110 protein-coding genes are annotated in these 104,225 nt (G+C 62.4%); 77 read left to right on the top strand and 33 right to left on the bottom strand.

Annotated features, from left to right (window positions below; all coding sequences use genetic code 11):
• On the top strand, positions 1–1,002 hold a 1,002-nt coding region (locus tag V2B23_RS26835), incomplete at its 5' end, for a thioesterase domain-containing protein (protein WP_430953086.1).
• 8 nt (positions 1,003–1,010) lie between these two features.
• Here V2B23_RS26835 and V2B23_RS26840 read toward each other — a convergent pair.
• The 5 genes from V2B23_RS26840 to V2B23_RS26860 form a co-directional block, all read right to left on the bottom strand.
• On the bottom strand, positions 1,011–2,696 hold the full coding sequence (locus V2B23_RS26840) for an amidase (RefSeq protein WP_430953087.1): 1,686 nt from the start codon (positions 2,694–2,696) through the stop codon (positions 1,011–1,013).
• Positions 2,697–2,864: 168 nt separating this feature from the next.
• A complete protein-coding gene (locus V2B23_RS26845; RefSeq protein WP_430953088.1) occupies positions 2,865–3,917 on the bottom strand; it encodes an alpha/beta hydrolase in 1,053 nt (350 codons plus the stop codon).
• A 135-nt stretch (positions 3,918–4,052) separates the two neighbouring features.
• Positions 4,053–4,919, bottom strand: coding sequence for an ABC transporter permease (locus V2B23_RS26850; RefSeq protein WP_430953089.1), 867 nt, complete (start codon positions 4,917–4,919; stop codon positions 4,053–4,055).
• Positions 4,916–5,779, bottom strand: coding sequence for an ABC transporter permease (locus V2B23_RS26855; protein ID WP_430953090.1), 864 nt, complete (start codon positions 5,777–5,779; stop codon positions 4,916–4,918). The genes V2B23_RS26850 and V2B23_RS26855 overlap by 4 nt, the downstream gene beginning before the upstream one ends.
• Positions 5,776–6,765, bottom strand: a complete 990-nt coding sequence (locus tag V2B23_RS26860) for a daunorubicin resistance protein DrrA family ABC transporter ATP-binding protein (RefSeq protein WP_045070838.1) — start codon at positions 6,763–6,765, stop codon at positions 5,776–5,778. Before V2B23_RS26860 ends, V2B23_RS26855 begins: the two co-directional genes overlap by 4 nt.
• Positions 6,766–7,103: 338 nt before the next feature.
• Between V2B23_RS26860 and V2B23_RS26865 the strand changes: the two genes are divergently transcribed.
• Positions 7,104–7,955 carry a glycosyltransferase gene (locus tag V2B23_RS26865; protein ID WP_430953091.1) on the top strand — a complete coding sequence of 284 codons (852 nt, stop codon included), beginning with the start codon at positions 7,104–7,106 and terminating at the stop codon, positions 7,953–7,955.
• Between the two features lie 13 nt (positions 7,956–7,968).
• Here V2B23_RS26865 and V2B23_RS26870 read toward each other — a convergent pair whose 3' ends face one another.
• The 5 genes from V2B23_RS26870 to V2B23_RS26890 form a co-directional block, all read right to left on the bottom strand.
• Positions 7,969–8,919: a diiron oxygenase gene (locus tag V2B23_RS26870; RefSeq protein WP_430953092.1), complete on the bottom strand. Its 951-nt coding sequence runs from the start codon at positions 8,917–8,919 to the stop codon at positions 7,969–7,971.
• 9 nt (positions 8,920–8,928) lie between these two features.
• On the bottom strand, positions 8,929–9,813 hold the full coding sequence (locus V2B23_RS26875) for a prephenate dehydrogenase/arogenate dehydrogenase family protein (RefSeq protein ID WP_430953093.1): 885 nt from the start codon (positions 9,811–9,813) through the stop codon (positions 8,929–8,931).
• Positions 9,814–9,819: 6 nt separating this feature from the next.
• Positions 9,820–11,919, bottom strand: a complete 2,100-nt coding sequence (gene pabB / locus V2B23_RS26880; protein WP_430953094.1) for an aminodeoxychorismate synthase component I — start codon at positions 11,917–11,919, stop codon at positions 9,820–9,822.
• Positions 11,916–12,320, bottom strand: a complete 405-nt coding sequence (locus V2B23_RS26885; protein WP_430953095.1) for a chorismate mutase family protein — start codon at positions 12,318–12,320, stop codon at positions 11,916–11,918. The genes pabB and V2B23_RS26885 overlap by 4 nt, the downstream gene beginning before the upstream one ends.
• 231 nt (positions 12,321–12,551) lie before the next feature.
• The gene (locus tag V2B23_RS26890) at positions 12,552–13,040 is read right to left on the bottom strand and encodes a hotdog fold domain-containing protein (protein ID WP_430953096.1); all 489 of its coding nucleotides are present in this window, start codon (positions 13,038–13,040) and stop codon (positions 12,552–12,554) included.
• 503 nt (positions 13,041–13,543) lie between these two features.
• Between V2B23_RS26890 and rpsJ the strand changes: the two genes are divergently transcribed.
• The 32 genes from rpsJ (at position 13,544) to truA (ending at position 31,581) form a co-directional block, all read left to right on the top strand.
• Positions 13,544–13,849: a 30S ribosomal protein S10 gene (rpsJ, locus tag V2B23_RS26895; protein ID WP_003938093.1), complete on the top strand. Its 306-nt coding sequence runs from the start codon at positions 13,544–13,546 to the stop codon at positions 13,847–13,849.
• A gap of 17 nt (positions 13,850–13,866) precedes the next feature.
• Positions 13,867–14,523 carry a 50S ribosomal protein L3 gene (rplC, locus tag V2B23_RS26900; protein ID WP_138869533.1) on the top strand — a complete coding sequence of 219 codons (657 nt, stop codon included), beginning with the start codon at positions 13,867–13,869 and terminating at the stop codon, positions 14,521–14,523.
• Positions 14,520–15,200 carry a 50S ribosomal protein L4 gene (gene rplD, locus V2B23_RS26905; protein ID WP_033231380.1) on the top strand — a complete coding sequence of 227 codons (681 nt, stop codon included), beginning with the start codon at positions 14,520–14,522 and terminating at the stop codon, positions 15,198–15,200. The genes rplC and rplD overlap by 4 nt, the downstream gene beginning before the upstream one ends.
• Complete coding sequence (rplW, locus tag V2B23_RS26910; protein ID WP_033231379.1) at positions 15,197–15,502, top strand: 50S ribosomal protein L23; 306 nt, start codon at positions 15,197–15,199, stop codon at positions 15,500–15,502. The genes rplD and rplW overlap by 4 nt, the downstream gene beginning before the upstream one ends.
• Before the next feature lie 39 nt (positions 15,503–15,541).
• Positions 15,542–16,378: a 50S ribosomal protein L2 gene (gene rplB, locus V2B23_RS26915; RefSeq protein WP_033231378.1), complete on the top strand. Its 837-nt coding sequence runs from the start codon at positions 15,542–15,544 to the stop codon at positions 16,376–16,378.
• Between the two features lie 13 nt (positions 16,379–16,391).
• Positions 16,392–16,673: a 30S ribosomal protein S19 gene (gene rpsS / locus V2B23_RS26920; RefSeq protein WP_003940820.1), complete on the top strand. Its 282-nt coding sequence runs from the start codon at positions 16,392–16,394 to the stop codon at positions 16,671–16,673.
• Positions 16,670–17,074: a 50S ribosomal protein L22 gene (rplV, locus tag V2B23_RS26925; protein ID WP_033231377.1), complete on the top strand. Its 405-nt coding sequence runs from the start codon at positions 16,670–16,672 to the stop codon at positions 17,072–17,074. The genes rpsS and rplV overlap by 4 nt, the downstream gene beginning before the upstream one ends.
• The gene (gene rpsC, locus V2B23_RS26930) at positions 17,074–17,880 is read left to right on the top strand and encodes a 30S ribosomal protein S3 (RefSeq protein WP_138869532.1); all 807 of its coding nucleotides are present in this window, start codon (positions 17,074–17,076) and stop codon (positions 17,878–17,880) included. Before rplV ends, rpsC begins: the two co-directional genes overlap by 1 nt.
• A 3-nt stretch (positions 17,881–17,883) precedes the next feature.
• Positions 17,884–18,300, top strand: coding sequence for a 50S ribosomal protein L16 (gene rplP, locus V2B23_RS26935; RefSeq protein ID WP_003940899.1), 417 nt, complete (start codon positions 17,884–17,886; stop codon positions 18,298–18,300).
• Complete coding sequence (rpmC, locus tag V2B23_RS26940) at positions 18,300–18,536, top strand: 50S ribosomal protein L29 (RefSeq protein WP_033231375.1); 237 nt, start codon at positions 18,300–18,302, stop codon at positions 18,534–18,536. Before rplP ends, rpmC begins: the two co-directional genes overlap by 1 nt.
• Entirely contained in the window at positions 18,533–18,814 is a 282-nt protein-coding gene (gene rpsQ, locus V2B23_RS26945) for a 30S ribosomal protein S17 (RefSeq protein WP_003941020.1), read from the top strand. The genes rpmC and rpsQ overlap by 4 nt, the downstream gene beginning before the upstream one ends.
• 337 nt (positions 18,815–19,151) lie before the next feature.
• Positions 19,152–19,520 (top strand): 50S ribosomal protein L14, encoded by a 369-nt coding sequence (rplN, locus tag V2B23_RS26950; RefSeq protein ID WP_003940951.1) that lies wholly within the window; start codon positions 19,152–19,154, stop codon positions 19,518–19,520.
• On the top strand, positions 19,520–19,837 hold the full coding sequence (gene rplX, locus V2B23_RS26955) for a 50S ribosomal protein L24 (protein ID WP_033231374.1): 318 nt from the start codon (positions 19,520–19,522) through the stop codon (positions 19,835–19,837). The genes rplN and rplX overlap by 1 nt, the downstream gene beginning before the upstream one ends.
• Before the next feature lies 1 nt (position 19,838).
• Positions 19,839–20,405: a 50S ribosomal protein L5 gene (rplE, locus tag V2B23_RS26960; RefSeq protein WP_033231373.1), complete on the top strand. Its 567-nt coding sequence runs from the start codon at positions 19,839–19,841 to the stop codon at positions 20,403–20,405.
• A gap of 4 nt (positions 20,406–20,409) precedes the next feature.
• A complete protein-coding gene (locus V2B23_RS26965; protein WP_033231372.1) occupies positions 20,410–20,595 on the top strand; it encodes a type Z 30S ribosomal protein S14 in 186 nt (61 codons plus the stop codon).
• 301 nt (positions 20,596–20,896) lie between these two features.
• Positions 20,897–21,295, top strand: a complete 399-nt coding sequence (rpsH, locus tag V2B23_RS26970; RefSeq protein WP_003940873.1) for a 30S ribosomal protein S8 — start codon at positions 20,897–20,899, stop codon at positions 21,293–21,295.
• Positions 21,296–21,310: 15 nt separating this feature from the next.
• On the top strand, positions 21,311–21,850 hold the full coding sequence (rplF, locus tag V2B23_RS26975; RefSeq protein WP_033231370.1) for a 50S ribosomal protein L6: 540 nt from the start codon (positions 21,311–21,313) through the stop codon (positions 21,848–21,850).
• A 1-nt stretch (position 21,851) separates the two neighbouring features.
• Entirely contained in the window at positions 21,852–22,259 is a 408-nt protein-coding gene (gene rplR / locus V2B23_RS26980; RefSeq protein WP_033231369.1) for a 50S ribosomal protein L18, read from the top strand.
• Between the two features lie 31 nt (positions 22,260–22,290).
• Complete coding sequence (rpsE, locus tag V2B23_RS26985; protein WP_033231368.1) at positions 22,291–22,962, top strand: 30S ribosomal protein S5; 672 nt, start codon at positions 22,291–22,293, stop codon at positions 22,960–22,962.
• Positions 22,962–23,141: a 50S ribosomal protein L30 gene (gene rpmD / locus V2B23_RS26990; protein WP_003940751.1), complete on the top strand. Its 180-nt coding sequence runs from the start codon at positions 22,962–22,964 to the stop codon at positions 23,139–23,141. Before rpsE ends, rpmD begins: the two co-directional genes overlap by 1 nt.
• Before the next feature lie 2 nt (positions 23,142–23,143).
• Complete coding sequence (gene rplO / locus V2B23_RS26995; RefSeq protein WP_138869531.1) at positions 23,144–23,587, top strand: 50S ribosomal protein L15; 444 nt, start codon at positions 23,144–23,146, stop codon at positions 23,585–23,587.
• Between the two features lie 239 nt (positions 23,588–23,826).
• Positions 23,827–25,146, top strand: a complete 1,320-nt coding sequence (secY, locus tag V2B23_RS27000) for a preprotein translocase subunit SecY (RefSeq protein WP_430953097.1) — start codon at positions 23,827–23,829, stop codon at positions 25,144–25,146.
• Positions 25,143–25,688, top strand: a complete 546-nt coding sequence (locus tag V2B23_RS27005) for an adenylate kinase (protein ID WP_033231365.1) — start codon at positions 25,143–25,145, stop codon at positions 25,686–25,688. Before secY ends, V2B23_RS27005 begins: the two co-directional genes overlap by 4 nt.
• Positions 25,688–26,485: a type I methionyl aminopeptidase gene (gene map / locus V2B23_RS27010; RefSeq protein ID WP_430953098.1), complete on the top strand. Its 798-nt coding sequence runs from the start codon at positions 25,688–25,690 to the stop codon at positions 26,483–26,485. The genes V2B23_RS27005 and map overlap by 1 nt, the downstream gene beginning before the upstream one ends.
• A 353-nt stretch (positions 26,486–26,838) precedes the next feature.
• A complete protein-coding gene (gene infA / locus V2B23_RS27015) occupies positions 26,839–27,060 on the top strand; it encodes a translation initiation factor IF-1 (protein WP_003418601.1) in 222 nt (73 codons plus the stop codon).
• Positions 27,061–27,150: 90 nt separating this feature from the next.
• Entirely contained in the window at positions 27,151–27,264 is a 114-nt protein-coding gene (gene rpmJ / locus V2B23_RS27020) for a 50S ribosomal protein L36 (protein WP_003938068.1), read from the top strand.
• Positions 27,265–27,513: 249 nt separating this feature from the next.
• Complete coding sequence (gene rpsM / locus V2B23_RS27025) at positions 27,514–27,888, top strand: 30S ribosomal protein S13 (RefSeq protein WP_003940834.1); 375 nt, start codon at positions 27,514–27,516, stop codon at positions 27,886–27,888.
• A complete protein-coding gene (rpsK, locus tag V2B23_RS27030) occupies positions 27,888–28,301 on the top strand; it encodes a 30S ribosomal protein S11 (RefSeq protein ID WP_094271924.1) in 414 nt (137 codons plus the stop codon). The genes rpsM and rpsK overlap by 1 nt, the downstream gene beginning before the upstream one ends.
• A gap of 24 nt (positions 28,302–28,325) precedes the next feature.
• Positions 28,326–28,931 carry a 30S ribosomal protein S4 gene (gene rpsD / locus V2B23_RS27035; RefSeq protein ID WP_033231362.1) on the top strand — a complete coding sequence of 202 codons (606 nt, stop codon included), beginning with the start codon at positions 28,326–28,328 and terminating at the stop codon, positions 28,929–28,931.
• Positions 28,932–29,051: 120 nt separating this feature from the next.
• Positions 29,052–30,113: a DNA-directed RNA polymerase subunit alpha gene (locus V2B23_RS27040; RefSeq protein ID WP_033231361.1), complete on the top strand. Its 1,062-nt coding sequence runs from the start codon at positions 29,052–29,054 to the stop codon at positions 30,111–30,113.
• A 29-nt stretch (positions 30,114–30,142) separates the two neighbouring features.
• Positions 30,143–30,691: a 50S ribosomal protein L17 gene (gene rplQ, locus V2B23_RS27045; RefSeq protein WP_033231360.1), complete on the top strand. Its 549-nt coding sequence runs from the start codon at positions 30,143–30,145 to the stop codon at positions 30,689–30,691.
• Positions 30,692–30,696: 5 nt separating this feature from the next.
• On the top strand, positions 30,697–31,581 hold the full coding sequence (truA, locus tag V2B23_RS27050) for a tRNA pseudouridine(38-40) synthase TruA (RefSeq protein ID WP_430953099.1): 885 nt from the start codon (positions 30,697–30,699) through the stop codon (positions 31,579–31,581).
• Between the two features lie 57 nt (positions 31,582–31,638).
• Here truA and V2B23_RS27055 read toward each other — a convergent pair whose 3' ends face one another.
• The gene (locus V2B23_RS27055; protein ID WP_430953100.1) at positions 31,639–32,781 is read right to left on the bottom strand and encodes an acyl-CoA dehydrogenase family protein; all 1,143 of its coding nucleotides are present in this window, start codon (positions 32,779–32,781) and stop codon (positions 31,639–31,641) included.
• A gap of 57 nt (positions 32,782–32,838) precedes the next feature.
• On the opposite strand from V2B23_RS27055, the gene V2B23_RS27060 reads away from it, so the two are divergent.
• A complete protein-coding gene (locus V2B23_RS27060) occupies positions 32,839–33,432 on the top strand; it encodes a TetR/AcrR family transcriptional regulator (RefSeq protein WP_430953101.1) in 594 nt (197 codons plus the stop codon).
• Positions 33,429–33,986: an NADPH-dependent FMN reductase gene (locus tag V2B23_RS27065; RefSeq protein WP_430953102.1), complete on the top strand. Its 558-nt coding sequence runs from the start codon at positions 33,429–33,431 to the stop codon at positions 33,984–33,986. The genes V2B23_RS27060 and V2B23_RS27065 overlap by 4 nt, the downstream gene beginning before the upstream one ends.
• A 5-nt stretch (positions 33,987–33,991) precedes the next feature.
• Here the strand turns inward: V2B23_RS27065 and eccE are convergent, their stop codons facing one another.
• Positions 33,992–35,635 carry a type VII secretion protein EccE gene (eccE, locus tag V2B23_RS27070; protein WP_430953103.1) on the bottom strand — a complete coding sequence of 548 codons (1,644 nt, stop codon included), beginning with the start codon at positions 35,633–35,635 and terminating at the stop codon, positions 33,992–33,994.
• A gap of 62 nt (positions 35,636–35,697) precedes the next feature.
• Here eccE and eccB point away from each other — a divergent pair, with 62 nt between their 5' ends.
• Entirely contained in the window at positions 35,698–37,161 is a 1,464-nt protein-coding gene (eccB, locus tag V2B23_RS27075) for a type VII secretion protein EccB (protein ID WP_430953104.1), read from the top strand.
• Here the strand turns inward: eccB and V2B23_RS27080 are convergent.
• Positions 37,154–37,804: a TetR/AcrR family transcriptional regulator gene (locus V2B23_RS27080; RefSeq protein ID WP_430953105.1), complete on the bottom strand. Its 651-nt coding sequence runs from the start codon at positions 37,802–37,804 to the stop codon at positions 37,154–37,156. The genes eccB and V2B23_RS27080 overlap by 8 nt on opposite strands.
• Before the next feature lie 154 nt (positions 37,805–37,958).
• Here V2B23_RS27080 and V2B23_RS27085 point away from each other — a divergent pair, with 154 nt between their 5' ends.
• Positions 37,959–40,085 (top strand): ABC transporter permease, encoded by a 2,127-nt coding sequence (locus V2B23_RS27085; RefSeq protein WP_430953106.1) that lies wholly within the window; start codon positions 37,959–37,961, stop codon positions 40,083–40,085.
• On the opposite strand, the gene mycP is transcribed toward V2B23_RS27085, so the two are convergent.
• Positions 40,064–41,482 carry a type VII secretion-associated serine protease mycosin gene (gene mycP, locus V2B23_RS27090; protein ID WP_430953107.1) on the bottom strand — a complete coding sequence of 473 codons (1,419 nt, stop codon included), beginning with the start codon at positions 41,480–41,482 and terminating at the stop codon, positions 40,064–40,066. The genes V2B23_RS27085 and mycP overlap by 22 nt on opposite strands.
• A gap of 17 nt (positions 41,483–41,499) precedes the next feature.
• Positions 41,500–42,966, bottom strand: a complete 1,467-nt coding sequence (gene eccD, locus V2B23_RS27095; protein WP_430953108.1) for a type VII secretion integral membrane protein EccD — start codon at positions 42,964–42,966, stop codon at positions 41,500–41,502.
• A gap of 245 nt (positions 42,967–43,211) precedes the next feature.
• Here eccD and eccCa point away from each other — a divergent pair, with 245 nt between their 5' ends.
• The 7 genes from eccCa to glmM all read left to right on the top strand — a co-directional run bounded on the left by eccCa (position 43,212) and on the right by glmM (position 52,343).
• A complete protein-coding gene (gene eccCa, locus V2B23_RS27100) occupies positions 43,212–47,222 on the top strand; it encodes a type VII secretion protein EccCa (RefSeq protein WP_430953109.1) in 4,011 nt (1,336 codons plus the stop codon).
• The gene (locus V2B23_RS27105) at positions 47,204–48,709 is read left to right on the top strand and encodes a type VII secretion-associated protein (protein WP_430953110.1); all 1,506 of its coding nucleotides are present in this window, start codon (positions 47,204–47,206) and stop codon (positions 48,707–48,709) included. The genes eccCa and V2B23_RS27105 overlap by 19 nt, the downstream gene beginning before the upstream one ends.
• Positions 48,710–48,862: 153 nt before the next feature.
• A complete protein-coding gene (locus V2B23_RS27110; RefSeq protein ID WP_033231349.1) occupies positions 48,863–49,168 on the top strand; it encodes a WXG100 family type VII secretion target in 306 nt (101 codons plus the stop codon).
• Positions 49,169–49,285: 117 nt separating this feature from the next.
• On the top strand, positions 49,286–49,582 hold the full coding sequence (locus tag V2B23_RS27115; RefSeq protein WP_033231348.1) for a WXG100 family type VII secretion target: 297 nt from the start codon (positions 49,286–49,288) through the stop codon (positions 49,580–49,582).
• A gap of 323 nt (positions 49,583–49,905) precedes the next feature.
• Positions 49,906–50,349 (top strand): 50S ribosomal protein L13, encoded by a 444-nt coding sequence (gene rplM, locus V2B23_RS27120; RefSeq protein ID WP_033231347.1) that lies wholly within the window; start codon positions 49,906–49,908, stop codon positions 50,347–50,349.
• A complete protein-coding gene (gene rpsI, locus V2B23_RS27125; RefSeq protein ID WP_430953111.1) occupies positions 50,346–50,855 on the top strand; it encodes a 30S ribosomal protein S9 in 510 nt (169 codons plus the stop codon). Before rplM ends, rpsI begins: the two co-directional genes overlap by 4 nt.
• 144 nt (positions 50,856–50,999) lie before the next feature.
• The gene (glmM, locus tag V2B23_RS27130; protein ID WP_430953112.1) at positions 51,000–52,343 is read left to right on the top strand and encodes a phosphoglucosamine mutase; all 1,344 of its coding nucleotides are present in this window, start codon (positions 51,000–51,002) and stop codon (positions 52,341–52,343) included.
• Positions 52,344–52,423: 80 nt separating this feature from the next.
• Here the strand turns inward: glmM and V2B23_RS27135 are convergent, their stop codons facing one another.
• Positions 52,424–52,759 (bottom strand): hypothetical protein, encoded by a 336-nt coding sequence (locus V2B23_RS27135; RefSeq protein WP_430953113.1) that lies wholly within the window; start codon positions 52,757–52,759, stop codon positions 52,424–52,426.
• 29 nt (positions 52,760–52,788) lie between these two features.
• Here V2B23_RS27135 and V2B23_RS27140 point away from each other — a divergent pair, with 29 nt between their 5' ends.
• Positions 52,789–54,126: a hypothetical protein gene (locus tag V2B23_RS27140; RefSeq protein ID WP_430953114.1), complete on the top strand. Its 1,338-nt coding sequence runs from the start codon at positions 52,789–52,791 to the stop codon at positions 54,124–54,126.
• Positions 54,123–54,446 carry a hypothetical protein gene (locus V2B23_RS27145; RefSeq protein ID WP_430953115.1) on the top strand — a complete coding sequence of 108 codons (324 nt, stop codon included), beginning with the start codon at positions 54,123–54,125 and terminating at the stop codon, positions 54,444–54,446. The genes V2B23_RS27140 and V2B23_RS27145 overlap by 4 nt, the downstream gene beginning before the upstream one ends.
• On the opposite strand, the gene V2B23_RS27150 is transcribed toward V2B23_RS27145, so the two are convergent.
• Positions 54,407–55,264 carry a dienelactone hydrolase family protein gene (locus V2B23_RS27150; RefSeq protein ID WP_430953116.1) on the bottom strand — a complete coding sequence of 286 codons (858 nt, stop codon included), beginning with the start codon at positions 55,262–55,264 and terminating at the stop codon, positions 54,407–54,409. The two genes, V2B23_RS27145 and V2B23_RS27150, sit on opposite strands and share 40 nt — an antisense overlap.
• An 89-nt stretch (positions 55,265–55,353) precedes the next feature.
• Here V2B23_RS27150 and glmS point away from each other — a divergent pair, with 89 nt between their 5' ends.
• Positions 55,354–57,216 (top strand): glutamine--fructose-6-phosphate transaminase (isomerizing), encoded by a 1,863-nt coding sequence (gene glmS / locus V2B23_RS27155; protein WP_430953117.1) that lies wholly within the window; start codon positions 55,354–55,356, stop codon positions 57,214–57,216.
• Positions 57,217–57,279: 63 nt separating this feature from the next.
• Here the strand turns inward: glmS and V2B23_RS27160 are convergent, their stop codons facing one another.
• The gene (locus V2B23_RS27160) at positions 57,280–57,645 is read right to left on the bottom strand and encodes a cupredoxin domain-containing protein (protein ID WP_430953118.1); all 366 of its coding nucleotides are present in this window, start codon (positions 57,643–57,645) and stop codon (positions 57,280–57,282) included.
• A gap of 39 nt (positions 57,646–57,684) precedes the next feature.
• On the opposite strand from V2B23_RS27160, the gene V2B23_RS27165 reads away from it, so the two are divergent.
• The 7 genes from V2B23_RS27165 to tsaD are packed head-to-tail and all read left to right on the top strand — an operon-like array spanning position 57,685 to position 64,132.
• Positions 57,685–59,124, top strand: a complete 1,440-nt coding sequence (locus V2B23_RS27165) for an NAD(P)H-hydrate dehydratase (protein ID WP_430953119.1) — start codon at positions 57,685–57,687, stop codon at positions 59,122–59,124.
• Positions 59,125–59,179: 55 nt separating this feature from the next.
• Complete coding sequence (gene alr, locus V2B23_RS27170) at positions 59,180–60,385, top strand: alanine racemase (protein WP_430953120.1); 1,206 nt, start codon at positions 59,180–59,182, stop codon at positions 60,383–60,385.
• The gene (locus V2B23_RS27175; RefSeq protein ID WP_430953121.1) at positions 60,382–61,437 is read left to right on the top strand and encodes an alpha/beta fold hydrolase; all 1,056 of its coding nucleotides are present in this window, start codon (positions 60,382–60,384) and stop codon (positions 61,435–61,437) included. Before alr ends, V2B23_RS27175 begins: the two co-directional genes overlap by 4 nt.
• Positions 61,427–61,909 (top strand): tRNA (adenosine(37)-N6)-threonylcarbamoyltransferase complex ATPase subunit type 1 TsaE, encoded by a 483-nt coding sequence (gene tsaE, locus V2B23_RS27180; protein WP_430953122.1) that lies wholly within the window; start codon positions 61,427–61,429, stop codon positions 61,907–61,909. The genes V2B23_RS27175 and tsaE overlap by 11 nt, the downstream gene beginning before the upstream one ends.
• Before the next feature lie 53 nt (positions 61,910–61,962).
• Positions 61,963–62,610, top strand: coding sequence for a tRNA (adenosine(37)-N6)-threonylcarbamoyltransferase complex dimerization subunit type 1 TsaB (tsaB, locus tag V2B23_RS27185; protein ID WP_430953123.1), 648 nt, complete (start codon positions 61,963–61,965; stop codon positions 62,608–62,610).
• Positions 62,607–63,098: a ribosomal protein S18-alanine N-acetyltransferase gene (rimI, locus tag V2B23_RS27190; RefSeq protein WP_430953124.1), complete on the top strand. Its 492-nt coding sequence runs from the start codon at positions 62,607–62,609 to the stop codon at positions 63,096–63,098. The genes tsaB and rimI overlap by 4 nt, the downstream gene beginning before the upstream one ends.
• Positions 63,095–64,132, top strand: a complete 1,038-nt coding sequence (gene tsaD / locus V2B23_RS27195; RefSeq protein WP_033231336.1) for a tRNA (adenosine(37)-N6)-threonylcarbamoyltransferase complex transferase subunit TsaD — start codon at positions 63,095–63,097, stop codon at positions 64,130–64,132. Before rimI ends, tsaD begins: the two co-directional genes overlap by 4 nt.
• Before the next feature lie 2 nt (positions 64,133–64,134).
• Here the strand turns inward: tsaD and V2B23_RS27200 are convergent, their stop codons facing one another.
• Positions 64,135–65,682 (bottom strand): Hsp70 family protein, encoded by a 1,548-nt coding sequence (locus V2B23_RS27200; RefSeq protein ID WP_430953125.1) that lies wholly within the window; start codon positions 65,680–65,682, stop codon positions 64,135–64,137.
• A gap of 186 nt (positions 65,683–65,868) precedes the next feature.
• Between V2B23_RS27200 and V2B23_RS27205 the strand changes: the two genes are divergently transcribed.
• Complete coding sequence (locus V2B23_RS27205; protein ID WP_430953126.1) at positions 65,869–66,408, top strand: potassium channel family protein; 540 nt, start codon at positions 65,869–65,871, stop codon at positions 66,406–66,408.
• On the opposite strand, the gene V2B23_RS27210 is transcribed toward V2B23_RS27205, so the two are convergent.
• The gene (locus V2B23_RS27210) at positions 66,398–68,116 is read right to left on the bottom strand and encodes a TIGR03767 family metallophosphoesterase (RefSeq protein ID WP_430953127.1); all 1,719 of its coding nucleotides are present in this window, start codon (positions 68,114–68,116) and stop codon (positions 66,398–66,400) included. The genes V2B23_RS27205 and V2B23_RS27210 overlap by 11 nt on opposite strands.
• A gap of 227 nt (positions 68,117–68,343) precedes the next feature.
• Here V2B23_RS27210 and groES point away from each other — a divergent pair, with 227 nt between their 5' ends.
• Positions 68,344–68,643, top strand: a complete 300-nt coding sequence (gene groES, locus V2B23_RS27215) for a co-chaperone GroES (RefSeq protein WP_003940763.1) — start codon at positions 68,344–68,346, stop codon at positions 68,641–68,643.
• Between the two features lie 86 nt (positions 68,644–68,729).
• Positions 68,730–70,340 carry a chaperonin GroEL gene (gene groL / locus V2B23_RS27220; RefSeq protein WP_430953128.1) on the top strand — a complete coding sequence of 537 codons (1,611 nt, stop codon included), beginning with the start codon at positions 68,730–68,732 and terminating at the stop codon, positions 70,338–70,340.
• Between the two features lie 65 nt (positions 70,341–70,405).
• Here groL and V2B23_RS27225 read toward each other — a convergent pair whose 3' ends face one another.
• From V2B23_RS27225 to V2B23_RS27240, 4 genes are all read right to left on the bottom strand, one after another.
• Positions 70,406–71,143 carry an anti-sigma factor gene (locus V2B23_RS27225; RefSeq protein WP_430953129.1) on the bottom strand — a complete coding sequence of 246 codons (738 nt, stop codon included), beginning with the start codon at positions 71,141–71,143 and terminating at the stop codon, positions 70,406–70,408.
• Between the two features lies 1 nt (position 71,144).
• A complete protein-coding gene (locus V2B23_RS27230; protein ID WP_430953130.1) occupies positions 71,145–71,849 on the bottom strand; it encodes a sigma-70 family RNA polymerase sigma factor in 705 nt (234 codons plus the stop codon).
• Between the two features lie 86 nt (positions 71,850–71,935).
• Positions 71,936–72,595 carry a fasciclin domain-containing protein gene (locus V2B23_RS27235; RefSeq protein WP_430953131.1) on the bottom strand — a complete coding sequence of 220 codons (660 nt, stop codon included), beginning with the start codon at positions 72,593–72,595 and terminating at the stop codon, positions 71,936–71,938.
• A gap of 242 nt (positions 72,596–72,837) precedes the next feature.
• A complete protein-coding gene (locus tag V2B23_RS27240) occupies positions 72,838–73,134 on the bottom strand; it encodes a WhiB family transcriptional regulator (protein ID WP_033231330.1) in 297 nt (98 codons plus the stop codon).
• Positions 73,135–73,715: 581 nt separating this feature from the next.
• On the opposite strand from V2B23_RS27240, the gene V2B23_RS27245 reads away from it, so the two are divergent.
• The 3 genes from V2B23_RS27245 to V2B23_RS27255 all read left to right on the top strand — a co-directional run bounded on the left by V2B23_RS27245 (position 73,716) and on the right by V2B23_RS27255 (position 76,231).
• Positions 73,716–74,537, top strand: coding sequence for a hypothetical protein (locus V2B23_RS27245; RefSeq protein ID WP_430953132.1), 822 nt, complete (start codon positions 73,716–73,718; stop codon positions 74,535–74,537).
• A 193-nt stretch (positions 74,538–74,730) separates the two neighbouring features.
• The gene (locus tag V2B23_RS27250) at positions 74,731–75,309 is read left to right on the top strand and encodes a sigma-70 family RNA polymerase sigma factor (RefSeq protein ID WP_033231328.1); all 579 of its coding nucleotides are present in this window, start codon (positions 74,731–74,733) and stop codon (positions 75,307–75,309) included.
• Positions 75,302–76,231: an anti-sigma-D factor RsdA gene (locus tag V2B23_RS27255; RefSeq protein ID WP_430953133.1), complete on the top strand. Its 930-nt coding sequence runs from the start codon at positions 75,302–75,304 to the stop codon at positions 76,229–76,231. Before V2B23_RS27250 ends, V2B23_RS27255 begins: the two co-directional genes overlap by 8 nt.
• Positions 76,232–76,343: 112 nt before the next feature.
• On the opposite strand, the gene V2B23_RS27260 is transcribed toward V2B23_RS27255, so the two are convergent.
• Positions 76,344–76,748: a DUF5319 domain-containing protein gene (locus tag V2B23_RS27260; protein WP_033231326.1), complete on the bottom strand. Its 405-nt coding sequence runs from the start codon at positions 76,746–76,748 to the stop codon at positions 76,344–76,346.
• Positions 76,749–76,993: 245 nt separating this feature from the next.
• Here V2B23_RS27260 and guaB point away from each other — a divergent pair, with 245 nt between their 5' ends.
• The 4 genes from guaB to guaA all read left to right on the top strand — a co-directional run bounded on the left by guaB (position 76,994) and on the right by guaA (position 83,292).
• The gene (guaB, locus tag V2B23_RS27265; RefSeq protein WP_430953134.1) at positions 76,994–78,517 is read left to right on the top strand and encodes an IMP dehydrogenase; all 1,524 of its coding nucleotides are present in this window, start codon (positions 76,994–76,996) and stop codon (positions 78,515–78,517) included.
• A 41-nt stretch (positions 78,518–78,558) separates the two neighbouring features.
• The gene (locus V2B23_RS27270) at positions 78,559–79,698 is read left to right on the top strand and encodes a GuaB3 family IMP dehydrogenase-related protein (protein ID WP_430953135.1); all 1,140 of its coding nucleotides are present in this window, start codon (positions 78,559–78,561) and stop codon (positions 79,696–79,698) included.
• A 175-nt stretch (positions 79,699–79,873) separates the two neighbouring features.
• Entirely contained in the window at positions 79,874–81,616 is a 1,743-nt protein-coding gene (locus V2B23_RS27275) for a GMC oxidoreductase (protein WP_430953136.1), read from the top strand.
• A gap of 104 nt (positions 81,617–81,720) precedes the next feature.
• A complete protein-coding gene (guaA, locus tag V2B23_RS27280; protein ID WP_430953137.1) occupies positions 81,721–83,292 on the top strand; it encodes a glutamine-hydrolyzing GMP synthase in 1,572 nt (523 codons plus the stop codon).
• An 87-nt stretch (positions 83,293–83,379) separates the two neighbouring features.
• Here the strand turns inward: guaA and V2B23_RS27285 are convergent, their stop codons facing one another.
• Complete coding sequence (locus V2B23_RS27285) at positions 83,380–83,622, bottom strand: hypothetical protein (RefSeq protein WP_430953138.1); 243 nt, start codon at positions 83,620–83,622, stop codon at positions 83,380–83,382.
• Positions 83,622–84,950, bottom strand: a complete 1,329-nt coding sequence (locus V2B23_RS27290; RefSeq protein ID WP_430953139.1) for a PspC domain-containing protein — start codon at positions 84,948–84,950, stop codon at positions 83,622–83,624. Before V2B23_RS27290 ends, V2B23_RS27285 begins: the two co-directional genes overlap by 1 nt.
• Positions 84,951–85,043: 93 nt before the next feature.
• Here V2B23_RS27290 and V2B23_RS27295 point away from each other — a divergent pair, with 93 nt between their 5' ends.
• The 3 genes from V2B23_RS27295 to V2B23_RS27305 are packed head-to-tail and all read left to right on the top strand — an operon-like array spanning position 85,044 to position 88,526.
• A complete protein-coding gene (locus V2B23_RS27295) occupies positions 85,044–86,375 on the top strand; it encodes an ATP-binding protein (RefSeq protein WP_430953155.1) in 1,332 nt (443 codons plus the stop codon).
• On the top strand, positions 86,372–87,031 hold the full coding sequence (locus V2B23_RS27300) for a response regulator (protein WP_430953140.1): 660 nt from the start codon (positions 86,372–86,374) through the stop codon (positions 87,029–87,031). Before V2B23_RS27295 ends, V2B23_RS27300 begins: the two co-directional genes overlap by 4 nt.
• Positions 87,032–87,071: 40 nt before the next feature.
• Complete coding sequence (locus V2B23_RS27305) at positions 87,072–88,526, top strand: MFS transporter (RefSeq protein WP_430953141.1); 1,455 nt, start codon at positions 87,072–87,074, stop codon at positions 88,524–88,526.
• Here V2B23_RS27305 and V2B23_RS27310 read toward each other — a convergent pair.
• The 5 genes from V2B23_RS27310 to V2B23_RS27330 form a co-directional block, all read right to left on the bottom strand.
• Positions 88,523–89,728, bottom strand: a complete 1,206-nt coding sequence (locus V2B23_RS27310) for an MFS transporter (RefSeq protein ID WP_430953142.1) — start codon at positions 89,726–89,728, stop codon at positions 88,523–88,525. The two genes, V2B23_RS27305 and V2B23_RS27310, sit on opposite strands and share 4 nt — an antisense overlap.
• 92 nt (positions 89,729–89,820) lie before the next feature.
• Entirely contained in the window at positions 89,821–91,221 is a 1,401-nt protein-coding gene (locus V2B23_RS27315; RefSeq protein ID WP_430953143.1) for a sensor histidine kinase, read from the bottom strand.
• Positions 91,218–91,916, bottom strand: coding sequence for a response regulator transcription factor (locus tag V2B23_RS27320; RefSeq protein ID WP_430953144.1), 699 nt, complete (start codon positions 91,914–91,916; stop codon positions 91,218–91,220). Before V2B23_RS27320 ends, V2B23_RS27315 begins: the two co-directional genes overlap by 4 nt.
• Positions 91,917–91,969: 53 nt before the next feature.
• A complete protein-coding gene (locus tag V2B23_RS27325) occupies positions 91,970–92,611 on the bottom strand; it encodes a phosphatase PAP2 family protein (RefSeq protein WP_430953145.1) in 642 nt (213 codons plus the stop codon).
• Between the two features lie 249 nt (positions 92,612–92,860).
• A complete protein-coding gene (locus V2B23_RS27330) occupies positions 92,861–93,538 on the bottom strand; it encodes a winged helix-turn-helix transcriptional regulator (protein WP_430953146.1) in 678 nt (225 codons plus the stop codon).
• 126 nt (positions 93,539–93,664) lie between these two features.
• Between V2B23_RS27330 and V2B23_RS27335 the strand changes: the two genes are divergently transcribed.
• A complete protein-coding gene (locus V2B23_RS27335) occupies positions 93,665–94,498 on the top strand; it encodes a class I SAM-dependent methyltransferase (RefSeq protein ID WP_430953147.1) in 834 nt (277 codons plus the stop codon).
• On the top strand, positions 94,495–95,898 hold the full coding sequence (locus tag V2B23_RS27340) for an FAD-binding oxidoreductase (RefSeq protein WP_430953148.1): 1,404 nt from the start codon (positions 94,495–94,497) through the stop codon (positions 95,896–95,898). The genes V2B23_RS27335 and V2B23_RS27340 overlap by 4 nt, the downstream gene beginning before the upstream one ends.
• 7 nt (positions 95,899–95,905) lie before the next feature.
• On the opposite strand, the gene V2B23_RS27345 is transcribed toward V2B23_RS27340, so the two are convergent.
• Positions 95,906–97,105: a serine/threonine-protein kinase gene (locus tag V2B23_RS27345; protein ID WP_430953149.1), complete on the bottom strand. Its 1,200-nt coding sequence runs from the start codon at positions 97,103–97,105 to the stop codon at positions 95,906–95,908.
• Positions 97,106–97,326: 221 nt separating this feature from the next.
• Between V2B23_RS27345 and V2B23_RS27350 the strand changes: the two genes are divergently transcribed.
• The 7 genes from V2B23_RS27350 to V2B23_RS27380 form a co-directional block, all read left to right on the top strand.
• Positions 97,327–98,139 carry a hypothetical protein gene (locus V2B23_RS27350; RefSeq protein ID WP_430953150.1) on the top strand — a complete coding sequence of 271 codons (813 nt, stop codon included), beginning with the start codon at positions 97,327–97,329 and terminating at the stop codon, positions 98,137–98,139.
• Positions 98,136–99,689 carry a DNA polymerase Y family protein gene (locus V2B23_RS27355; protein ID WP_430953151.1) on the top strand — a complete coding sequence of 518 codons (1,554 nt, stop codon included), beginning with the start codon at positions 98,136–98,138 and terminating at the stop codon, positions 99,687–99,689. The genes V2B23_RS27350 and V2B23_RS27355 overlap by 4 nt, the downstream gene beginning before the upstream one ends.
• Positions 99,690–99,710: 21 nt before the next feature.
• Positions 99,711–100,466: an alpha/beta fold hydrolase gene (locus V2B23_RS27360; RefSeq protein ID WP_430953152.1), complete on the top strand. Its 756-nt coding sequence runs from the start codon at positions 99,711–99,713 to the stop codon at positions 100,464–100,466.
• Positions 100,467–100,610: 144 nt separating this feature from the next.
• Positions 100,611–102,218, top strand: coding sequence for a sulfatase-like hydrolase/transferase (locus V2B23_RS27365; protein ID WP_430953156.1), 1,608 nt, complete (start codon positions 100,611–100,613; stop codon positions 102,216–102,218).
• Positions 102,219–102,284: 66 nt separating this feature from the next.
• Entirely contained in the window at positions 102,285–103,241 is a 957-nt protein-coding gene (locus V2B23_RS27370) for a R2-like ligand-binding oxidase (RefSeq protein WP_045070744.1), read from the top strand.
• A 105-nt stretch (positions 103,242–103,346) separates the two neighbouring features.
• Complete coding sequence (locus tag V2B23_RS27375) at positions 103,347–103,730, top strand: DUF222 domain-containing protein (protein ID WP_430953153.1); 384 nt, start codon at positions 103,347–103,349, stop codon at positions 103,728–103,730.
• A 4-nt stretch (positions 103,731–103,734) separates the two neighbouring features.
• Positions 103,735–104,225: DUF222 domain-containing protein (locus V2B23_RS27380; protein ID WP_430953154.1), on the top strand; the 491-nt coding region annotated here is incomplete at its 3' end.

Consider the following 104,225-nt stretch of genomic DNA (forward strand, 5'->3'; position numbering starts at 1 on the left):
GTGGTGGCGTCGGCGTTTGTGGGTGTGTTGGGTGTTGATCGGGTGGGGTTGGATGATGATTTCTTCGAGTTGGGTGGCAACTCCCTCATCGCGATGAAGGTGGCGTCCGAACTGAGTGCAACTGTTGGTGCCGACGTCCCGGTGCGCATGCTGTTCGGTGCATCGACGGTTGAATCCCTCTCTGCCCGAATCGAAGACACACTTCGTGGCAGTGCGCCGTCGTCGAATCAGGCACTCGATGTTCTCTTGCCGATCCGGGAAGCCGGATCGTCCGCACCGGTATTCTTCATCCACCCGATGAGCGGGCTGGCATGGAAGGCGTCCGGCCTGATTCCTCATCTCGACGCGCAGACGCCGCTCTACGGTCTGCAGGTACCGGTGATGGTGGAATCGTGGCCGCTTCCCACCTCGGTCGACGCGTTGGCCGAGCGGTACGTTCGCGAGATGCTGAGTGTGAATCCGAGCGGCCCGTTCCATGTCGTCGGCTACTCACTCGGCGGGTTCATCGGGCACGCCTGTGCAGTTCTGTTGCGCTCGAAGGGGTTCGACGTGAAGCTGGCAATGATCGATCCTCGCGGCACTACCGAAGTAGGGGAAACCCAGGCCAGGGACAACGTCTCCGAACTGGCCGCGGGATGGGGGGTCGACGTCGGGGACACCCTCGATCTCGGTGCGTTGGGTCGGGAAGAGATCCTTGTGCTCGGTCGGTCACTCGATTCCCTGTCGTTCCTCACCGACGAGCAACTCGGATCTCTGTACGATTTTGCGATCTCGGCCGCTTCGATGATCGACGAGTACGAGCCGAAGGTGTTCGACGGTGACGCTGTACTTCTCAGCGCCACCGTAGGCGTCGGATCGACAATCGAATTGGCGGAGGCCTGGAAGCCTTACGTCAATGGAAGCGTGACCGAGACAACGGTCGAGAGTTCGCATCACTCGATGATGGAAACCGATCAGCTCGAGCTGATCGGTCCACGATTGGCTGCGTTTTTCAGGAGTTGATCGGAGCGTTAAGAGGACGTCGGCACAAATCTGAACGCGAAGCCGACGTTCTGGGTGTTGGTCGGGTCAGGTCCGATCCCGGGCCGGCCGATCACCGATGTCGGTATCTGCCTCGCATTACGGGTCAAAGGCGGAGCTTCCTGCCAAAAAGGCTGGGCAGCTTGGAGTTCCAACGCAATCTGAATGAGACCGGCTTCGTCCCACATGCGACCACCGATTTGGACGCCGAAGGGAAGTCCGGTCTCCTTCGACCTTCCGGCCGGTGTCGTGACGACCGGAGCGCCTGTGTAGTTGGCCCAAGCGACATCAGCGGTGACTCCGTCGAACAGTGCGATGCCCGCGACCTCAGATCGCTTACTGCCATCCACACTGGCGCCTGGTACGAGAATGGCGTCGAGATTCTGCTCGGAGAGCATGCGGTTGTAGTCGTGTTGGTAGCGAAGCCTGTTGTGCGCCAACGTCATGTAGTCGGCGACCGGAACAGCCATCGATGCAAGGGCCTGCCCGACGAAGAGTGCTCGCTCCGGTTTGTACAGTCCGATCCGGTCGGAGAACTGCTGGTGATAATGGCCGGCCTCGGCCATATCTCCGGTCAGTAGTCCTGTCGGATAGGTCGGCATCGTCACGTCGACAAGCGTGCCTCCCAGTGCCACAACAGTGTCCGTGAACTCGGCGAACAGTGTCCCCAACGATCCCGGCAGTTTGTCGACGCCTTTACGGGGGATACCGAATCGTCGGCCGGCGAGGGGTGACTTTCCACCCTGAGCGGCCAAGGGGTATCCCTGAGCCGGAACCGGGGGACCGGCAGACGTGGTTGGATCGTTGACGTCGGCGCCGGCCATGTAACTGAGCAGCAAGGACGCATCGGCCGCACTTCGGGCCATGGGACCGGTATGGTCACGGGTCCAGTTGAGGGGGATCGTTCCGTACGTGCTGCAACGTCCGAAAGTGGGTTTGACAGAGGTGATTCCAGTTGCGCTTGCCGGCAGGCGTAGCGACCCGCCGGTGTCGGTTCCTGTTGCAAGCGGACTGAAGCGGGCGGCGAGGACTGCGGCACTGCCGCCCGACGACCCACCCGGTGAGTACTCGGCATTCCAGGGGTTGCCCACTTGTGCCGTAGCCACACCGATGGCGAACTCGTCGCAGTGTGCGTGACCCATCAACACCATGCCCGCTTCACTCAGGCGGCGCCACACGGTTGAGTCACCCGCGGCAATGTTTCCTTCGAGGACACGACTCGACGCCGTGACCGGTAGTCCAGACACCGCAAACATATCTTTCAGCGCGATCGGCAACCCGCACACCAGTGGTGGCGCTTCACCATCGCTCGCACGCCCTGCGGTCGAGAGTCGTTGCGCTGCCTTCTCGGCCGCAGCGTACGCGACCTCCGGATAGATCCGGATCCACGAACCGATTCCGCCGTCGTACTCGTGACTGCGTGTCAGGCACGCGTCGAGTAGCTCGCGAGGATGAAGGACGCCTTCCTGGAGCAGGCTCGCGGCTTCGGTAGCGCTGAGCAGTGCAGGGTCGGTCGCATCAATTGTGCTCGGAGCGGGTAATTGACTGCGTCGAGACGTCGAACGATTCGGCGTGGCTGCTGCGGGTTGTGCCGCAGCGCCAACTGCTGTCGCGCCGGCCACTCCGAGTGCCGTTGCGGCGCCGAAGAAACCGCGTCGGGAAATGCCTGTGTTCACAAAGATGCCTTCGAGAGTGTTGCTTGGGATGAATCAGGAGATTTCGTCGGGCCAGGAGAGTCGGGCCAGGAGAGTGGAACCGAACCTGACGACAAAAGCCGCCTGCTCTCGACACTCCACAGCGGGAGTATCGCGAGCAGGCGGCCTTCGAAATGAATCAGGGGCAAATCAGATTCCGAGCGAACCGGCGATGAACGGCCAGGACTTGTGGAGATCGTCCTGCCAGTAACCCCACGAGTGAGTGCCCGTCGGGCGGAAGTCCACTACTGCGGGAATGTTCAACTCGTACAGGCGCTTGGCCATGTTGGAGGTGCACAGGTTGGTTGCGGCCTCGATGACGCCGCCGACGATGATCTGGTTCTCCAGATTTGCGCGTCCGTCATTCATACGAGGGTTGAGGCTCGTGTCGTTCGGGAAACCGGGAAGACCGTTGCCGGTGCTCATGTAGATCGGAGTTCCGCGGAGCTTTTCGGCATTGACCAGCGGATCGTGATCGCGCCAGCCCTGACCGTCGAGCGGACCCCACATGTTGGTGACGTCGTCGACTCCACCGATCCATTCGGTGGTGATCCTGACGAACTGCTGGCCGAGCGGGTCACTGGTCTGAGCGCAGCCACTGTAAGCGGCAACCGAGTTGTACAGTCCGGGGTGCTCGATGGCGAGGTTGAGAACTGACGTACCGGACATCGAGATCGCGGACAGAGCCTGCTCGCCGTTGCTGCCCAGTTCCTTGTTCAGGAGGGGTGGCAGTTCCTCACCGAGGAAGGTCGACCACTTGTTGCGGCCGGCTTTCGCGTCGTCCTGCTCCCAATCCGTGTAATAGGAGAGGCGTCCGCCCACCGGCGTCGCGACATTGACGTTCTTGTCGCTGAAGAAGTCGACGACGTCCGTCTGACGCTGCCAGGTCGCGGAGTCTTCGCCGCCGCCTGCACCGTTCAAGAGGTAGAGAATGGGCCGTGGTTCGGAATTATCGGCCGGAGTGATGACCTGAATGGGCACCATCTTGTCCATCGACGCAGCGTAAACATTGACGACGAGTTGCCGATCATTGATCTTCTGCACGGACTTGACGTACGAACCGTTCGCGGCCACGTCGGATGCTGAATTGCCCGAGTTGTCGGGTGCGGCTTGCGCAATACCGGCGGTGAACAATGAGCAGGCGATTGCCAGAACTCCGACATGTGTGGCGCGACGCCAGGCTGGTTTCGTGTTTCGCGTCAAGACTTCTTACCTCTCGGTTGAAACGGTTCTCGGAAAAAGCGACTGTCTTTGCTTCCCGATTGGATATGTCGACCCGACCGTCGGATACGTTACGGGACGCTACCGACTTGATAGATCGAAATTTTCATTCAGGCGTTAGTCCGACGCGGCCCGACGGTATCCCTGAATTGCCGGATATATGAATATTGCGATCATTCCGAAGGACCACGCAAATGTTTTGAGGACAGGTTCGAGAACTGGCCCACCAAGCGACATTCCTCTCATCGCTTCGACCGCAACCGACATCGGTTGTGCCGCGATCACCGGCTGCAACCAGACGGGATACGCCATTGTGGGGACAAATCCACTGTTGAAGAACATCAGCAGCGTGCACACGATGGAGACGATCTCCACGAGCGGAAGATTGTCGGACACCGTAGCGAGAGCCGTCACCATCACGGCAAACCCGATACCGAACACGATCGGTAGAAGCAGCATCCCGATCGCGGCAACTGGGCCTTCGTTGAATCGGAAACCGGCGATGAAACCGACCGCGATGATCACGATCGTCGTCACGAGGACACGGATCGCCTCGGCGATCATTCGCCCGACCAACCCCGACGCACGGTGGGCCGGAAGCGTCCAGAAGCGGCTGAGCAACCCGCTGGTCTTCTCTGTTCGAAGCCCGACAGCACTCGCAATGGAACCGAACATCGCGCCGACCAGAATGATCAGCGGGACAGTTCCGTAGATACTCGGCTGACCGGTGGCCGCGCTGATCGAGTTTCCGAGGACAACGCGGAACATGATGAGCGTCAAGGCCGGGTACAACAACGCCTGGATCGCGGTGGATGGATCACGCGCCCAACTGACGAGCAGTCGCCGCGCCTGAATCAGGCTGTGAGTCCACAGAGCCTTCGCGGAGTTTTCCGGAAACGCGGCGTTGGGTTCCGGGAAGTTCAGCGTGCGACCGCGTCGTGGCTCGCTCTGGTCGAGATTGCTCCGGTCAGTACTTGTCATCATGCCCGCCTTGTACTTGCCCAGTAGGCAAGGGGAGCGCAGACGACCAGCAGTCCCAACGACCACATCACAACCGGGAACATCGTGTGCGACGTGACGCCTCCGTGAGCGAGATCGCGCATCGCGAAGGAAAACTGTGAGACGGGCTGATTGCGCACGAAGGGGCGGATCCACTCGGGAAAACCGGACTCGGGGGCGAACCCGCATGAGAGCATGCCCAGGATCAGCTGGGGAAGGGTAAGGGCCTGACTGGTTGCCTGCGGACTCTTCGAGAGCGAGCCGATAGCGTCGGCGCCGAGTGACAAGCATGTGCTGAACACCAAGGCCAAGCCGCAGAAGAGCGCTGCCTGGCCAAACCCTTCGGTGAATCGAAAACCGATCGCGTGTCCGTAGACGAGTGCGGCTGTCAACGACACCACCGAACGGACGAATCCGCTGCTCATCCGGGACAGCAAGGGCACCGGCCCGTACACCGGCATGGTCTGCATGCGCGAGCTGAAGCCGGTGATCTTCTCTTTCGCCGACATCTGTGCGGCCGAGATCGACGTGAACGCCATGGCCTGCAGCACGATGATCGGCATCAGGAACTGTGCGTAGTCGATGCCTTGGAGCTGCATCACGAACTTGAGCGGCAAGTAGAAGCCCACTGTGAAGATCAGCGGAGCGATGACGGCGATGACCAGCTCGTAGCGTCGAATCATCGCCCGCAACGTGCGACCGGTGAGAACCCACCACTGCATGAGCGCCGACGGATTCGGACGACGGTGACGCCCTACTCGCGTGGCAGCCGGAACCGAGATCTCACGGCGACCCGTCTTCTGCAGCGTCAGGTTCGGGGTTTGGTACTTGGTCGTAGTGGTCATGCAGGCTCACCGGCCTTACCGGGTTCGGCAGCCTGAGGGCGTCCGGTCAACGAGAGGAAAACATCGTCGAGTGACGGGCGCCGCAGCGCGATGTCGGCAAGCGGAATTCTCGCGTGATCGAGTCGGCGCAAGGCCTCGGCAAGCGTCGCGGAACCACGCGGCGCCGGGATCGCGATCTTTCCGTTGTCCTTGGCGATATCGAAACGGAAGTCCGGCGGAAGTAGGTTGCCCAGAGCGTTGGCTGCGGGGCCGAGCAACTCGGCGGACAGGGGAACGATCTCGCAGAAGCTCGCTCCTGTACGGGCCTTGAGCTGATCTGCTGTTCCCTCGGCGATGACCGAGCCCTTGTCGATCACGATGATGTTGTCGCTGAGAAGGTCGGCTTCCTCGAGGTACTGCGTAGTCAGCAGAACCGTGATGCCTTGTTCCTTCAGGGTTTGAACGAGATTCCACACGCTCTGACGGCTGCGAGGATCCAGTCCGGTGGTCGGTTCGTCGAGGAACACCACCTCGGGACGAACGACGAGCCCGCACGCGATGTCGATGCGACGACGCATACCGCCCGAGTAGTTGGCTACTGTGCGAGCGCCGGCCTCGACCAGGTCGAACTCTTCCAGGAGGTCAGCGGCCCGTTGCTTCGCCGACGCACGATCCAAGCCCATCAACTGTGCAAACAGTTCGATGTTCTCGCGGCCGGTCAGTGCATTGTCGAGTGCCGCGAACTGCCCCGTCATCATGATCGAACGACGAACTTCCGGAGCATTTCGTACCGCGTCGTATCCGGCGATCATCGCGCGTCCGCTGTCGGGACGAATCAGCGTCGACAGCACCTTGACCGTGGTCGTCTTGCCTGCGCCGTTGGGCCCGAGAATGCCGAGAACCGATCCTTTGGGGGCCTGAAAGTTGATACCGCGCAGAGCGTGGACATCTTTGAAGGACTTGTGAACGTCCTCCACGACTACGGCCGCGTCCGTGGGAAAGGGCATCAATTCTCCGCTGTCTACATGGATGTGGTGGGGCTACCTTTGGGTGGCCTGGTTGTGCCGATCCGGCTAGTGGTGAGGCCGGAGGGCGCAGCCGCGGATGACCCACACGGATTGCGGGAACCTTGGTTGTCTATCTCCGAACGCACTGAGCATGTTACCGGAGGTGACACGTGCAACTTTGGCCTCAGACGGGGTGATTCGGTCGCTTTGCCTGGATAAGGCAAGCAAGCATGCAGTTGGGCCAGGACTATTTTGTGTGCCATCGCACACTCGGTTGCTCCGTGTCCGATGCCTGACCGCATCGGCCGAATACCGCGTGTGGTGATAGCGTGCCGTCCATGGGCGTCCAGTTGTCGGTTGTTGTTCCTGTATACAACGAAAAAGAATATCTTTCGGAATGCCTGGAATCCTTGTTGGAACAAGGCGACGATATTTCCGAGATAGTGGTTGTGGACAATAATTCGACCGACGGAACAGCGGAGATAATCAAAGAATTCGAACGACTGTCGCCGAAGATTCGCTATTTAGTGGAAACCCGGCAAGGTGTTGTTTTTGCCCGAAATCTGGGATTCAATTCGGCCCAGGGAGAATTGATCGGCCGAGTAGACGCCGATACCCGGGTACTACCTGGCTGGGCTCGCGAAATACATGATCTGTTCACGGATCCGGAATTTGATGCCGTCACCGGATTCTCGTTGTTCTACGAATCGCCGTTCGCAACCGCGCAGCGCAATGCAGTTGCAAAGCAGGACAATCTCGGAAACCTCGGCGGCCTCAAAGATGCACCTTCCCTGACCGGGTCGAATATGGCAATCCGAAAATCTGCCTGGCTGTCAGTGCAAGGCTCGGTCAGTGATCGCAAGGATTTCCACGAAGATGTCGATCTGTCGTACTGCCTTCTCGGAAATGGCATGAAAATAGTCCAGAATCTTGCGATGCGGGCAGAAGTGTCCGGGCGCCGCGGAGAAACCGGTCCGATCGAATTTCTGTCCTACAACAAAGCGTCTATCGCAACACTGAAACACCACGGCGCAATGAACCGTCGACTGCGTTTCATGATTCTCCGCAGTTCGATACTTCACGCTGTTCTGTGGCCCGCATATCGGATGTACGACAAGAACACCGACACAATGTCCGTGAAGCGACTGTTCTTCCGACCCGCCGCCCGGCAGATGCCCGTCGAGGCCTGAAGGAAGCTGATCCCTACGGTAGGGCGCGGTCGACTCCGAGCGCGTCGTACAACTTTGTGATCCCACTGAAGTCCTGCACGAGTAAGCCGGAATCGGGGGAGTGTTCGACGTCGTCGATCATCCGGTGACCGCCGACAATGTCCTCGGCATCCATGATCGCCCGCCACGCGCCGAAATCGTTGCCGGCAAATGCTTGCATCGCATCAGCCGCGCCGTCGACGAACCGTCGACGCTCATCCGAATCGAGAGTGTCGAACACCGACACGGCCAGAGCGTCGGCGATGGATGCGTGACAGAGTTCGTCGCGATTGTGCAGTCGGACCGTCGCACGATTGACCGGCTGAATGTCCTCACCGTCGATGATCACGTCCAGGTACGAGCTGATGGAGATCTCGGCGACGGTCATATATGCCAGTGCGACCACTGCGCGGGAACGTTCATCGGAGCACTCCGACAGCGCTCGAGCCCGAGCACGCACCGTCAGAACGTCCGGGAGAGACTTTGTCGGCAGCAACCATCCCCGACCGCGACGGGTCGACGAACTCGCGTTCAGATGCATCAAAGTGTGGTATTGCTCGTCGACCATGGCCTGATTGACAGCGACCGCGACGGAATCGGCGAATCCCACATCGAACGCGTCCACCGCGAGTAGCTCGAACCCCGGATTCACCACGGACCGCTCGATATCCATGACGTTCTTGTTGAACGCAATCCAGGCCCATGCACGGAGCCGTTCTTGCTGCTGCGGCGTAAGCGCCACGTACACCGGGTGCTGGGCAAACGGCAGCAACGAGTCCGGATAATCGAGTTTTGTGTGGTCGAAGAGATCGTCCAGGTCAGGTTCGGGCTTCTTGACGGCGGCGCGGCGCGGCCAGTTCTCGGCAAGTCGGCGCACGATTGCGCTCTCGACGAGATCCTCGGCGTCGAAGCCGGGAAGCGCAGGTGGTGCTACTCGATTGTGCATTGGTCCCTCCTAGCCTCGGTTGCGCTCGGCTTCGCGGGAGCCGAGGTCCTCGAAGAGCGTCGCGGCGACCTCGTTCAGTTCCTCCGAGTGGTTACCCAGCGCACCGGCCGCTGACGCTATGAGACCTGAAAAGTCGTCGAAATTTCCTGTTGCCGCCTCCAACCGGGCAGCCGCAGCAGTCAACGCTTTGCGCGCAGTCGCGGCATAGGGGTTGCCCGATTGAACATCCCAATACACCTCGGGCTCACCTGCCACGATGCGGGCAAGCAATGCCGAGAGTGTGCGATGCGGCGGCGGGCCGACATCGAGGGCGAGCTCCGGCGCCACGTCGAGTTCCGTCAAGGCCAGACCGAAGGCCAACACCGAAGCATGGGTCAGGGCCTGGGTGGCAGCGGCCAGTCGATCATGACGGTCCGGATCCATGATTGGCGTCGACGCACCCCATGATCGGACCTCGTCGAGGAACTCGCGGCACAGGGGGCCGTCGACGTAGGGAACAGCGATGACCGCGCGCCCATGTGGGCCGAGAGTAGGCCGGAACATCGGGTTGAGTCCGAGGAATTCACCGGTGCGACCGGATTCCTCGACGGCAAGGGCAATGCGGGACTTGACCGACAACGTATCGACGATCAGTGTGTCGGCGCGTACGGCACGCGTGAGTGTCGGCAATGCTGCGAGTGCGGATTGCTCGGCTACGGCCAGCACAATCAGTGCCGCCTGAGCGAGTGCGGCCTGTACCGGCCCGTCGGGGCGGGAGATGTCGCCGACGAGGTCACTGCCGAGCGTCCGGTCCAGAACCGTCACGGATCTGCCGTCGTCGCGAAGGAGGTCGACGAACATGGATCCCACCGCACCTGCGCCGCCCACCACGATCACATCACCCCGCGCCGGCATCGTGGGCTACCTTCCTGCGCCTTTCCGGTGGCTCGGCGCTACATCGAGTGCGCGGAGCATCGTCGACGCTTTGACCGTTGTTTCGTCGAATTCCTCCTCCGCGTCCGACAGCGCGGTGATAGCGCCGCCGATACCGAAGCTCACTCCGGACGACGTCGAGACAAGGGAGCGGATGACGATCGACAGATCGGCAGCGCCGCCGAGCGCAAAGTAGCCGATCGAGCCCGAATACACTCCGCGAGGACCGGATTCGAGTCGGTCGATGATTTCCATCGTGCGCACTTTGGGTGCGCCTGTCATCGACCCGCCGGGGAACGCCGCTCGAACGCAGTCGACCGCTGACGAATCGCCGCGCAGCATTCCTCGCACCGTCGAGACCATTTGGTGAACGGACGAATACGATTCGATCCCGAACAAACGTGGCACGTGGACGCTTCCCGGGACACAGACCTTAGCGAGGTCGTTTCGGGTGAGGTCGACGATCATCAAATTCTCTGCACGGTCCTTCTCACTGTCGAGGAGGTCTTGCCGCAGTGCCGCGTCCCGCGCCCGAGTGACGCCACGGGGGCGAGTGCCCTTGATCGGTTTGCTCTCCACCTTGCCGTTGGAATCGACTCGCAGGAATCGTTCGGGAGACGCTGAGATGACCGCGATTCCGGTGAAATCGAGCAGCGCGCTGTAGGGAGTGGGGTTGATTGCGCGCAGATACTCGAATGTGCGCAGGGAGTCGATTGCCCCGTCGACAGCGGCCATATTGGTCAGGCACACCTCGTACGATTCACCGACGCGGATCTGTTCGAGTGCGTCCTCGATCAACGACAGGTACCGAGCCCGGTCGTGACGTAAACGTGCTTGGGCCCATACGGTTTCGCTGATCAGGGGAACCGGGATTCGCTCCTCGTCGGCAGCGCCGACGGCGGCAAGAACGTTGACGGCACGCGCGAGCCAATCGTCACGATCGTCTGCCTGCTGTGTTTCACGTACGGGGGTTTCACGTAGTCGCAAAACATGGGTTCGGCCGGCGGTGTGATCGATGACAATCGCGCGATCCGCGAAAACCATTGCCGCGTCGGGGGCGTCGGACGAGTGCGCGTAGTGACCACCGGTCTGCGCCTTCAACTCGTACCCGAGGTATCCGACATATCCGAGATTGAAGTCCAGTTCCGGATCTGCGGGAATGTAGCGCGTCGCGAGTTGCCCGTCGAGATAGTCGAAGAACGGGACGTGGATGTGCTCGTCAGGCAGCCCCTTTCGGGTCACCGTGAGAACTCCGGCGTCTACGTCGTAGGTGATGAACTCCGCCAGTGGACCGGAAGAGTCACCCATGATCGTGAACCGCGCATCGGGTTCCGACGTGGCGGCTCGGTCGAGCCAGTACGGATTTGGTCCGTCAGCAAAGAGAGCGGCGTATGCGGCGGACGGATCCACGGCAAAATCGAGTCGAACCTTGTCGACCTGGTACGACGACGCCGGCCGCAAACTTGGTGCCCGGGGAGTCGGATCCGGGCGCATCACGGACTCGAGAGTCCGGCCGACCGACAGATTGCGGAAGTTCGTGAGCAGTTCAACTCCGAATTCGGTGCTGATCGACTCGGGATGGAACTGAACTCCCCACATCGGCTTCGTCAGGTGCCGGACTCCCATGATCACGCCGTCCGGAGTCCAGGCCGTCCGAACGAACTCGTCGGGAAGATTCTCGACTGCCAGTGAGTGGTAGCGGACTGCACGGAACGGAGAGGGCAGGCCGGCAAATACTCCGGACCCGTCGTGGTCGACAAGAGAAATCCGCCCGTGCATGGGTGCCGGTGCGAGTACGACATCCGCGCCGAACAGCTGACACAGTCCTTGATGTCCGAGGCACACGCCGAGTAGTGGGAGCGGACCTTCCTCGATGAACCTGCGGCTGATCCCGAAATCCCGTTCTCGATCCGGTCGACCCGGCCCGGGTGAGATCACCACGTTGTCGAACTCGGCAATATCGAGGGATTCCCAGGCGGTGTCGTTGGTCACCACGGTGGGCACGACGCCGTTGACCTTGGTCAAGAGGGTGAAAAGGTTGTACGTGAACGAGTCGTAATTGTCCACGAGGAGCGTGCGGGAACTCATCTCGTTAATCCTGATCTCGGGCCGACTGATTCCCGCACATTTTCCACGTTTGCTTCCGGCCCGTCGATCACCAGGTCCTCGAGCCGGCACGTTTCCGCAATCAGGAGCTCGTAGAGGGAACTGAAGAACTCGGGTGACAGGTTGTGCTGGCGGGCGAATTGACGAGCGCGTTCCTGCACGACATGTACGCGAGAGGGCTGCATCATCGGAACGTGGCTCGCCCGCTTCCACTCGCCGATTTGCAGGCACAACAGGAGTCGTTCGCGCACGGTTTCGAGCAGGGTGGCGTCGATGGCATCGAGCTGGCGTCGGAACTTGTCGAGGTCGCCGGGACTGCGATCGTGGGTTTGCGCAATCTCCCTGTGCGCGTCGGTGCCGGTCGAGTGCTGGAAGTCTGCCACGGTGCCTCCTGCTGCTGCGCTATCGGAGGCGACGCCCACCCGCGGCTGACGCGTACAACAAGGCGTCAGCCACCGGCACCCCGACCGATCATCGCCGTTCGGGAAGGTGTTCCACCAATCCGGCTACTCGAAACCCTGGACATTCATCACCGCGAACGCCATTTCTCAGTGTGGTGAACGACGTCGATGTTGGTGAATCATCCTGTTGCCCAGATGTATTGGATCTCATCGTTACTTCTTTGTCACCCAGGTGGTGATCTCGGCGCGGACAACTTCTTTGCCGGCGCGATCGACGATCGTGATCGGCACGACTAATTCGGCGCCGGTGGAGATGGCGTCGAAATCGGGTAACGGCGAAAGTTGCGCCACGGCGCGCAGGCCGGTTTCGGCCTTGGCCAGGTACTCGACCTTCATCGATTTCGGTATCCACCGGTGCGTGCCGGGAACGGTGGCTTCGCACAACATCCCCATCGCGACCTCGGCTAGGTTGCAGGCCGCTATCGCGTGGAAGGTGCCGAGATGGTTGTGTACGCCCCACCACTTCGGGGCGCGCACCTCGCACAGGCCTGGCTCCAAGGTCGTGACGCGGGGGAGAATGGACGCGAAGTAGGGAACGCGAACTGACATGGCCAGTGAGAAGACTGCCTGTCCGAAGGCGTTGTCCGGAAGCTTCTGCCAGGCGCGATAGGTCGGAGTCGTCGTACTCGTGCTCGAAGTCATGAGGCGATCTTACTTTGGAGTAAGATCATTGTCGCCCACATCACGATCAGAACGTGAGCGCCCGGAGTTGAGTAATTCGGACGCCTACGGCATACTAGTCGGGTTGCCTTGTCTGGGACTGGGTCGCTTGCGGCCAAGAGCAGTCAAGGGTGAAGACGTCACGAACAGCGAGTTGGGGTAACCCGGCGGTGATCGTGGCCAAGTAAGACGAGATGTAAAAGCAAGACGGAAGCAGTACCTACTTTGTGTTCGACTTCGAACACGTCCGGTACACATCACGCGCCAGATGGTCGAAAGATCGTCGGCGCAGGATGAGTGAGAGAGCGACACGCCCGACCGCGTGTACCGGAGAACAATGACAAACGAACAGCGGCAGCGGATCTGGATGCGTCCCGATCGCTTAAGTGTTCGTCGTGTCATCGTCCAGGCAAGGACTGTGCAGACGAGGTAGCTCGAGCCTGACCAGGTGGGCTACGAAACGCGGCAAGAAAAGGACACTAAGCGTGGCGGGACAAAAGATCCGCATCAGGCTCAAGGCCTACGACCACGAGGCGATCGACGCGTCAGCGCGCAAGATCGTCGAGACGGTAACCCGTACGGGTGCCCGCGTCGTTGGACCTGTGCCGTTGCCGACCGAGAAGAACGTATATTGCGTCATCCGCTCGCCGCACAAGTACAAGGACTCGCGCGAGCACTTCGAGATGCGTACTCACAAGCGGCTGATCGACATTCTCGACCCGACGCCGAAGACGGTTGACGCGCTCATGCGCATCGACCTTCCGGCCAGTGTCGACGTGAACATTCAGTGACGGCGGAGACAAAAACAATGACTGATACCAAGATCAAGGGAATCCTGGGCACCAAGCTCGGCATGACCCAGGTCTTCGACGAGAACAACCGGGTTGTCCCGGTCACCGTCGTCAAGGCTGGGCCCAACGTCGTAACCCAGATTCGTACCGAAGAGCGTGACGGCTACACGGCTGTTCAGCTCGCGTTCGGCGCAATCGACCCGCGCAAGGTGAACAAGCCGGTCTCCGGCCAGTTCTCCAAGGCTGGTGTGACCCCGCGTCGCCACGTCGTCGAGCTCCGCGTCGCGGATGCCTCCGACTACGAGGTCGGCCAGGAACTCACCGCTGAGGTTTTCGAGGACGGCGCATTCGTCGACGTCACCGGAACCAGCAAGGGTAAGGGATTCGCCGGAACCATGAAGCGTCACGGCTTCAAGGGACAGGGTGCATCGCACGGTACCCAGGCCGTTCACCGTCGCCCCGGCTCCATCGGCGGCTGTGCAACTCCCGGCCGCGTGTTCAAGGGCATGCGCATGTCCGGACGCATGGGTAGCGACCGCATCACGACGCAGAACCTCTCGGTCCACAAGGTGGACGCCGAGAACGGCCTGCTGCTGATCAAGGGTGCGATCCCCGGCCGCAAGGGCGGCCTCGTGATCGTCAAGAGTGCAGTGAAGGGTGGTGCACGAGCATGACCAGCACCGAGACCAAGTTGACCCTGGACGTCAAGGTCGCCGGCGGCAAGACCAACGGCACCGTCGATCTCCCCGCTGAGATCTTCGACGCTCCGGCCAACATCGCGCTTCTGCATCAGGTTGTCGTCGCGCAGCTCGCCGCTGCTCGTCAGGGAACCCACTCCACCAAGACCCGCGGTGAAGTCCGCGGCGGTGGCAAGAAGCCGTACCGCCAGAAGGGCACCGGCCGCGCACGCCAGGGCTCGACTCGCGCACCTCAGTTCGTCGGTGGCGGAACCGTTCACGGCCCGCAGCCGCGTGACTACAGCCAGCGCACCCCCAAGAAGATGAAGGCAGCCGCTCTCCGCGGAGCCCTCTCTGACCGCGCACGCAACGAGCGCATCCACGTCATCACCGAACTGGTTGCAGGGCAGACGCCTTCGACCAAGAACGCAATCGCGTTCCTCGGCGAGATCTCGGATCGCAAGAAGCTGCTGCTCGTCGTGGGTCGCCAGGATGTAGCCGCTTGGAAGAGCGTGCAGAACCTGGAAGGCGTGCATCCCATTGCACCCGACCAGCTCAACACCTACGACGTGCTCAATGCGGATGACGTCGTGTTCAGCGTCGAGGCGCTCAACGCGTTCATCCACGGGCCCGCCGAGACCGCCCAGGAAGAGAACAAGGAGGAGGCCAAGTGACGACCATCGCTGACCCCCGCGACATCCTGCTGGCACCGGTCATCTCCGAGAAGTCCTACGGACTTATCGAGGAAGGCACCTACACCTTCCTGGTGCACCCGGACTCGAACAAGACGCAGATCAAGATTGCCGTCGAGAAGGTCTTCGGTGTCACTGTGACCAGCGTCAACACCGCCAACCGTCAGGGCAAGCGCAAGCGGACGAAGTTCGGTTACGGAAAGCGCAAGAACACCAAGCGCGCTCTCGTGACTCTCGCCGCCGACAGCAAGCCCATCGAGATCTTCGGAGGACCGGTCGCGTAAGCGCCGGGACTTGACGAGACATAGAGGACGAGAAGACTCATGGCAATCCGTAAGTACAAGCCGACAACACCGGGCCGTCGTGGCTCGAGCGTCTCGGACTTCGCCGAGATCACTCGGTCGACCCCCGAGAAGTCGCTGGTTCGCCCGCTGCACGGCCGTGGTGGCCGTAACGCACACGGTCGGATCACCACCCGTCACAAGGGCGGCGGACATAAGCGCGCCTACCGACTGATCGATTTCCGTCGCAACGACAAGGACGGAATCCCGGCAAAGGTCGCTCACATCGAGTACGACCCCAACCGCACAGCAAACATCGCACTCCTGCATTACGCAGACGGTGAGAAGCGCTACATCATCGCCCCCAAGGGCCTGGTGCAGGGTTCACCGATCGAGTCCGGTGCAGGCGCCGACATCAAGCCGGGCAACAACCTGCCGCTGCGCAACATCCCGACTGGTACCACCATCCACGGTGTGGAACTGCGTCCCGGCGGCGGAGCCAAGATGGCCCGTTCCGCAGGTGCCAGCATCCAGCTCCTCGGTAAGGAAGGCTCCTACGCCACGCTGCGTATGCCGTCCGGTGAAATCCGTCGCGTCGACGTGCGCTGCCGCGCATCCGTCGGCGAGGTCGGCAACGCCGAGCAGTCGAACATCAACTGGGGCAAGGCCGGCCGTATGCGTTGGAAGGGCAAGCGCCCGACCGTTCGTGGTGTCGTGATGAACCCGGTCGACCACCCGCATGGTGGCGGCGAGGGCAAGACCTCCGGTGGTCGCCACCCGGTCAGCCCGTGGGGTAAGCCGGAAGGCCGTACCCGCAAGAACAAGGCAAGCGACAAGATGATTGTTCGTCGCCGCCGTACCGGCAAGAACAAGCGCTAGGAGGGAGTGAAGGATGCCACGCAGCCTTAAGAAGGGCCCGTTCGTCGATGACCACCTCCTCGCGAAGGTGGATGTACAGAACGAAAAGGGAACCAAGCAGGTCATCAAGACCTGGTCCCGTCGTTCGACCATCATCCCGGACTTCATCGGCCACACGTTTGCGGTTCACGACGGCCGTAAGCATGTCCCCGTGTTCGTTTCCGACTCCATGGTCGGACACAAGCTCGGAGAGTTTGCACCGACCCGTACGTTCAAGGGTCACATCAAGGATGATCGGAAGGCGAAGAGGCGATGAGCAACACCGAAACCGCCAACCCGACTGCCAAGGCAGTAGCGCGCCACGTGCGCGTTACACCGATGAAGGCACGTCGTGTTGTGGACCTGGTCCGCGGGCGCTCGGTTGAAGACGCCCTGAACATTCTGAAGTTCGCGCCGCAGGCAGCGAGCGAGCCGGTCGCCAAGGTGATCGCCTCCGCAGCAGCCAACGCCGAGAACAACCTCGACCTCGACCCGAGCACGCTTGTCGTTGCGACGGCGTTCGTGGACGAGGGCGCGACCCTCAAGCGGTTCCAGCCGCGTGCACAGGGACGTGCGTTCCGTATTCGCAAGCGCACCAGTCACATCACCGTGATCGTGGAGAGCCTGCCGAAGTCCGGAACATCGACCCGTAATCGCCGGAAGGGAAGTGCTCAGTAGTGGGCCAGAAAATCAACCCGCACGGCTTCCGTCTCGGCATCACCACCGACTGGAAGTCTCGCTGGTACGCAGACAAGCAGTACGCGGAGTACGTCAAGGAAGACGTCGCGATCCGTAAGCTCCTCGCCACCGGCATGGAGCGCGCGGGAATCGCGAAGGTCGAGATCGAGCGCACCCGTGACCGTGTTCGCGTGGACATCCACACGGCACGTCCGGGCATCGTCATCGGCCGCCGCGGCGCCGAAGCCGATCGCATCCGTTCCGAGCTCGAGAAGCTGACCGGCAAGCAGGTTCAGCTGAACATCCTCGAGGTCAAGAACGCAGAAGCTGAAGCACAGCTCGTCGCACAGGGTGTGGCCGAGCAGCTCTCGAACCGCGTTGCTTTCCGTCGCGCAATGCGCAAGGCCATTCAGTCGGCCATGCGTCAGCCGAACGTCAAGGGAATTCGCGTTCAGTGCTCCGGTCGTCTCGGCGGCGCCGAGATGTCCCGGTCGGAGTTCTACCGCGAAGGCCGTGTGCCGCTGCACACGCTTCGTGCGGACATCGACTACGGCCTCTACGAGGCAAAGACCACCTTCGGTCGCATCGGCGTCAAGGTCTGGATCTACAAGGGCGACATCGTTGGCGGCAAGCGTGAGCTCGCAGCCAGCACCGCCGCTCCGGCCGGGGATCGCCCGCGCCGCGAGCGTCCGAGCCGTCCCCGTCGTTCCGGCGCAACCGGCACCACCGCGACTAGCACCGAGGCCGGCCGCGCAGCGACCGCAACCGCCGATGCTCCCGCTACTGATCAGAATCAGGAGGGCTGACGCATGTTGATCCCTAGGCGGGTCAAGCACCGCAAGCAGCACCACCCGAGCCGTTCGGGTGCCGCCAAGGGCGGTACCCAGGTGACATTCGGTGACTACGGCATCCAGGCTCTCGAGCCTGCCTACATCACCAACCGGCAGATCGAGTCCGCTCGTATCGCCATGACTCGGCACATCAAGCGTGGCGGCAAGATCTGGATCAACATCTTCCCGGATCGCCCCCTCACGAAGAAGCCGGCCGAAACCCGAATGGGTTCCGGTAAGGGTTCGCCCGAGTGGTGGATTGCCAACGTCAAGCCCGGACGCGTTCTGTTCGAGATGACATACCCCAACGAGGAGATCGCTCGTGAGGCCCTGCGCCGCGCGATGCACAAGCTCCCGTGCAAGTGCCGGATCGTGACCAGAGAGGAGCAGTTCTGATGGCTACTGGAACCCCAGCAGCAGAGCTCCGCGAGCTCAGTGAAGACGAGCTGGTCACCCGGCTCCGCGAAGCGAAGGAAGAACTTTTCAACCTTCGTTTCCAGATGGCCACAGGCCAGATGGACAACAACCGACGACTGCGCACCGTTCGTCACGAGATCGCGCGCATCTACACCGTCCTGCGTGAGCGTGAGCTCGGACTCGCTGTGGGTCCGGATGCAGGTGACGCGGCATGAGTGAGGAAAAAGCAGTGAGCACAGAAGAGCGCGCGAGCCGTAAGGTCCGTGTCGGATACGTAGTTTCCGACAAGATGGAAAAGACGATCGTGGTCGAGCTCGAAGACCGCGTCAAGCACAAGCTCTACGGCAAGATCATCCGCCGTACGACCAAGGTGAAGGCGCATGACGAGAACGGCGTTGCCGGCGTCGGCGACCGCGTTCAGCTGATGGAAACCCGTCCGCTGTCCGCGACGAAGCACTGGCGTCTGGTCGAGGTCCTCGAAAAGGCCAAGTAAGCCTGATCGTGATCTTGAGCTGATCGAGCACAACCGAATGGCCCGCTTCCCGTTGGGGGAGTGGGCCATTCGGCTTTCGGTCAGGAATGCCCATGGTGGGCAGGGGGCAACAAGGGGCACTGATTTGGTAATCGGTGAACCCTTCCCTACAATAGAACGGTTGCCTGTGGCAGAGGTGTGTCTTCACGTGCGCAGCTCGACCGGTGCTTGCAGTGATCGCCCCAACTGATGAACTTCGGTGGGGCAGCAGCTCAGACACGACGCAGGTGGCAACAATGACCGCGCGCACCGGGTCGGTAATCCGTTGCGCACGAAATTCCAGGTCTAGGGAGATCAAGTGATTCAGCAGGAGTCGCGAGTTCGCGTCGCTGATAACACGGGTGCCAAGGAAATCCTTTGCATCCGCGTTCTCGGCGGTTCGTCACGTCGCTACGCCGGGATCGGTGACGTCATCGTCGCCACCGTCAAGGACGCAATCCCCGGTGGAAACATCAAGAAGGGTGAGGTCGTCAAGGCCGTCATCGTTCGCACGACCAAGGAGCGCCGTCGTCCGGACGGTTCCTACATCAAGTTCGACGAGAACGCAGCAGTGCTCATCAAGGCTGACAGCGATCCCCGTGGAACCCGCATCTTCGGACCCGTCGGCCGTGAGCTGCGCGAGAAGAAGTTCATGAAGATCGTTTCGCTCGCCCCGGAGGTGCTGTGATGAAGGTGCACAAGGGTGACACCGTTCTGGTCATCGCCGGTAAGGACAAGGGCGCGAAGGGCAAGGTCATTCAGGCTTTCCCCGCGACCGACAAGGTCCTCGTCGAAGGCGTGAACCGAATCAAGAAGCACACCGCGGTTTCCGCGAACGAGCGCGGAGCATCCTCCGGCGGCATCGTCACGCAGGAAGCTCCGATCCACGTATCCAACGTTGCAGTCGTCGACTCGGACGGAAACCCCACTCGCGTGGGCTACCGCACCGATGAAGAGACCGGCAAGCGCGTTCGGGTTTCCCGGAAGAACGGGAAGGACATCTGACATGACCTCCACCGAAAACAAGGTCCAGCCGCGCCTCAAGGCACGCTACCGCGCTGAGATCAAGGACGCGCTCAACAGCGAGTTCGACTACGCCAACGTCATGCAGATCCCCGGTGTTGTCAAGGTTGTCGTCAACATGGGCGTCGGCGACGCTGCCCGTGACGCCAAGCTGATCAACGGCGCTGTCCATGACTTGTCTCTCATCACGGGCCAGAAGCCCGAGATCCGTAAGGCACGTAAGTCCATCGCGCAGTTCAAGCTTCGCGAAGGCATGCCCATCGGCGCACGTGTCACCCTCCGTGGCGACCGTATGTGGGAATTCCTGGACCGCCTCGTGTCTGTCGCACTGCCCCGTATCCGCGACTTCCGCGGTCTCTCGGGCAACCAGTTCGACGGCAACGGCAACTACACGTTCGGCCTCAACGAGCAGTCGATGTTCCATGAGATCGACGTGGACAAGATCGATCGCCCCCGCGGTATGGACATCACCGTCGTGACCACCGCAACCAACAACGAAGAAGGCCGTGCACTGCTCAAGCACCTCGGCTTCCCGTTCAAGGAGAACTGAGCGCATGGCTAAGAAGGCATTGGTCAACAAGGCCAACAAGAAGCCCAAGTTCGCGGTTCGCGCCTACACCCGCTGCCAGCGCTGCGGTCGCCCGCACGCTGTGTTCCGCAAGTTCGGCCTGTGCCGAATCTGCTTGCGCGAGATGGCACACGCCGGCGAGCTTCCCGGAGTTCGCAAGAGCTCCTGGTGATCTGAGACCTTTTCGGTCTTGTCACTACACGCTGTGAATGGGCGTGGGTTCCTTCGGGAACCCACGCCCATTCGGCATTTAGCGGGTACTTCCCAGATGTGGGGACGCCCTGTTTGGACAGGACGGCCAAAGCCCCCTACACTAGAGCGGTTGCCGTGGCTGACGCATGCGTTCAGCTCGGTGCGGTAACTTACGCCGTCTGACATAAGTCGGACGGCCCAGCCGAATTGCTGGAGGCCCACGACCGGACTCGTCCGGTGTTGCATGGGAACCACAGCGAGAAAGGTGTCGAGGTCGACCTATGACCATGACTGACCCCATCGCAGACTTCTTGACGCGTCTGCGCAACGCCAACACGGCGTACCACGATGAGGTGAAGCTTCCCCACTCGAAGATCAAGGCGAACATCGCCGAGATCCTCAAGCGTGAGGGCTACATCTCCGACTTCCGTACCGAAGACGCCGAGGTCGGCAAGACCCTCATCGTCGATCTGAAGTACGGCCCCAGCCGCGAGCGTAGCCTCGCCGGCGTGCGTCGCGTTTCCAAGCCCGGTCTCCGGGTTTACGCGAAGTCCACCAACCTGCCCAAGGTCCTCGGAGGCCTCGGCGTGGCGATCATCTCCACGTCGTCCGGTCTGCTCACCGATCGCCAGGCGGCCAATCAAGGAGTAGGCGGGGAAGTCCTCGCCTACGTCTGGTAGAGGGAGGCCACCACAATGTCGCGTATTGGAAAGATTCCGGTCAACGTCCCCGCGGGCGTCGACGTTACGATCGCCGGCCAGGACGTCACGGTCAAGGGGCCCAAGGGCACCCTGGCACTGACCATCGCCGAGCCCATCGAGATCGCCAAGGCTGAGGACGGCTCCCTGAGCGTCACTCGCCCCGACGACGAGCGTCGCAGCCGTGCGCTGCACGGTCTGTCGCGGACCTTGGTTGCGAACATCATCACCGGTGTCACCGAGGGTTACACCAAGAAGATGGAAATCCACGGTGTCGGTTACCGCGTGGCGCTGAAGGGCAAGGACCTCGAGTTCGCGCTCGGCTTCAGCCACCCGGTCCCGATCGAGGCTCCCGAAGGCATCACCTTCGTCGTCGAGTCGCCCACCCGGTTCTCGGTGTCCGGCATCGACAAGCAGAAGGTCGGGCAGATCTCGGCCAACATCCGTCGTCTCCGTCGTCCGGACCCGTACAAGGGTAAGGGCGTGCGTTACGAGGGTGAGCAGATCCGCCGCAAGGTCGGAAAGACGGGTAAGTGATATGAGCCAGACTGCAAACCAGAAAGCCAAGCGGATTCCGCTGGGCAAGGATGCGTCCACGAAGCGTCGTCTCTCGAAGACACGTCGTCACTTCCGTCTCCGCAAGAAGGTCTCCGGCACGCCCGAGCGTCCCCGCTTGGTCGTCAACCGGTCCTCACGCCACATCCACGTCCAGCTCGTGGACGACCTGGCAGGCCACACTCTGGCTGCTGCGTCGACCATCGAAGCCGACGTGCGCGTGGCCGAAGGCGACAAGAAGGCTGCGAGCGCAAAGGTCGGTCAGCTGATCGCCGAGCGCGCGAAGGCTGCCGGCGTGGAAGCAGTGGTCTTCGACCACGGCGGACACGGCTACCACGGTCGCATCGCGGCCTTGGCAGACGCAGCTCGCGAAGGCGGGTTGAAGTTCTGATGACCAACATTTTCAACGGAAGGACAGCCTGATGCCGGGACGTCAAAGGCGTGACGGCGGAAGCGGACCCGCCGGACAGAATGGCCCCAACAGCGGCGACAACAGCAACGCTCGTGGGGACAACCGTGGTGGCGGCCGTGACCGTCGCGACGGTGGCCGTGGCGGAAACGCTGCGGAGAAGTCACAGTTCATCGAGCGCGTTGTCACGATCAACCGCGTCTCCAAGGTCGTCAAGGGTGGTCGTCGCTTCAGCTTCACCGCTCTCGTGATCGTCGGAGACGGCAACGGACTGGTCGGCGTCGGCTACGGAAAGGCCAAGGAAGTTCCCGCGGCCATCCAGAAGGGTGTCGAGGAGGCTCGCAAGAGCTTCTTCCGCGTCCCGATGATCGGCAACACCATCACTCACCCCGTTCAGGGTGAGGCTGCTGCCGGCATCGTCATGCTTCGCCCGGCAAGCCCCGGTACCGGTGTTATCGCCGGTGGCGCGGTGCGTGCCGTGCTGGAGTGCGCTGGTATCGCGGACATCCTGTCGAAGTCGCTCGGTAGCGACAACGCCATCAACGTCGTGCATGCGACCGTTGCCGCGCTCAAGGGTCTGCAGCGTCCCGAGGAAGTTGCGGCTCGCCGCGGCCTCACCCTCGAAGAGGTTGCACCCGCCGGCATGCTGCGCGCACGCGCACAGGCTGCTGGGAGTGTGAAGTAATGGCAGATCTCAAGGTCACTCAGATCAAGAGCATCATCGGGACCAAGCAGAACCAGAAGGATTCTCTGCGCACGCTCGGTCTCAAGGGCATCCGTCAGACCGTTGTTCGTGAGGACAACGCACAGAACCGCGGTCTGATCAACGTGGTGCGCCACCTCGTAACAGTTGAGGAGGTCTAACCATGACCATCAAACTGCACCACCTGCGCCCCGCTCCCGGATCCAAGTCCAACAAGATTCGTGTTGGACGCGGCGAGGGCGGCAAGCGTGGTAAGACCGCAGGTCGCGGTACCAAGGGCACCAAGGCACGTAACACCGTGCGCGTGGGCTTCGAGGGTGGACAGATGCCGCTTCACATGCGTCTGCCCAAGCTCAAGGGCTTCAAGAACCCCTTCCGCACCGAGTACCAGGTCGTCAATGTCGGCGACATCGCCCGTCTGTTCCCCGAAGGTGGAGCAATCACGGTCGAGGATCTCGTTGCCAAGGGCGCAGTCCGCAAGAACCAGCTCGTCAAGGTTCTGGGCGACGGCGAACTGACTGTTGCCGTTCAGGTGACCGTCGACAAGTTCACCGGCTCCGCCAAGGAAAAGATTGCTGCTGCCGGTGGTTCCGCCACCGAGCTGTGAGTAATCACGCGTAGCTAGTCCGATGGCCGCAGCGCAGCATTTGCTGTGCTGCGGCCATCGGCGTCTGTGCTGTTCGTCCCGAAAGTGTGGCCCCGTCGACCGGGTAAGGCACACTGGTTGTATCTTCGGCTTACCCGAATTTCGTGGTCGGCTCGTTTAGTTCCCATAATTTGACTGTTAGAGTTCTGAAGTTCGGCAGGTCAAAAGATCTGCCCCCAACCGTCGTGCCAGGAGGATCTTTGCTTTCCGCCTTCGTTTCGGCCCTCAGGACACCCGACCTGAGGCGGAAGATCCTATTCACCCTCGGCCTGGTAGCCCTCTACCGGGTCGGTGCAGTGCTTCCGTCACCTGGTGTCGACTATGCCAGGGTGCGTGAGTGCATCGACATAGCTAACTCCGGTGACTCGGCGGGTATCTACTCGCTGATCAACTTGTTCTCCGGTGGCGCGCTGCTCCAATTGTCGGTGTTTGCGATCGGCATCATGCCGTATATCACCGCCAGCATCATCGTTCAGTTGCTGACCGTGGTCATCCCGAAGTTCGAGGAACTTCGCAAGGAGGGCCAGTCCGGGCAGGCCAAGATGACGCAGTACACGCGTTATCTCTCCATCGCTTTGGCTGTGCTCCAGTCGACGGGCATCGTTGCGCTTGCAGCTAGGGGACAGCTACTGCAGGGCTGCGACGACATCATCGCCGACAAGTCGATCTTCGGCTTGATCATTCTTGTCCTCGTCATGACTGCGGGCGCCGCACTCGTCATGTGGTTCGGTGAGCTCATCACCGAGCGGGGTGTCGGTAACGGTATGTCGCTCCTCATCTTCGCCGGTATCGCCTCGCGTATTCCGTCCGAAGGCAAGTCCATTCTGGACAGCCGCGGCGGCCTCGTCTTTGCACTGGTCTGCTTCGCAGCCCTCCTGATCATTGCCGGCGTCGTCTTCGTCGAGCAGGGCCAGCGTCGAATTCCCGTGCAGTACGCCAAGCGCATGGTGGGACGCAAGATGTACGGCGGTTCGTCGACGTACCTGCCCCTCAAGGTCAACCAGGCCGGCGTCATCCCGGTGATCTTCGCGTCGTCGCTGCTGTACCTGCCCAACCTGATTGCGCAGCTCACGTCGGCCAGCACTGCGGTCGACCCCAGTTGGTGGCAGCGAATCATCAACACCTACTTGGTCAATCCCGCCAACCCGGTGTACATCCTGATCTACTTCGGTCTTATCGTGTTCTTCACGTACTTCTACGTCGCGATCACCTTCAATCCAGAAGAGCGCGCCGACGAGATGAAGAAGTTCGGTGGATTCATTCCAGGTATCCGTCCCGGTCAGCCGACCGCGGACTATCTCAACTACGTGCTGAGTCGCATCACCCTTCCGGGTGCGATCTACCTTGGCACCATTGCTGTTCTGCCCAATCTGTTCCTCGACATCGGGAACGGCGGCGGCGCGCAGAACCTGCCGTTCGGTGGCACCGCGGTGCTGATCATGGTCAGCGTCGGCCTGGACACCGTGAAGCAGATCGAGAGTCAGCTAATGCAGCGCAACTATGAAGGGTTCCTCAAGTGAGACTTGTCCTCCTTGGTCCTCCCGGTGCCGGCAAGGGCACCCAGGCCGCGATCCTGTCCGAGAAGTTCGGCGTTCCCCATATCTCCACGGGTGACCTCTTCCGAGCCAACATCGGTCAGTCCACCCCGCTCGGCGTGGAAGCGAAGAAGTTCATCGACGCCGGTGAGCTTGTTCCCAGCTCGATCACCAATGACATGGTGAAGGCACGCGTTGCCGAGCCGGACGCCGCCAACGGATTCCTGCTCGACGGATTCCCGCGCTCGGTCGATCAGGCGGAAGCCCTCGAAGGCATCTTGAAGGATCTCGATACGAAGCTCGACGGCGTCCTTTCCTTTGTCGTCGACGAAGACATCGTGGTGGAGCGAATGCTCGCCCGCGGCCGTGCAGACGACACCGAAGACGTGATTCGCAACCGCCTCCGGGTCTACCGCGACGAGACGTCGCCGCTGTTCGACTACTACAAGGACAGCATCGTCTCCGTCGACGCGATCGGCGAGGTCGAAGAAGTCAACGCTCGCGCACTGGCAGCGCTGGGTAAGTAATGGTTTTCGGGCGTAAACGCAAGGTTGTTCCGTTCCGCTCCGCGGGCGAACTCGACGCAATGGCTGCAGCCGGCGCAATTGTGGGTTCGGCGTTGGTGGCGGTTCGCGCTGCGGCAAAGCCCGGTGTCAGCACCCTGGAATTGGATGCGGTCGCCGAATCTGTCATCCGTGATGCGGGTGCGGTGCCGTCGTTCCTCGGCTACAACGGTTTCACCGGTTCGATCTGTTCTTCGGTCAACGACCGGGTTGTTCACGGAATCCCGTCGGCACAGGACGTCCTCGCAGAGGGTGACCTGGTGTCCATCGACTGCGGTGCGATCCTCGAGGGTTGGCACGGAGACTCCGCGTGGACGTTCGGTGTCGGTGAGATCAGTGCAGCCGATCAGGATCTGAGCGAAGCAACTCGGCTGTCGATGGAAGCCGGCATTGCCGCGATGATCGCCGGCAACCGTCTGACAGACGTTTCGCACGCCATCGAGGTCGGCACTCACGCCGCCGAAAAGCTACACGGCCGTTCATATGGAATCGTCGACGGCTACGGCGGTCACGGTATCGGCCGCGAGATGCACATGGATCCGTTCCTGGCCAACGAAGGTGCCCCGGGCAAGGGGCCCGAGTTGGTAATCGGGTCGTGCCTGGCGATCGAGCCGATGTTGACACTCGGGACGACGGATACCGTGATTCTCGATGACGACTGGACGGTGGTGACCTCCGACGGTTCGCGTGCAGCTCATTGGGAGCACACGGTTGCTGTCACGGCGGACGGCCCACGAATTCTGACGTTGCGACCGGAGTAGTTTTCGGCTCGAGCGTTCGACAAGTGTTGACGGCGAGAGTGATTCGCTGATCGAGAAGTCCCGATCCCGCAAGGGGTCGGGACTTTTTCGGTTGCTGGTTTGGTGGACGCGGAGCATGGATTGCCACCCGGGTGCGGTGCTGTAGGGGGAGGCGCATTTGGCCTGGTCGTTCTCTTCGCGTAACATAGCTAGGCGGTGCGCCATGCGTGTCGACAGCTTGTGTGTAGGACTGCCGCTACGGGGAACAACGCACCGAGTCGATGTAAAAATCATGTCGATGAAGAAACCATTGCGTGCCAATGTAACGGAAGCCGATGCACGAAGCATGCCAAACCAAACGGATCGCGGAGGATATGGCTAAGAAAGACGGGGCCATCGAGGTCGAAGGACGAGTAGTCGAGCCGCTGCCCAATGCGATGTTCCGCATTGAGCTCGAGAATGGCCACAAGGTCCTCGCCCACATCAGCGGAAAGATGCGTCAGCACTACATTCGCATCCTCCCGGAAGATCGCGTTGTCGTAGAGCTCTCGCCCTACGATTTGTCGCGCGGACGCATCGTTTACCGCTACAAGTAACGAACTTCCCGGATCTGACCTGGGTCAGGGAGAAGTACGTCTGCCAGGGTTCACCTTGGCAGGCTGCGACAAAACAGGAGATCAGAAGACGTGAAGGTTCAGCCGAGCGTCAAGAAGATCTGCGAAAAGTGCAAAGTGATCCGCCGTAACGGTCGGGTCATGGTGATCTGCGAGAACCTGCGTCACAAGCAGCGTCAGGGCTAGATCTAGCTTTTCGAAGATCTGCTTGGCAACAAGCAAAGAAGACCTTCCAGTACCAGCCATTGTTGACGAGACCCCACGCGATCGTTTACCGATCGACAAGGTCGGACAATGGTTCACCCCCGGCACGGAGGCCGGGGCCCCACTGAGTTAGTTGATGAGACCAGCCGCGTTCTCGGACGTGGTTACTCGGCAAGAGGCACAGGGGATGGGCTGGGAGCAGACCTCCGCACACCGATAGGAAATGCCAACATGGCACGTCTCTCTGGTGTCGATCTTCCTCGCGAAAAGCGCATGGAGATCGCACTGACATACATCTACGGCATCGGCCGTACCCGCTCCAAGGAAATCCTTGACGCCACCGGCGTCAGCCCGGATCTCCGGAGCAAGGACCTCTCGGACGAGGACCTGGCAAAGCTCCGCGAGTACATCGAGGAGTCGCTCAAGGTTGAGGGTGACCTTCGCCGCGAGGTTCAGGCCGACATCCGTCGCAAGATCGAGATCGGCTGCTACCAGGGCCTGCGCCACCGTCGTGGTCTGCCCGTGCGTGGTCAGCGCACCAAGACCAACGCCCGTACCCGTAAGGGTCCGAAGCGCACCATTGCCGGCAAGAAGAAGGCGAAGTAATGCCCCCGAAGTCACGTAGCACCGGTCCGAAGAAGACCCAGAAGGCGCGTCGCAGGGATAAGAAGAACATCCCGCACGGTGCCGCTCACATCAAGAGCACCTTCAACAACACCATCGTGTCCATCACGGACCCCGCCGGAAATGTCATTTCCTGGGCGTCCTCGGGACACGTCGGCTTCAAGGGTTCGCGTAAGTCGACTCCCTTCGCCGCTCAGCTTGCTGCTGAGAGCGCTGCCCGCAAGGCGCAGGAGCACGGTGTCAAGAAGGTTGACGTCTTCGTCAAGGGACCGGGTTCGGGTCGCGAGACCGCGATTCGTTCGCTCCAGGCCGCAGGCCTCGAGGTCGGCACCATTTCCGATGTAACTCCCCAGCCGCACAACGGCTGCCGTCCGCCCAAGCGGCGTCGGGTATAAGCGGGAAGGAATAGGTAGAAAATCATGGCACGTTATACCGGACCCATCACCCGCAAGTCGCGTCGTCTGCGCGTCGACCTCGTTGGAGGCGACCAGGCATTCGAGCGTCGCCCGTACCCGCCCGGACAGCACGGCCGCGCGCGTATCAAGGAGAGCGAGTACCTGCTCCAGCTGCAGGAGAAGCAGAAGGCTCGCTTCACCTACGGCGTCATGGAGAAGCAGTTCCGTCTGTACTACAAGGAGGCGAACAACCGCCCCGGTAAGACCGGCGAGAACCTGCTCACCATCCTGGAGTCGCGTCTCGACAACGTCGTGTACCGCGCAGGCCTCGCTCGCACACGCCGTCAGGCACGTCAGCTGGTCACGCACGGTCACCTTCTCGTGAACAACAAGAAGGTCGACATCCCGAGCTACCGCGTCTCGCAGTACGACATCATCGATGTCAAGGAGAAGTCGCTCGCAACGCTTCCGTTCCAGGTTGCCCGTGAGACCGTCGGCGATCGCCCGGTTCCCGCGTGGCTGCAGGTTGTCGGCTCGCGTCTGCGGATCCTGGTTCACCAGCTTCCCGAGCGTGCGCAGATCGACATTGCTCTGCAGGAACAGCTCATCGTCGAGTACTACTCGAAGTAAGGTGCTCCGCGCCCTGTGCGCCTTTCCGGTAGTTCCGACTACCGGAAAGGCGCACGGGGCCGCAGGCCCTTTCCCATCGTGGGCGTCAAATAGTGGACGTCCGTACAGGAGGAAATACCAATGCTCATTTCTCAGCGACCCACGTTGACCGAAGAGGTCATCGCTGATAACCGCTCGAAGTTCGTCATCGAGCCCCTGGAGCCAGGTTTCGGGTACACGCTCGGCAATTCGCTGCGCCGCACGCTGCTCTCGTCGATCCCCGGCGCTGCTGTCACCAGCATCCGCATCGACGGCGTTCTCCATGAGTTCACCACGGTCCCCGGAGTCAAGGAAGACGTCACCGACATCATCCTGAACCTCAAGGGCCTCGTCGTGAGCTCCGAAGAGGACGAGCCGGTCACCATGTACGTCCGCAAGCAGGGCCCCGGCGCTGTTACCGCAGGCGACATCGTGCCCCCGGCCGGCGTCATCGTGAACAACCCTGATCTGCACATCGCCACCCTGAACGACAAGGGCAAGCTGGAGATCGAGCTCGTAGTCGAGCGCGGTCGTGGCTACGTCCCCGCCGTCCAGAACAAGGCGTCCGGCGCAGAGATCGGCCGCATTCCGGTCGACTCGATTTACTCGCCGGTGCTCAAGGTCACCTACAAGGTGGAGGCCACTCGCGTCGAACAGCGCACCGACTTCGATCGGCTCGTTCTCGACGTGGAAACGAAGAACTCCATCACCGCACGGGACGCGCTCGCTTCTGCGGGCAAGACCCTGGTTGAGCTCTTCGGCCTGGCCCGTGAGCTGAACGTCGAAGCAGAAGGCATCGAGATCGGACCCTCGCCCGCCGAGGCCGATCACATCGCATCCTTCGGACTCCCCATCGAGGATCTGGACCTCACGGTCCGTTCCTACAACTGCCTCAAGCGCGAAGGTGTTCACACCGTCGGTGAGCTTGTCGGCCGTACCGAGTCCGATCTGCTCGACATCCGCAACTTCGGACAGAAGTCCATCGACGAGGTCAAGGTCAAGCTGCATTCGCTCGGCCTGTCCCTCAAGGACAGCCCCGCATCCTTCGATCCCACGACCGTTGCAGGCTACGACGCCGCCACCGGAACGTGGAGTGACACCGATGCCGGTTCCTTCGGCGATGCCGACGGTACCGAGGACTACGCCGAGACCGAACAGCTGTAGCAGCTCAGGTCCTTTACTAGGAGATCATCATGCCCAAGCCCAAGAAGGGTGCCCGCTTCGGCGGGTCGGCTTCCCACCAGAAGGCGATTTTCGCCAATCTGGCTACCGCGCTCTTCGAGCACGGTCGTATCACCACCACCGAGTCCAAGGCCAAGGCACTGCGCCCGTACGCCGAGAAGCTCGTCACGCACGCGAAGGCCGGCACGCTGGCTCACCGTCGTGAGGTGCTGAAGGTCATCCGTAACAAGGATGTCGTTCACACCCTGTTCGCCGAGATCGGCCCGTTCTACGCGGACCGTAACGGTGGATACACCCGCATCATCAAGACGATCCCCCGCAAGGGCGACAACGCTCCGATGGCAATCATCGAGCTCGTCAAGGAAAAGACCGTCACCTCCGAGGCTGACCGCGCTCGTCGCGTCAAGGCTTCGCAGGATGCTCCCGCCGCAGAGAACGTCGTCGAGGCCGTAGAGGCTGACGCGACCGAGGCTGAGGTCGAGAACGCTGATGCAGTTGTCGAAGCTATCGAGGACGAGACCGCAACTGCGGCCGACGCCCCCGAGGCCAAGAAGGACTAGTTCCCTTGGTTTCAGCACACGCTGAATCGAACGAGCCCGCCGCCCCCCTCGGGGACGGCGGGCTCGTTCGATTGCGGCTCGACATTTCCTACGACGGCACCGACTTCTCGGGGTGGGCGCGGCAAACCGATCTACGCACGGTGTGCGGTGAGATCGAAGACAAGCTGGGAACTGTTCTACGGCAACCCGTTCAGTTGACCGTTGCGGGTCGGACGGATGCCGGCGTACATGCCAGTGGTCAGGTGGCACACGTCGACGTGCCCGCTGATCTCTTGCCGGACGAGCCGTCGCGGTTGGTTCGGCGGCTCGCTCGGTTCCTGCCGAAAGATGTTCGAGTCAAGAATATTTCCGTTGTCCCCGCGGATTTCGACGCGCGTTTCTCCGCGATGCGACGCTATTACGAGTACCGGGTGTCCAACGCGATGTTCGGTGTCGAACCACTTCGTGTGCGTGACATGGTTTCCTACCCGAACCCTCTTGACCTGGCCGCGATGCAGGAAGCGTCGCAGCGACTCTTGGGACTCCATGACTTTGCCGCGTTCTGTAAGCGCCGTGAAGGAGCCACGACGGTACGCGAACTTCAGCGATTCGACTGGACACAAGAGGGCACGGTGTTCACGGCCTACGTGAATGCCGACGCATTTTGTTGGTCGATGGTGCGGAGTCTGGTCGGCGCCGTGCTGTCCGTCGGTGAGGGGCGTCGTACGTCGGATTGGCTTGCCGGGTTGCTCGACGAGACCTCACGGTCGAGTTCCATCCTGGTAGCGCCGGCGCATGGTTTGTCGTTGGTTCGAGTCGACTACCCGGATTATTCGGAGTTGGCGGCCCGCAACGCGATTACCCGTGAGACCCGGGAATTGCCGTCGGCCGGCGGCTGCTGCGGCGACTGAATGCGCTCGTGCGACATTGCCCTCCCACCATTGTGGGAGGGCAATTGTCGTAGTGGGCTATCCCGCCAATTGACGTGCGATGACCAGACGCTGAATCTGGTTGGTGCCCTCGAAGATCTGAGTGATTTTGGCTTCACGCATGTACCGCTCGACCGGGAAGTCCTGGGTGTAGCCGTATCCGCCGAATACCTGCACCGCGTCGGTCGTGACCTTCATCGCGGCGTCCGTGGCAATCAGCTTGGCGACGCTGGCGTTGCGGGAGTATGGCACTCCGGCGTCGCGGCGACGGGCGGCATCGAGGTACGTGGCACGAGCGGAGTCGACGGCTGCGGCCATGTCGGCGAGCACAAAGCCGAGGCCCTGATGGTCGATGATCCGCTTGCCGAAAGCCTTGCGTTCCTTGGCGTAGGCAACTGCGTCGTCGAGTGCGCCCTGGGCGATGCCGACGGCAACGGCCGCAATTCCCAAGCGGCCGGAGTCGAGAGCGCTGAATGCAATGGGAAGTCCCTGACCGCGTTCGCCGATGAGCCTCTCGTCCGGGATGAACGCGTCGTCGTAGTTCGCGGAGGCGGTGGGAACAGCGCGCAGCCCCATCTTTTCCTCGGGCTTACCGAAGCTCAGGCCCTCGGTGTCCTTGTCCACCAGGAGGCAGGAGATGCCGCGAGAGCCGTCGTCGCTGGTGCGGGCGAAGAGGTTGTAGAAGTCTGCCTTGCCGCCGTTTGTGATCCAGGCTTTGCTGCCGTTGATGCGGTATCCACCGTCGACGGGGGCAGCCTTGCATGACAGTGCTGCTGCGTCGGATCCCGCCTGGGCTTCGGAGAGGCTGTAGGCGCCGATGGTGTTGCCGCCCAACATGTCCGGCAACCACTTGTTCTTCTGTTCGTCGGTGCCGAAGGTGAAGAGCGGGAAGCAGGAGAGGCTGTGAACGCTCACGGCGACGGCAACTGCAGCCCAACGTGAGGCAATCTCTTCGAGAACCTGCAAGTACACCTCGTACGGCTGATCGCCGCCGCCGAACTCCTCGGGGTACGGCAAGCTCAGGAGCCCGGCTTGTCCGAGAGCGGGGAAAACTCCGTCCGGGTACTTCTCGGCTTTCTCGTACTCGTTGACCTTGGGGGCGAGAACCTTGTCCGCCACGTCTCGGGTCAGTTCGATGAGATCGCGAGCTTCTTGGCTGGGCATCAGACGTTCGACCGGCACTGTCGACTCCTGTTTCTGTAGTAGTACTGACAACGATACTGCAGTACTGTTTTCAGTATGGCAAGAGTGACGGCACGCAGAGTGCAGCTATTCGATCAGTTGGTTGCGCTTTTTCTCGGCGAAGGATTCGCGCATCTCACACTCGATGAGATTGCCGCGCGCCTGCATTGCTCCAAGAGCACCCTGTACACGGTTGCAGCCGGCAAGGACGATCTCGTGCGCGCCGTCACGGTCCATTTCTTTCGTACCGCGACCGACGCCGTCGAAGACGCGGTTGCGGCTCACGAAGATCCGTTGCGGCAAGTGAGCGCGTACCTCGAAGCCGTCGGCGATCAGCTTTCCGCCGCATCGCACCAGTTCATGGAGGACCTCGCGGCGTCCACGTCGGCGCGTCAGGTGTACGAAAAGAACACGTCGATCGCAGCGGGTCGGGTACGCGAACTGATTGTTAATGGTGTGGAGGCCGGCGCTTTTCGCGAAGTGCACGCGTCGTTTGTCGCCGACGCGGCCTCGAGCACGATGGTGCGGATACAGCAGCGCGAGGTCTACAAGGCGACCGGACTGGACGACGCGCAGGCGTACCGCGAACTTGCCGCCCTCATCACCACCGGGATTGCTGCGACGGGCGCGCCGTTACCATCAACGGCATGACCGATCTGTTCGTCGAGGTAATTGTCGGTTCCGTGCGTGAGGGACGAATCGGCTTGGCTGTCGCCGATTGGTTTGTTGCGCGTGCTGCGGCGCAACCGAAGTGGTCTGTGTCGGTCATCGACCTCGCCGAATTGATGCTTCCAACGGATTTCTCGCCGTCGGAAGCGGCCGAGGAACTGCGTCGACGCATCGAGCGCGCCGACGTCGTTGTTGCCGTCACGCCCGAATACAACCATGGATATTCCGCAGCTCTGAAGACGGCACTCGATTCGGTGAAACACGAATGGCGAGCAAAACCGATCGGTTTTGTGTCGTACGGGGGAGTGTCGGGAGGTTTGCGAGCGACGGAACAATTGCGGCAGGTTGTTGCCGAATTGCACATGGTCTCCGTGCGTCAAAGTGTGAGTATTCACCAGGCCCGCAAGCAATTTCGGGCGCCGAATCCTAGTGTGGATGCTATCGCAATCGATGCCGCCGACCGAATGATCGGCGAATTGGACTGGTGGGGAAGAGGATTGCGCGAGCATCGCGGCCGGCAGCCGTATCCCGGGTGACTTTACTACGGTGAAACCGGGAACTCGGCCCCTGCCCGCGGTCGTCCGATGAAGGCTGTTTCGGCGGCGATGGTCACCAGCGTGAGTTCGACGCTCGTCTTGTCGGTCGCGACGACAATCCGATCGCCGAGGGCATTCGGCTGGACAATCGTGAGATCGGGTTCGATCTCAGGCCACTGCGTCGGGTCGCCGTACACGTAGACCGCGGTGACACCGGCGCGCGGGGGAAGAGCTCGAACACCGTCGAAGACAACGGCATTGAAGGTCCCCTCTGGTCCTTGCCCGTGGCCGGAAACTCGGAGGCGATCGGGAACGCCCATCGAGTCGATCAACGGTGTCCAGGTCTCGGGCCGATCCGTGTGGATCAGAACCCGGGTTCCGGTGGCGATGGCACGGAAGATCAATTGTTGGGCGAGATAGAGTTCCCCGGCCACGAAGACGGTATTCACGCCGGTTCCCGCAACGAGGGCAGCAACGCCTTGGCCTCGATCGTCGGATCCGAGGAGTTGTCCGCATCCCGCCAGTGGGAGCTCGAGCGCAGTCAGGTCGGCAGCATCCATTGTTCGGGTAGGCGAGATGGCGTCGAGCGAGGTGAGCGCGGTCGGCACGTTGGTCAGCAGAGCATCGCGTTGACGGCCACGCATGGATACCAGCCCGGCGACCGGGGCAGCTTTCGGGAGATGCCGAGTCGTGAATCGACAGGTAGCGCTCACTGCCGTCAGTCCGGTTTCGGGGCGTGGTCGGAGCCGAACAGTGACCGAGGTGCCCAGTGTCGCGGCCGCCCACACCTGCGCAAGACTGTCTTTGGTCATTGCCTTCGGTTCGATTCCGTAACCGAGATTCGATACACCGGGAAGTGGTGTGGAACGCCATGTTTGGGGCACGTCTGCGACTTCCACGCCGCGACTGACCTGTGCGATCGACGATGAGATCTCGGGTGCTGTCAAGATGCGTGCCCGCGCGCCTGCGGCTTCGAGAACCCGCACCACTCGGCTTGTTGCGACGGAGATGCTACGCGCCGCTCCATCGTCGCCACCACCACGGCGGACGACGGCGTCGGAGCCTTCGATTCGGTCGAATCGTAGTGCGAGCCAGACGATTCTGGTGGCCGTAGCGGGCAGCGGGCCGATCAGACGGTCGTACACCTCGGTTGCCGGTGTTCCGGACGCCACCCGAAAACCGTGGCTGACGATGTCGATCCCGGTGAGCGAAATGTCGTGTTGGTGAAGGCAATCTGCGAGTGCCGCCGTAGGAAGGGCATGCGACGCGTCGAATGACGTTCGGCCGATTCGCGTCAGATAGTCGTGCGGCGCCATGATCTCGACGACGCTCACCAGCGTCGAACCGTCGACGCGTAGGCCGATGGATTGCTCGCTGGGCGTCTGGAAGCTCACGATGGTTCCGCTGGAGGTGTGGCGCCCTCGCCTGTATCGAACAGCGGTCCGAATCCACGTCGCGATCGATCGACCGCCGACATGCAGCAGCAGGATCACGGCGACGGCGGCTGCGATCACGATTGCCCACCGCAATTCGAGTCCGACAAACAGGGCGAGACACGCTGCGCTGATGCCCACGGCCTGTGCAATGACGACCTCGTGCGCCGAGATCCTGTGCGATGACGGCCAGTACTTCAAACGTGATCTGTCCACGGTTCCACCCCCGGGGGAACTGTACTGTGTCACCTCAGGGGATGACAGGTACGGGGGGAAATATGGCGGCTACACCTACAACTCGGTGGCAGGTCAACGGATACCGCTTCCTGGTTCGGCGCATGGAACATGCACTGGTCAGGCGGGATGTGCGGATGTTGCACGATCCGATGCGATCGCAATCGCGGGCCTTGATCGTCGGTATCGTGCTGGCGTCGTTGGGTCTTGCGGGGTGTGGCGTGCTTGCTCTTTTTCGGCCTCAGGACAAGATTGCCGATGCAGCTATCGTGGTCGGAAAAGACTCGGGTGCAATGTTTGTCGCAATGGAGGGCACATTTCACCCGGTTCTGAACCTTGCATCTGCGAGGTTGATCATCGGTTCGCCTGACAAGCCTTCGATCGTGAAGGAATCCGAAATCGACGGTAAGCCTCGGGGAGCGCTGGTCGGGATACCAGGTGGGCCGTCGGCACTACCGGAGGCGGCAGATCCGACAAATGCGCCCTGGACTATGTGTGACACAGTAGGCGCCGACGGTAATCGGTCCGTGGCCTCGGCGGTGTTGGTCGGCGAGCCGAAGTTGCGGGAGGTCGCGTCGTACTTGCCTTCTGATCAGGCGCTTCTCGTGCGTTCGGGTGCTGATCATTTTCTCGTCTACGACGGGAAACGGGCTGCGCTCGACATCGGCGATCCGGCGATCACGCGGGCATTGGGACTTGAAGGAATCGAGCCGCGGCCGATCAGTGTCGGCATGCTCAATGCGATCCCGGAGGTTCCGCGGATACAGGCTCCGGCCATTCGTGGTCTTGGCACCGTGCCGCAGTATCCGTTGGCGAACAAGACTGTCGGATCCGTTGTTCAAGTGTCCACCGGCTCCGAGATGATGTACTACGTCGTTCTCGAGAACGGTATCCAGAAAGTCAGTTCCGCTGTGGCGCAACTGATCTACTTCTCCGACTCTCAAGGTGACTCGGGGATGGCCACTGTGACGCCGGATGCGATCAATCGCATTCCCTCGGTGAACGAACTCGCCGCGGCCACACTCCCGGCAGTGGCTCCGACCGTGGTGAACGAAGACGTAGCTCCGGTCAGTTGTCTTGTCTGGAAACCGGATCCGGCCTCGGTTGCGGCGCAGCGTAGCTCTGCGAGCGTGAGCGTGGTCGTGGGTAGCGACCTGCCGATTGCCGCCGACGCCAGGGTGGTCGCGCTGGCGCAGGCGGACGGTTCGGGGGATCGTCTGGATTTTGCCTACATCGCGCCGGGTATGGGGGGATTTGTTCAGGCAACCGGGATCGAGACGGAGAGCACGCGGCGCGACAGCGTGTTCTATGTCGCCGATACCGGCGTGAAATACGGCGTACCGAACGAAGATTCGGCGAAGGCGCTCGGACTCTCGAGACCCCCGGATCGCGCGCCTTGGCAAATGTTGGAGTTATTGGCATCGGGCCCGTCGCTCGACAAATCGAATGCCCTTGTTGCACATGACGGCATGACGCCCGACCCGGATCCGGCGGCGCCGGTCAATTAGCTGCCGTGCGCGCCCCGAGAAAGTCGCCGACGCTGGTGACGGGGGCTGAAAGTATGCCAACCGCCGCGTCGATGATGAAGTAGGCCAAGCCAGTCCAGTCGGGGTCGATCGAGTCTTGCTGGACCAGTGACTCGTACCGGGCGCAGACGTCCGTGACCATGCGACCCATGATCCAGGCCCTGCCGGCAAGTACTTGTGGTGGCACGTCCACGAGGAAGGCCCTCGTTTGCTGGACGAGGTCGTCTTCCAGCGGGTCCGACATCATGGAGATGAGCTCCATTCCGGATGGCACAGACCTCAATTGTTGGAGCAGACGTGCCCGCCAGCTGGGTCGCGGCAACGAGGACAGCTGATCGGTCCACGGAAGAATGAGGCAGCTCAACAAGTCTCGGAGATCGGGGTTCTCGCCCATGACGGCGACGAGTTCCGTGCGGCGTATCTTGGTCTCGGTCGCGTGACGCTCCAACAGGGCGCGGATGAGTTCGTCGCGTCCGCCGAAGTGATAGGCCACGGCGGAGTGATTGGCGTTGCCTGCGTGTTCGGCGATGTGGCGGTTCGACACTGCGTCGATGCCATTTGTGGCAAAGAGTTCCTCTGCCGAGTCCAGTAATGACTGCCGTACCCGATCTCCGTGTTGCCCCATGCTTCCTCCGTTTACTGGTTCCCTGAGTGGTTTTCCGGCGCGACGCCACGGAAGTGGGACCAACGTCACGACTCTACCGATTGCCATTCTAAGTCATGCGGCGTAATTTTTTTAAGACGCGCAGCGTAATTTTTTGGAATTTAGGAGTTCGACTATGACCACTACCGCATCGCCGGAAACCGAGCATCCACCAGGCGAGCCCACGGAAGCCGAGGCTGCTGCCGCTCGAGCCCGAAAAGAGCAGATCGGCCGATACGTCGCGATGATCCTGCTGCCCTTCCTGATGGTCGGCATGATGATCACGGGGTATCTGGCCGCGATGCACGCGCCTTCCCCGAACAACATGCCGATCGCGGTTGCCGGGCCGATGCAGCAGGCCGACCAGTTTGCGGCTGCGCTCGAGGCGTCCGATCCGTCGGCTGTCGACGTGCGAGTAGTCGCCAGCGAAGACGAGGCACGTCAACTGCTCCGGGGCCGTGAGGTATCCGGCGTCGTGTCGTTGCCCGCTACGGGCGGCGACACCGCAACGGTCTACACCGCGAGTGCGGCCGGCGCTGCTCAGGTCTCGACAGTCACCGGACTTGTTGCCCCACAGGTGCTGGAGCAGGGGCTCAACGTGACGGTCGAGGATCTGGCTCCACTTCCTGCCCACGACACCGCTGGTCTGGCGGCGATGTTCATGGCTACGGCGCTCATGCTCGCGGGCTACATGCCGCTGAGTATCATGCTGTCCAACTCGCCGGAGCTGTTGCGACTGCGCCGAGTCGTGCCACTTCTTGCCGGATGGTCTGCGCTGATCGCAGCGCTCGTGTGGTTGGTTACCGGCCCGATTCTCGGTGCAGTCGAGGGCCATACGGCGGCAGTTCTCGGAATCTCCTGGCTCGCTGTCTTTTCCGTCGGTTCCGTGCAGTTGTTCCTTACCCGGATATTCGGGCCGATGGCGGTTCTGGTCGGCATGTTGTTCATCATGGTGCTCGGCGTCCCGGCCTCGAACATGGGAATGTCGGTCTACACCCTGCCGTCGATCTACGCGACGCTGCACGGATTCCTGCCCACTGCGGCAACGGGTGAGGCGCTTCGATCAGTGCTGTACTTCGGCGGTGACGGTCTCGGTTCGCATCTGATCGTTTTGGCGCTCGGAGCAGTGCTTGCGCTTCTCGCGACCTTGGGCGTCGACGCGCTCAAGCGTCGTCGCAGTCCTGACGGCGGTATTCCTGACGTGACGATGGAGTCGTTGACAGCGGGACCCCGTCCGACCAGCAACAAGGTTCGGTACGCCACGCTCGCGTTCTTCCCGTTTGCCATGGTTGTGCTGATGCTGTCGGTCATGCTCGGAGCGATGTACCAGCCGGCGCCCCGTGACATGCCGGTCGCCGTGGTTGCAGCCTCGAGCGAGCAAGCTGAGCAGGCCGTTGCCGGACTTGAACAGAATCTGGGCGGACTGTTCGATCTGAGTGCAGTCGATTCGGTGGACGAAGCCGGCGACCTCGTTCAGGACCGTACGGTTGTCGCAGCATACGTACTGCCGTCCGCCGATTCGCCGAGCGCGACCCTGATCACCAGCCAAGCTGCCGGCATGAGCCAGCAGCAAGCAGTGGCGGCTGTATTCACGCAGGTTGCGCAGGGCCAGCAGGTGCTGCTGACCACACAGGATCTTGCGCCGCTTGCCGATTCCGATTCCAGCGGCACGGTCAGCATGTACATCGCGATGGGCTGGATCATGTCCGGCTTCATGATCATCGTCGTCGCGAGCAGTGCTGCGCCCACGGTGATGAAGTTGCGGACTCTGCTCCCGGTGCTTGCCGGGTGGTCGGTCTTCATGTCCGCCGTGATCTGGACAATTGCCGGACCTATAGTCGGAGCGATCGACGGCCACTTCTGGCAGCTCTTCGGAACCGGAATCGTCGCGACCTTCTGTACCGCGCTGTTCACGACAGTGCTCGTACGGCTACTCGGGCTCCTCGCAGTCATCCCGGCGGTCGCAATCTTGATGTTCCTCGGGGTTCCGGCTTCAGGTGGTGCGCTGTCGGTTTACATGGAGCCCGAGATATTCCGAGTGCTCCACGGCATCCTGCCGATGCCTGCCGCCGTGGAATCGGTACGGTCGATTCTGTACTTCGGCGCGGACACAGTCGGGTCGCACTTGATCACGTTTGTGATCTGGGGCGTTGTCTCCTTGTTGTGCGTCATATTCATCGACAAGGTGCGGTCCGCTCGGGCCGAAGATCTGGCCCCGGAGCACGCGGATCTGCCCAAGGATCAGCTGTCTGCTGTTTCCTGATGACGTGAACGGTGTCCTCGCTCTGCAAGCACACGACGTATCGGAAACGATGACAGAAGGGCGAGGATGCCGAGCGAACCTACGGCCGCGACGCCCACGAGAGCCGCGTCGCGCGCGCGGTTGTCCGGCGGCGGCGGTACGGGCAGCGCAGCCAAAGTCGTGGTGTGGTGACCGAGCGGATAGGTTTCGACGTCGCTCGGCAGCGCGGTAACCGCTGCCAACGGATCGACCACCCCATGCCCGACGTAGGGGTTCCAGCCCTCGGCCGGGGCATGTGCCGTCGACTCGATGCGCTGAACTACCTGTGCAGCAGTGAGATCCGGGTATCGGGATCGAACAAGCGCCGCGGTTGCCGCGACGTACGGCGCCGCAAAACTTGTCCCGTTGATTGCGCGAGCGGAGCCGTCCGGGCCGTACGTTCCGTTGGTCAACCCAGATTCGGTGGGATTCAGTGACACGATTCCCGTCCCGGGAGCGGCCACGTCGACCCAGGGACCACCGAGGCTGAACGAGCTCGCCGCCCCGTTGGGATCGACGGATCCGACGGTCAGTACGAAGTCGTCGTACCAGGCGGGGCTGGCGAGCGTGTTGATCGAATTCCACAGGTCAGCATCGGGCGTCAGCGGGCTGGGTGCGGGATTCTGGGTTTTGCATCCGCCGGATCCGACATTTCCCGCGGCGGCTACGACAACGATGTCCTTGACGAGCGCGGCGTATTGGATTGCGGCACCGAGACGTTGATCGTTGATGCCCTCGGCTGCCGGCTTGCACGCAACCTCGGAGATGTTGATGACGGTTGCTCCCAGATCGGCGGCGTGACGGACAGCCATGGCCATCGTGTCCACATTTCCGTACCCCGACGAGTTCTCGGCGATGTTCGGATCGTCTTGGCTGCCGGCCAGGGAGTATGCGGAACTGGACTGTCGGATCGTGATGATTGTCGCTCCGGGAGCGGCACCGGAGAAGCCTGACCCGGCCATTGGTTGAGCGCCGATCAACCCAGCGACGACGGTGCCGTGGGCGTCGCAGTCCTCGGTTCCGTCGGTGGTTCCCACGTAGTCGCCACCGGGTTCCAGATTGGGAAGTCGGGGATGACGGCTGACTCCGGTATCGATAACCGCGACACGCTGCCCTGCGCCGGTCGTGATCGGCCAGACCGCATCGAATGCCAAGTCGAGCTGGGCGGGCGGGATATCGGCACCGTCGCCGCCCGATACGGCCGGGACGCACAGTGTGCGTTGCGCAGTGGCTTGCGGCGGCGCCGCGGGGCCGTCTTCGGGAAGCATCAACGGATCGATGGGCGGCGGCATCGCGCCGACGGCTACGCCTTGCCCCGCACAGAGTGTGAGTGCGGCGGTGGCGAGGAGTGTCGCAGTCCAGGATATTCCACGGTTCATGCGTGTATGTCCGCCGTTCAGAGTCCGCGCATGACCGAAAACAGATCGGTCACCCAACAGATCAGAGGCACGATCAGCGCGATCGCAGCCAAGTCGATCAACTCTGCAATCCGTCGCATTACCGGGCTGAACACCCGGTTCGGTGCGAGGATGCCTAGCACCAGTGCCAGGATGAGAAGGGCCATGGCGAGGGCAAAAATGACGACGGCGTCGTCCTGGTGTGACCAGATCTGTGCTCCCAGAACAACTAGCACGATGGCCGCCCCAGACGCGATGAGGGGGACAGCCTGGGCGGTACCGGCAAATGTGCGTCCGCGGAGCATCAGAACGCCTGCGGTAACTCCGGCCAGGGCAAGGCCGGACCAGACGACTCCGTCGCCGGTATGGACTGCGGCCACGCTCAGCGCACCGGTCATCGCAGTCACGGATGTCGCAACCACCAAACCGGTCAGGTAACTGCGTGCGCGTCCGGTTCGCTCGGTCAGTTCGTCGAAATTCGGCATGTCGGGTTCGGCGACAAGATCACGAGCTTCGTCCAACGGATTTGCCGGTACCGGCACTGGTGGCAACGGAAGCTTGGCAAGAATCATCGATAGCCGGGCCGAGTAGGCGAGGGTGATCAGCGCGAGTGCAATGGCGACTGCACTGATCGTTTCCAGCGAAACGCGCGGTAGCAGCGTTGCTGCTGCAGTAGCTGCAGTTGCGGCCAACGAGATGCCGAAAAGTGCTGTGAATGTAGCTAATCCGACGCCACAGAGGCGCAGGCATAGTAAAGCGACCGATGCGACGAGCACGGAACCCATGAGAAGGTGTGGCGCCTGTAGTTCATCGGGCACGGCAAGGAGACCAGCGGTGAAGGCAAGTGGAACGCCGGCGCAGCCGAGGGCCAGTGCGGTTCCACTGTCGTGGTAGACGCGGGCCGTCACGATCGACGCAATGGTCAGCAGAAGGGATGTGATGAAAGCGCAAGTAGCACCGGGTATTCCGGTTGCGCCGACAATCAGCGCGGCAGATCCGAGCAATGATGCGAGGACAGCGATCACGGAACCGGTGATCCGTGCGGCCAGCGGTGTCCACCGCCGATAGGTCTGAGCGTCGGTGGCGGCGACGGTGTACATGATGTCGTCGAACAACGGCGGTGGGGCGGCAGCGTCCGCGGCTTCGAGAACGAGTAGTTCTCCGTCACGAATTCCATGCTCGTGAAGGGAGAGCGTGCCGGACAGCGGTGCGCGGCCAACCTTGGCCAGGGTCCAGTCCGTCGGTTCGAATTGTTCGGATACGGTGTCGAAATCATTGGAACCGCTGTGGCTTCGAATAGTGTCGACTATGCCGGGAATGACCAGTGTGAGCGGAATGCGTAGCGGTACTGCGAGATCGACCTGCGAGTGTGCCGAGAGAACTGTCAGTCGACACAGCTCTGCCGACGGGCCGCTACGACGATCACCTGGCGCCGCCGGCGCCGTGTCGGTTGTCGACATGCTCATGAATCAACCCCACTGTTCACTGTCGAACCCCACCCTTCGACGCGATTCCCCGTTCGCGTCACCCCTTCGTTATCGGAACCATACGACACCGCACTGGGAATTGCTGCCGCCACTGTTCCAGTGGAACGGTTGTGCTCGAAGGTCTTTGTCGGCCCGATGGGTTAGTGTCTTCTCGTTGCGTGGACTTTGTGCCGTGGGGGCGGTCCGGTTGATGTCGGACACATCGCAGCGCTGTAGGGGGCTAAGTGAGCACAGTCAGATTTTTGCGTCGGGCTCGGCGTGAGGCGCCGCGCGCGCCAGGCGGCGAGGTGACGTTGCAGGCGCCGCCCGAGATCCCTCGTGTGACTCCTGGCAATCTGCTGACCAAATTGCTGCCGGCGGTGATGGTGGTGGCAATGGTCGGCATGGTCGCGTTGATGTTCACGTCGGGAATGGCGCGAAATCCCATGTCCTTGTTGTTTCCGATCATGATGATGGTCTCGATGCTCGGGATGCTGGCCGGTGGCGGTCGTAGTGGTGGCGCGCGGACAGCCGAAGTCAACGAGGACCGTAAAGACTACCTTCGTTATCTCGATCAGTTGCGTCGTGATGTCGACGAGACCGGACAGGCGCAACGTCGGGCACTCGAATGGAGTAGTCCGCAACCGTCGTTGCTGTGGACGCTGGCGGGCACCTCACGCATGTGGGAGCGTCAGATAACGGACCCCGATTATTGTCACGTGCGTGTCGGTCTCGGCAGTCAGAGACTGGCGACTCGTCTGATCTCGCCGGAGACTGGACCGGTTGAAGACCTCGAACCGGTTGCATCCGTGTCGCTTCGACGATTTGTCCGTTCCCATTCGGTGGTCGAGGATCTTCCGACTGCGGTGTCGCTGCGGGGGTTTGCCTCGATAGCGCTGGAGGGTCAACGTGACGCGGCGCGGTCGTTGGTCAGGGCGATGCTGATGCAGTTGTGTACTTTTCACGGTCCTGACATATTGCAGATCGCTGTGGTGCGGGGCCCCGATACTCAGGTCGAATGGGAATGGGTCAAATGGTTGCCGCACACGCAGCATCCGGAGGCGTACGACGGTGCGGGCGCGGCGCGGATGGTGTACGGCTCCTATCTCGAATTGGAAGGTGCTCTGGGTGAGCAACTTTCGATGCGTGGCCGTTATTCGCGCAACGCGCCCGCAACGTCAGGTGTGCCGCATGTCGTCGTTGTCGTCGACGGCGGATTGTTGGAAGGCGATTCGGGTCTGTTGACCGGAGCGGGTCTGGATTCGGTGACGATCCTGGACCTGTGTGGCTTCGCGTCGTCGTTGTCGGCCAGTCGAGGTTTGCGTCTGGTGGTCGCTCCCGATCAAGTGGGCGCGGTCAGCAGTGCGGGCGTGGAGAAGTTTGCGCGCCCGGATTCCGTCTCCACGACCACCGCCCAGACCTTCGGCCGACGGATGGCGCCGTACCGTGCTGCGTCACAGAACGCTGTCGATTCGGGGGACGACGACACGGCGTCGCGCTCGTGGAGTCAGATGCTGGGCATCGGAAACGCTGCGCGGTTCAACCCGGAGCATGCGTGGTTGCCTCGCCAGGGACGTGATCGGCTGCGGGTGCCGATCGGTGTCGGTGCTGACGGCCAACCTGTCGAACTCGACCTCAAGGAATCCGCTGAGAACGGAATGGGGCCGCACGGTTTATGTATCGGGGCAACAGGTTCGGGCAAATCGGAGTTTCTACGGACGCTTGTGTTGGGTTTGATCGCGACCCACTCGCCGAACGCCCTCAATCTTGTCCTCGTGGATTTCAAAGGTGGGGCAACCTTCCTCGGTCTCGAAGAGGCGCCGCACGTTGCGGCCGTCATCACCAACCTTGCCGAAGAACTGGCCATGGTGGACCGAATGCGCGACGCACTTGCCGGTGAAATGAACCGTCGTCAAGAACTCCTCCGGGCCGCGGGAAACTTCGCAAATGTGTCGGACTACGAAAAAGCGCGGATGGCGGGTGCTGCACTCGACCCGCTGCCTGCCCTGTTCGTCGTAGTGGACGAGTTCTCCGAATTGCTCAGTCAACAACCGGAATTCGCTGACCTCTTCGTGGCAATAGGCCGGCTCGGCAGATCGCTGCACATCCATCTGCTGCTTGCCAGTCAACGTCTGGATGAAGGGAAATTGCGTGGGCTCGACAGTCATCTGTCGTACCGAATCGGCCTGAAAACATTCTCCGCCAACGAGTCTCGAACCGTGTTGGGAGTCCCCGACGCATACTATCTACCCGGAAATCCAGGCGCTGGATATGTGAAAGCGGATTCTGCCGAGATCGTGCGCTTTCAAGGCGCGTACGTCTCCGGACCCTACGAGGGCGCGAGGATTGCGCCGACGCGACTTGCGACGGAACAATCCGTCGGTCTCGCTCCGGTGTTGTTCACCGCTGCGACGGTGATCAGTGATCACATCCCGGAGGATGTGGTGGAGCCGGACTTTGTCGACATGGGAGAGGCGGGTGACGAATCACGGACGCTCATGGGAGTTCTCGTCGACAGGATCAAGGAGTACGGTCCGCGCGCGCATGAAGTGTGGCTTCCTCCGCTCTCCGAGTCCCCAACGCTCGATCAGCTTCTTCCGCGTGCCATCTCGGGTGATCCGAATCTGCCCCGCGGGAATCTGAGTGCAGCGTTCGGAATTGTCGACAGGCCGTTCGACCAGCGGCGCGACCCACTAGTTGTCGACCTCAACGGGTCGACCGGAAATGTAGCGATCGTCGGCGGCCCGCAGTCGGGGAAATCGACGGCACTGCGGACCCTGATCATGGCGTTTGCTTTGACGCATACCGCGGAGCAAGTGCAGTTCTATTGCCTCGATTTCGGCGGCGGCACCTTGCTGGGACTGCGGGACCTTCCGCACGTCGGTTCGGTGGCAAATCGTCTCGACGAGGACAGGGTCAGGCGAACGGTCGCGGAGGTTGCGACGGTAGTGCAGCAACGGGAGCGACTCTTCCGTGATCTTGGTATCGACTCGATGGTCGAATTCCGGCGACTGCGCACTGCCGATCCTCGCGGAGTTGGCGTCGCCGCCGGCCTCGAACGCGACAGATTCGGCGATGTCTTCCTGGTGATCGACGGGTGGCCAAGCGTTCGTTCGGACTTCGAATCTCTGGAAGGTCCAATCAGTATCCTTGCGGCGCAGGGATTGTCATTCGGAGTTCACGTCATGGTCACCGCGCCGAGGTGGGCAGATATTCGGCCGGCATTGAAAGATCAGCTCGGCACTCGGATCGAACTACGTCTAGGTGACCCGGGAGACTCCGACGCGGGGCGCCAGAAGGCAAATCTGGTTCCGGAACGTCATGCGGGGCGCGGCATCACTCGTGAAGGCCTGCACTTGTTGACCGGGCTTCCGCGAATGGACGGTATCTCCAGCAGCGTAGAACTCAGTGCCGCTGTATCTGATTCGGTGATGCGCATTGCGGCTATGTCGACGTCCCGACCCGCTCCGCCGGTTCGGATGCTTCCCGAATCATATACGCGTGCAGAGCTTCTCGAGTCTGTCGGTGACAGGTGGCCGCGGGCAAGCGCGGGCGACGGTCGGTGTCTGCGGATACCTGTCGGGTTGGGTGAAACCGACCTCGAACCTGTCTACATGGACTTCGCGGAGCACCCGCACCTCCTGATATTCGGCGATACCGCCTGCGGGAAAACGTCGCTGCTCCGCGGCATTGCCGAAGGGATCATGGCGTCGAACACACCGGCGCAGGCAAAATTGATCATCGGTGACTATCGGCATTCGATGTTGGGTGTGGTCGACGGAAATCACCTTGGTGGATACTCGGCCTCAGCGGCGACATTCGGTGAACTGATGGCTGACCTTGCTCGGATCGTCGGCGCGAGAATGCCGAATTCGGATACGACGCAACAACAACTGCGAGAACGCTCGTGGTGGTCGGGGCCGGAAATCTACGTGATCATCGACGACTACGACCTGGTGGCAACATCCACCGGTAATCCGGTCGCTGCACTGCTCGAGTTCATTCCCCACTCGAAAGATGTTGGGCTGCATCTGGTGATCGCACGACGATCCGGCGGGGCAGGGCGAGCGCTGTTCGAACCGGTGATTGCCCGGATCCGTGACATGGCACCCGCCGGCGTCGTGATGAGTGGCAGCCGCGATGAGGGGAATCTGGTTGGCGCGGTGCGTGGTTCCGAGATGCCGCAGGGACGGGCTACCTACGTTTCTCGGTCGCAGACCCAGCTGGTGCAACTACCGTGGATGCCACCGCTGTGACACCGGGTCACACGTTGTCGGTTTCTGTTCATATAGGTTCGTCCAACGCGTGGTCGGCAACCAGGCAACGCGAATTCTGTTGCAGGGTCGACACCGAGCAGCACTCGTCACCGGCCGCCGCGTTGCCTGCTGTCAATCCGCTCGATTTCATCGACGACAACTACATGGAGATCGGTGGACGAATCGCGCCTACCGATCTCGAACTGGTGCACTTGATTCTGCACACTGTGCAGGGTTGCGGCCTGGCCGATGTAGATGTGTTGTACCTGAGCTATCCGACCGAGTGGGGAAATACGCGAAAGGGGCGATTGCTCGACGCGGCTCGCCGGGTCGGGTACGACGTTGTCCTGGTCCCGACGGCGATCGCGATTGCCCGTGCCACCCGGGGCAGCTGGCGAGCCAGGTGCATTGTGGTGGAGATCCGTGGTGGTGACGCTGTCGTTTCGTGTGTGCGCGATTTCGACGGAGACGTCACGGTTATGAGCACTGCGCGCAGATCACTGTCGGAATTGACGCAACTGTTCGGTGAATTCGACGAACTGACTGTTCGGGACGCCGTCGTGGTTGTCGGGCGGCATTCACATTCGATTGCGTCGTCCTTGGAGCGTGGATCGCGAAGCATTCACGGCTATGCGAGCGTGCGTGTTCTCGACGAGAGTCGGATCGTCCGAGCGATCGTCGATCCGCGGGTGCGTCTGGAGTCGGTCGCGGCAGAAAATTCGGCGGGACGGGCTGTGGACAACTCGGCATTCGGAGATCGGTGGGTGCCGCCGTCGGGGCTGGTTGCGCCAGCCGATTCGGGAGTCCACCCGCGCCGCTGGTTGCCGGCGCTGGCGGTGTCGGTCGTTGTTGTCGGACTGCTCGGAGTGGGCGTCGCGGTCGCGACCGGGCGCGGCGGCGTCGAGGGCACTGCGGTCGAAGCCCGAACTATTGACGGTCAGTCTGCCGATGTGGTGCCGGCGAGCACACTGCCGACGACACTGACGTTGCCGACCGCACAGGGTAGTGCCCCGCCCAGCACGCTGGTGCCTTCCAGCACGTCGGCTGCGCCGACGACAACAATCCCGCTCGCTGGTGGCAACGTGAGCGTTGTCGTGCCGGCGGGGTGGGCGCCCGATCGCGGCCGATCGGCCGCAGGACGGATGGACTTGGTTCCGGCGTCTGGGAACGATCGCAAGATCGTCATCATCGAGAAGGAGCTCCGGGCAGGCGTCGAGTTCGACGCGGTCGAGATCGATCTGCGTGAGCAGCTGTCGGCGATAGAGGATCCACTCCGCTTCGGCAACCTCGAGTCCGCTGTTACCTCGGACGGGCGAAAGGTTCTGTTGTACAGGGAATTTCCCGATGGGTATTCAGAAGTTCGGTGGCAGGTATTTGTCGAACGTGGCACGCAGGTGAGTATCGGGTGCCAGTACCTCGTCGGTGAATGGGACGCGTTCGAGCCGGAGTGCGTGCAGATCGTCGAATCCCTGTCGCCCGTGAATTGACCGCGCGAAATTTGTTTCGAACCGTCGGAACCGCCGGCGAGTGCGCGGCGTCCAAGTATGTGTAGCGCACATCAGGTGTTTGTTGCCAGCGAAGGTCCGCCGGATGTGAGCCACCGCCGACACCGCGCATGCACATCACAACCAGGGGGAAACATGGGCTTTACCGCAACTACCGCTGAATTAATCAGTTCGGCGAATGTCATCAACGGCCATTTGGGAGACATCAGAGGCCTGGTGAATGCCGTTCGATCCGAGGCGGAGGCGTCGAGCGGTTCGTGGAAGGGCAGTGCACACACCGAATACGCCGACATCATGGTGCGCTACAACAACGCTGCCATGAAACTCGACACGGCGCTGGGCGATATCTGTGAGCAGATCAAGCAGTCGGCCGGAACGTTCGACAGCGCAGAATCCGACAACGTGAGTTCGTTGCGCGGCGCGACCGTCAACATGTCCTGAGTGATCTGAATCAGGCTCCGCGCAAGAACATTCGGTGAGTCGAATCAGATCGACCCGGATGCGACAGACATACAGTGATCAGATTCGATACGGACATAAAGTGGAACGGGAGTGGTTATGAGCGAGAACATGATCAGGTACGACTTCGGCGGACTTGCCATGCTGTCTGACGAAATGAAGCGTCAGGCGCAGGCGATCAACGACAAGCAGGGTGAGATCAAGGTTGTTGTCGACAACCTGCAGGCGGGTTGGGAAGGCGCGGGTTCCGAGGCCTGGAACGATGCACAGCGTCGGTGGGGACAGGCGTCGGAAGAGCTGAACATCGTGCTGGCTCAGATCGCCAACGCAACGGCGAGTGGTTCCGATTCGATGCGGGACGCCGATCGCGCGGCGGCAAACGGCTTCGGGCGCTGACCTCACGCCGAATGTAGCTTTCCGCTTTCTACCCCGACGAGCATCGGTCGTTGGGGTAGAAAGCTTTCGTATGAACGCTGCCAACCGGTGGTCCGGACTCTCTTTGACCGGAGACGGTTGATACCGGTATCGTCTATCGGTGGCGTGCCGTAGGCCTCCGCATGTTGATGTCCGGATGTTTGATCGTGTGTTCGACTGCACGTTCGATTCCCGGAACTCGATGCGCAGGGTCCAGCGGTTCTCGGGTCTCAACTGGCCGCCGAGAATTGTCTATGCGATACGCACATGGTCAGCAGTGGAATGAATTAAGACGAGGAAGTTCTGTGTCTACGTACACCCCGAAGGCCGGAGATGTGACCCACACGTGGCACGTCATCGACGCCACCGACGTGGTGCTGGGCCGTCTTGCCGTTCAGGCAGCGACCCTGCTGCGCGGTAAGCACAAGCCCACCTACGCTCCGCACATCGATGGTGGCGACTTCGTCGTCGTCATCAACGCCGAGAAGGTTGCCATCAGCGGCAACAAGCTCGTTGGCAAGAAGGTCTACCACCACTCCGGATTCCCGGGTGGCCTGAAGTCCCGCACCGTGGGAGAGGTCCTCGACCGGACCCCCGATCGCCTCGTGGAGAAGGCCATCGTCGGCATGCTCCCGAAGACCAAGCTTGGTCGCGCGATGAGCAGCAAGCTCAAGGTCTACGCTGGCCCGAATCACCCCCACACCGCGCAGCAGCCGGTGCCGTTCGAGATCAAGCAGGTCGCACAGTGACATCGCCGGAAGAGCAGAACGTGACCGAAGAAAACATCGAGGCAGTGGAAGAATTCGCCGCCGAAGCAGTCGAGGTCGTCGAAGAGGTTGCAGCGGCTCCGCTGGCACCGATCGTCATCGATCGCCCGATCCAGACCGTTGGTCGTCGTAAGGAAGCGGTCGTCCGCGTCCGCATGGTCCCCGGCACCGGCCAGTTCAAGCTCAACGGCCGCACCATCGAGGATTACTTCCCGAACAAGGTGCACCAGCAGCTGATCAAGGCTCCGCTGGTTACGGTTGAGCGTCCCGAGTCTTTCGACATCGTTGCACTGCTGCACGGTGGCGGACCGTCCGGTCAGGCAGGCGCGTTGCGTCTGGCTATCGCTCGTGCGCTCATCGAGGTCACCCCCGATGATCGTCCGGCACTCAAGAAGGCCGGCTTCCTGACCCGTGACGCTCGCGCAGTCGAGCGTAAGAAGTACGGACTGAAGAAGGCCCGTAAGGCATCGCAGTACTCGAAGCGTTGATGCTTCGCCGAGGTTGACCGGCTGGTCTGCTTCGGCACCTGTTCGACTCGAGAGCAGGCGTCCATCGTTACCGGACGCCTGCTCTTGTGTTTTTCGGGGAAGATATTTCACAGAACTCGCACAAGATATTCAGGGAGTTGTTCGATGGGGCGGTTGTTCGGAACTGACGGTGTGCGCGGCTTGGCGAATGGCGATCTGACGGCGGATCTTGCGCTGCGATTGTCGATAGCGGCCGCGCACGTTCTGGCAGCTGAATCAATCGGTGGTGGTACCCGCCCGACCGCGGTCGTCGGACGGGATCCTCGCGCGAGCGGTGAAATGCTCCAGGCGGCTGTCACCGCCGGGCTGACTTCGGCCGGCATCGACGTCCTGGATGTCGGCGTTCTGCCGACCCCGGCAGTTGCCTATCTGACTGGTTTGTTCGATGCGAGTCTCGGCGTGATGATCTCCGCCTCTCACAATCCGATGCCGGACAACGGCATCAAGATCTTTGCCGCGGGTGGACACAAGCTCGACGACGATGTCGAGGCCGCAATCGAGGCTGCCATCGACGGTGGTGTGGCGCCGAACCTGCCGACCGGCGCGGGCATCGGGCGAGTACGCCCAGTCGGTGATGCCGCCGCGCTCTACTTGCGGCATCTCGGCACCGCTCTGACGCAGCCACTCGACGGCTTGACCGTGGTTGTGGACTGCGCAAACGGTGCAGCCTCCGAGGTCGGCCCGGCGGCCTATCGTGCTGCGGGCGCGACGGTGATCGCGATCAGCGCCGAACCGGACGGCCTCAACATCAACGACGGTTGTGGATCCACTCATCTGGAGAATCTGCAGAAAGCAGTGGTCGAGCACGGCGCAGATCTTGGTCTTGCCCACGACGGTGACGCCGACCGTTGCCTCGCCGTCGACGAGACCGGGGCAGTGATCGACGGCGACGTGATCATGGCTGTGCTGGCGGTGGCGATGCACGAATCCGGAGAATTGGTCGAGAACACACTCGTGGCGACTGTCATGAGCAACTTGGGTTTGCACCTCGCGATGCGGGCAGCAGGTATCGACGTGGTCACAGCAGCGGTCGGTGACCGTTATGTGTTGGAAGAACTGCGCACTGGTGGATACAGCCTGGGCGGCGAACAGTCCGGACACGTGGTGTTCCCCGGATTCGGAACAACCGGAGACGGCGTGCTCACCGGACTTCGGTTGCTGGCCAGGATGGCGCAGACGGGTAAGTCATCCTCGCAGCTCGCCGCAACGATGACATCGCTTCCTCAGGTCTTGGTGAATGTGAGGGTGGAGGACAAAGCAGCAGTTGCCGCTGCGACGTCGGTGATGGCCGCGGTCGCCGATGCCGAGCGTGTCCTCGGTGACGGCGGCCGTGTTCTGCTTCGGCCTTCCGGTACCGAACAATTGGTGCGCGTCATGGTCGAAGCTGCGGATCTTGGTGTGGCACGCAAGCTTGCCGACGAGCTGGCAGAAACCGTAGCGGCGGTGTAATCGCACGTAGCGTGATCGTCGAATCTGCGAGGAACTGAACTCTCGAGGGAACGACCCACGGGGTTGGTGCGTCCAAGTAGTCATGGACCGTCGGATTTTTCGTGCGGCCGGGCGAAACGGAGTTCCGCATGGATATCGACCACACTGCTACTGATGAGCTCGAGCGTCGGACAGCGGCGCTTGCGCAACAAATGGGTGTCACTGCACGAACGTTGGAATTTCCCGAGTTCTCGGGCGAGTGTGCAGGCCGGGATTACGCCGAGTGTGGCAACACGCTTGCTGCTGCGCTGGGTGTGCTCCGGAGACGGATGGTGGAACGTGCCCAGTTCGTTGAGGCTCTCGGCGCGCGTATCGGGGGTTCGTCCCGAGCGATTGCGGATGTCGATCTGGGGTTGGCAGATCGGTTGCGAATGCATGGCCGCGAGTATCCGAAATCAGGTTTCTGATGCCGATTCGCGCTGCGGCCACCTCGAGCGCTGCGGCTGATGCTGCGGAACTGATTATTGCGCAACGTAATTCGTTGTCCGTTCCGGACGATATTCTCGACTCCGGTAGCGTCGGCTTGGATTTTTTCGGGCACTTTCACGATGCTGCCACTCGTCTCGGTATCGAAATGCGACCGCTGGGTAGCTACGACGACATGTATCGTGCCGAATCGGGAATCGATCTGTCGGCACTGCATTCCGACATCTCGACTATGTCCATGGCGGTGGAAGCGTCATCGCATGATTCGCGGGACTTCGCGGTGCTGTCCGATTCTCTCTCGGAGATCTGGAATGTCGAGGGGGTGGACGACGTTGCCAGTCGGGTGCGCGAGGAGCGGCGGAGAGCGGAAGTCGACGTGGAGGCCATGCCGTTGCTGATTTCCGTCATCGACGAACTGGCAAGAATCGTTCGAACTGCTGTGGTGGACAAGGCTTTCAAGGTTGCGTCGCTGGATCGCGAAATGATCGGCGGGATCGATGCGCAGCGGATCGATCAGCTTGTGGACGTGAGCACGCAGCAAGGGGGCGTCGACGCAGTTGCGAAGGCTGCCACGTGGTTTGCGCCGTTGTCGGATGGGCAATTCAGAGCAGTGCGATATGCCGCGCCGGTCGATCAGATCGAAACATGCAGAGCGGCAGCAGATCTCGTCAGACCCTGGATGGATCAGATCTTCAGACCTGTGTACGTGGACACCCGCGACGAGTTCGACCGCGCCTGCGAGCAGGCCCGGGTGGCTCTGACCGACGCGTTCGGGGTTGCCACTGGTCTCGTCTCCGAACTGTTTCCGCTCGAGAGTGACTCTACCGACGCTGAGCATTCTTCGGTTCCGTTCGACGCAGTGCAGACACCCGTATCGCAGGCGGCCGAGCCTGCAGTGGACAGGGTTGCACCTTCTCTCGAGTTGGCGGTCGGCACCGATACCTGGGGGTTCTCCGTTGCGCCGGACGGACGTGGGGTCAGTCTGGAAGTCCGTGACCAGTCCGGGGAGTCCGTCACTGTCACTGTGGAATTGGACGAGCACGGCTGGCCGAGAATCGCGGTGGAGACGGATGTCGCTCCCGTACTGTCCGAGGCGCCGGAGCCGGCCCAGCAGCCGTACCAACCTCCGGATCCGACTCCGGTCGATGCCGAACCAGCACTGGACCCGGCACCAGCAGTTGGCCCGGCACCAGCAGTTGGCCCGGCACCAGCAGTTGACGCAGCGCCGCCAGAAGACACAGCACCGCCAGAACACCGTGAGCCACTGAACGAACCGATTATGACCGGAGCCGAATTGGCTGGGGCGGGGCCGATATGAGTGTGTCGCAGTTCGACGCCATCAATGCGGTCATGGATTCGCAACTCTCCGAATTTTGCGCGCGACGGTCTGCTGCCGAACGTGACCACCAACAGCGGTGTGCACAATTCGGCGAATTGACCACCGGTGTGAAGGAGTTCGGTCATACGCCCTTCGAACAGGGCACGTTTCTGCGATCAGCGTCCGCGTCGATGCCTGGCGACACCGCGATGCCTGGCGACACTGCGATGCCTGGCGATACTGCGAAGTCCGGTCACCCGACACGAGATTCGAGTGCCGATTACCGGGAAACTGCCTGGCTCCGGCGGGCGTCGGACTGAGAGTGGGCGTCGGACTGAGCATCCGCATCGAACATGGGCGAGGTGTGCGGGAATTCGGTGTCCTGGTCGGCAAATGCTTCGTAGCGCTTGTCGCCGGTCAGGTGGAACAGGAGAAATCCCGTCAACAGGCATCGCGTCGTGGCCTGTGTTTTGCGTTCGGACCCGCCGAGGCCCAATGCTCCAAGAAGGCGTCGCCCTTCGATCAGTCCGGCGTCCTGGGCGTCGTCGATGGTGCGTCCGATGACGGGCCCGCCCCATTCGCGGGTGAGCGGGCGAGCGTTGCTGGTGAGTGAGTCGACGTCGTCCTCGCCGGCGAGAATCAATCCGGGGGCTGTGATCTTGGACGCGTAGTTCTCGGCTTTGGGGGCGGTGGGTGCGGGGAAGAGTGCGGCGACGGCCGCGACGTTTCCACGTTGTGCGGCAGCGAGGACTGCGGCACCGGCACCCATTCCGTGTCCGACAAATGCGACGTGGTCAGGATGGACGCTGATCTGTCCGGGACCGAGCCGCACGCCGACGCAGATGTCGAGGGTCGAGCGCAGGTCTGCGGCCAATCCGAGGTGCGAGGGGACTGGGCCACGTTCACTTTCGGGTGCTGCGGCGACAATTCCCCAGGAAGCCAGATGCTGAAGTGTCTGTTCGTATTTGTGCGCACCGACCATCCAGCCGTGCCCGAAGGCGACTGCGGGGAGATTGAAGCCCGCTTCCGGGGTGTAGACGACTCCTGGTTGACCGGCCAGAGCCAGGTTGCCGCGCAGAACACGATGCGGTCCGCGCTTGGACAGCTCACGGGTCAGTGCCTTCAGTTTCGGTGCCACGGATCAAGACGTTATCCGATGTGGCCGTCGGCGTGCCCTGGCAACCGCAGAATGCGCGTGCCACGGGTGTCCAAGTACCCTGATTCACCATGTGCGGAATCGTGGGATACGTCGGCCACCGCCCAGCTCTGGGTGTTGTGGTGGAGGCTTTGCGGCGAATGGAGTATCGCGGCTACGACTCCTCGGGAATCGCGATTCTCGATGGAGTGGGTGGCGTTGAGATCGAGCGTAAGGCCGGGAAGCTGGCCAACCTCGAAGCTGAGTTGGAAGAGATCGGTGCGGACAGCTTTGTCGGCTCGACGGGTATGGGTCATACCCGGTGGGCGACGCATGGTCGGCCGACCGATCGGAATGCTCACCCGCATCGCGACGCGAGTGGGAAGCTTGCGGTGGTCCACAACGGCATCATCGAGAACTTCGCGCCGTTGCGTGCTGAGCTCGAGGCTGCCGGCATCGAACTGCTCAGTGACACCGATACCGAGGTAACGGTTCATCTGGTGGCTCGTGCGTACGCGGAAGGCCCGACTGCGGGTGATTTCGTCGAGAGCGCGTTGTCGGTTGTCCGTCGTCTCGAAGGCGCGTTCACGTTGCTGTTCACGCACGCCGATCATGCGGACACGATTGTCGCAGCGCGTCGTTCGACGCCGTTGGTGGTGGGTGTCGGTGAGGGGGAGATGTTCCTCGGTTCCGATGTGGCGGCGTTCATCGAGCACACGCGCGACGCGGTGGAACTCGGTCAGGACCAGGCGGTGGTGATCACCGCGAACAGCTACCGGATCTCCGATTTCTCCGGCAACGAAGCGCAGGGTCGTCCGTTCCGGATCGACTGGGATCTTGCGGCGGCCGAAAAGGGTGGCCACGACTACTTCATGCTCAAGGAGATCGAGGAGCAGCCGACCGCGGTTGCGGACACGCTTCTCGGTCATTTCGAGAACGGCAAGATCGTTCTCGACGAGCAGCGGTTGTCCGATCAGGAACTGCGCGACGTCGACAAGGTTTTTGTCGTGGCCTGTGGCAGCGCGTATCACTCCGGTTTGTTGGCGAAGTATGCGATCGAACACTGGACCCGGCTTCCAGTCGAGGTGGAGCTGGCGAGCGAATTCCGTTACCGGGACCCGGTTCTGGACCGTTCGACGCTGGTTGTTGCCATCTCGCAGTCCGGTGAGACCGCCGATACGCTCGAAGCCGTCAAGCACGCCAAGGATCAGAAGGCTCGGGTTCTCGCGATCTGCAACACCAACGGCGCGCAGATCCCCCGTGAGGCGGACGCTGTTCTCTACACGCGGGCGGGACCGGAAATCGCCGTTGCGTCCACCAAGGCATTCCTGGCGCAGGTGACGGCAAATTATCTGGTCGGTTTGGCATTGGCGCAGGCGCGTGGCACGAAGTACCCGGACGAGGTTGCTCGTGAGTACGCGGACCTCGAGGCGATGCCGGCTCTGGTGAGCAAGGTCATCGCGAACGCGGAACCGATCCGTGAGCTGGCCCGCACGTTTGCACATGCGTCGACGGTTCTGTTCCTAGGGCGTCACGTTGGGTACCCGGTTGCGCTCGAGGGTGCGCTCAAGCTCAAGGAGCTTGCGTACATGCATGCCGAGGGCTTTGCGGCGGGTGAGCTCAAGCACGGGCCGATCGCGTTGATCGAGGAGGGCCTGCCGGTCATCATCGTCATGCCGTCGCCGCAGGGCCGTGCGGTGTTGCACTCGAAGTTGGTGTCCAACATTCAGGAGATCAAGGCGCGTGGGGCAACGACGATCGTGATCGCCGAGGAAGGTGACGACGCGGTACGTGCGCACGCGGATCACCTGATCGAGATCCCGGCGTCGCCGACCCTGTTGCAGCCGTTGCTGTCGACGGTACCGCTGCAGATCTTTGCCGCTGAGGTGGCTGCGGCACGTGGCTACGACGTCGACAAGCCGCGTAACTTGGCGAAATCGGTTACCGTCGAATAGTTTTCGGTGAGATCGGTGAGGCCCGCAACCGCTCCCGGTTGCGGGCCTCACTGCTGTCGAAAGCTATTGAACGATGACAGTTCCGCGCATGTCGGGGTGCGGTGTGCACGTGTAATCGTAGGTTCCGGGTTCGTTGAAGGTGGCTGTGTACGTGCCCGACTTCTTGAGCGGGCTACGGAGCAGGCTTCGGGCAGTACCGATCCCTTTGACGTCGTGGGCCATACCTCCGTCGTCGAACACCCAGGTGACTGTGTCACCGACGTTCACGGTGATGGACGCGGGGGAGTAGGCCATCCCGGTGACGGTGACAACCGGTCCGGTTACCGTGGTTTCAGGCGCCCGAGGGGTGGAATCCGTGCTGGAACTACACCCGACGAGGCCGGCAGTGAGAACGAGGCCCGCGAACATCGGGACGAGACGTGATTTCATGGTTCCGAGGGTAGCGACTGGCAAACGAAGGGTTCCGGCATGCGCGGGTACTACACGGCAGATCAGGTCCGCGAAGTGGAGGCGCCGATGCTGGCGTCGTTGCCTGACGGAGTGCTGATGCGCCGGGCTGCGTACGGACTTGCGCGGGTTGTTGCCGACGAATTGCGTTTGTACACAGGATCACTCGCTTCGACGGCGGTGACTCTTCTGGTGGGTAGCGGCGACAACGGCGGTGACGCGCTCTGGGCCGGAGCGTTCTTGCGTAAGCGCGGAGTTGCTGTGCGTGCGGTCCTGCTCGACCCGGAGCGCGCGCACCGGCGGGGCCTCGAGGCTTTTCGCCGAGCGGGTGGGCGTGTCGAGTCCGACCTCGGTACACCGGATCTGGTGGTGGACGGGATTGTCGGAATTTCGGGTCGCGGTCCGTTGCGCCGCGCGGCGGCTGCGCTGGTGGAGCAGGTCCGCTGCCCGATCGTCGCGGTCGATCTTCCCAGCGGTGTGGACGCAAACACCGGCGGCGTCGACGGGCCCGCTGTGACGGCTGCGGTGACGGTGACATTCGGCGCGCTCAAACCGGTGCACGTGTTGGCGCCGCAGCGGTGCGGTCGGGTGGAGTTGATCGACATCGGTCTGGATCTCGGGGAGCCGGCTTTCCGCTCCCTCGACCCGGCTGAAGTGGGTGCGCGCTGGCCGATTCCGGGGCCGAGTGACGACAAGTATTCGCAGGGCGTTGTCGGGGTGATCGCGGGGAGTGCGCAGTATCCGGGGGCGGGTGTGTTGTGTACGGGGGCGGCGGTCACGGCGACGTCGGGACTGGTGCGTTACGCGGGGCACGGAGCGGCCGAGGTGCTTTCACGTTTCCCCGAGGTGGTCGCGAGCGCGACCTTCGAAGACGCGGGGCGCGTGCAGGCGTGGGTGGTCGGTCCGGGAATGGGAACCGATGCCGACGCGGCGACACTGCTTGCATCTGTTCTTGCGACGGATGTCCCCGTCCTGGTCGATGCGGACGGGCTGAGCTTGCTGGCCGAAAATCTGGATCTGGCACGTCGGCGCACCGCACCGACGATGCTGACGCCGCACGCAGGTGAGTTCGCACGATTGGCGGGCGCCGAGGTGGGTGCTGATCGGGTCGGTGCCGCGCGCGCCTTGGCGTCGGATCTCGGTGTGACAGTGCTCCTCAAAGGCCACACGACGGTGATCGCCGATCGAGGCGGAGAGGTGCTGGTCAATGATGCCGGTGGTTCGTGGGCGTCGACGGCTGGATCGGGTGACGTTTTGTCCGGGGTGATCGGGGCGCTGCTCGCGGCCGGGCTTGCACCACTCGACGCTGCGGCGGTGGGAGCCAGAACACACTCTCTTGCCGCGAACTTGGCTGCCGCAGGCGGGCTGGCCGACGCCAAAGGCGCACCGATCTCTGCATCGCCGCTGCTGGGGAGTGTGCGTGACGCTGTGCGGGTGCTACGCAGCGTTGCCCGGAATTGAGTGATCTCAAACCCGAATTGATGTCGGAATTCGCGAGAGTGGCAGGATTGACGCCATGAAGCTTGCCGAAGGAAGAGCCCCGAAAGACCCAGAAGAAGGGGCGTCGGCAAGCGTCGCGGCAACGGGAGGTCCGCAGACCGAGGCGGTCGTCGACCTCGATGCCATCGCCCACAACGTGCGGGTTCTTCGTGAGTTCGCCGGTGACGCGGCACTGATGGCAGTCATCAAAGCTGACGGGTACAACCACGGAGCCGTTGCTGTTGCGCGTACTGCACTCTCCGCCGGTGCTCGCGAACTCGGTGTCACCACGATCGGCGAGGCCTTGGTCCTGAGGGCAGCGGGGATCACCGCTCCGGTACTGGCGTGGCTGCATGGCGTCGACGCCGATTTTGCCGCCGCCATTTCCGCTGATGTGGAAATCGGAGTGTCGTCTCCGCGGCACCTGGCCGCGGTAGTGACCGCCGCGCGGGATCTCGGACGAACTGCCACGGTGACGCTGAAGGTCGACACCGGACTCAATCGCAACGGCGTCTCGCAGACGGACTGGCCGCAGATGCTGGCAGACCTCGCCGCAGCGCGAAACGAGGGCACGATCCGGTTGCGCGGAGTGTTCTCGCACCTGGCGCATTCGGACGAACCGCACCACGACGTCATCGACCACCAGAAGCAACGTCTGATCGACGCTGTCGCCGACGTCCGGGCCCGTGGATTCGAACCCGAGGTTGTGCACCTGTCCAACTCGGCGGCAACGGTAACCCGTCCTGACCTGCGATTTGACATGGTTCGGCCGGGAATTGCGATATACGGGTTGTCGCCCGTACCGGAGATGGGCGATTTCGGTCTCCGACCGGCAATGACGTTGCGAGCGAAGGTGATTCTGGTGAAGAAGGTGGCCGCCGGTGAGGGGGTTTCCTACGGACACCTCTGGACCGCGCCGCGCGACACCACCCTGGCGCTGCTCCCTGTCGGCTATGCGGACGGACTTCCGCGCTCGCTGAGCGGGCGTTTCGAGGTCCAACTCGGTGGTAAGCGTCGTCAAGCCGTCGGACGGATCTGCATGGACCAGGTGATGGTCGACCTCGGACCGGACGGTGACGGTGTTCGCGAGGGCGACACCGCCATCTTCTTCGGTAACGGCGATCAGGGCGAACCCAACGCGCAAGCCTGGGCAGAAGCGCTGGACACCATTCACTACGAGATCGTGACCGGCCTGCGCGGGCGAACCGAACGTACGTACATCGGCGGGGAGGGTATCTCGTGAAGACTGCAGGACGAATGAGCATCCTCGGTGGGCTCCTCAGTGCGGTTGCACTCGGTTCCATGGCCGGAGTCAACGCATTGAAGACGGCCACTCGGCCAGGCCGAGAGATCTACGCAGGCGAAGACTTCGACCTGATGATGAGGGACCGCGCGAGCGTCGTCCGCACCGACGACGGGGTTGATCTGGCAGTCCGCGAAGTCGGGCCGGACGACGCTCCGCTGACGGTTGTTTTCGTACACGGATATTGTCTGAGCGCGTTGTCCTGGCATTTTCAGCGTCGTCAGCTTGCCGAGCGGTGGGGCGACGACGTTCGGATGGTGTTCTACGACCAGCGCGGGCACGGTGATTCGGGCATGCCCCGCGCAAAGAGTTGTACGGTCTCGCAACTCGGCCGTGATCTGGCGTCGGTCATCGAGGCCAAGGTGCCGATCGGTCCGGTTGTGCTCGTCGGTCATTCGATGGGCGGCATGACAGTGCTCTCGCTTGCCGGTCAGCGACCGGAATGGTTCGCCGGTGGCCGAGTTGTCGGTGTCGGATTGGTATCGACCACCGCAGCGGGTCTCGCCGAAACCGGGCTCACTCGCAATCTGCAGAATCCGATCATCGACGGTTTCCGATTGGCTGTGCGGACGTCCCCCGGCGTCGTGCAGCATGCCCGTGGCGCTGCGCGCGTGCTCATCACACCGATCCTGCGGGCCGCGTCGTACGGCACGGATGTGAGCCCACGATTGCACGAGCTGTCGGACGGGATGCTCGATCGCACGTCGGTTGTCACCATCGTCAATTTCCTGCGGACCCTCGAATTGCATGACGAGAGTGAGTCTCTGCCGGTACTCGCGCACACTCCGGCTGTGGTCATCTGCGGCGATCAGGACATGATGATTCCGTTTGCCAGCTCGAAACTGTTGGCGGATGCGTTGCCGGAGTCCGAACTGGTGCGAATTCGCGGCGCCGGTCATCTGATCCAGCTGGAGTTCCCCGCTATCGTCACGGATGCGATCGAGAGTCTTGTCTCACGTACACATAATCAATTGAGGTCCGATGTCGGCTGAAACCCTCCCTGAATCAGGAACCGTCACCCTCGAGACGACGGAGGACACGGAGGCATTCGGTCGCAGACTGGCGGCCGGACTTGTCGCCGGTGACCTCGTGGTTCTCGACGGTCCCCTCGGCGCCGGAAAAACGGCACTGACCCGCGGTATCGGTGCGGGCCTCGGCGTGCAGGGTCGGGTGACGTCACCGACATTTGTCATCGCGCGTGAGCATCGCCCCGGCGTTCGCGCCGACGGCGGAACACCCGTCGGGATGATTCACGTCGACGCGTATCGCCTCGGTGACAGCGGGCCGCACGCTCTCGACGAGCTCGACGCCCTGGACCTGGACACCGACCTCACCGATGCCGTGGTCGTGGTGGAGTGGGGCGGCGACGTCGTGGAACGCCTTGTCGAGCGTCACTTGCGCGTGCAGCTTCACCGTGAACCCGAGTCGGATGTCCGGACGGCCAGTTGGGCATGGACGTCGTGACACTGCTCCCACCGTTGAAAGTACTTCTTCACGTGCGAGTACCCTGATTTATCGTGCTTGTTCTCGCGATTGATACCTCCACGCCGGCCGTCACCGCCGGAGTTGTCTCACTCTCGCCTCTCGGCGAGGTTTCGACGCTCGCCGTTCGGGTGACCGTGAACCCCCGCGCGCATGCCGAGGTGCTCACCCCGCATGTTCTCGAATGCCTCGCCGAGGCGTCGATCACGCCGGCAGACCTGGGTGCCGTCGTGGTGGGTGTGGGACCTGGTCCGTATACCGGCCTGCGGGTGGGGATGGCGACCGGCGCCGCGTTCGGCGACGCGCTCGGTGTCCCGGTCTACGGTGTGTGCAGCCTCGACGCCATCGCCGCGGCAGTGAAGGCGCCGGGCAACCTGCTTGTCGTGACCGATGCGCGTCGACGCGAAATCTATTGGGCCCGTTACGATGCGGGCGTTCGGGTGGAAGGTCCCGCAGTGAACTCGCCGGGCGACGTTGACGCGTCGCCGTCGACGATTGTTGCCGGATCTGCTTCGCACGTCGACCTTTTCGATCTTCGGGTCGAGCCTGCGGAGACGCCGTCGCCGGCCGGTTTGGTCACTGTTGCAGCGCAAGACATTCTGGCCGGTTCGATTCCGGAACCGCTCGAGCCGCTGTATCTGCGCCGTCCGGACGCCAAGACCCTGGCGGAACGCGGCAAATGAGTTACACCATCACGTCAATGACGGTCGACGACGCCGAGCGGTGTGCCGAGTTGGAACGTGCTCTCTTTGCGGGGGACGGGCCGTGGACCGCGCAGGCATTTGTCTCCGAGTTGGCCGGCTCGCACAATCACTACTTCGTGGCCCGTGAGCCCGACGGACATGTTCTGGGGTACGCCGGAGTCGCATTGTTGGGCGCGCCGCCCAACATCGAAGCCGAAGTGCACACCATCGGAACGGATCCGGGTGCGCAGCGCCGCGGTATCGGCGGGGCTTTGCTCGATGCGCTGCTGGCTCTCGCGGACGACCGGGGAGCAGACGTGTTCCTGGAAGTGCGGACCGACAACGAACCGGCAATCGCTCTGTATCGGCGTGAGGGATTCGAGATCGTCGGAACCCGAAAGAAGTACTACCAGCCCAGCGGGGCAGATGCGTTCACGATGCGGCGACCCGCCGCGGGTGTTCGCAAGAATGAGGAGCAGCAAGCATGATCGTCATGGGTGTCGAAAGCTCGTGCGACGAAACAGGAGTCGGCATCGTTCGTTGGAACGGTGACGGAACCTGTGATTTGTTGGCGGACGAAGTGGCGTCGAGCGTGGATCAGCACGCCCGGTACGGCGGAGTGGTGCCGGAGGTGGCTTCTCGGGCTCATCTCGAGGCCATCGTTCCGACCATGCGGCGTGCGCTCGCAGCGGCGGGTATCGAGAAGCCCGACGCTCTTGCCGTGACGATCGGGCCCGGACTGGCAGGCGCCCTGTTGGTGGGCGTGGCGGCAGCCAAAGCCTATGCGGCAGCGTGGAACATCCCGTTCTATGCGGTCAATCACCTCGGTGGTCACGTATCGGTCGACACCCTCGAGCACGGACCGTTGCCGTCGTGCGTGGCCCTTCTGGTCTCCGGTGGGCACACGCATTTGTTGCACGTCGAGGATCTCGGAAAGCCGATCGTCGAACTCGGGACAACCGTCGACGACGCTGCCGGTGAGGCATTCGACAAGGTTGCACGGCTTCTCGGTCTCGGATTCCCCGGTGGACCGGCCTTGGATGCTGCTGCGCAGGAAGGTGATCCGAACGCGATCCCGTTCCCTCGTGGCATGACGGGCCCGCGGGACTCGCGCCACGACTTCTCCTTCTCCGGGCTCAAGACGTCCGTCGCTCGCTATGTCGAGTCGAAACAGCGTGCAGAAGAGGCTTTTTCGATTCCCGACATCGCAGCGTCGTTCCAAGAGGCGGTGGCCGACGTCCTGACGATGAAGGCGGTTCGTGCTGCCAAGGATGTCGGCGTCGACACCGTGGTACTCGGCGGAGGAGCAACCGCGAACTCTCGCATTCGCAGCCTCGCCGAGCAGCGGTGCGCCGAATCCGGTCTCACGCTGCGTATCCCGAAGCCGAGGTTGTGCACCGACAACGGAGTGATGATCGCATCATTGGCCGCTCACCTGATCGGTGCGGGAGCCGGGCCGTCGGAACTGAGCGTTGCAACCGATCCGGGATTGTCCGTCTCGATCAGCCAAGTTCTGCGCTGAGGTCAGCCGACCGGTACAGGCGCGTGATCGGTAGGGGTCGGCGCCGCGTTCTCCGTCGGCGCCGCATTCTCTGTCGTCGGCTCAGGTGATACGGACTGTGTGGGAGTCTCGGCGGTGGTCTCGGTCGAACCGGAACCAGCGTTTCCGCCTTCGCCTGGGGCAAGTTCCGGCGGTCCGCCCGGTATCTGTGGCAGATTTTCCGGCCACCACGACGGCGTATCGGGCAGCGTTATGCCGGGAAGTGTCGGCCGGACCGGGACGCTGGTCGTGGTTGTGGGCGGAACGGTTGTCGTCGCTGTGGCGGTGTCCGACGGCGGCGCGGGCGACAACGTGAACTGATGCGTCTCGTACGACTGTGTTCCGTAGGGCTGTGTTCCGTACGGCTGTGTTCCGTAGGGCTGCGCCCGGTAGGGGACTGTTGTGTGCGCAACCGTGGGAACGGGGTCGTTTGATGGGATGACTGTGGAACCGGTGCTCGGAACGACGTCCGTTGTGGTGTGTGTCGTGGTAGATCCGGTGCCGACCGGCGAAATCGGCGTGTTGTCGGTCGGGACGACTTCCTTGGCGGCATAACCCAATACGAGTCCACCGACCACCAGTGCGCCGATCAGCGCGCCCGACGCTTTGGCGGCCGGACGGATGCGCTCGGAAGTTTCCGAACCTGCCAACGGGTAACGCAATGACGTCACGGAATCTGCAAGTAGCGCAGCACCTTTGGCTGCGGCTGCTTCCGGCTCGTCGAATTCGACTATCGGGACTCGTGCGGCGTCTGCGATTGCCGTACGCACAGTGGGGATATGGGCGCCGCCGCCGATGAGGACAATGGCTTCGACAGAGTGTGGCGCTGCGCTCAGGACGCTGCGGATCAGGGTGAGTGCGCGCTCGACATCTGCGCCGATGATGTCCTCGAACTCGTCCCGGGTGATCGTGATGGGCCCACGTGGCAGGTCGATCGTGACGCTGCGCGTGGTGGAGAGTTGTTCCTTGGCGACATGGCAGCGCGACACCAGTAGTTCGGTGTCGGTGTATCGGCCGAGCGGATGAGGGTACTTGTCGGTGACAAACGCGACGAGGGCTGCGTCGATGCCGGCGCCGGCCAGAGCGTCGGTGCGTTCGGAGATGAGGACCTCGCCGCTGTGATCGACCACGGACACGCTCAGGCCGTTATCGCCGAGGTCTATCTGCGCGGTGGTGTCGTAGCGTGCAGTCTTGCCCGTTTCGGCGAGATAGGCGTGCACCGCGGCGGGTTCGGGGATGAGCCGAACGCGGTTCGGCGACTTCGCAAGCGAGGATCGGATGCTCGTGAGCTGTTGGTCGGTCGAGTATGTGACCCCGATGGATCGAGGGGCAGCGGCGCGATCGGAGACCTGGGTGGTCATCAGCTTGATCGACGCGCGCACCAAGTCTCCGACATTTGTGTTGACCTGATCGGCGGAGACGAATCGTGTTTCGGCAGGCAAACTACCGGGTGTGGCTTCTGCGGAATCGGTATCGACGAGCGCGGAGTAGACGCCTGACGAACCCGTCGACATTCCCAGTGATGAACCCATCTTGCACCCCCTCGCAGGTGTTTCTGTGACGTCATATCGTTCGCCGTTACATGAACGTTACAGAACGATCGGCACGATTGCGCGTCGGTTTTCTGTGAGGAGGAGAACTTTTCGTACCGAAACGGTGGTTTTACCAGCGGGATTGCCGAATATTGAAGTATGCGGAAAAAAGTCGATTCTCGGCAGATGGATACGCGTCAACGCCGCCGATTGATCGCGGGGGCGGTCCTGAGACCGGTGCTGACGGTCATCGCGTTGGGTTGTGCCTATTTCCTGTTGCCATGGACTGACGCACACACCGTCAGCGCGTTTGCGCTACTGATTGCGGGCGCTGCCGCCGTGCTGGGTGTCGCGGCCTGGCAGATCAAGCGGATCCTGAATTCGGATGTGCCGGCGCTGCAGGCCGTCGAGGCGGCGTCGGTTGTAGTGCCGACGTATCTTCTGATCGTCTCGATGACCTATTTTGTGGTCGCGCGCGCGGACCCGACAAGTTTCACCGAACCCTTGTCGAGAATGGCCGCGCTCTATTTCTCGCTGTCAGTGTTCTCGACCGTCGGATTCGGGGACATCGCCGCAAAAACCGACCTGGCCAGGGCATTGGTGTCACTTCAGATCGTCTGCAACCTGGTGCTGATCGGCTTCGGCGTCCGCTTTGTGGTTGCTGCCGTGTCCTGGTCCAAGCAACACAGGACACGGCAGACGAAGTCAGAAGACGCTAGCGAATGACAGGAACCAGCAATTCGACGTTCTGATCGACACCGGCGCCGGTCAGCTTGGGATCGCGGTGAATGTCGTTGAAGGACAGTTCGCGGTACAGCGATGCCAGGCCCTCGGGTGACTTGTCACTGTGATCGACCGAGTACGGACTCTCGGCCTCGAAGAGCGTCGCGAGCAGCGAGACGGTGCCGTCTCCGTTGTCCGCGATTTCGATGATCCGGCCGAGTTGCGGGAAGTCGATGTGCGACGCGGTGTTGATCTCCCAGAATCCCTGCTCCGGCGTGACGCCGGGCCACGGGGTGATCTTGTTCTCGTGAGTGTGGCCGTTGACCCAGGCAAGAACGTTGGGGAAGCGGTGCAGGAGGTCGAGAAGCTGCGAACCACGAAATCGTGGCTCGAGGATGTTCTCGGGGTCGGGGATGACGTTGTCCATCGTGTCGCTCGTGTGGTGGCTGAACAACACGAAGTAGGTGTCGTCGCGGGACTGCGTGATCTTCGACCCCGCGGCGTCGAAGAACGTGCTGCTGCCCGCCCGAAGGGTGTCCTCGATCCAGCGGAACTGCGCTGCGCCCAGTGAACCGTCGACAAAGCCGGCACGGTTGGTGGAGTCCATGCTGATTCCGACGACGCCGGGAGCGATTTCGAAGGAGTAGTAGCCGATGCCGGTGTGATCGGCGTCCGGTGCGAATCCGTGACCGACCGGACCCGGACCCGTGTGCGCCGGATCGAGATGCGCAGCGATGAACTGCTTCGGTGTGAAGGGCGCACGTGCCGGGTCGGGGGTGACCTGGCGCGGAGGCGTCGTGAAAGCGGACAGAATGCCCGGAATCGCGCTCGGATCGAACTTGGTGGCGATGTCGATCTGCTTGGCCTGTTCCGGTGAACCGGGAACCTCGAACTTGAGCGATCCGGTGTACATGGCCTCGAGCGGCGGGATGCCACTGGGAACGGTGCCGGACACCGAATCGTCGTGGTTGCCGAACACGCAGTACCAGGGAGTGTTCAGGCCAGGGCTCGAGACAGGGGTGAATGCGGCTCCGAAGAAATTGGGGATCTCGGGGAAGCCCGCCTTCTTGTACATGTCGAGCATCGGAGATTCGGGGTTCCAGTACAGATCGGCCCCGGAGTTCTGGACGCCTTCGTAGCGGTCTTTTGCACCGGTGTTCGCAACGATCGTGCCGCCGTTGAGTGCAGTCAGGAACCAGTCGAGTTCGGCATGTTCCTTGTTGTCCGTGTTGTCGCCGGTGGTGACAACCGCGTCGAACGGCCGTGCTGTGTGCGGACCACATCCGATGGAATTGACGCTTCGGACAAGGGAAATCAGTCCGTGCGCAGTCAGAGTTTCCTGAGGACGGAAAGCGGAACCGGTGATCTGGTGGACGTATTCGAAGCGCATCGGCGACTGCGCGTCGAGGATGTGCACGTCGGTCAACTGCACAATGGACGCCAATGCAGTGCGACGGTCTTCGCGTCCGGACTTGGGCTCGGCGAGTTCACCGCGCACGATGTTCGCCCAGCCAGGTCCGGCTCCGAGTTTGCGGTAGCCGCTGCTGCCGATCGGCGTCGCGACTGCGTCGAGTGTGGTGCCCGCACCCGACGTAGGGAGGGGAGCGGCGCCGGCATATTGCAGTCCCCATGGCTTGGCGCTCAGACCTACGGCGCCCACGGCGCCGAGTCCGGCAAAGGTCAGGAAACTACGGCGGTTGATGTTCGTCACGAATGAACAATAGGTGAACAAATTGGACGTGGGTCTGATTTCGCTGAGGACGAAGAGAAAAAACCCGCCCAGTCCTTGAGGGTTGGCACTCTCACGTATAGAGTGCCAATTGGCGCTGATCGAGTTCCGGCACCCGCGACGACGGGACTGCAGTGACGCGCCGTAAACGTCAAACCCAATCGCGTCTCGAGCAACCCTCGGGCGCACATACCCATGGAGGGCTCATCGTGGCGAGCGTCAACATCAAGCCGCTCGAGGACAAGATCCTCGTCCAGGCCAACGAGGCTGAAACGACGACGGCTTCCGGCCTGGTCATTCCTGACACAGCCAAGGAAAAGCCCCAGGAGGGCACCGTCGTTGCAGTCGGCGAAGGCCGCGTCAACGAGCAGGGCAACCGCATCCCGGTCGACGTCAAGGAGGGTGACACGGTCATCTACTCCAAGTACGGCGGAACCGAGATCAAGTACGCCGGCCAGGAGTACCTGATTCTGTCGGCACGCGACGTGCTGGCTGTCGTCTCCAAGTAAGACACACGTGATCCGCCCCGGAGTCCACACAGGATCCCGGGGCGGAATGCGTTCACGCCCCGAAGATTCAGGAGCTGACAGAACAGATGTCCAAGCAAATTGCGTTCAACGAGACCGCGCGGCGTGCTCTCGAAGCAGGCGTCGACAAGCTCGCCGACGCCGTCAAGGTGACCTTGGGCCCGCGTGGACGCCACGTCGTGCTCGCCAAGGCATTCGGCGGCCCCACCGTTACCAACGACGGTGTGAGCATCGCCCGTGAGATCGACCTCGAAGATCCCTTCGAGAACCTCGGCGCACAGCTCGTCAAGAGTGTCGCCACCAAGACCAACGATGTTGCCGGCGACGGCACCACCACCGCTACGGTTCTCGCTCAGGCGATCGTGCGCGGCGGCCTCAAGAACATCGCCGCGGGCGCAAACCCGATGGCACTCGGCGTCGGAATCAATGCTGCCGCAGACAAGGTCGTCGAGGCGCTCATCGCCGCAGCAACTCCGGTCGAGGGCAAGAAGTCCATCGCTCAGGTTGCCACCGTCTCCTCGCGCGACGAGGAAATCGGCGAAATGGTCGGCGAAGCGCTCACCCGCGTCGGCACCGACGGTGTCGTCACGGTCGAGGAATCCTCCACCGTCGCAACCGAACTCGTTGTCACCGAAGGTGTTCAGTTCGACAAGGGCTACCTCTCGCCCTACTTCGTCACCGACATCGATTCGCAGAAGGCCGTCTACGAAGACGCGCTGATCCTGCTCTTCCGCGAGAAGATCAGCTCACTTCCCGACTTCCTGCCGCTGCTCGAGAAGGTTGCCGAATCCGGCAAGCCGCTCTTGATCATCGCCGAGGACGTCGAGGGTGAAGTTCTCTCCACCCTGGTGGTCAACTCCATCCGCAAGACGATCAAGGCCGTCGCCGTGAAGGCACCGTTCTTCGGTGACCGTCGCAAGGCGTTCCTCGACGATCTTGCCGTTGTCACCGCAGGCACCGTCATCAACACCGACGTCGGACTCTCCCTCAAGGAAGCCGGACTCGACCTGCTCGGCGGCGCACGCCGCGTTGTCGTGACCAAGGACGAGACCGTCATCGTCGACGGCGCAGGCACGGCAGACGACATCGCGACCCGCGTTGCGCAGCTTCGCCGCGAGATCGAGAACACCGATTCCGACTGGGATCGCGAGAAGCTCGAAGAGCGTCTGGCGAAGCTGTCCGGCGGAGTTGCGGTCATCAAGGTCGGCGCAGCCACCGAGACCGACCTCAAGGAACGTAAGTTCCGCGTCGAAGACGCCGTCAATGCAGCCAAGGCTGCTGTCGCCGAGGGCATCGTCCCCGGCGGTGGATCGGCACTCGTTCAGGCCGGCGTCGAGCTCGCCGACAACCTCGGCTTCACCGGTGACGAAGCCACCGGCGTCGCAGTGGTCCGCGCAGCGCTCAACGCGCCGCTGTTCTGGATCGCCTCCAACGCCGGCATCGACGGTTCCGTCGTTGTCAGCAAGGTTGCGGATCTCCCCAAGGGCCACGGCTTCAACGCCGCGACCCTCACGTACGGCGACCTGCTCGCCGACGGCGTCATCGACCCCGTCAAGGTCACCCGCTCGGCAGTGGTCAACGCCGCTTCCGTTGCTCGGATGATCCTGACCACCGAGAGCGCCGTTGTCGAGAAGCCGACCGAAGAAGTAGCTGACACCGGACACGGTCACAGCCACTAGGTTTCACGCACGAAAAGCGATCCCCCGCCGAAAGTTGGTGGGGGATCGCTTTTTTCGGTTGCTGCTCAGACGAGCGGAATGATGGCGAACGGATCGCCCGTCGGCTGAGTAGATCCACCGGGAGGCTCGATCGTAAAAGCGAGTCTTGTGTTCGGCCCGATGTCGTCGAGGACAACCTGAGTCGTCGGTTTGACGTCAGCCGGTGCCATCGTGCCCTTCGGGATCATGGTGTTACCGTCCGGCGAGACCAGCCACATCTGATAAACCTGGTCCGGGCTCGGGGGAGTCACACCGTTCATCGTCAACACCGCGGCATCTTCGGACGGCGAAAACGCCGTTGTCGCGGTGCCGCCGCCGGGTACGTCCAACGTGGTCGAGTGCATATCGGGCGCGGCCATGATCTCCGAAACAGTGGTCGGCGACGGAGTGTTGTCGGTGATCTGGACGCCGATTCCGATACCCCCGGCCACGATGACCACCGCCGCAGCAGCGGCTAGTGCGATGGTCCATGGGCGTCGACGCTTACGTCGACTGGCAAGGGAGACCGGCGGAGCCACTTCCGGCGATTGTGGAGTCTCGGCGATAACGTCGAGTAGGCGAACGCGGAGCGCCGGCGGAGGTTCGACTGCGTCGACGATGCTCAGAACGGCCATCGTCTCGGCGGCGAGCCGGACCTGAGATTCGAATTCCGCTCGGGTGGCCGCGTCGGTGCCTTCCAGGAGAACGTCGACGGCCCGACGTTCATCGAGGTCGAGGGCATCGATCGCGTAGGGGTATGCCCAGCCGATCAGCTGTTCGTCCATCTCAGTTCACCCCCAGACATCTGCGTAGCCGCAGTAATCCGTCGCGGATTCGTGACTTTATCGTGGGAATCGCCACGCCGAGGTCTTCGGCTACTTCGCGGTACGTTCGCCCGCCGTAGTACGCCAGTGTCAATGCTTCTCGCTGGGTTGCCGTCACCGATTCCAAACAGTCGGTGACGGCGCGATGTTCGTCTTTGCGAGCGACTTCTTCACTGACGACGTCGAATTCGGGTGTCGAATTTGTGGTGTCGTACAGAGCCTGTCGATCCGAACTCGATTGCTCCGACCGAACCCGGTCCACAGCTCGCCGGTGAGCAAGAGTGAGTAGCCAGGATAACGCCGACCCGCGGACCGGATCGAAGGTGTCCACCGTTTTCCAGGCTTGGAGATACACCTCTTGAACAGTTTCTTCGGAGAACCCCGGATCGCGAAGGACCCGGAGAACCATCCCGTACACGCGTGCACTGGTCCGGTCGTAGAACTCGGCGAATGCCGTTTGATCGCCACCAGCGACATTCACGAGGATTCGCGCGAGTTCGCGGGATTCCGTGGTCCGGGCGGTGCGGGCTGCAGAATTGTCGATCGGACAAGCGTCGGTGTGCTCTGGGGCCTCGTTCGGTTCACTCACGTCGCGTGGCTCACCCGCGCTGAGTAATCCCGCCCCGAAGGTTCGTGTTGTTTCATCGACTACAACCGTAGCGTGCATGTCCGGTTCTTTTCTGTTGGCCCGCCGCTACTGCTGTGCGCCCTTCTCAATCGCCCGCGGTTGACAAAGGCGCACAGCAAGGGGGATTACTGCGGCATCAACACCGAATCGATGAGGTAGACGGTTGCATTTGCGGTCTTGACACCACCGCAGAGGACGGTTGCGTCATTGACCTTGATGTTGTCGCCCGATCCGGTGACGGTGACCGTTCCACCCTCGGCGGTGGGGTGGGTGCCGTCGATATCGGCGGGAGCGATCTGACCGGGAACCACGTGGTAGGTGAGGATCTTCGTCAGCGTTGCGCTGTCGGTCTTGAGGCTGTCGATTGTGGCTGGGTCGATTTTCGCGAATGCGGCGTCGACGGGAGCGAAGACGGTGAACTCACCACCGTTGAGGGTGTCGACCAGGTTGACGTCCGGATTGAGCTGACCGGATACGGCAGCGGTCAGTGTGGTGAGGAGGGGATTGTTCGACGCGGCTGTCACAACCGGGTCCTGCGCCATTCCGCTGACGGAGCCGGCGCCGGTGGGCACTGCCGCTGCGTAGTCCGCGCAACCTGCCCCGACCAGATCCGATGCGGGGTCTGCCATTGCACTGGAAGTCGTCATCGACATGCTCGAGGTTGTTGTTGCAGCGCTCGACGTGGAATCAGACGAATCATCGCTGTCGGAGGAACAACCGACTACGCCGACGAGTGCGAACGACGCTGCTGCCGTGACTGCCAGAACTCGAGTGGTGGTGTTCATGGGTCTGCCTTCCGTAAATGAAGTGCCGGTGTGCACGTTCCGTACAAGGCATTCGGAGCCAGCAGTGAGGTGGATGGGTCGAGATACGAAAAGAGCCCGAGACACGAGAAAGTCCCCGAGACACGAGAAAGCCCCCGAGTTCGTCGGGGGCTCTCTGGTCTCGGTCTGCTGGGTAAGCAGTTCGTGCAGTGCGGGGAGGGGGAGACTCGAGTTTTACCTACGAGAGTTTTACCTACGAGGTTTTACGACGCCAGGCGGCCGTTCCGTCGGTGGCGTGCATACAGTTCGCGTTCGGTTTCCGACATCCCGCCCCAGATGCCGTACGGCTCGGAGACGGTCAGTGCGTGAGAGCGGCACTGAATGAGAACCGGGCACTGGTGGCACATTTCCTTGGCTCGTGTTTCGCGTTGCGCTCGGGCTCGTCCGCGTTCGCCGTCCGGGTGAAAGAACATCGAGGAGTCGACTCCGCGGCACAGTCCGTGCATCTGCCAGTCCCAGATGTCTGCGTTCGGCCCGGGAAGATGATTAGGTGCAGGCATGTTGACTCCTTACTGCAAGCTCGTCGTGATCAACGAGCGGACCAAGTAGCCCGAAGATTATCCGGGCTTTCTATCGTTCGCGCTTGCTAACCGTAAGGGTGCTGAGTAAATCGCGTCAATAGCCTCGATGCGTGGTGAGCGGCATATCTCGCAAAGCAAGATTTAACGAGAGAAATATTTACATTTCGACCCCCTCGTGTGTAAGTGAGCCGTTGCCGAACGATTGACAGTATCGAGTGATGTGTAAAGTTCTGCAGATATGTTTCGTCTGAAGTGGCAGATCAGGGGGACTATTCGTATTATGGACAAAGTTGAATCGCTCGCGACTGTCGGTGATCGTCGGCGTTCTAGCGCGACCTTCGAATGACTGAATTGGGACTAAGTTCCCAAATCGCACTTTGGACGTTTGTCCATTAGGTAACCCGTAGTTAACCTAATGGATATGCATTCGTTAATAATCCGAGAAAATGCAATTTTCAATTTCAGTTGAACATTTGGTGAATGGGTGCGGAATCACGGGTGTCGCATCTTTCGGTCCCCTCGCAGCGCTCTGTGGTGGAGGGCACTGCAATGATTTGACCGTGTCGACAACTCTTCTGTCCGTGGCATTCGGGGCGGACCCCGGACGTGCGCCGCTGGCCGCTCCGGCAACCATCGAACAGTGGTGGTTGACGGCCGTCGCCCTCGGTGGCCAGGGGCGTTATGCGCAGGCGCGTGCCGCCTTGAACGTGGTGGATCGGCGCACCGCCGGCCTCGCCACAGATGGCGACTGCGTGTACGCCTCGTTGTCCGCAAGCACGCGGGCGTCGTTCCTGCGGCAGACGGGCTGGCATGGGATGGCGTCGTACGACGACGGGCGCGCTTTTGCCATTGTTGCCGGACGAGGCGACTCTCCTGAGTTGGTCGCGGCCGCCTGTGACGCGTTGACCGGTCTTGCGGCCGATGCCCTCGGTCAGGGCCGCCTGGCACTGGGATGGCGCCTGCTCGAGCGCTGTGCGGAGCAGATCAACCGTTCGGAAGGCCGGCCGGCGCAGTTGTGGCGTCAGTTGATCAGGCTCGAGTGGGTCTCAGCTGAACTTGCGCTCGCTTCCGGTGATTTCACGCGGGCGCTTCGACATGCTGAACGCGCTGTCGCACTCGCTGCCGATTGTGATTCGCTCAGGCACAAGGTCAAGTCGAACCTCTTGCGATGCGCGGCGCTGACAGGTTTCGAACCGGGCCAGGCGGCAATGCTTGCGGGTGAAGTGTTCGACGAGTGTCGTTCGTCTGGATTACTACCTTTGGCGTGGGCGTCATCGATGCTGATCGAGGGTGTGAGCGGAATCGCCACGACACCGAATTCGGCCGCGCTCGGCGCTGCGGTGGGGGCACGCGGGGGAGTATTCCGCGATATGTCCCTGTGAGGTGTGCCACCGATATGTCTCTGTGAGGTGTGCCACGCGGTAGCCGACGAGTTGTATGCGTCGAAACATTGCCGCGGCGGGCCAGGCCTGCGCGGACCAGTCGGTCTGGATGGTTACTCTTAGAGGGTTCCGCTGTTAGTGGAAGCACACCCGCTCGGGAAGTGCCACTGTAACGCCAGGATTTTCGCTGACGATGACAAATACGAGCGATGAGTTGGACTCCGCGGTCGCCGCTGCAGCGCAGGGCGACCGTACAGCTCTAGCTTTGGTTTTGGAAAACATTCGACCAATGGTGGTGCGCTATTGCCGTGGTCGGGTGGGTGCGGCGGAGAGAGGCCACTTGTCGGCCGACGACGTCGCGCAGGAGGTGTGTCTCGCCGTGATGACCGCGTTGCCGCGTTATCAAGATCAGGGACGCCCCTTCATGGCTTTTGTGTACGGCATTGCTGCACACAAGGTTGCTGACGCCCATCGAAGCTCCGCCCGTAACAAGTCGGAGCCCGTTGCCGAAGTACCGGATGTAATTGCACTTGACGATGGACCCGAGCAGCGAGCACTCGATTCGGAATCCAGCCGGCACATGCAGGAACTGCTCGGCACCTTGCCGGAGAAGCATCGAGAGATCTTGATTCTCCGGTTGGTTGTCGGACTGTCGGCTGAAGAAACGGCCGCCGCCGTCGGGAGCACCGCCGGAGCTGTACGAGTCGCCCAGCACAGGGCGATCGCGAAACTGAAAAAAGTAGTAACGAAAGCGGGTGAGAGCTATGGCTAGAGACGAGAATCGTGATCCTTCCGATCTCGATGACCTCACAGCCGGTCTCGCCGACGACGGTGCACCGGTGGATCTGGCTGCGGTTCGGCGCGACGACGCGCTGATCGAGGCAATTTCCCGTGGTGGGCCGGTAGCAACCGATAGCACTGAGCAGTACGAACTGGCGTTGATTCTGTCGAAGTGGCGCGATGACGTCGTGTCGACTCCGATGCCGGAGGGCCCACTTCTCGACGAAGTGATCGCCGCTATCGAATCAGCGCCCCCCAGCATTGCCGATCGCGCGCGTTCGCGTTCACGTCTTCGGCTGCTGCGTCCCGTTGCCGCTGCGGCAGCTGTCGCAGCGGTGGTGATCGGTGGCGGCTCGATGCTCACGTACGGGGCTGAACCGGGCGACGCACTGTGGGGTGTGAAGCAGGTTGTCTTCGCGGAAGAAGCGAATTCGACTGTCGCGAAGATCGACACCACATCCGAGCTCGAGAAGGCTGAGCGGTTGTTGGCCGCCGGGGATATTCCCGAAGCGAAGAAGGTTCTGGACAACGCTGCCCAGCGTGCCGGTGCGGTGAAGGATTCGCAGGCGAAGGCGGATCTCGTAGAACGCTGGGGCAAGTTGATGACCCAGGTTCAGGAAACAACTACTCAGGCTGCCCCGCCGACGTCGACCACAACTGACGGGCTGACAACGATCGAGCCCCCGCCGGTGACGTCGATTCCCGTTTTGCCTGGCCCGACCTCGGATCCCGAGTTGCCGGGTACCAATCCGACGACATCGACGCCCAACCCTGCGATAGTTGCGCCGTCGTCAACCGTCCCGAGTCCGTCGGCGAACCCGACGACAACAACAACGACAACGTTGCCGACGACAACTACCCCGTCCTCGTCGAGGACGACAACAACGTCGCCGAGTGTGAACACGCCGTCCTGAGCCTCGCGAGAGCTGTTCGGCACCAACACAAATCATTACAAAAACAGTGGGCCGGCAAGCGTAATGCTTGCCGGCCCACTGTTTTTGTCACGTATCAGGCTGTAGGTACGTGTCAGGCGTCGAATCCGTCGCCGTGCATCGCTTCGTTCATGGATGCGTCGGCGTATCCACGGCAGTAGTCCCACGTGACATATGCCTCAGGCATGGGATCGTAGGCAGGTTCGTGAGGCCGAACTGTGCCGTCGACGAGGAGCTGAAGCAGGTTTGCCCGCAACATGTCCCAGTCGTGGTAGTGGTCCTGTTGGCAGTCCTCGCAGCACACCACGAGTCCGCGGATGCCACGATGAGCGAGGAGGGCCTCGTATACGGCCAGGTCAGCGAGATCTTCCTCGACTGCCTGCCGTTCTTGGGGGTCGAGTGGTTGACCCGGCTCGATGGCATCGAGTGCCGCGGACGGGTCAGCGGGGTCGCCGGCAAAGGGATCTGGCGGCAGACCGGGAGGCAGTTGATCACGCACAGCACCACGGTACGCAGGTCAGGGGGGTCAGCGCCACTCGTTACGCGTACTTGCAGCGTGGGTGGGATGGTTCGGACCAATGTGCGGCCCGATACCATGGTGTTCAACGCCGGGAAAAGGTGCCAGGAATATCTTTCTGTGCAGGTGCCTTCTATCCGATATCCAGCTTTCGTAATCCGCTTCGAGGTGGCTGCTACAGCGGCTACCGAACAGGCGAATCTAGGTCCATGGAGGGTCCTGACCGCATGACTAGTTCTGCAGGGCATGTACACACCGGAGGAGACGACCCCAACAAGGTCGCGATGCTCGGGCTGACATACGACGACGTACTGCTTTTGCCTGCAGCGTCCGATGTCATTCCGAGCCAGGTCGATACGTCGAGTCAGCTGACCCGCGATATCCGTCTGCGAATCCCGTTGGTCAGTTCGGCGATGGACACGGTCACCGAGTCGCGGATGGCCATTGCCATGGCTCGCGCAGGCGGAATGGGCGTTCTGCACCGCAATTCGTCCGTGGAGGTTCAGGCCGGCCAGGTCGAGACCGTCAAGCGTTCGGAGGCCGGCATGGTCACCGATCCGGTCACGTGTAAGCCGTCGGACACGATGGGTGAGGTCGACGCGAAGTGCGCTCGCTTCCGTATCTCGGGTCTGCCGGTCACCGACGACGCCGGACAGTTGGTCGGCATCGTCACGAACCGTGACATGCGTTTCGAGGTCGACCAGAATCGTCCGGTCGCCGAGATCATGACCAAGATGCCGTTGATCACAGCACAAGAGGGCGTCACCGCTGACGTCGCACTGGGTCTGCTTCGCCGTCACAAGATCGAGAAGCTTCCGATCGTGGACGGTAACGGCAAGCTCACCGGCCTGATCACGGTCAAGGACTTCGTCAAGACCGAGCAGCATCCGTTTGCCACCAAGGACCGGGACGGTCGACTCCTGGTCGGTGCGGCCGTTGGTGCCGGAGACGAAGCCTGGGCTCGTGCCATGACTCTTACCGATGCCGGTGTCGACGTTGTCGTGGTGGACAGCGCACACGGCCACAGCGCCGGTGTTCTGGACATGATTCGTCGCCTCAAGGCCGAAATCGGTGATCGTGTGCAGATCATCGGTGGCAACGTCGCAACCCGCGCGGGTGCGTTGGCGCTCGTCGAGGCGGGCGCGGACGCCGTCAAGGTCGGTGTCGGTCCCGGTTCCATTTGCACGACCCGTGTCATCGCCGGTGTCGGCGCCCCGCAGATCACGGCCATCCTCGAAGCGGTTGCCGCGTGCAAGCCGCTCGGTGTCCCCGTGATCGCCGACGGTGGTCTGCAGTTCTCCGGCGACATCGCCAAGGCGCTTGCAGCCGGTGCGTCGACGGCCATGCTCGGCTCGCTCCTCGCTGGTACGGCCGAATCGCCGGGTGAGCTGATCCTGGTGGGCGGCAAGCAGTTCAAGAGCTATCGCGGTATGGGTTCGCTTGGTGCGATGCAGTCGCGCGGTGAGGCCAAGTCGTACTCCAAGGATCGCTACTTCCAGGACGACGTTCTCTCCGAGGACAAGTTGGTTCCGGAAGGCATCGAGGGTCGTGTTCCGTTCCGTGGACCGCTCTCGCAGGTGACGCATCAGCTCACCGGCGGTTTGCGCGCGGCAATGGGTTACACCGGCTCTGCCACGATCGAGCATCTCCAGAACGCTCAGTTCGTCCAGATCACGGCTGCGGGACTCAAGGAAAGCCACCCGCACGACATCACCATGACGGTCGAAGCGCCCAATTACGCTGCCCGCTAAGTTCAGTTCGCTAGTTCACCAGTCACGAGAAAGGGGCGCGCGTGCGCGACCTCGTTGAAATCGGAATGGGTCGTACGGCCCGTCGTACCTACGAACTGGACGATGTGAACATCGTTCCCTCCCGGCGGACTCGTTCGTCGAAGGAGGTGTCGACGACGTGGCAGATCGACGCGTACAGGTTCGAAATTCCCATCCTCGCTCACCCGACGGACGCATTGGTCTCGCCGACCTTCGCAATCGAATTGGGTAAGCGCGGCGGGCTCGGCGTCATCAACGGCGAGGGCCTGTGGGGCCGTCATGCCGATGTCGAGGCAAAGCTGGCTCGGCTTGTCGAGATCGCGGAAACAGACGGTGGTGTCGACGCCGCGATCCGGTACCTGCAGGAACTGCATGCGGCGCCGTTGCAGGCGGAATTGCTGGCAGCAGCGGTCGCTCAGGTTCGTGACGCCGGTGTCACGACGGCGGTTCGCGTCAGCCCGCAGAATGCGCGCGCGCTGACGCCGGCACTGGTCAAGGCCGGAATCGACCTGTTGGTCGTTCACGGCACGATCATCTCCGCCGAGCATGTCGTGCGCACCGAGGAAAAACCGCTCAACCTCAAGACGTTCATCTCCGAGCTCGACGTTCCGGTTATCGCCGGTGGTGTGAGTGATCACCGCACGGCTCTGCACTTGATGCGGACCGGCGCGGCGGGCGTCATCGTCGGCTACGGCTCTTCCGAGGGTGCAACCACGACTGGCGAGGTTCTGGGTATCGGGGTGCCGATGGCTACCGCTATCGCCGATGCCGCTGCGGCTCGCCGTGACTACCTCGACGAGACGGGTGGGCGTTACGTCCACGTGATCGCCGACGGTGACATCGCTACGTCCGGTGATCTGGCGAAGGCGATCGCGTGCGGCGCGGATGCTGCTGTTCTCGGCACGCCGTTGGCTGTGTCGGCTGAAGCTGCAGGCGGCGGTTGGTACTGGCCGTCCGCTGCTGCGCATCCTTCGGTTCCGCGTGGCGCGCTCCTCCCGGTTTCCTACGGCGAGCGGCCCTCGCTGGACAAGGTTCTGGCCGGGCCGTCCGACGATCCGTACGGTTCGCTGAACTTCGTGGGCGGTTTGCGTCGCTCCATGGCAAAGGCCGGTTACTCCACGCTCAAGGAGTTCCAGAAGGTCGGACTGACAGTTCGCGCCTGATTTGTCTTCATCTGTGGCCCCGGCTTCCTCTCGGAACCGGGGCCACAGGTCTATGTACAGGACTTTCGCGCGTTGATGATACTTATGGTTACGCTTAGGGCACCCTTGTGGTGGCAGTCACAACATTCGGGTGCATACTGACGGGTAACTACGTTTTCACGGTGGAGGTGTCCCGATGGGCAAGCAACGCGCTACGGATTACGACGTCCTGATTGTCGGATCCGGATTCGGCGGAAGCGTGAGCGCGCTTCGTCTTGTGGAGAAGGGCTACAAGGTAGGTGTCATCGAAGCGGGCCGACGGTACGCCGATGCGGAGTTCGCGAAGACGAGCTGGGATCTGAAGAAGTTTCTCTGGGCGCCCAAGCTGGGCTGCTTCGGTATTCAGCGGGTTCACCTGCTGCGCGACTGCTTGATTCTCGCCGGCGCGGGAGTGGGCGGTGGTTCTCTGAACTACGCGAACACGCTCTACCAGCCGCCGGAGCCGTTCTTCCAGGACAAGCAGTGGGCGCACATCACCGATTGGCGCAGCGAGCTCACGCCGTACTACGAGCAGGCGCAGAAGATGCTCGGTGTTGTGCGGAACCCGCATATGACGCCGGCTGACGAGATCATGAAATCGGTCGCGGACGACATGGGGGTCGGCGACACCTTCATTCAGACACCGGTCGGGGTGTACTTCGGTGAGCCCGGCCAGAAAGCCGCTGACCCGTACTTCGGTGGTGTCGGTCCCGAACGCACCGGGTGCATCGAGTGTGGCGAGTGCATGACCGGCTGCCGGCACGGCGCCAAGAACACGCTCCTCAAGAACTACTTAGGCTTGGCCGAGACCGCGGGCGCCGACATCATTCCCATGACCACGGTCTCGGGACTTCGCGAGCACCACGACGGCACGTGGGATGTGTTCACCGAGCGCACCGGTGCCTACGCGCGCAAGAACCGTCGGACGTACACCGCCGCTCATGTGATTCTCGCGGCGGGAACATGGGGAACGCAGCACCTGTTGTTCGACATGAAGGACACCGGAGCGCTACCCAAGCTGTCCGGCACACTGGGCGAACTCACGCGCACCAACTCCGAATCCATTGTCGGCGCAGGCAAATACAAGGTTGATCCCAACCTCGATCTCACACACGGAGTTGCGATTACGTCGTCGTTCCACCCGAGCGAGGACACGCATATCGAGCCGGTTCGCTACGGCAAGGGTTCCAATGCGATGGGCTTGCTGCAGACGCTGATGACCGACGGCGGTGGGGACAAGCCGCGGTGGGTCACGTTCCTCGGTGTGGTCGCGAAGAATCCGTATCAGATGTTGCGCATGCTCACGGTCAAGGACTGGAGCGAGCGAACCATCATCGCCCTCGTGATGCAGAATCTCGACAACTCCATCACCACCTATACGAAGAAGGGCCTGTTCGGCCGCCGCAAGGTCACCAGCAAGCAGGGCCACGGTCAGCCCAATCCGACATGGATCCCCGAGGGCAACGACGCGACGCGTCGGGTTGCCGAGAAGATCGACGGCGTTGCCGGCGGTACGTGGGGCGAAATCTTCAACGTTCCGCTGACGGCGCACTTCCTCGGCGGTTGCGCTATCGCCGAGGACGCCGACCACGGCGTGATCGATCCGTATCACCGCGTCTTCGGCTATCCGACGCTCAGCGTCGTCGACGGTGCCGCGGTGTCCGCGAACCTCGGTGTGAACCCGTCGCTGACCATTGCGGCGCAGGCCGAGCGTGCGGCGTCGCTGTGGCCGAACAAGGGGGAGGCAGACCTTCGTCCGGCTCAGGGCAGTGGCTACGAGCGGTTGACTCCGATCGCCCCCAAGTCGCCGGTGGTACCGGCGTCGGCACCGGCGGCACTGGTTCTTCCGATTGTGAAGATCACGGGCGGAAAGAAGACTGCAGCGCCGGGAGTGGCATAACAGAGTGGCGTAACGAGGTGATCTTCGTCGCCCCCGGACTTCCGTATGCTGCGTAGAGTCCGGGGGTGCGTAGGTTCGCTAGCTGGGGCGATTAGACTGCACGTGTGGCAGATATCGAGCAGCAGAGACCAGTTCTTGTCGTCGACTTCGGTGCGCAGTACGCGCAGCTGATCGCGCGTCGAGTCCGTGAGGCCAAGGTCTACTCGGAGGTGATTCCGCACACCATGACCGTCGAGGAGATCGTGGCCAAGAAGCCCTTGGCTGTGGTGCTCTCCGGCGGGCCGTCCAGCGTGTATGCCGACGGCGCTCCGAAGCTCGATCCGGCACTGTTCGACCACGACATTCCGGTGTTCGGCATCTGCTACGGATTCCAGGCGATGGCCGGAGCCCTCGGCGGCACTGTTGCCGAGACCGGAACCCGCGAGTACGGCCGTACCGACATCTCGGTGTCCGGCGGCTTGCTCCACGACGGACTTCCCTCGACGCAGCCGGTGTGGATGAGCCACGGCGACGCCGTCACCGAAGCGCCTTCGGGATTCGAGGTCACCGCGACCAGTGACGGCGCTCCCGTCGCAGCGTTCGAGGATCGCGCCCGCAAGCTGGCCGGCGTCCAGTACCACCCCGAGGTTCTGCATTCCCCGCACGGACAGCAGGTTTTGAGCCGCTTCCTGCACGAGATCGCCGGTATTCCGGCAGCGTGGACGGCGTCCAACATCGCCGACGCGCTCATCGAGCAGGTGCGCGAGCAGGTCGGCGACGGCCACGCCATCTGTGGTCTGTCCGGCGGCGTCGACTCCGCCGTTGCCGCTGCGTTGGTTCAGCGCGCTATCGGCGATCGGTTGACCTGTGTGTTCGTCGACCACGGTCTGATGCGTGCCGGTGAGCGCACCCAGGTGGAGAAGGACTTTGTTGCCGCGACGGGCGCTCGCCTGATCACGGTCGACGCAGCCGACACCTTCATCGGTGAACTGGCCGGCGTCACCGACCCCGAAACCAAGCGCAAGATCATCGGCCGCGAGTTCATCCGCAGCTTCGAAGGCGCTGTCAGTGATGTCCTGGGCGAGAACGCATCTCACGGCGCAACCGTCGACTTCCTCGTTCAGGGCACGCTGTACCCGGACGTCGTGGAGTCCGGTGGCGGCACCGGCACCGCAAACATCAAGAGCCACCACAACGTCGGTGGCCTGCCGGAAGATCTGCAGTTCAAGCTGGTCGAACCGCTGCGTCTGCTGTTCAAGGACGAGGTCCGCGCAGTCGGCCGCGAACTCGGTTTGCCGGAAGAGATCGTCGGACGCCAGCCGTTCCCCGGACCGGGCCTGGGTATCCGCATCATCGGCGAGGTCACCCGTGACCGTCTCGAAATCCTCCGCCAGGCGGATTCCATTGCACGTGAAGAACTTACGTCCGCAGGTCTCGACGGAACGATCTGGCAGTGCCCGGTTGTCCTCCTCGCCGACGTGCGCAGCGTGGGCGTGCAGGGCGACGGCCGGACCTACGGCCACCCGATCGTCTTGCGTCCGGTCTCGAGTGAAGACGCGATGACCGCAGACTGGACGCGCTTGCCGTACGAGACCCTCGAGCGCATTTCCACGCGCATCACCAACGAGGTTCCGGACGTCAACCGCGTTGTTCTCGACGTGACGAGCAAGCCGCCGGGAACGATCGAGTGGGAGTGAGCTGATTGCTGTGCGCCTTCATCAACCGACCGAGGTTGATGAAGGCGCACAGTGCTATTTGTGGTTCGAGGCTATTTGTGGTTCGAGCTATTTGCGGTTCGGCAGAATCACCAGCAGTAGGCCGGCGATGACTGCTGCTCCCACGAACAGCCACCGGAATTGAATGTCTGCTGCCGGGGCGAGGGAGAAGGGTCCGAGTAGGGCCCATCCGCTGACCAGGAATGCCGCGATTCCCGCGATGAGCAGAAGTGCGGACGGCCGCTTGGATTTCGGGGTTTCCTCGTGTTCTTCGGTGCTGTTGCTGTTGCCGATGTCGTCGTAGTCGCTCATTACTGGTGTACCTCCAAGGAGCCGAATGTGGCTTTGGCGTTGATCGTCACGGTGGGGGCGTCAGGCCCGGCCCCCGCGCCGGCGTGGACTCCACCGTCGAGGCAACGGGATCCGTCACCCATCACGACTGTGCAGTCGTTCTGTGCCTTGACCGTCGGCGGCAGCAGCACCTTGAACTCGCCGAATGCCGCCGAGACGTCGATGGTCTTGTCCTCGGTGAACGTGAGCTCGCTCAGATCCAGTGTGAAGCTGCCGAAGCCGCCGGAGTACGACGACTGAATCTCGGACACGCTGGTCGGTGTCCACTTCTGCTCACCTGACGCGTCGAACTCGAGGGGATAGACCAGGGACGCGAGAATCACGAAGCCGACGAGTGGTCCGGTGACGATCAGCAGCCCGTATCCCTTACGGAAGAACGCCCCGAAGATCAACCCGAGAGCGATCACGGCAAGTCCGACTGCCCCGACACGGCCGGGGGTGAACCAGTCGTTGCCGGTTGCGGCGCCTGCGGCACCGACTGCGGTGGCGGCGATGATCGCCAGGCCCAGAACGGTCAGGGTCCACCGGGAGCGTCGACGCCGAGGCGGAAGCGGTAACAGGGGAGGGTTTTTGGTGACGGGGTCGGGAAGGTCCCAGGCGAAGGGGGCGACCCCGAGCGGATCCCACGCGGGCGGCGTGATCGCGGGCTCGCTCTTCGAGAGATCAACTGCTGGAGCCGATTCCGATGACGAAGTTGCCGCGGCCGGTTCGGTGGGCACGTAGCTGTCGGGAAGCTTGGTGTACGGCGTGTACGTCGGCGGCTGGTTCGGGGCGAAGTATCCCGGGGTGAACGGTCCCGGGGTGAATCCTGTTCCGGGATAGACCGTTCCGGCGCCGATGTGCTGCGTGGACGAAGGTGGCAGCACCGGTGGAACAGGTTGGCGTTGGTAGAGCAGCCACAGGCCGCCGAGCATCAACATGACGCCGATCAGTCCGGAACCGCCCTGGCCGGCGCCGAGCGGACCGATCGTAGTCGCGGCGATAGCGAGGGCTACCACCAGGACGATGGTTTTGGTGTGCTTGTCCGAGCGGTGGCGAGGACCCGGCGCTGCTGCGGCCCGGCCGATGTCGGCGCGCGGGAAAGTCAGCCAGGCCACGACGTACAGCAAGATTCCCGAGCCGCCGAAGATGGTCGAGATGACAAAGGCAACGCGCACGAGGATCGGGTCGACACCGTATCGGTATCCGATTCCTGCGCATACGCCGGCAACGTGACCCTGGTCCGGTAGACGCACGGGGCGGGTCCGCCACAGATCGTTGATCTGTTCCTGGAAGGTCGGATTACTCATGGCTCCATCGTGGTGTGTTCGGTGGTGTTGCCGCATCAGGGGTGAACCCTGATCTTTGGCGCGTTCGTGGCCTTACTTCAGGGTTGGACCCTGATGTGCTCGAGCAGGGTTCGTGCCAGTATCGACTATGTGCAATCTGTGTCTGATCCCGCGCTCGTGAGTGCGCCGCTGCCGATACGAAAGTTGGAGCGGCGCTCCGGCGGTCGAATTGTGGGTGGTGTTGCCGGCGGTATCGCGGATCACCTTGGTGTCGACGCGCTGAAGGTCCGCGTTGCGTTTGCGATTCTGGCGGCAATGGCCGGTGCCGGCATCGTGGCGTACGGAATTCTCTGGGTTTTCGTGTCGGCTGGTACCGACACCGAGAAGCCGAGTGCAGCGGAGCGTCAGCGTGCGTACGGCCTGGCCGTTCTCGGTCTGGGCGGCGCGGCAGCGTTGTCGTGGTTGCTGAGCGGCACGGCTGGTTCTGTACTGGCGCCGTTCTTTGTTGTAGCGGTCGGTGCGGCACTGGTGTGGCGGGAGTTCGATTCCGACGGCCCGCGTACCGTCATCGGGTTGCCGGCGCGGCCGACCGTCCTGACGTGGACGCGGGTGGTCGGCGGCGCATCGATGATCGTGCTGGGTCTGGCGGTCGTGGTGTTGGCGCAGGTCGACATCGACGCGTTGCGGTCGTCGTTGTTGGCCGTCGTCGTGACGTTGATCGGTGCCGGCTTGCTGACGGTTCCGTTGTGGTTGCGGATGTGGCGGGCGCTCGGCGCCGAGCGGGCCGCTCGAATTCGCAACGACGAGCGTGAAGAGATCGCGTCGCACCTGCATGATTCGGTGTTGCAGACGTTGGCGTTGATCCAGAAGCAGTCCGACAATCCGGTGGAAGTGGCGCGGCTTGCCCGTGGGCAGGAGCGCGAGCTTCGGAAGTGGTTGTTCAGTGGCGGCGAGATCGACCACACGAGCCTGACCGAGGGACTCAAGATCATCGCGGGTGAGGTGGAGGATCAGCACGGCGTGACGGTTCGGCCGGTGACGGTAGGCGACGTGCAGTTGGACGGCGAGGACGGTCTGCCGAAGGAAGCGTTCACCGCTCTTCTCGGCGCTACGCGTGAGGCTCTGGTCAACGCGGCGAAACATTCCGGCGAGAAGGAGATCAACCTGTTTGCCGAGGTGGAAGGTGATCAGGTGAGCATCTTCGTTCGGGATCGCGGCGTGGGATTCGACGTCGACGCGGTGCCAGAGGACCGTCAAGGTCTGGCGAAGTCGATTCGCGGCCGGATCGAGCGTCGTGGTGGCCGCGTCGTGGTTCGTTCCACCATCGGCAAGGGGACGGAAATCCGGGTACACATGCCGCTCGGGGGCAAGACGAGCACCGACTCTGACCTACAGTGGGACGAGCCTGCTGACCATGTCGACAACCCGGAGGAAGCGCCCCAGTGACAGTTCCGCCCACACCCCCGTATCGCGTTTTCCTTGTCGACGATCACGGGGTGTTCCGCTCCGGGGTTCGGGCCGAATTGTCTCGTGAAGACGACATGGAGATTGTCGGTGAGGCCGGTGGGGTGGCCGAGGCGATTGCCGGGATCAACTCCACGAAACCCCACGTCGTCTTGCTCGACGTACACATGCCGGACGGCGGCGGTGTGGCCGTGCTGCGCGGGATAGATTCCGGTCCGGTGTGCTTGGCGCTCAGCGTCTCCGATGCGGCTGAGGACGTCATCGCGGTAATCCGGGCGGGTGCTCGCGGCTACGTCACCAAGACAATTTCGGGTGCCGAACTGGCCGACGGTGTCCGCCGGGTAGCGGGCGGCGACGCCGTCTTCGGGCCCAGGCTGGCCGGGTTTGTGCTCGACTCCTTCACCGGTCGATCCGCGGCACCGGAACCACAACTCGATCCGGAACTCGATTCACTGACTCCCCGTGAACTCGAGGTCCTGCGGTTGCTCGCGCGGGGGTACACCTACCGCGAGATTGCGGAGGAGTTGGTGATCTCCGTGAAGACCGTCGAGACGCATGCGTCCAATGTCCTGCGAAAGACTCAGCAGTCCAATCGCAATGCACTGACACGCTGGGCTCATCGCCGCCAGATCGACTGAACTCTTCCGCGAGCGTCCACGAACGCGCACCATGGACCACATGACGGAACCACTGGCGCTGGCGTCGAGACGTGGGCGTTGGGTTGTTGCCGCCACGGTTCTCGGTTCGAGCATGGCTCTTCTCGACGGCACGGTAGTCAACATCGCGTTACCGCACATCGGCGAGGAGTTGGGTTCCGGGGTGGCGGGCCTGCAGTGGACGCTCAGCGGGTACACGTTGGCTCTGGCGTCGTTGATTCTGCTCGGCGGCGCTCTGGGGGACCGGTGGGGTAGGCGTCGGGTGTTCGTATGGGGCACGGTGTGGTTCGCGGTGGCGTCGCTGCTGTGCGGCATTGCTCCCGACATCACGTTCTTGGTGGTGGCACGAATCCTGCAAGGCGTGGGTGCGGCACTGCTGACGCCGGGAAGCTTGGCCATAATCTCGGCCTCGTTGCGGGAGGAGGATCGGGGTGCCGCCATCGGATTGTGGTCCGGGCTCGGGGGAGTTGCGGGAGCAATAGGTCCGTTGTTCGGTGGCTGGCTCGTGGAGGTTGCCGGGTGGCGGTCGGTGTTCTTCCTGAACTTGCCGTTGGCTGCTCTTGTCGTGTGGGCGAGCGTGCGGCACGTTCCGGAGAGTCGTGACCCACATCCTCCGGAACGCCTGGACGTACTCGGATCTGCCTGTGCGGTAATCGGTCTCGGTGCGTTGACCTACGGGTTGATCGAGATGAACCTGGTCGCGGGGGTGGTCGGCGCACTTGTGTTGTGCCTGTTTGTCGTTGTGGAGCGACGGTCGCCGAGTGCGGTGGTGCCGCCGTCGTTGTTCCGGTCGAGAATGTTTGTCGCCGCCAATCTGGTGACCCTCGCGGTATACGCGGCGTTGGGCGGTGTGTTCTTCCTGCTGGTGCTGCAGTTGCAATTGGTCGCGGGCTATTCGCCGGTGGCTGCGGGGGTCGCTACGGTGCCGATCACGGTGGCGCTACTGCTCTTTTCCTCGCGCGCCGGTAGGTATGCGCAGATTCACGGACCCCGGTTGCCGATGACTGCCGGACCGGCAGTGGCAGCAGTGGGATTGGTGTTGATGACGAGGATCGGGGTCGACGCGTCGTACCTCACCGACGTGTTACCCGGAGTGCTCGTGTTCGGACTGGGCTTGTCGGTGATGGTGGCGCCGCTGACTGCAGCTGTGCTCGGTTCGGTTCCGGTGGAGCAGTCGGGAATTGCGTCCGGCGTGAACAATGCCGTGGCGCGAACCAGCCAACTCCTGGCTGTTGCCGCGTTGCCGGGAATCGCGGGGATCAACACCGAAGCTCTGGCTGACCCTGCGCTGATCTCGGACGGATTCACGATCGCGATGTACATCTGCGTGGGATTGCTGTTGCTCGGTGCGGCTATTGCTGCGGTACTGATCCGCGCTCCGGCGACGCCGTCGATGCCGGGAACGGATTCGGTTGCCTGCAAACCACATTGTGATCTGACGGGGCCCGCGGTACAACCGAATCCGGCCGAAAGCTAGACGCTGATATCTCGATCGTGGCTCGGTACCAACGGGATTGCCGCGGCGGGGAAGGCCGCGACTATCGCAAACGCGATGGGATACCCGACCACGCCGATGAGTGCGCCGACCACCGGCCCCACAGCGGACGCGGCAATGAACTGACCGGTGTTCTGAGCGCCCAACGCTTTTCCCTGCCAGGCCGGCCCAGCCGCTTCGGCGACGGACGTGAACGCCAAGCCGTTGTCCGCGACACTGACAGTGGTGGCGATCAGCAGCACCAGTGCCGGGATTCCCCACGGGGAGGCGTCGGCGGCAGCCATGGCCAGCATGACAACGGCAGCAGACATCGACACCAGGCGAAGCGGGCCGACCCGGCTGCCCGCGCGGTCACTCCACACCCCGACGACGATGCGTCCCAGCGCCCCGACGAATTGTGACGCACCGATGAGCAGGCCTGCCGGCGCGGCCTCCCAGTGTTGTTCGTTGATCAGCCAGACGAGCCCGAATGTCGACAGTGTGAACTGTGGAAACACCAGCAGAGCGGATGCCAGGTGGATGCGCCACAGGAACGAGTTCGAACGGTAGGGGTTGGCGGCCGCGACGGGCGCCTGTGCGGTGGTGGTCGGCCGCGGGGGATTGACCAGGGCAAGTGCGCAGACCACCGCGAGTGCGCCGTTGAGAATCACGGACAGAGCAACCGCCGAACCGATTCCCGAGTGCGCAGCCAGTGTCGGAACGGTGACCGACGCGATGGTGACGCCCAAGGGCTGGGACATCTGCCGGATGCCCATTGCCAATCCGCGTCGGTCCTTGGGGAACCACCCGACAACCACGCGTCCGCTGGCGGCGTTGGTGCTGGCGGCGGACATGCCGCCGATCAGGAACGCGATGCCGAGCAGTGCATAGTTGTCGGTGGTGGTGGCCGCCAGAGCCGCAATTGCCGTCAAGGCAAGTCCGATCGAGATGACCCACTTCTCGCCGAATCTGTCGGCCAGCGCTCCCCAGGCCACGAGGGTGAGGACCATACCGAAAGTGGGCGCCGCAGCCAGCGTTCCGGCCTGCGCGAGGGAGAGTCCGTGCTCGGAATGCAGGAGTGGGATCAGGAACGCGGGAGTGCTGACGAAGACCGTTCCGGCGGCTTGGGCGGCAACACCGAGGGCAAGCATCGTCCATGCCCGCGGTGTGACTACCGATTTTTCCAGCCGTGACGCCTGCGTCATGGTGAGCCTCCCAAGTTCTCTTTTAGCTGAGGGCTCCGACGCTACTCCGGCTGTTTCACATGCTGAAACTATAATCTCAAAATGTGGTACGTCTAGTGGCTGGCGGGGGGGAGGCGAACTGTGAAGACGGTGCGCCCGTCCACTTGGTCGACGCTGATGGTGCCGCCGTGCAAATGGATATTCTCGACTGCGAGGGAAAGTCCCAACCCGCTGCCCTCACTGCGTCCGCGTGCGGTGTCTACCTTGTAGAACCGGCGAAAGATCGCCTGTCGGTCCTGGGGCAAGATGCCGGGTCCGTGGTCGACGACGGCGATGACGGCGTAGCCGGGTTCGGCGCTGAGTTCGACCCGTACCGGGGGTGAACCGTGCCGCAGTGCGTTGCCGACGAGGTTGGCGACGACTATGTCGATCCGACGTGAATCGACTCTGCCACTGATACTTTCGGGTGCTTTCAGTGAGACGGTATCGGTCCAGCCGCGGCTTTCCAGCGTGCGCTCGGTCAGTTCGACGAGATCGACGTCGTCGAGGACGAGGCGTGCCTGTTGTGAGTCGTGGCGAGACATTTCGATCAGATCCTCGACTAGTCGAGTGAGTTTGCCGATCTCACTGCTCACGATGCGTGCGGCGGCGCCGGCGTCGGGCGGAAGGTTGGGGATCTCTTCGCGAAGTATTTCGCTGACCGGCACCAGGGCGGCCAGTGGTGTCCGAAGCTCGTGAGAGACGTCGGCGACAAACCGTCTCGACTGCTCTTCCGATTCCTCGAGCCCTTTGATCACGGCTTCGTTCCGCGCGACCATGTTGTTGAATGTTGTTGTCACCTGGGCAAGTTCGGCTACTCCGTTTTCTGGAAGGCGGACACTGAGATCGCCGTCGGCAGCACGGGCGGCGGCCTCGTCGAGACGCTTCAGCGGACGTACCAGCGTCGACGCGATCCAGAGCCCGAGCAGACCGCTGACCAGCACGCCGGCAGCGAGGGTGAGGCCGACGACGCGGAGCAGGTCGTCGAACTTGTCCTGCACTCCGACCAATGGCCGGATCGTGACAGCTTTCACCAGTGTCTGGTTGTCGTAGCCGTCCTTCGCGGTCGTGTCCGTGACGTCGACGGACATCCCCAGCAGGATGTGCTCGGAGTCGAGTCTCTCGAAGCGGATCAGTTTCGCACTGTCCAAGCCGCTGTCGAAGCTCGGCGGGATCGTCGCGGGATCGACGGATCCTTGGCGGACCACTTCATCGTCTGCGATCAGTGTGAGATCGGATGGGAAGACCTGTGAGAGGTTGGCGGGTGTCAATCCGTCCACCGGCATGCCGTCGAGGGATTGTAGTTCGTCGCGAAATTGTGCCGTTGCCACGTCCTGAGCATTGGAATAGATCCATGACCGCGCCATCAGCGATACGGCGCCGGCTGTTCCTCCGGCGATGATCACGACGATCGCGATGAACACCAGCACGAGCCGGGTCCGCAGGCCGTCGACCCGCAGCCAGGTCGGTTTCATCGACCTGAGCCGGTGTTGAATCGATAGCCGAAGCCTCGCACCGTTTCGATGACGGTCGGTACGGCGGGGTCGTTCTCGATCTTTCCACGCAGTCGCTGCACCGCCGCGTCGACGATTCGGGAATCGCCCAGGTACTCCTGATCCCAGGCCGCGGACAACAACTGTCGACGGCTGAGGACCTGTCCGGGATTCTCGGTCAGCGCCAGTATCAGCCGGAGTTCGGTCGGGGTCAGGGTCAACAGCATTCCGCCCTTGCGGACCTGCAATGACGATCGATCCAATTCGAGGTCGCCGAAAGTCTCTGCCGCTGGCGGTGCGTCTGTACGCGTCGTTGCCGGCGCCGACCGCCGCACGACGGCCTTGATGCGAGCGTCGAGGACACGCGGACTTGCCGGTTTGACGACGTAGTCGTCGGCGCCGGCCTCGAGACCGGCAACGGTGTCGATGTCGTCGGATCGGGCGGTCAGAATGATGATCGGAATCGAACTGCGCGTGCGGATGCGTCGACAGATCTCGTAACCGTCTGCACCCGGGAGTCCGAGGTCGAGCAGTACGAGGTCGGTGGCGCCGAGGACGTCGTCGAAATCGCCGTTACCGTCGGGGCGATGACTGACGCTGTGCCCGAGTCGGTTCAGTCCCAACGTGATTGCCTCGGCCACGGCTGGATCGTCCTCTATGAAAAGGATGTTCACCATGATTAGTGGCCTTCCGCGGTCGGAGGAATCTCGGTCAGCCCACGGTACAGGTGTCACACTTTCGAGAGCCGTTCGTTGCCGGAGTTTGCCAGTACCGCGTGCCGTGCGGCGGTGGTGTTCAACGGAAATGCCGACACGGCGAGGGTGTAGCAACCGACGAGGAGTAGTGCACCCAGCACGTCACTCGGCCGGTGCCATTGCAACACGACTACCGAGATCGCGGTTCCGATGGTGATCAGTGCGCCGTTGACGGCGACGACTGCCCGCCACCTGGCGGGTGTGACGAGCACTATCGCGCAGACCAGAGCGGTGATGGCGGTGAGAGTCCCGCTGGGAAAGGAATTATGCATGACAAGACCGTTCAGGTTCGGTCGATCCAGCGACTGTTTGAGAACCCAGGCCGTCGTGATGGGACCGAGGGTCACGACGGCGACGCGCAGTGCCAGTGCAATCGGGTTGTTGCGCAACGTGATCATGAGTACCACGAGCACTCCTCCCACTATCAGGATCGGGGTGAGCAGGCCGATGAACTCAGTGGAGAACACTCCGAGGACGTCAGACATGGCCGCGCCCACCATGAGTTGTTGATCGACGATCTGGCCACCGGCAGTGTTGACCGCCAGTTCGAATTCGATTACTCCGAGGATCAAGAGTGCCAGTGCGGCAGACAGTCTCGCTGGTTTGACTCGTGTCATGGTCAGGCTTCCTCTCTTTCGTCCGCAGGGTTGTTGCGTTGAGGTGGGCATTCCCCATCGGGGGCTGCCGTGCTCGATGAGCCAGTCGTCGGCATCTGTCGGTCCGATGTCTACACGATGATTCCCGGTGGCTGGGCATAGGCAGAGACTGCTCGGTCAGTGTCACCGGGAGGTAGTCACTGTTCGTCGGCGGTGTCACGGTCTGCAACAGCTCTGTAACAGGACGGAACGAGCCTGGTGGGGCGTGCGCTAAGCGGGTCGGGGAACCGATGCAAAGGTGGACAGTTCGAACCACGAAGGCAAACTGCGACGTAAGGCTTCCGGTCCGGAAATGGTGACCTCACCTGATCGAATGGCGTCGGACCACGTCAGGTCGCCGCGCCAGATGTCGGTCAACGGCCTGAGTCCGGCAGATACGGACACGGTGACCTCGAAACCCGGGTCGAGGTCACAGACGTCGACCTCGTCGGAGTTGATGACAAGCCACCAGTTTCGTGACTGTCGATCGATTTCGGAAAAGACGAAGTGCACCACTGTTTTTCCGTCGGGCACAGCGGAGTGATCCACCCGTCGATGCATGTCCCAGAGCAGGAGTTTGGGATCGAGATCCTGATCGCCGAGTTCGCCGATCCAGCGGGTGCCCCAGATTCCCAGTGCCTCGACGACGGGGCGGAGTTCACGCCCGGCGTCGGTGAGGCGGTACGTGACGGCTCCGTCGGTGTTGTCTCGGTAGGTGATTCCGGCGGCAGTGAGTTGGTGCAGACGTTTGGACAGCAACGTCGGCGACATGCGGGGAAGGCCGCGCCGCAGGTCGTTGAAATGGGTACTTCCCATCATGAGTTCGCGCAGGACCAGGAGTGTCCAGCGCTCGTCGAGTAGCTCCATCGCCTTGGCGACGGGGCAGAACTGGCGGTACGACGACCCCACTTGTCAATCGTAGGCCGATGGGTGGGGCTGGTACAGATCCAGTACTGGATCGGTGACACCCGATGGTCGTAACGTCGAGGTCAGAGTGGAAATCGGTACTGCGAAAATTGATGGAGGAGAACGATAATGACTGAAGCAGCGGATGTGGACCGGGCCCTTAAATCCAAGCACCGGGTGATGTGGGGGTTGGGCAATTATCCTGCGGTGGCAACGGAGGTCATCCCGGAACTCGGGCCTGTTGTGGCGGCGGCCGGCGGTGTGCGCGCTGGTGATCGGGTTCTCGACATCGCAGCGGGTTCCGGCAATGTGGCTATTCCTGCGGCGGCGCTCGGCGCGCAGGTGGTGGCAACGGACTTGACTCCCGAATTGTTCGATGCGGGAAGGAAGATGGCAGCCGACGCGGGTGTCGAACTCGAGTGGCGGGAGGCTGATGCCGAGGATCTACCGTTTGAAGACGGTGAGTTCGACGTGGTGCTCTCGTGCGTCGGCGTCATGTTTGCGCCGCATCATCAACAGGCAGCCGGCGAGCTTGTCCGAGTGTGCAAGGAAGGTGGCAGGATCGCTGTACTGAGTTGGACACCAACTGGTTTCATCGGTGAGATGTTCAAAGCCATGAAACCGTATGCACCTGCCCCGCCTCCTGGTTCGCAGCCGCCACCGTTGTGGGGTGAGGAGAGTCATGTTCGTGAGTTGTTCGGCGGCCGGGTTCGCGACTTGACGGTGCGTCGAGAAGTGCTGCAGGTGAGCAGGTTCGGCACGCCGGAGGAATTCCGCGACTTCTTCAAGGAGAATTACGGGCCGACCATCGCCGTCTACCGCAATATTGCGGGCGACGACGCCAAGGTGGAGGCCCTCGACCGGGATCTCGTCGACCTGGCGCGCCGGTACAGCGACGGAGGCAATTCCCCCAGCATGGACTGGGAGTACCTGCTCGTCACAGGTGTCAGGGGCGCGTCATGACGCTCATTGATATTGCGCCGTTGAAATCGTCTGTCACCGGCCCGGTTTTCGGCCCGGAAGATTCGGGTTACGACGACGCTCGGACCATCTGGAACGGTTCGATCGATCACCGCCCTGCCGGGATCGTCAGGTGCCTCTCGCCGGCGGATGTGGCTGCGGCACTGGGATATGCCGGAGAACATGACTTGGAGGTGTCCGTCCGGGGCGGTGGACATTCGTATCGTGGCTCCTCTGTGTGTGAGGGCGGTCTGATGATCGATCTCAGTGCACTCAACAATGTGAGCGTTGATCCGTCGGCCCGTACGGCGCGAGTAGGTGGTGGGGCGACGTTGGCGAACCTGGATGCCGCGACGCAGGAACACGGCCTGGCTGTGACAGGTGGAGTGATCAGTGATACCGGAGTGGGCGGTCTGACACTCGGCGGCGGAATGGGGTGGCTGACCCGAACGCTTGGATTGTCCATCGACAATCTGGCGTCGGCCGAGGTGGTACTTGCCGACGGCGAGGTGGTGCGCGCGTCGGAAGAGAACCACCCCGATTTGTTCTGGGCGTTGAGAGGCGGGGGAGGCAATTTCGGTGTGGTGACCGAGTTCGAGTATCGGCTGAGCCCGATCGGGCCGGAAGTGCATCTCGGGTTCTTCTTCTGGGGGATGGACGACGGACCGGATGCGCTGCGTCTGTGCCGCGACGTGGTGCCTGCGCTGCCCCGCAACACCGGTGCGTTGATTGCCTCGAGCCTGTCCGCGCCGCCCGCGGCGTTTGTGCCGGAGCAGTTCCACTTTCACCCCGGATATGCCTTGCTGGTAGCAGGTTTCGGTTCCGCGGAGGAGCACGCCCAGGTGATTGCGCCCATCAGGGAAGGGTTGCCGCCGCTGTTCGAGTTCGTCACACCGCTCCCGTACACGGGACTGCAGTCCATGCTCGACGATGCCGAGCCGTGGGGTGCGTACGCGTACGAGAAGGCTCTGGACCTAGGCGATCTCTCCGATGAAGTGATCGGTGTTCTGACCGAACATGCGGTGAAGAAGTCGTCACCGATGTCGTTCATCCCGATCTTTCCGCTGCAGGGTGCGTTCACCGCCGTCGGCGACGACGATACGGCGTTCGGTGGTTCCCGTGCCCCGCACTACGTGTGCAACATGACGGCCACGGCAACGGATGCCGGGACTTTGGATCTGGATCGAACGTGGGTGCGCAATATCTGGGAAGCGTTGCGTCCCTTGTCGACCAATCCTGGTGGCTACGTCAATTTCATGACCGACGTGGACGAAGAGCGGGTTCGCAGTTCGTACGGATCCGGCAAGTATGCACGCCTGTCCAGGATCAAGGCACAGTACGATCCGCACAACATGTTTCATCTCAACGCCAACATCAGGCCGGCTGCGTCGGCGCTGGAGTAGTGGATCTTCAAACCGTGAACACCAGTACGAGCACGATGAGTATGGCCGCGATGATGATCGCCACCATTGCGGTCATGGCCAGTGGCGCCCAGGCGACCACTTTGTCGCGGGTGCTCGCGTCGGCAGGTCCGGTGGGTATCCGAGGTGGCCACGAGAACAGGTCGAGTGGGCTGGGGACAGAGCCGAGCGGCGTATTCTGTTGCACTGCAGGAAGTCCGGTGACAGTAGGGCCCACCAGGCGATTGCGTCGGTGCGGGTCGGGGAGTTGGGTGGTGCGGTGCGCCCACGCCGGAACCGCTCCGTCGGACGAGAACACGGGGATGTCGATCAGTTGATCGACGGAACCGCCCCCGGTTGCCACTGCGGCGAGTGAATCGCGGGCCTGCGCCATGGTGGGCCGACGCGTCGGATCCGGTTCGAGAAGTTGGAGCAGTACGTCCGTGAGTGGTCCGGATTTGGTGGGACGGAAGATCTCGGCTTTGGCGACTCGGTGCAGCAGTGCAATGGCGTCGGAGTCGATTCCGAAGGGTGGTTGGCCTTCGATCACCGTGAAGAGGGTCGAGCCGAGGGAGAAGACGTCGCTGGCTTCGGTGGGATCGTCGCCGCGGGCCACTTCCGGAGCGAAGTACGCGGGAGTGCCGGTGATGACTTCGTCTTGACGGTCCGATCCGTCGCCCTTGGCGCGCGCGATTCCGAAGTCGCTGATCTTGACGATGCCCAGTGAGTCGCCGCGATCGGCAATGAGGATGTTGCCCGGTTTGATGTCTCGATGCACGATTCCGGCGGCATGCGACTCTGCGAGTGCTGCGGCGATCTGAGCGCCGATCTGGGCAACTTCGAGGGGTGGCAGAGTGTCGGCGAGGTTCATGGCCTGTGCGAGGCTGCGGGACGGGAAGTACTCCATGACCAGCCACGGTTCGCCGGCTTCGAGGGCGACGTCGTACATGCCGATGGAGTGCGGGTGCGAGAGTTTGGCGGCGTTGCGGCCTTCACGAAGTGTCCGAGCGCGGATCTCTTCGGCGCTCTCGTTGTCGAGTCCGGCGGTGGTTGTGACCTGTTTCACCGCGACATCACGGCTGAGGAGGGTGTCGCGGGCAAGCCAGACAGCGCCCATGCCGCCGCCGCCGATTTTGGATCGGAGTCGGTACCGCCCTGCCAGCAGGTATTCGGGGCCGATGCCCCTCCCCGTCTGCTCTCGAGATGTCACCACTCCAGGTTAGAGGATTGATACGGGTGTGACCCTCGAGGTTTGTGTGAACTGGGACTTTTGTCGCTGCTTGACGGGCCCTCAGGGGCAGGCTTTACTGGAAACCAATCGAAAATATGTTCGACTGTGTTGTCTGTTCGATGCGTGTCAGACCCCGACTTCCCCGTGGTTTGCCGGCTTGAAAAAGATTGCCGGAAGTATCGCAGGACGGGGATGACGAAGTGACGGTGGTAGAGAGCGTTGCCGAGGCGGCGGGCGTGTCCCGCCAGGAGCGGTTGGCGGAACTCCGCAGCCGGATGGCCTCTATCCCCGCGCGCGGTGACGGGCAGATTGTGTCGTCGATTCCCCTCGGGGGCACGGTGGGGGAGTCCGCGGTAGGAGAAGCCCCGGCGGGAGTGGCCGGGGATCGAGCGGGCAAGGCGGGAATCCTGCCCGTGCCGGCCGGCATCGCAGAGTTGCTGCCGCAGGGCGGATTGGTGCGGGGAACCGTGGTGTCTGTATCCGGGGCCGCGTCGTTGCTGGTGGGGTTGGTGGCGTCGGTGACCGCGTCTGGTGGCCATGTCGCCGTTGTCGGCAAGCCTCAGTTGGGGGCGTTGGCCGCGTACGAGATGGGTGCGCAGTTGGAGCGTCTTGCGTTTGTCCCGGATCCGGGGCCCGATCCGGTCGAAGTTGCCGCAGTGCTGCTCGACGGTATGGATCTGGTGATTTTGGGATTGGCGGGTGCGTCCGTGCCTCCGTCGCGGGCTCGGGCAGTGGTGGCCCGCGCCCGCAGTAAGGGCTCCACTCTTGTTGTGACGGATGGTCATTGGGATGGTGTGGAGGTGCGGCTGGAGGCGCAGGTCAACGGGTACGGCGGCTTCGGATGCGGACGTGCGTTGGGGCGGGGACGGCTCGAATCGCTCAGCCTTGCCGTGCGTGCCCGAGGGCGCTCGTTCCAGCCGCGCACCACCCGTCTGGATATCTGCAGCGCAGCGGGACGGGTGGAATGGAAGCCTGCACTCGAGGTGAGCGCAGCTCAGGTGGTGGCGCTGTGAGCAGGGTTCTGGCGCTCTGGTGCCCGGATTGGCCGGCAGTAGCGGCTGCTGCTGTAGCCGACCTTCCGGCTACTCACCCGGTTGCGGTGACGTCAGGCAACAGGGTGATCGCATGCAGCGCGACGGCCCGATCGGAAGGAGTGCGTCGTGGGCTGCGCCGACGCGAGTCGCAGGCGCGATGCCCGGAACTGCATGTGGCGGTGGCAGATCCGGAGCGGGATGCCCGGTTGTTCGAGCCGGTTGCAGCGGCTGTCGATGCGGCGGCACCCGGTGTGGAGGTGCTTCGTCCGGGCCTGCTGGTGTTGAGTTCACGCGGCGCCAGTCGCTATTTCGGTAGCGAGGAGGCCGCGGCAGAACGGTTGGTGGATCAGGTTGCTGCCGTGGGAGTCGAATGCCAGATAGGGGTGGCCGATCAGTTGTCGACCGCGGTGATAGCTGCACGACGAGCCGCGCTGGTCCCGCTCGGTGAGGGCGCTCGGTTTCTTGCGCCGCTGCCGATGTCGGAGTTGGCGGCCGAGCCGAGTTTGTCCGCACCTCATCGCGGTGAGCTGGTGGATCTGTTGCGCCGGCTCGGGATCAGAACCATCGGCGCCTTTGCGGACCTGCCGGCCGTCGACGTGGCGTCGCGGTTCGGTACCGATGCGGTGTTGGCGCACCGGGCAGCGCGCGGTGAACCGGAACGACCACCGTCGGCCAGGGCGTTGCCACCGGATCTCGAAGTGGAGCAGCATTACGATCCGCCTATCGAACGAGTGGACGCCGCGGCCTTCGCCGGGCGCGCCTTGGCGATTCTGCTGCATGGCACGTTGTCCGGCGCCGGCGTCGCCTGCACGCGATTGCTGATATCGGCGAGCACCGGAAACGGCGAGAACCTCTCTCGCACGTGGCGCTGCGCCGAGCCACTGACGCCGGAGGGAACGGCTGATCGAGTGCGGTGGCAACTCGACGGGTGGCTTACCGGCCGCAGTGAGGACAAGCCAACGGCAGGAATTACCGTGCTGCGCCTCGAACCGGTCGAAGTGGTCAACGCCGGGGCTCTGCAATTGGGCCTCTGGGGCGGAGTGGGTGACGAGGACGAACGGGCCAAGCGAGCGTTGGTGCGAGTGCAGGGGCTATTGGGCGGCGAGTCGGTCCAGGTGGGTGTCCTCAGTGGGGGGAGGGGGCCGTCGGAGCGAATTACATTGGTGCCCTTGGGGGATGAGCGGGTAGCAGCGCATGATCCGGGGGCTCCGTGGCCGGGAGTGCTACCGCAACCGTCGCCGGGATCGGTTTACGTCGACAATCCACGGGTGTGGCTTGCGGACGCGTCAGGCAAAGCTGTGTACGTCACGGAACGCGGAGTGTTCAGCGCGCATCCGGCGAGGCTGAAGTGGGGGAGCAAGGAATGGGCGGTGCAAGGATGGGCAGGTCCGTGGCCGGTCGACGAGCGATGGTGGGATTCGGCCGCGGTGCGAACGGCGGCGCGGGCGCAGGTGCTGTTGGAACAATCACGCGCGTTGTTGATGATCTGCGAGGGTGGCGAGTGGTCGGTGGAAGGTGTGTACGAGTAAGTACGGCTAATCTGGAATATCGTGAGTATCGCTAACGTGCGCAGTGCCGGTGGAATCGAGATCAGCTACCGCGATTCGGGGGCCGCTTCCGGGACTGCCGAACTGCCTCCTGTTGTCCTCGTGCACGGCATGGGCGGCGACAGCGGCACGTGGGACCGATTTGCCAGAGCCTTGCGGTCCCGCGATCGACGCGTTGTCTCGGTGGACCTTCGTGGGCACGGCCGCAGTGCCCGAGCGTCGTCATACCTGTTCGAGGAATTTGCCGCGGACATCATGGACGTCTGTGATCACTTGGAACTCGATCACGTCGACCTGGTGGGGCACTCGCTCGGCGGGCACGCCGCGTCGTTGATCGCGCAGCGGCGGACGACCGGCGTTCGCAAGCTGGTCATCGAGGAAGCACCGCTCCCGCTGCGTCCGGGCGATCCGGAGCAGGTATTTTCCCGCAAGCTGCCGAGCATGTCCGAACTGTGGCACGCAACAACAAGTTTGGTGCGACATCCGCGGGCTGCTCTGGCCTTCGACAAGTCGATGACGGGATCGGCGCTGACGCAGTTCCGCCAACCGGATCAGCTGTGGTGGGAATCGTTGCCGCTGATCGAAGCGGACACCTTGTTCCTGCGCGGTGGCCTCGGCGGCATGGTCGATCCCGATCGGCTTCGTGAGGTCACGGCCACCGTCAAGCGTTGTGAGGTCAAGTCATTTCGCACCGGTCACAGCGTTCATCGCGACGGATACCGAGAATTCGAGGCCGCGGTTGTGCCTTTCATTTCGTAAACCGCGCGTCCAGATGTGTAGAGAACCCGCCGACGGTCAACTCTGTGCACACACTGCTTTATGCAGACATACGTGAGAGGACGTCAGCACGTGAGCCCAGAACCAGCGAACGTCCCCCACTGCAGTCACGGATTGCCGCGTCGGATGTTCTTGGGCGGGATGGGCGCTTTGGCTCTTGCCGGTATGGCGGATATCGGGTCGGCGGGCGCCGCGGTCACACCGTCGCGGGCAGCGCCCAGTGATTCGTTTCCCGCTCAGCCCAACATCGTGGTCATCATCACCGATCAGGAACGACGGCCGATGTACTGGCCGCAAGGGTGGGCAGAGCGGAATCTTCCTCACCGCCAACGCATTGCGCGTCACGGACTGACGTTCGATCAAGCCGTCTGCAACACGGCGATGTGTTCTCCCAGTCGGAGCACGTTCTTCACCGGGCTGTATCCCGCGCAACACGGTGTGACCAGAACCCTGACCGAGGGCGGCACGGTATCTCCCACCGAACCGCAGTTGCAGACGTCGGAGCAGAACATGGCGAAGATGCTGGCGTCCGCCGGGTACAACGTCCAGTACCGGGGGAAATGGCATCTGAGCAAGGGCGCATCCGGTGGTGATCCGTCCAGCGACGATGTCGCCGCATTCGGTTTCGGCGGGTGGACGCCACCTGATGCCGGGCAGGACACCAACCCCGACCATTTCGGCGGCGGATGTGCCGATCACGACCGCCGCGCTGCCGAGGAAGCCGTCGAATTTCTCACCGGCCCGGATGCAAAAGGGGACAAGCCTTTTGCGCTGATCGTATCGTTCGTCAATCCGCACGACGTCCTTGCATACCCGCAGTCGTGGGATGCGATGAGTGGTACGTGCGACAACTACGGGTCCGATGCGCCGGGAGCTTTCGAGCAGGGCATCGAACTCCCGCCGACCTACGACGAAATACTTGCCTTCAACTACAAACCGAGTGCTCAGGTTCAGTCGGAATTGTTGCTCGCCGCCGGACTCGGCCCGCTGCTCGGACCCGATCAGGCCAGGAGATATATCAACTTCTACGCCTACATGCACAAGGTCGTGGACGAGCGCATCGGCAGTGTTCTCGACGCCTTGGAAGCGACTCCGGGGATGCTCGACGACACCGTCATCGTGCGGATGTCCGATCACGGTGAGATGGGAATGTCGCACGGAGGACTGCGGCAGAAGGTGTTCAACGCGTACGAGGAAACTCTGCGCGTCCCACTCGTGATCAGCAATCCGTTGTTGTTCCCGCAGCCCGTCCAGACGGATGCTCTGGCGTCGTTGATCGATGTGATGCCCACTCTCGCCAACCTCGCGCAAGTGCCGGATCGTGCGTCGTGGAACTTTCTCGGCACCGATCTCACCCCCGTGCTCGTCGACGCGGCGGCGTATCCCGACGCACCCAGCATGGAAGTTCAGGACACGATTCTCTTCACCTACGACGATCAGAACTGTGCGACGCCCGACGGCCAGAACATCGTCACGCAGCCGAACCATATTCGCTGCATTCGCGATCGTCAGTGGAAATACACAATGTACTTCGACCCGGCGGGAACTGCTGCGCCCCAATACGAACTGTACGACCTGATTGCCGATCCCCTGGAGACGAACAACCTGGCCAACCCGTTCAATTTTGCGTCCTACCAGCCCGCCAAAGCGGCCGAGATGAACGCAAAACTCTTTGCCGCGATGCAGACAAAGGGTGTTTCGCTGGCGGAGTCGAGCAATATTCCGCAAAACTGATTCACGACTGCGTTCTGCGGGCATTCCCGTCGGACATATGTCTTCGTTTCGGGAAGAAGGAATATCATGACCGTCACCTCGCCGGGGCGAGAAGGATTCAGTTCCCTCCGATCAGGAGGGTTGAACTGGGATTGTTTTCCACTCCGATTGTTCACCAAGGGAAACGCCAAATTTTGGAACCCGGCAGACCTCGATTTTTCGAAAGACGCTCGAGACTGGCAAGAGCTGACCAGTGAGCAGCAGCGCAGCGCAACGTATCTGTGCGCGCAGTTCATCGCCGGTGAAGAAGCAGTGACGGAGGACATCCAACCGTTCATGCAGGCGATGTCCGCTGAAGGCAGGTTCAGCGACGAGATGTACCTGACCCAATTCTGTTTCGAGGAAGCCAAGCACACACAGGTTTTCCGGCTCTGGATGGATGAAGTCGGACTCACTGACGACCTGCATTCCTACGTCGCCGACAATCCGGATTACCGGCAACTGTTCTACGAGGAGTTGCCGGCGTCGCTGCGGATTCTCCAGACCGACCCCAGTCCGGTCAACCAAGTGCGGGCGAGCGTCACCTACAACCATGTCATCGAGGGCAGTCTTGCGTTGACGGGTTACTACGCCTGGCAGAAGGTATGTGCCACAAGGGGAATCCTGCCCGGCATGCAGCAGTTGATCAAAAAGATCGGCGACGACGAGCGGCGTCACATGGCGTGGGGAACCTTCACATGCCGTCGACACGTGGCCGCGGACGACGCCCTGTGGGATGTCGTGCAGGCGCGCATGGGCGAGTTGATGCCGATGGCTCTCGGTCTCATCAACTGGGTCAACGATCAGTTCGAAGTCCAGCCGTTCGGTCTCGACAACCAGGAGTTTCTCGAGTATGCGGCTGATCGCGCACAGCGACGGCTCTCGGCAATCGAGTCTGCACGCGGGCGTGACGTAGCCGAGATCGACCTCGACTACTCGCCCGAGACTCTCGAGGAGAAATTCGGGGCCGAAGATGCGGCAGTGATGATCGAAGCCGGTAGCTAGGGTCAAAAGCCAAGCCGCCCTGAAGTTTCCAGTCAATATTCAGACTTTTCCGACTGATTTTCAGGAACCCTCGTATTCGAACAGGATTTCGATTAACGTGGGAGGGTGTTCGATCCGGGGGTGGGAAGTTTCGGTATCTCGGCACAGCTGAGTGGTACCGAAACCGATTGCGCCCTCATCGATTTGATAGCCGAGTTGCATTCGTGTGAAGCGATGCTGGTGGAGCGGAAACTGGCGGTGGTGGCGGAGTTCTTCACTCGCCGGAGTGCCGAGCATGTCGAGGGCGGAACGTGGACGTCGTCGGCGCACGAGTTAGCCGAATCCGAGGTCGGCGCGGTCCTGACGATGGGGCGCGCTGCGGCGGGGAAGCTCATCGGGTTGGGTTTTGCCTTGAAGACGCGGTTGCATCGCACTCGGGCGGCGATGGCCCGCGGTGAACTCGACTTCTACCGAGTCGGTTTGATCGAGTCCGACTGCAAATGTCGGTGACGAGTTGATCGACGAAGTCGAACGGCTGCTGCTCGAGCAGGTTCTCGCCCCAGCAGTGGATGGCGGTGTCGGGTTGACGGGTCGCCGGTTGACGGCGGCGATCGACCGGATCGTGGCCCGGGTTGATCCGGAAGGACTGCGAGAACGCCGACGCCGGGCCTTGGCGGATCGGTTTGTGGGGGTCAGTGCCGCCGAAGACGGTATGGCCCGCATCCTCGGCAGCATTCCGGCGGAGCAGGCTCGTGCGTTCGACGGCAGGTTGCGGGAGTTGGCGATGTCGGTGTGCCGCCACGATTCGCGTACGTATGAGCAGCGCCGCGCGGATGCGTTGGGCGCTTTGGTGAGTGGTTCGACGGTGCTGGTGTGCGACTGCGACCGCAGCGATTGCCCGCAGGACCGTAGTGGTCTGGTGATCATTCGCCGGCCGTTGGTCCATGTGGTGATCCACGATTCAGCGCTACGCGCAGGATCGGATGAGCCCGCCCATCTCGACGG

It is taken from the genome of Rhodococcus sp. 24CO, from assembly GCF_050586165.1.
Taxonomy (GTDB): domain Bacteria; phylum Actinomycetota; class Actinomycetes; order Mycobacteriales; family Mycobacteriaceae; genus Rhodococcus_F.

Bases quoted from the DNA above. Each gene is read 5' to 3' on its own strand.
- V2B23_RS26850 (WP_430953089.1), bottom strand. From the start codon at position 4,919: ATGATGACAAGTACTGACCGGAGCAATCTCGACCAGAGCGAGCCACGA.
- V2B23_RS26855 (WP_430953090.1), bottom strand. From the start codon at position 5,779: ATGACCACTACGACCAAGTACCAAACCCCGAACCTGACGCTGCAGAAG.
- V2B23_RS26860 (WP_045070838.1), bottom strand. From the start codon at position 6,765: ATGCCCTTTCCCACGGACGCGGCCGTAGTCGTGGAGGACGTTCACAAG.
- V2B23_RS26865 (WP_430953091.1), top strand. From the start codon at position 7,104: ATGGGCGTCCAGTTGTCGGTTGTTGTTCCTGTATACAACGAAAAAGAA.
- V2B23_RS26870 (WP_430953092.1), bottom strand. From the start codon at position 8,919: ATGCACAATCGAGTAGCACCACCTGCGCTTCCCGGCTTCGACGCCGAG.
- V2B23_RS26875 (WP_430953093.1), bottom strand. From the start codon at position 9,813: ATGCCGGCGCGGGGTGATGTGATCGTGGTGGGCGGCGCAGGTGCGGTG.
- pabB (WP_430953094.1), bottom strand. From the start codon at position 11,919: ATGAGTTCCCGCACGCTCCTCGTGGACAATTACGACTCGTTCACGTAC.
- V2B23_RS26890 (WP_430953096.1), bottom strand. From the start codon at position 13,040: ATGACTTCGAGCACGAGTACGACGACTCCGACCTATCGCGCCTGGCAG.
- rplC (WP_138869533.1), top strand. From the start codon at position 13,867: ATGACTGATACCAAGATCAAGGGAATCCTGGGCACCAAGCTCGGCATG.
- rplD (WP_033231380.1), top strand. From the start codon at position 14,520: ATGACCAGCACCGAGACCAAGTTGACCCTGGACGTCAAGGTCGCCGGC.
- rplB (WP_033231378.1), top strand. From the start codon at position 15,542: ATGGCAATCCGTAAGTACAAGCCGACAACACCGGGCCGTCGTGGCTCG.
- rpsS (WP_003940820.1), top strand. From the start codon at position 16,392: ATGCCACGCAGCCTTAAGAAGGGCCCGTTCGTCGATGACCACCTCCTC.
- rplV (WP_033231377.1), top strand. From the start codon at position 16,670: ATGAGCAACACCGAAACCGCCAACCCGACTGCCAAGGCAGTAGCGCGC.
- rplP (WP_003940899.1), top strand. From the start codon at position 17,884: ATGTTGATCCCTAGGCGGGTCAAGCACCGCAAGCAGCACCACCCGAGC.
- rpmC (WP_033231375.1), top strand. From the start codon at position 18,300: ATGGCTACTGGAACCCCAGCAGCAGAGCTCCGCGAGCTCAGTGAAGAC.
- rpsQ (WP_003941020.1), top strand. From the start codon at position 18,533: ATGAGTGAGGAAAAAGCAGTGAGCACAGAAGAGCGCGCGAGCCGTAAG.
- rplX (WP_033231374.1), top strand. From the start codon at position 19,520: ATGAAGGTGCACAAGGGTGACACCGTTCTGGTCATCGCCGGTAAGGAC.
- rplE (WP_033231373.1), top strand. From the start codon at position 19,839: ATGACCTCCACCGAAAACAAGGTCCAGCCGCGCCTCAAGGCACGCTAC.
- V2B23_RS26965 (WP_033231372.1), top strand. From the start codon at position 20,410: ATGGCTAAGAAGGCATTGGTCAACAAGGCCAACAAGAAGCCCAAGTTC.
- rpsH (WP_003940873.1), top strand. From the start codon at position 20,897: ATGACCATGACTGACCCCATCGCAGACTTCTTGACGCGTCTGCGCAAC.
- rplF (WP_033231370.1), top strand. From the start codon at position 21,311: ATGTCGCGTATTGGAAAGATTCCGGTCAACGTCCCCGCGGGCGTCGAC.
- rplR (WP_033231369.1), top strand. From the start codon at position 21,852: ATGAGCCAGACTGCAAACCAGAAAGCCAAGCGGATTCCGCTGGGCAAG.
- rpsE (WP_033231368.1), top strand. From the start codon at position 22,291: ATGCCGGGACGTCAAAGGCGTGACGGCGGAAGCGGACCCGCCGGACAG.
- rpmD (WP_003940751.1), top strand. From the start codon at position 22,962: ATGGCAGATCTCAAGGTCACTCAGATCAAGAGCATCATCGGGACCAAG.
- rplO (WP_138869531.1), top strand. From the start codon at position 23,144: ATGACCATCAAACTGCACCACCTGCGCCCCGCTCCCGGATCCAAGTCC.
- map (WP_430953098.1), top strand. From the start codon at position 25,688: ATGGTTTTCGGGCGTAAACGCAAGGTTGTTCCGTTCCGCTCCGCGGGC.
- infA (WP_003418601.1), top strand. From the start codon at position 26,839: ATGGCTAAGAAAGACGGGGCCATCGAGGTCGAAGGACGAGTAGTCGAG.
- rpsM (WP_003940834.1), top strand. From the start codon at position 27,514: ATGGCACGTCTCTCTGGTGTCGATCTTCCTCGCGAAAAGCGCATGGAG.
- rpsK (WP_094271924.1), top strand. From the start codon at position 27,888: ATGCCCCCGAAGTCACGTAGCACCGGTCCGAAGAAGACCCAGAAGGCG.
- rpsD (WP_033231362.1), top strand. From the start codon at position 28,326: ATGGCACGTTATACCGGACCCATCACCCGCAAGTCGCGTCGTCTGCGC.
- V2B23_RS27040 (WP_033231361.1), top strand. From the start codon at position 29,052: ATGCTCATTTCTCAGCGACCCACGTTGACCGAAGAGGTCATCGCTGAT.
- rplQ (WP_033231360.1), top strand. From the start codon at position 30,143: ATGCCCAAGCCCAAGAAGGGTGCCCGCTTCGGCGGGTCGGCTTCCCAC.
- V2B23_RS27060 (WP_430953101.1), top strand. From the start codon at position 32,839: ATGGCAAGAGTGACGGCACGCAGAGTGCAGCTATTCGATCAGTTGGTT.
- V2B23_RS27065 (WP_430953102.1), top strand. From the start codon at position 33,429: ATGACCGATCTGTTCGTCGAGGTAATTGTCGGTTCCGTGCGTGAGGGA.
- eccB (WP_430953104.1), top strand. From the start codon at position 35,698: ATGGCGGCTACACCTACAACTCGGTGGCAGGTCAACGGATACCGCTTC.
- V2B23_RS27080 (WP_430953105.1), bottom strand. From the start codon at position 37,804: ATGGGGCAACACGGAGATCGGGTACGGCAGTCATTACTGGACTCGGCA.
- V2B23_RS27085 (WP_430953106.1), top strand. From the start codon at position 37,959: ATGACCACTACCGCATCGCCGGAAACCGAGCATCCACCAGGCGAGCCC.
- mycP (WP_430953107.1), bottom strand. From the start codon at position 41,482: ATGAACCGTGGAATATCCTGGACTGCGACACTCCTCGCCACCGCCGCA.
- eccD (WP_430953108.1), bottom strand. From the start codon at position 42,966: ATGAGCATGTCGACAACCGACACGGCGCCGGCGGCGCCAGGTGATCGT.
- V2B23_RS27110 (WP_033231349.1), top strand. From the start codon at position 48,863: ATGGGCTTTACCGCAACTACCGCTGAATTAATCAGTTCGGCGAATGTC.
- V2B23_RS27115 (WP_033231348.1), top strand. From the start codon at position 49,286: ATGAGCGAGAACATGATCAGGTACGACTTCGGCGGACTTGCCATGCTG.
- glmM (WP_430953112.1), top strand. From the start codon at position 51,000: ATGGGGCGGTTGTTCGGAACTGACGGTGTGCGCGGCTTGGCGAATGGC.
- V2B23_RS27135 (WP_430953113.1), bottom strand. From the start codon at position 52,759: ATGCATTCGCAACCGATCTGCCAACCCCAGATCGACATCCGCAATCGC.
- V2B23_RS27140 (WP_430953114.1), top strand. From the start codon at position 52,789: ATGCCGATTCGCGCTGCGGCCACCTCGAGCGCTGCGGCTGATGCTGCG.
- V2B23_RS27145 (WP_430953115.1), top strand. From the start codon at position 54,123: ATGAGTGTGTCGCAGTTCGACGCCATCAATGCGGTCATGGATTCGCAA.
- glmS (WP_430953117.1), top strand. From the start codon at position 55,354: ATGTGCGGAATCGTGGGATACGTCGGCCACCGCCCAGCTCTGGGTGTT.
- V2B23_RS27160 (WP_430953118.1), bottom strand. From the start codon at position 57,645: ATGAAATCACGTCTCGTCCCGATGTTCGCGGGCCTCGTTCTCACTGCC.
- V2B23_RS27165 (WP_430953119.1), top strand. From the start codon at position 57,685: ATGCGCGGGTACTACACGGCAGATCAGGTCCGCGAAGTGGAGGCGCCG.
- alr (WP_430953120.1), top strand. From the start codon at position 59,180: ATGAAGCTTGCCGAAGGAAGAGCCCCGAAAGACCCAGAAGAAGGGGCG.
- tsaE (WP_430953122.1), top strand. From the start codon at position 61,427: ATGTCGGCTGAAACCCTCCCTGAATCAGGAACCGTCACCCTCGAGACG.
- rimI (WP_430953124.1), top strand. From the start codon at position 62,607: ATGAGTTACACCATCACGTCAATGACGGTCGACGACGCCGAGCGGTGT.
- tsaD (WP_033231336.1), top strand. From the start codon at position 63,095: ATGATCGTCATGGGTGTCGAAAGCTCGTGCGACGAAACAGGAGTCGGC.
- V2B23_RS27200 (WP_430953125.1), bottom strand. From the start codon at position 65,682: ATGGGTTCATCACTGGGAATGTCGACGGGTTCGTCAGGCGTCTACTCC.
- V2B23_RS27205 (WP_430953126.1), top strand. From the start codon at position 65,869: ATGGATACGCGTCAACGCCGCCGATTGATCGCGGGGGCGGTCCTGAGA.
- groL (WP_430953128.1), top strand. From the start codon at position 68,730: ATGTCCAAGCAAATTGCGTTCAACGAGACCGCGCGGCGTGCTCTCGAA.
- V2B23_RS27225 (WP_430953129.1), bottom strand. From the start codon at position 71,143: ATGGACGAACAGCTGATCGGCTGGGCATACCCCTACGCGATCGATGCC.
- V2B23_RS27230 (WP_430953130.1), bottom strand. From the start codon at position 71,849: ATGCACGCTACGGTTGTAGTCGATGAAACAACACGAACCTTCGGGGCG.
- V2B23_RS27235 (WP_430953131.1), bottom strand. From the start codon at position 72,595: ATGAACACCACCACTCGAGTTCTGGCAGTCACGGCAGCAGCGTCGTTC.
- V2B23_RS27240 (WP_033231330.1), bottom strand. From the start codon at position 73,134: ATGCCTGCACCTAATCATCTTCCCGGGCCGAACGCAGACATCTGGGAC.
- V2B23_RS27250 (WP_033231328.1), top strand. From the start codon at position 74,731: ATGACAAATACGAGCGATGAGTTGGACTCCGCGGTCGCCGCTGCAGCG.
- V2B23_RS27255 (WP_430953133.1), top strand. From the start codon at position 75,302: ATGGCTAGAGACGAGAATCGTGATCCTTCCGATCTCGATGACCTCACA.
- guaB (WP_430953134.1), top strand. From the start codon at position 76,994: ATGACTAGTTCTGCAGGGCATGTACACACCGGAGGAGACGACCCCAAC.
- V2B23_RS27275 (WP_430953136.1), top strand. From the start codon at position 79,874: ATGGGCAAGCAACGCGCTACGGATTACGACGTCCTGATTGTCGGATCC.
- V2B23_RS27285 (WP_430953138.1), bottom strand. From the start codon at position 83,622: ATGAGCGACTACGACGACATCGGCAACAGCAACAGCACCGAAGAACAC.
- V2B23_RS27290 (WP_430953139.1), bottom strand. From the start codon at position 84,950: ATGAGTAATCCGACCTTCCAGGAACAGATCAACGATCTGTGGCGGACC.
- V2B23_RS27295 (WP_430953155.1), top strand. From the start codon at position 85,044: ATGTGCTCGAGCAGGGTTCGTGCCAGTATCGACTATGTGCAATCTGTG.
- V2B23_RS27305 (WP_430953141.1), top strand. From the start codon at position 87,072: ATGACGGAACCACTGGCGCTGGCGTCGAGACGTGGGCGTTGGGTTGTT.
- V2B23_RS27310 (WP_430953142.1), bottom strand. From the start codon at position 89,728: ATGACGCAGGCGTCACGGCTGGAAAAATCGGTAGTCACACCGCGGGCA.
- V2B23_RS27315 (WP_430953143.1), bottom strand. From the start codon at position 91,221: ATGAAACCGACCTGGCTGCGGGTCGACGGCCTGCGGACCCGGCTCGTG.
- V2B23_RS27320 (WP_430953144.1), bottom strand. From the start codon at position 91,916: ATGGTGAACATCCTTTTCATAGAGGACGATCCAGCCGTGGCCGAGGCA.
- V2B23_RS27325 (WP_430953145.1), bottom strand. From the start codon at position 92,611: ATGACACGAGTCAAACCAGCGAGACTGTCTGCCGCACTGGCACTCTTG.
- V2B23_RS27335 (WP_430953147.1), top strand. From the start codon at position 93,665: ATGACTGAAGCAGCGGATGTGGACCGGGCCCTTAAATCCAAGCACCGG.
- V2B23_RS27340 (WP_430953148.1), top strand. From the start codon at position 94,495: ATGACGCTCATTGATATTGCGCCGTTGAAATCGTCTGTCACCGGCCCG.
- V2B23_RS27365 (WP_430953156.1), top strand. From the start codon at position 100,611: ATGTTCTTGGGCGGGATGGGCGCTTTGGCTCTTGCCGGTATGGCGGAT.
- V2B23_RS27370 (WP_045070744.1), top strand. From the start codon at position 102,285: ATGACCGTCACCTCGCCGGGGCGAGAAGGATTCAGTTCCCTCCGATCA.